We start from the raw sequence: 115,343 nt of genomic DNA, 5'->3' as shown, positions 1-115,343 counted from the left end.
GTGATTTCCAATTTCCGATTGACCAAAGTTTTTTAGCCGTTTTTAATCTAATATTTCACCCATCAACTCAACCATTAAAACTTAAGAAAACCCAATGTTCAGATACTTTCGTTTAACAGCTACCGTATCTAATGCTCTCATTTCATTGTTTCCTGGTATAGCTTTTAGCCTCCCTTTACAGGCAGATTCTCCCTATCCAGTCGTGCCAGATTCAAATATAGATATTCCGGTTTGCTATCTACAAACTGAAGATGGGAGAACTGTGGATCTCGGTAAATTATGCATTCAAGCCCCTGAAAATTCTCAGGCTCCTGTAAGTAGTAATTTTGGAGCTGGAAATTGCTACTTTGTTGACTCGGCTGGACAACCCTGTAGAGCTTCTTCAGCCAGTAACCCTCAGCAGTAACCGTCAAGAACTTGAATTGTTGAGTAGCAAGCAGTATCAGCTATGATCGACTTTACAGTTTGGGATGAGCTACTGCGCCGATACGTCGATCTAGAAGGTCGCGTCGATTATCATGCTTGGTCTTCAGAGCGATCGCAAGCGCTTTCACAATGGCTGAATTCCTTGCAGGAAGTAGATTTGGGGGATTATCCCAACCTAGATGAACGGTTAGCGCTGTGGCTGAATTTATATAATGCGATCGCGCTCAATCAAGTTCTAGAACGCTATCCCATCCCCTCCATCCGACCGAAGATTTTAGGAATTCCCAACTGGCTTGCCTTCCTGTTGTTCTTCATCCGTCCCGTCTATTCCTTTGCAGGTAAACGCTACAGCCTCAACCAAATCGAACATGGCATCCTCCGCCGCGAATTTGACGAACCCCTCATCCACTTCGCCCTTGTTTGTGCATCCATCGGTTGTCCGTTGTTGCGAAACGGTGCATACTTTCCGGAATCGGTGCGGACTCAGTTAGAGGATGACGCCAGCCGTTTTATCAATAATCCCGATAAAGTTCGCTACGATTTCCAAACGGGAACGCTTTACTGTAGCAAAATTTTCAAGTGGTACAAGAGCGATTTACTGAAAGTCGCACCTTCAATTCCTGAATACATCCGCTTGTATTTAAAAACCGACGCGCCTCTTGACGCTTCAACGCCGATTTCCTATCTCTATTACGACTGGAATCTGAATGAAAAAAAGAGTTATTAGTTGTTAGTTGAGCGACAGCAGATGCACTTTGATATCAAATTCAGTAATTACCCACTCCCCGGAACCCCACCCCGCCAACGCCTGCGGCTCTGGCTCCCCTCCCCGCAAGCGGGGAGGGGTTGGGGGGTGGGGTTCTTTTATTATGGGAAATTAAACAGATTCTATAACTAATAACGAATTAGCGAATTTCCTCATAAAACTTTTTCAAGTAAGTTGCTTCAACTCCAATACCCCAAAGAAAGCCGATGTAGAGATATATCGCGGTAGCCTTCAGCGAACCCCATTTTGCCACACGGCGATCGCTACTTTGCACAACTCGATTCACTTGACGAATCCGACCTCGTTGCACCAACTTCAGGCACAAATCCGCTTCCTCCATAATTGGCAATGCCGGATCAAATCCGCCACATTTCCAGAAATCGGCGCGACGACAAAACATCACCTGATCGCCAAATAACAATCGCAACCCCTGAAAAAACAAACGAGGTCGGAAAAGCAGCGGCGCGTAGTAAGTTTTGAGGTAATTATGCAGCGAAACTCCCCAGCGCGTCGTCTGGGAACCAGTCATCAAAGAAATAAACCCGCCGCCAGCAACAGATGGATCGGCTAAAGTTTGCTCAACCACTGCCACAAAATCATCTGGAACCGAAGTATCTGCGTGTAAGAAGCACAGGATATCTCCCGTCGCCGCCTCTGCGCCTCGGTTCATCTGCACTGAACGTCCGCGAACATCACAACAGAGGACACGCGCTTGAGATGACGGGGCGATCGCTTGTAAGATCCGCTGGGCGATCGCAACTGTCTCATCGTCACTTCCCCCATCTACCACCAGCACTTCCCAAGCTGGAGGATCTAGCAAATTCAACTGGCGCAGCGTGCGTTCCAAGCACGTCGCCTCATTCAGCGTGGGAATAATAATCGAAACGCGAGACATCTCCGGTTTAGCATCCTCATTCAATAAAAAACCGGCGTTACCACCGGCTAAAATCAAGCATCACCAGCACTGCTTGCACATTATGCGATCGCTGGAGTCATTTGCTTTTGTTGCTTTTGTTGCTGAGCCAATTCTACGAGACGACGAATCCGATCCTCAGTCGGGGGATGGGTACGGAAAAGAGATTGCAACCCTTTTGTCGAGATAGGATTGACAATCAGTAGCGGCGACATCGTGGGATTGCCGTTCATCGGAATCTGATGACCCATTGCCTCAAGCTTCTCCAACGCACTGGCAAGCGCCAAAGGATTCCCCGTGATTTCAGCCGAACCCAAGTCAGCAGAATACTCCCTGGTGCGGGAAATCGCAAACTGGATTAGCGCCGCAGTAATAGGAGCCAAAACGATTAGAAACAAGGCACCCAAAGCGTTTCCACCTCGGCGGTCATCGCGGGTGACAGGGCCGTAGAGCGCTCCCAAAGTGAGAATCCGTCCGACAAAAGTAATCGCTCCAGCGATGGTGCCTACAACTGCCTGAGTTAAAGTGTCGCGGTTTTTGACGTGGGTAAGTTCGTGAGCCAAAACACCTTCAAGTTCTTCGCGGGAGAGTAATTCTATAATCCCTTGAGTCACTGCCACAGAAGCATGATCCGGATCTCGTCCGGTTGCAAAAGCATTGGGGGATTTGGTTGGCACTAAAAACAGTTTCGGCATGGGAATCCCCGCCCTTTGGCTCAAAGAAGCTACCATATCGTAGAGTTCTGGAGCCTCCTGACGCTCTAGCGGTTGGGCGCGATACGCCATCAAGGCGGCTTGGTCAGAATAGTACCAGGAGCTAAAACTACTGAATGCAGCAAAAGCCAGACCTAGGTATAGCCCCTGCTCGTTGCCTACCAGATAATAGCCACCCAGAACCAGAAGACCGCTGAGGAGTCCCAGCAACGCTGCTGTCTTAATTTGGTTTCCAAACATGATGATTAGAAAGCAGTTGTTGAAGATTTTCTTTATTTGTTCTTAAGTTCTCAGATTCTGGAGTGTCTAGGCTCTATCTCATGTATGAGACTTGCCTCTTCCGGCTGGTAGGGAAATGTGTAAAGGGCTTTAGGAGACGCTTATAGTTATCTGCTAGTGCATTGATGGCGATCGCTTCCAACCCTGGTTTTCTTCATCTCTTTTCAGGTGAAAGCGATCGCTCTTACCAGAGCCTTTTTATACCCCGAATCATTGCTTGCAATGGAACTTCCCATAAGTGTTCCAAACCCCAGATATATTGTAGATATCTGGTAAAACCTAAAAAGCTTAATTTAAAATTATCTGTATTTACTGCTCTTGAATATTGTAGATATCTGCTTATCAAACGCTCGTGGACTGATTTTTCTTGTCTACTCGTGAGCTGATATTCGCTGCGCTCAAATTTAGAAATGGGTATATTTTGTACTTCTTGTAAAATCGACAGAGGGATTGGCATATTTAGGATTTCATGTAATTTCGTCAATATATTTTGTAGGGGCAAAATTAAGCGGTACTTTTGTGCTAGAGCTACCAGTCGGTTCCAATCAATTTCTGCTTGGTATGAGTTGAGAAGTATTGCGGCATCAGCTAGCCGACTAATTGGAAAAACAAAATTACTCATTCCTCCATATACAGAAACGTACAATAGCTGATCCGTAGGATTTAAAACATAAGTTGATAAGTCATCCAGCTTGGTTAATATCGCACTATCCCAAAAATATTTTTCAGCATCTTCTTGAAAACCATCTGCGAACAGATGCCAGCGAAGATTAAACTGTTGTTTTAATTCATTGTCAAATCCTAGAGTATGAGAGAAGGGCGTAATTGTAACTGGTATTTTTCCTTTGGCTCTCCAGCCAATTTTTTGTAACAGACTTACGGCTGCTAAAGCATCTGCTGGATGAACTAAAAAATCAAAATTATGTATCATTCGTGAGCCATAATCTTTGTAATAATGTATATTCAAAGCTGCATCCTTGAGCAGCATTGTTGTGATACCATCATTCTGAAAACAACTGATAATAGCTGCGACTTGTTGCAACAAAACTTGGGTTTCACACCATGTGCGTCGGTAAACTCCCTTTAGTCTTGCCATATGCAGATCCGTCACGCCATGTGCGGATAAGTTGCGATAAAGTAAAGGCAGCAATCGATAGGATTCTACATCGAGATTCTCAATATCGGCAGATGCTTTCCATTGATTCCAAGAATCAATTGCCTCTTCTCCCTGCAACAGTGCTGCCCGCAAAAGCAATTTTTGCTCGGAATTAAGCCAGTCACAGCTATCCTTATTATATAGATTCATTTTACGCATCTTTTGTAATTGAAAATTTTAAACGATGGTAATCAATTAAGGCACTTTGATGCCTGGAACATTTACTCGAATTTTGTAAACAGAAGTGCCAGCAGTAATATAAAGAGTTTGCAAATCATCATCTCCCCAAGCACAATTCGCTGGCACCTCCGGAGTCACAATTGTTCCCAAATGATTCCCTTCTGGATCAAAAACCCACACGCCTCCTGCACCTGTGCAGTACAGATGTCCTTGCACATCTACTTTCATCCCATCGGGTAAACCAGGTTTCTTACCATTCATCTTGTAAAAAATGCGGCTGTTAGCAAGTTTACCGTCAGCTTGAACGTCGAACACGCGAATATGACGGCGTTCAGAATCGTCGATATAAAGCTTTTTTTCATCCGGTGAAAATGCTAGTCCATTAGGTTTATCAAAATCATCGGCTACGACTATAATTTCTTTGCCATCAGGCGAGAGGCGGTAAACCCCCTGGATTGGTTGTTCCTGCTGTTCGGGTTTGATGCCATAAGGCGGATCTGTGAAGTAGATAGAACCGTCACTTTTCACGACAATATCATTAGGACTATTCAGTGTATTACCTTGAAATTTATCAGCTAAGACGGTAATCGAACCATCTTTTTCGGTGCGGGTGACGCGGCGCGTTCCGTGTTCACAAGTAATGAGTCGTCCTTGCTTATCTCTAGTCAAACCATTGGAGTTATGGCTAGTCTCTCTAAAGACTGTTACGTCACTACTGGGAGTCAGTTTAAAGATTTTGTTAGCTGGAATATCACTAAAGAGGAGATACTTTTCTTCAGCAAACCAAATAGGGCCTTCTGTAAATTCAAATCCCGTAGCCACACGCTCAACAGTTGCATTTTTAGGGAAAAGACTTTTAACTGCTTGACATTTCGCCTCCAAGTGCCCTGAAAATAATTGCTTTTCTACTTTTCTTTTTACCCATTTTATGATATGAAACATTTGGTTTTCTTTAAAATAACAAGCTTTTTTATTGATTCAGATATTCGGCATAACGATGATTATATAATGACAACCCAGCATCGATTTTGAGAACGGTTCCAGTCGTAAATTTTGAAAAATAGTCGGAGGCTAGGTAAACAGCAGCCCGACCAATATAACAAGGATTGATTGAACTGTTATGCAGCGGAGTATAGCTGTGACGGAGGGAGTTTCCTTGCTCATCTTCCGCTACCCAGCCGGGAGCGATTCCGTTAACTTTTACCCCAGAAGTTGCCAATTCTAGAGCCAATTCTTTGATAATCATTCCTAATGCAGCTTTTGAGGAGCTGTAACTAGGCCAACGTACAAGTTCCCATTGGTGAATAGACGTGATATATATAATCGAGCCATGAATGCGATGATTAACCATCATTTGAGAAATAAGCTTTGTGAGATACATTGGCCCGAAAACATTGGTATTAAAGGTTTTATGCCATTCTCCTAAATCAAGGTTTTTTATCTGGCTCGTCTCAAATTGGATTCCCACATTGTTGACAAGAACATCAATATTTATTTTGTTTTTTAATAAATAGTTACATAAATAATCGTTATCTTCAGTCTTAGAAATATCTGACACAAAGGCTCTTGACTTAACTGGATAGCAACTTAATTCTTTTTCTAAATTTTCACATCCTTCCCGAACTAGGTCAGTGAAGAAAATGTTTGCGCCTTGTTTTGCCATTTCAAGAGCAATACTTCTGCCAATATTTCTGGCTGCTCCAGTTATCAGAACATTTTTTCCAGCTAAAAGCTGATTATCGATAACTACCGAAGGCTCTGTTGCTGGTTTTGTAACTACCAACTTTGGAGCTGTGGGCGGATTCACGAAGGCTGTTAAGGCAGCTTTAAGGCGAGTTTTCAAACTCATATTTATTGAGAAAATGAAGAATTATTTTCTGGCAAAGTTGCGGCGCGGCGTCGGTCGAGTGAAGCTTTAATCAGCCGGACATAATCAGTCCGCGCTTCACGCTGGCGAATGCTCAGATTGGTTTCGTGCAACCGCCTTGACATCAAGAGGTCTGGTAACATCTTTTCACGCAATCCCAGCTCTGTTGCACGCGCATACCAACTGATAAATTCTCCCATTTGTAAGTTGGTTTCAAATTTTCCTACCCGAAGAAAAGCTTCCCGTTTAAGCAGCATGGTTCCAGGGTGATATCCCGCCATTAATTCAGGAGGACAGTATATTTTATTCTTGATGCTTTCATCTAATTCGGGACTGTGAAACTGTTGAACGTATCCGAAGACTATATCAATATCGGGTTCGCTCTCAAAAACCTGCATTTGACAAGTCAATTTATCTTTGACCCAAAAATCATCTGCATCGAGAAAAGCAAAGAAACTTCCTTGCGCTAATTCTGTGCCATAATTTCGGGCAGCACCAGCACCGCTTTGGGATTGGGAATAGTACCGCACTGATGACGCAAAGTGCTTTGCTACTTCTGCACTGTTATCTGTTGAACCATCATCTATTACAATGATTTCCAGTGGCTGATAAGTTTGAGCTAGTACGCTTTCAATCGCTTCAGCCAGATAGCGATCGCAATTATAGACAGGGATAATAACGCTAACTAAAAAAGAATTATTCATTCTTAATCAAAGTCTTTCTTTCTAATTTAAGTTGCAATATCTTTAAATAAATCTATTGAAGTAAATCCTTTTGATGTTTTTCATTTGCAAAAGTTTAAGCAGATTCTAGTAAATCTACACTTTTGAAAAAAGTATTTGGGTTTTATAAAACTCTGTTTGCTCTAAATAATGCGATCGCTTCATTGTTGAATTGCATCTTTTTTAATTTTGGCACGACGTTGACGATTAACAGATTGCTTAAGTATCTGCAATAATTCTTGATTGTTTATCTCAGCATTGGATGAGAGATTTTGGGTGTGAACTCGTTTATATAGAAAAACTTCGGGGATAACAGCCATAGGTATATTTTCATCTTTGGCTCTAGCAAACCAATCGACATCGCTAGCAATCACCAGGTCAGTATTAAATTTACCAATTGAATTTAGTAGGGATTTACGCACTATTAAAGTTCCAGGAATAGGCCCAACAATATCTTTGTTTAATAGGTCTTTCTTGAAACCTAAGGGAATAGGACATTCTGGTTCTAAAATGAACCTAAACTTAGCGATCGCATATTGAATTGTTGGATTGTTGATAAGGTAATCAACCTGAAGACTTAATTTATTGGGTGTCCATAGATCATCGTGGTCAAGAAAAGCAATAAATTCTCCTTTCGCAGCCTCAAGCCCAAGATTCCAAGCGTCAGCAAGGCCCTGACCAGCTTGCCAAATATAGCGAACTCGTTCATAAGACTTGGCAATTTTTTCAGTATTATCTGTTGATTTACCATCAACAACAATAATTTCATAGTCTTCATAAGTTTGCGATAGAACGCTTTCGATAGCATCTGCTAATCGATGTTCTCCATTCTTGACAGCAATAATTACACTGACTAGCGGTAAATATTCCATTGTATTATTTTTTTGAGGATTTTACATTATTTTAGGAATTTCAGGAGAAGTGCCAAGGTACTCATTAATTGGCATATCTAATAAAGAAGCCTTTTGATAATTCCCTCGTTTTCGGCACCGATCTAAATGTTTTTTGAAAATCCTTACAAATCCAAGCTCGACTAAGTTTTTTCCAACGGTCATGTTATCTTCGTGCTTGCGATAAAACAAACTAGCCCGTTCTAATACAACTTTTGAAATCCCATTTTCCCACGCTCGGATAAACCAATCGACATCTTCAGCATAGTTAAGTGTTTCATCAAATAAGCCAATTTTATCAAAAACTAACCTCCGATAAATTGCGCTTCCTAAATTTATATAGCTATAAGGATTGTAAGCAGGTTCAAAAAGGGGCTGATTGTTCGTTGTAATTTGGCATAGCTTCATTTGTTGAATTAATCCCTGGACAATCTCTACTGAGGGGTTATCTACTAAATAACCTACTTGCAGTTTCAGTTTATCTTCTGACCATAAATCGTCAACATCTAAAAAAGCGATCGCATCCCCTTTTGCCATCCTTAAACCACGGTTACGAGCTGCTGATGGCCCGCTATTAGGCTGATAAACATAGTGAATACTATCTTTATAGCGAGCAGCAACTTCCGCCGTTTTATCTGTTGAGCCATCGTCAACAACAATGATTTCTAGAGGCTGATAGTTTTGATTGAGGATATTTTGAATAGCTTCTGCTAGAAACTGTTCTCCGTTATAGACAGGGATGATCGCACTAACGAAGAATTCCTTATTATTCATGGGCTATTGCTTTGAAAGTAAGCTTAAAATGACTTCAGGAATTTGCTTCAGGTCAGTGCCGAGTTCTAGATAATAACAAGGTAGCTGGCTAACAGTTTTTGTCATCAGCTCACAAGCTTCCTTACCTGCACCGGGCAATTGCAGGATTGTACTAGGAACAAGTGCTGCCAATCCTGCCGCTGATGAGGTAGCTTTCAAGGTGGTATTGCTTCCCCCAGTAATGCGGGGGATTAAGATAGCTTGAAGCGGAAAACTGGGCAAGATTTTTTCGGGAAAATGGTCGTTGATGAAATAAAGCGCTTTTTCCGAATCTAAGCGATCGCTATTGCTAATTGCCTTAGCGAGAAACGGCAATCTTTGAACATCATCGGCATTTTTTTTGCCAGTGCTGTAAATGCTAAAAACAGTTGGAGTGGGGTCGGATGCAATCAAACTATAGTCGTCGCTGGCATAGAAAAGCTCAGAGTTAAGGCAGGTTAAAGCTGTAGTTGATTTACCAGATCCCCCTTTTCCGACTAGCAACACGCCGCCACTTGGCATTCCAACTGCACCCGCATGAACCAGTTGCAGTCCCCGCTTACTCATCCAGACGTTAAAAATTGTCCGTAGGGGAGAACCTGCTTCCCAGTAAGGAAGTTGTTCGGTTGTCTCAACCCAATAGATTCCCAGGTTGCGATCGCTATCTAAAATACTTAACGCAAACGCTCCCCATTGGAAACTGGTATGAATGCGCTCATTAGTAAACCCGATAATTTCCCCACGCTTTGGATGATGATGATTTATTTGCCAAGGTGGAGGTGGCATTACGGTGTTTGTCGAGGCGCTATCCCACAAACAAACTGTCAGCGCTGGATCTGAAACGGGTTCTGTAGCTAAATGTCCTAAAGCAGGTGTCATGTAGGAAATTAAAGCTGAACCAGCAAAACGCAACCGAATTTTAAACCCGCCTAAGCAATAAAAACGGTCAATAGAACCAGATGCAGCCTCAGCTTTTTCGTATAATTCATAAACCGTATTAAAAAAGGCTAAAGGGTCTTTCGCTTCTGTTTTAGTGGCAATCTCAGATGCCAACTCGTTAGTCATCATGTTGAAAAAACTTAAGGAATTAGCTGAAACCTAGGGGCAAATCCTGACGGCTGCCCCTTCCCAATACACCTTGAAGCTGCTGATAATGATGCCAAATGCTGATTTAATCAGGCTTCAACTTTAACATTAGGCCAGCCCACCACCTCATTCACTTCGTGAATGGGGTCTAAAGCTAGCAATTCTTCCATATCTGTATATTTTTCTAAAGTTGGGGGTGAAAAGCTGAGCTTTTCAGGATTGTCGTTTGTGGTGCTTGGTGCGCTGTCTATATTTAAATTTTTAGGATCTTCTGTGCTATCGAGAGTAATGAGTTCTTCTTGCTGCAATCTGGCAATAAAATCATTGACAGTATTTTCAATAATTTGGCGATCGCCATCGTAGCACTGGATTATTTTTTGGATAATATTGCTTTTGGAAGTACCTTTAATAAGTTCTTCCCAAATATCAGCTCCAACTTTTACTAAGCTATAATAATCTCCCTTATCTAAGTTGACGATTACAACTTCACCATCAATCGTTTCGTGGACAACTTTAGGAGCATTCGCCTTAAATATCTCTGAATGATTCATGATTTTTTTGCTATACTACCAAGCTTTGTTTCGCTTTTCTTAACCCTAAGCTAACCTTGAGATATTCTAATGTCAAGGTATAACTAATTAGGTTTATTACTAAACTTATAGACTTTATAATGATTCCGCTTATATTATAAATTAACGATTTTAAATAATATTAGTTATTACAAAATACATATTATGAGCTTTTGATTTAGTTTAAATTTAAAGCTCATAATATGTATCCGGTTTAAAATTGAAAAAGATTTATTCCTTACTTACTACCATTTTGATTAAGGAATAAATTTTATAGTTTAAGCATGAAAATTATAATTTTTTTTTACTCACCTTGAATCTTTTTAATATTTGCTCTCCTATTAGCCTGAGTGGTCGCAGCAAATAGTAAAGGAAAGCTGGAAATTCCGCCAAGGGTAGTAGCAACCAGTCGGTAGTAGTCGGCGTGATTGCTAATTTCAGAGAATACCGCACCCTGTCAATTAGGCGTTCTCTGGCTTTTAAATGGAAGCGGGTGGTTGTCCCGTCTTTAACAGATCCGTCCGACGAACGGAAAAGCTGTTCGCATACTTCAGCCGCCAGCAATTCTACCGCTGGGTCAGCCTGAATCTTTTGCCAAACATCATCTGGCAGGGCAGTTCCCAGAAGACGATGTGCCAGCATTAAACCTAGAAACAACATTCGCTGACCGCCCTTAGCGCTAGCTTGCTGCATCAGTTTGACCCAATCTAGCTGCGGATGGCTGCGGATAAGTTCGGCTACGTCGCAGATTCTTGCCAGTTGCGTCCAACAGTCTTTGGTTCCGTGTCCGCAAATCGTTAGCAACGAATTCTCTGGCGAGAGGTTGGGAACTGTCGTTCCAGCAATGGAGACTGGCTCCAGGTCATCCCACAATTCTTTAGAATCGATGGGAAAAGAAAAATACTTTGGCATTACTCCCCAGTGCAGTTCCACCAACACTCCTTTCTGGTGGTTTCTAAATGGATAGGCGGCTTCGCGTACAAATTGATGAATATGAGGCGATCGCACAAAAGCCGCTTCCTGTTCTTGAGTCACTTCGATGCGCTCGATTTTCATCTGGTATCCTTGAGACAAAAACAGCGCCTTTGCCCTTTCGATGTCTCTTTCTTGCACCAGAATGTCTAAATCCCAGAACTGTCTTCTCAACAAATTACCGTAGGCAGAAGCGGCTAATACTGGACCTTTGAAAGGTAGAACCGGAATTCCTTGTGCTTCAAATAGATTCACAAGTCTAACCAGTTCGCCGCTCAAAAATAGGCTGCGTCGTGTGAGGGTTTGAAAATCAGCCCGCAACTTAGCCAGAATATCCTTCGGAACCGCTTCCGGACAGGTGCTGTTTAGGTTCCAATACAAAAGCGGCATCACCCTATGCTCAGTCGCCATTTGCATCAGTTCTGCCCAGTCTATATTGTTTTCCTGGAGTAGAGTAACTAGCCGCTCAACTCTTTCCAATTCCATCCGAGTACTGGCACAGATTAGCAGCACTTCGATTTCAGGGCGAGTACCTACCGATGAAGCTTTAGCAAGTAATGTTTGCAATATTTGGCTCCACTAATTTAGCTAAGTCTGGTAGTAATATTCACAATTCATCAATTTTTATATACAACTACGGCATTATTTGTATAGTTCTGATAAAAATATAGGGAATTTTAGTAAAGATTTAGTAATTTCTAGTTTTTGTCAGTATTTGTACGATGCTAGCGTCACGAAATTTTCACGAGACGAGAAACTCCAAATTTTAGAACCCTGACGAATCAAGGGTTTAAGAAATTACCTTTAGGGTGAGGTGAAAAACGAACATCATTAACCACTTGTAAGAGAGAGGTTTTCTCCGGTTTAAAGGGAAAGTGAGTCTTATTCAAAAAATATTGCTAAAAAAACCCATTTTCTTGAAGAAAACGGGTTGTAACAGCAGCTATGATTTTGGACGCTCTCTTGCAGGCAGTCTTTCTACTCAGCAGACGCTGCTTACGCGCCTTTCGCTAACAGATGTTTCCACTACCTGCGGACTATCGGCTGTTCGACAGCATCTCGGAACTGTTGCACGTCTTCAGTGAAGCCAATTGGCAGTACACTCACGACATTTTCATGGGGACGGGGAATGATCACCCAGGATTCTACAACGCCACCATAAACTTTTTCTACTGCGGCAATTCCCGCCTCCATTGAGGTTTTCACTTCTGAAACATCGCCCCGAATATTGACATTAAAACGGGCGCTACCAACTCGGATATATCCGACTAGGGTAACTCTTCCAGCTTTAACCATCGCATCTGCCGCTGCTAGGACAGCAGGAAAGCCTTTCGTTTCTATCGATCCAACTGCCTGTGGCATTGGCTATCTCCTGAATTTGAATTTAATTGAGTTACGTAGAGCTAAGAACTAATTGTACGAATTTTCGATGCACCTTTGGATGGAAATGCCCCTTGCCTTTACTTTCCCACTTTTTGACTTGACAAAAGACCAAACAATCGAGTAAACAAAATCCCAATAATTGCTGGGATAGCTGGCAATGTCTACTCGCAATTAAGTTCCGATTGTTAACCAACTACGACATACGGAACTGTTCAACTTTTTGGGTGAAATGAATGGGCATAACAGTTTCAACATTTTCCGTAGGATTGGGGATGATGTAGTGGGAGATCACTTGACCTCCGTAGACTGTCTCTGCGGCTTTAATCCCTGCCTCAACAGCGATGTTGACTTCAGAAACTTTTCCCCGAACGGAGACCATAAAGTTCCCTTTTTCTACAAGTGCATAATGAACCAGCGTGACTGCACCAGCTTTAACCATTGCGTCTGCTGCTGCTAGTACAGCTGGGAACCCTAACGTTTCAATCGTTCCCACTGCCTGTGGCATAAAATCAGCTCCTTGAGTCCCAGCAATATTCCCAGCAATATTTCATTGTACGAGGCTTGTGATAATATTTTTGATTTTAGATTATAAGATTTATGCTTCTGGAGACAAAGCGAGAAGCGTGGCTGCGGGCAGTATACGCTAGCTATTATCGCTCAGATGCAGCGAAGATAGCGATCGCTACCTTTCATAAAGGACATCCTACTAGATGCCGATAGGCTAGAAGTGGAATGATTGAGTTCGCAATGTCAGCATAATTTTCCCACTGAAGCAGCGACTAAAATTACCTTAGATGCGTTTGTCCTATCAACCTTCCCACATACAGGATGCAAAGCAAACACTTGAAAAAAAACGACTTAAAATTTTATGATTTGAGTGCAGATAGGTGGTGGCAGGAAGATGAGAAAATCTATGCTCTCTATCATCTCAATCAACCCCGATTTGATTTTTTCGATCGCTATGTTTCAAATTGGCAGGGATTGCAAGCCTTAGATGTTGGATGTGGCGGCGGATTTACCTGCGAATTCATGGCGAAAAGAGGAGTAAAAGTCTCAGGAATCGACCAATCTGCTAAATGTATTCAACAAGCTCAAGATCACGCATCGCTAAGCGGACTTCAGATTGACTATCAACAGGGATATTCTGAAAACCTCCCTTATAGTGCCAATACTTTTGATATTGTCGTTTGTGTTGATGTTTTAGAGCATATTGCAGATTTACGTCAGACACTTTCTGAGATTTATAGAATTTTAAAGCCAAACGGCTTGTTTCTATTTGACACAATTAATAAAACTTTCGCCTCTAAATTAATAATGATTTGGCTATTAGAAAATATTTTGCAGGAAATTCCTCGTGGTATTCACGATTGGAATAAGTTTATTGAGCCGCAAAAATTAACAAGTTTAATGCATAGCCAAGGATTTAGCGGTATAGAAATTAAAGGGTTTAATATATTTGGTGAAAGCATTTACCAAAACGTGCTTACTTATATTCACTACAAAAAAACGGGCAAATTTCAAGTAGAAATTAGTAACAATACTTCAGTTATGTATATTGGTAAAGCAATAAAATTGCCTAAATAATTGCTGTTTATTATTAAATTTATGGGTAATTAAAAGAAGCTTAATTATTTGTAAAATAGTTACTGATTTTGTTTAATTTATTTTCCTACTTAGGTTCAGATTCTAGAGGATAATGATTTTCTGGCGAAGCTGACCATTCCCACATCGAACCTGCATAGTTTTTTACATGATTAAATCCTAAATCAACAAGTACAGCCGTGAAGAAAGCTGAGCGGATACCGCCCGTACAATAAGTAATAATGGGAGTATAATGCTGAATTCCTAATCTTTCCAACTTATCAATAATCTGGTCGCGATGCAGCAAATTCCCCTTGGCATCTTTCAAATCTTGGAAGTAGAAATGAACCGCACCAGGGAGATGTCCTCCCCGCTGTTCGCCGTAAGCGGGAGTTCCTGCATATTCCCTCGCTTCACGGGTATCAATAACAATCAAATCTTGGGATATCTCTTTAGCGGAAAGATTGGCTTTGAGTTCATCGCGCTGAATTTCCCATAAGGAAGTTCGCTGTACAAGAAAATCACCAGGTTTGGGTTGAGTCACTCCCCAAACAATCGGGACACCTGCTTTAACAAGTGCTGAATGTCCCCCATCGACAAAGACTGCTTGTGAATGTCCTAGCGTGCGTAACATCCAAACAATGCGCCCTTCTTCACCAAAATTGTGCGCTGGATTGCCAAGGACAACGACAGGTTGATTGTTACAAATGCCGACAGCGCGAAGTTTTTCTTGCAAAATTTCTGTATTCTCAATCAACTTTCCCTTATTCGGAGATTGTTGTTGCGAGAATTGCTGCCAAGTGACATGAACAGCACCAGAAATATGCCCAAGCAACCAGGAAATTGAATTGCGAACATCCAGAAGTGTCGCATCCAGCTTAATCAATTCCTTCGCTTCTTCTGCACTGACTACCCATCGATGGGCAAGAGAATCCTGATTCATAACTTTAAGGCTACCCTGAAAACTCCTTTGCGTACCTTTGCGCTAACCTTTGCGTACCTTTGCGTTAACAATAAATCCTACAATTACCTAAAAGCCAAAATATGCTTAGCGGTAATCTCTGGCTGTTCAAATTGAGGAACGTGCCCGCAATTGGCGATCCAAATGAGTTGAGAATGAGCGATCGCTCTCTTAAACCTCTCGGCATCGTCCGTACCCAACATATCATCCGCCTCTCCCCACAGAATCAGCGTCCGCTTATCGATTTGAGGAATTCTATCTGCCAAATTCCAGTAACCGCCACTTTTCATAAACGCGATGATTGCTTCGTGCCAACCGGGCATTTCCATGTGCAGCGCCGCACACCGAATCGCCTCAATAGCAGTCGGTTCCAAGTTGCCAAAAGTGCTGCCCCATAACAGCGCTTGGAGTTTGCGCTGACGCCAATATTCGACTGCCAGAAAATCTAAGGGAGGAAAGAGATAGGAGGCAAGCGGGAAGCTACCGCTGAAACCTACACTGTCAATTAACACCAGCTTTTTGACAGCGTGCGGGTAAGTGAGGGTGAAGTCAATTGCCGCTGCACCTCCCATCGAAGCGCCTACCAACATGACTGGCACTTGGATGTAAGTTTTCCAGAAGTAATACAGGTGCGTCTTGATAGCGTCGGGGTTATACAAAATTCCCTGCACTCGATCTGTAAAGCCAAATCCCAACAAATCTACCGTCCACGTTTCATTTTGGGCGGCGAGTAGTGGTAGCAAGCAGCGAAACTCCAGCACCGAACTATCAAAACCGGGTAGTAATAGAATTGGGGTGCCACCGTTCCCCTGATGGACGTAAGCTGTAGCTATCGGTTGTGGCGAGAGAGGAGTTTTAATCGCCTGACGTTCAATTTTTTGAGCAAGGGCGATGGATGCGGACTCGCGCAACTGCTGAACTTGGGAGGGTAAAAAATCGGCAAACATCAGCGTTAGTGTTTCTCCACACTTTGTAGTATGCGAACTCAGTAACTTATTCAGTACACTGCAAAGTAAATAAGTTATTTTCTTCTCTCTTAAAAAAGAAAAGCTTAACCCCTCTCCCTGCAAGGGAAGCGGGAGCAAAACAGGGGAGAAGCGAACCGAACAGTATTGCCTACAATTCCACTCAACCACTCCCCATGACAGACTCTCTGCCTTTGCGCGATCGCTATCTACAATTAATCGACCAAATTGTACAAACCACCCTCAAAGGGCAGATTCGCTCGAAAGAGCAGGTGTATAAAATGCTCGTCAAGGATGTGACTCCGGGTACGGGCGAAATTTTCGAGCGAGTTTTGGAAGAAACCTTAAGCGCCACCCAGCAACAGGTGGACACTCAAAAGGATGAAATGAAGCTTGCCAAGGCGACTCGTACCTTGAGGGCAATGCAGACGATTCGGGGAGAATGGGAACGGGCGCAGGAAAAAAATCGGGCGACGGATGCGATCGCTACCGCTGTTCAACAAATTATCGCTTCCCCATCAGACGACAAGCTAGCAGCTTTATTACGGGTGATCGACCCCAATTTAGCGCAAGTTTTGAACTTACCGCAGTTGGCATCTGCACTGAAGCAACAAGCGCCGGAAATTACCCATCCCGAACAAGATCGAGATGTGCAGCAACTGGCTGAAGGTCTTGCCCGTGGCTTGGAATCTTGGCAACGCTTGGAAGGGCACCTGGTAAGCTGGATCTACGACCAAAATCGCTCCTTAGGATTTGAAGGCACACCGGCGCAAAGTGGCCCTTGGGGAGTTTGGGAAAAACAAGTCAATAGCCCCTATCCTCAGGGATTATTCCACGCACTTGCCTTCAACGAATCATTAACCGAATTGGTCGCAAAACAACCGCCTGACTTGATTTCCTTCGTTGAGTTAGCGGTAATTTTGCAATACTTGCAGCGGGGGTTGGTGAACTGGTTTGACAAACTGGTTTACGACTCCAAGGTGGGCGCAAGGCTGTCGATTTCCACTTTTCTGACTTTTGCCGTGATTTGGTCGCAGTTAGCGAATGGCTTGAATCAGGCGACGATTCTCAATTCTACTTCGCGCGATCGCTTGGTAAATGGCTGTTTTCAAATTACCCTACAAATCCTCAGAACCTTTTCCCAGCGGCAATACTTCCCCCTCTACGGTGGCATTTTCGCCTCATTTTCCGGCGCATATCTCCGCACGACCCTTGACTACCTAGATGCACCGCTGCGACAAGTGGAAGGCACGCAAGAAAAAGCTCGGATTTTGACCTTAATGGGTTATTCCCAGCGGGCGCAAGGTCGATATGCAGACGCGATCGCATTTCACGAGCAAGCCTTAGAAATCGCTAGAAATGCAGGCGATCGCCCTTGTGAAATTGCCAATTTTAATCACCTCAGTCGCACCTGCGTCGCGCAAAAGAACTATGCCGAAGCCATCAGCTATAGCCAACGGGCATTAATTCTCTCTCGTCAGACGGGAGATAGATTAGGAGAAGCCAACGCCCTCGCCAATCTCGGCTACAGTGAAGTCTTCCAAGCTCAACAATTAGAACAAATAGAACCCGAAATTTACGAGACAGCCATCAACTATTTGCAGCAAGGATTGCAGTTATCAGAACGAGTAGGGGATGGTCAAAGTAAAGCCCTTTGTTGTAGTAGTTTGGGAATTGCCTTGTTGATAGTAGAACAACCCCAAGAAGCGATTAAATACCTGGAATCCGGCTTACAAGCCGCGCAATTTTCCGGCGATTTATATCTACAAGGACGAAACTTAGCTTACTTATCTGAAGCTCACTACAGTCTGCAAAACATCGATAAAACAATCCTTACGGGTAGCCTGGGAATGTATCTCCTAGAGCAAATTGCTGCGGAAGAGTGGCGGAAAACCGCAGGCTTACTCACCATTTTGCAAGGACAAATGGGAGCAGAAGCGTTCCAGAAAAAATTGCAACAATCGCGCCCACAAATCATCGCTCTCATCGGGGTTGATGGCTACGATTATATTCCCCAAATTTTAGAACAATACAAACAATCGATGTAACCATCGCACCTGTCTTCCTTTGCGTACCTTTGCGTTTTAAAAAACACCTATGAACTTCTTCGATAAGCTACTTAAAGCAATCGAGCGCAATCAAAGCTTACTGTACGCAAGACTCGACCCAGATATAGAGAATCTAGAAAAGCGCGATGAGGCTAGTGCCATTCTCCCTTCGGTCGCTCGCACTCTTGTAGGCGACCAGCTACAATTTGTCATTGCCGAAACCGCCAATTTAGTCTGCGCCTATAAACTCACGCTCGGCTTTTATCAAGCGCTGGGGGCAACAGGTTTAGAACTGCTTCAGCAAACCCTAGCAGCTATCCCCGCCGATATTCCAGTGATTTTAGACGCCAAACACGGCGACCTCAACACCAGCACCCTCTTTGCTCAAACCGTCTTTGAACACTGGAAGGTCGATGCTGTCACCTTGAGTCCTTACCCAGGACTTGACTTAGCGGCTCCCTTTTTGGTCTATCCGAGCAAAGCCGTCTTTGTGCTATGTACCACTGACAACCCATCAGCCGCCGTGTTGCAAGAATATCCAGACACCGGGCTACCCTTTTACATCCATTTGATAAAAGAAGCGCAAACTTGGGGCACCCAAGAACAACTAGGGCTAGAAGTGGGCGCTGCAATGCCAGAAATTCTGACTCGCATCCGCAATATTGCACCAGAACGCCTCATATTCGTGCAGGGATGGTCAGAAAACCAAAACTTAAGTGAAATTCTAGCGGCTGGCTTAAATAGCTATGGAGAAGGGCTACTCCTGCCAGTCTCCCTAGATTTATTAACTACCGAACACCCCGGTGAGGCTGTCCAAGCCTTACGCGACAGTGTTAATGAAGAACGGCTCAGAATTGTCCAGGAAAGCCCCACCTGTGACTTGTGGCTTCCGGATGTCTGCTTCTTGCAACATTCTCCCAACCGAGATTTGATTTTGCAACTTTACGACTTGGGTTGCATTATGTTTGGCGATCGCGTGCAAGCCTCTGGAGCGATTTTTCCCTACTACATCGACCTGCGCGTCATCATCTCCCAACCGCAAATCTTCCATCAAATCTTGAGTGCTTACGCCGAGATTCTCAAAAATTTGCACTTTGACCGAATAGCTGGAATCCCTTACGGTTCCTTACCCACCGCTACAGGGTTAGCGCTGCGCCTAGACCGTCCGATGATTTTTCCGCGCAAGGAGGTAAAATCTCACGGCACCCAACGAGTCATCGAGGGTCATTTCCAACCGGGAGAAACCATTGTCGTTGTCGATGATATTCTCATCAGCGGCAAGAGCGCTATGCAAGGGGCAATGAAACTCAAAGATGCTGGATTAAATGTCGAAGATATTGTGGTGTTGATCGACCATGAAAAAGGAGTCAAAGATCGGCTTCAGGAAAACGGCTATCGGGGTCATTCTGTGCTGAGGATGGGGGAAGTTGCCGAAACGCTGTACGAGGCGGGGCGGATCAATTCCGAGCAATTCCAAATTTTGAGCCATTAGCCCCGCCCATTGGAGGTCATCATACAAATGCGTCTACGCATCGTTTAACAGTCTCAAGTACTGATGAAGAAAGGCTCTCCAATTCATAGCCTCCTTCTAAACCAAATAATATTTTGGGTGTAATCTCTAAACAATAATCAGTGATGATGCTGTAATCTTGGGGCTGTAAATTGATTTTAGAAAGTAAGTCTGTTTGATTCGCATCATACCCAGCGCTGATGATTAAGATATCCGGACAAAAATCTTTAAAAAAGGGAATGACTCTATCCTCGAATAACTTACAGTAATCCTGTATATTACTGCCTGGAGCAATCGGAAGATTCAACACATTGTTATACTTACCCCGTTCCTCAGGCGTTCCAGTACGGGGATAGCCAGGTGATTGATGAATGGAACAAAAAGCCATGTTGGAAATATTTTCTACGGCTGTTTGGGTTCCATTCCCGTGATGTACATCCCAATCAAGAATTCCAACTCGCTGAATTCCGATGGATTGAGCGTAAATGGCAGCGATCGCTGCATTGCAGAAAATACAAAAACCCATTCCTTCATCTTTGAGGGCATGATGTCCAGGTGGTCTTGCCAGAACAAAAGCTGGACGTTTTAACTGCGAAACCACATCAATACCATCTAACCAAGCACTGACTGCAAGGCAAGCAACCTCAAAGCTTTGCGGCGAGATTTGAGTTGATTCAAAACACCCCCAACCCCGCTCAGAATAAGTACGAACTTCCTGAATATAATCAGAGGAATGAATTTGTTCGATCGCTGCGATCGCATTTCTTGAGTTAGAAGGACTCAGCCATCGGATTTTATCGGCTATAGTTGAGCTTCGCAATTTATCGACAATAGCAGTGAGTCGCTCCGGCTGATCAGGATGCATATATCCTGTTTCATGCTGAAGAAATTTATCTGAATAGAAGATGGTAATCATTCAGTTGTTTCCACAATTTTGAAATTACCGCTAGACCCTTCAGGTTGGGGTTGAACGACCGCCTGCATACGAAATCTATGAGAGAGTAGCTGATTAGCAATCCCACTACTTGTTATACACGACTGGTTATACCCGGTGTTGAGGCTCAGTCAAGCTCACCGTCTCCCAAACTTTCTCGTTTGACTGGTACTCCACCTTTCTTCCGGTATGCACATCGAACAACTTTCCAGAAGAATTAGTCCCTTCTCAAATTTTGAAAGCTTTTAAGTTAGGACTGACGCAGAGTTCCCACTAACTCCCCGATAAATTGGGGGTGAGTGGGGATCTAGGTTTCAAGCTTTCAGTGTGTAAGTCCTGTAAATAATTTCCTCACTCGTAATCCTACTGAAATCCAACCAGATGAGGTGCGCGTATTAACTGTAAGTTACTGAATTTATGAAAGAGGAGACACCAACATGGAGAGGGAAACCACCTTCGCCAAAAGATTCTTACGTCCCAGCAAAACATTCTCACGGCGTGGGATTATGGTGGCGGGGACTGTGACTGGCGTAGCGAGTGCTTTAGGGCTGACCGCGATCGCAGACGGTGCCAGTGCTGCCTCTAGAGAGGATAAAAGAAATGATGCTGCCATCCTCAATAAAGCTTTGTTTTTCGAGCATCAAGCGATTTGGGCGTATGGTTTTGCGGCAACAAAGCTGAGTGACACCGATGTAGGCAAAGCTGTTTTGGCGTTGGCACTCCGCAACCAAGCCGATCATAAGACGCATCGGGATACTCTGGCATCGGTGGTGAAAAGTTTGGGAGCTACCCCGGTGACGGCAAAATCTAGCTACGATCTCTCGTCCTACATCAAGGCAGGAGAAGGCAACATCGACTCAGATGTGAATATTGCCAAGCTAGCACTCGCTCTGGAGACTGACGCAGCGATCGCTTATACCAGAGAAATTGCGAAGCTCAAAACCCCCGCCTTAATTACCGCAGGCGCAAGCATTGGTTCCGATGAATCTGCCCACGCAACGGCAATTCGCGCCGCTTTCAAGTCACTGGGCGTTGATATCGAGATCGTTCCCGCATCCTTCGTCAGTGCCGATACTCGCAAAGACTGGGTGCTGAAAGTCTAATTCAACCGTAGCCTCCTGAAGCCTGTAGGCTTCATCTGTTAGCCTGAGTGCGATTCCACAATCCGCACTCAGGCTGTATAGGAAGCGATTCGATATTCAACTTAAGAAATTCCCAGAGTAATATAAACCCTTAAAAAAATCTCTTTAATTTTAATTTTCTAGTAAAAATCATCAAAAACGTCTTGTAATTGATAAAATTTCAAAGCAAGCAGATTCCGAAGCGTCAATTGCAAAAAAAAATTTACCAACGAGCAAATGACTTGGGTGGTGAAGAGAATTGGAACACTTTGAGGTTAGCGAAACCGTCTCCCTCCCCATCGAAACCGTCTGGGAAGCTCACGAGGATGTACATCTGCTAGAACGCATCTCTCTACCGTTTCCAGTTGTCAGGGTATTGGATTCAAACATTATTTGTGGTTTAGGGACGCGCTTTACAATCCGGGTAGAACTTTTCGAGCAGATAGGAATCGACTGGCAAGTGCAAATTACTCGCTGGGAACCTCCGAGAAGATTTATTGATAAACAATTGCGCGGCCCGTTCCAATTCTGGGAACATATCCATCAGTTCATTCCCATTTCTGACACAGAGACACGCCTAGTTGATGTCATTAATTTTGAGCTGAACCCGTTTCTGGACAGTACCGCGATCCGCTGGGGTTTAGAGACAATGTTTCAGATGCGGATGAACAACCTCAAACAAACGTTGTTAAACGAAAATTTTCGGACAAATTTGAAGAACTCTGATGAAAGATAAACTCCTCAATTGGCTCAATCTGATTTTAGTCGCAGATGTGTTCCTAGTTTTGCTCAGTTTTGGGTGGCTAGCGATCGCTGTTGTCGGTCACTCGGTCGGCATTCCCCTCGGTCTCGATTTGTGGTACAAACTCTGGCAACCCTTGTTTACCCCAGCGCTTGGAGTTCTCATGGGAGGGGCAATTTTGAGTGGGATAATTAGCCAAATCTCCAAGCGCCTGAACTCTAAAACCGAGTCTTTAGACTTATAAGGACTGGAAACACAAACTTATTGAGTTGGGTGGTTTAAAACACCCCGGATTAACCACAAAGGCACTAAGGAAACACAAAGTTACTTCCCTGTTATTTCCCTTAGTGTCTTTATGGTTCAAAAAAGTGCTTTCCACGGATACCTAGACGATGACAAGTTAGACGGTGACGACGACTCCCCCACTTTCATTTGCCATCTTATCTACCGCGCACACAGCATAAGTTCCCGGCTCAACGGTGGCAAACGTTGTCTCTCTTGAAAGGATTCTTTGCAGCGTCCAAGTTGTACCAGTTTGCTTATAAAGCGTCCAAGAACGAATATCGGGAGTACTAGCAAGATTCCATGTCAGCTTGCCATTTCTCAACCCCAGTGCTGTTGGGGGCGGGGGTGGTGTCGTATTTCGCCACGACATCGCGGGTGCTAGTGCGGGTTTGGTATAAGTCGAGGTTTTGAATTTCTCATAGATGCCCTGACGATTTTCAACGAAGGCTTCCATACTGAAAAAGATATTCCCTAAAGACAAATTCCCGCTCAAGTTGCGAGTAATGTCAACTTGCTTTTCTATCTCCGCAAGCGTCCAAGCCTTGCCATCCAACTGTCCTAAATTATTACCGGCGTAAATATGTCGATCTTTAGGGTTATTCTCCGTCCACCACTTCAGCAATACGGGGTAACTTTGTGCAGTTTGGTCGATGCGCCAGTAGAGTTGCGGGGCGAGATAATCAACCCAGCCTTGCTCTAGCCATTTTTTGGAATCGGCATAAAGTACGCTGTAGGCATCTAGTCCCCGAATTTGAGATGGTTGTCCGGGACGATAAATGCCAAAAGGACTAATGCCAAACTTGACGTGTGGCTTGGTTGCCTGAATTCCCCGCGATAGGCGCTGAACCATTTGATTTACATTGTCCCGCCGCCACTCACCTAAAGAAAGTTTCCCGCCAGCCGCCGTATAAGCGGCGTAGGTTTTATTGTCGGGAAAAGATTTGCCTTCGATGGGATAGGGATAGAAATAGTCATCTAAATGGATACCATCCACGTCATAGCGACGCACCACATCAAGAATGACGTTGTATGCCCTGTCCTGAACCACTTTCAATCCGGGGTCCATCCACATCTGATTACCCCATACATAAACTGCTTCGGGGTTAGTGACGGCGATGTGAGGACGGGCTGGTGAGGAGTTGTTAATAGAGACTCTGGCGCGGTAAGGGTTGAACCAAGCATGAAGTTCAATATTGCGCTTGTGGCATTGGGCGATCGCATACTCTAGCGGATCGTAAAATGGCTCTGGTGCTTTTCCCTGGCTTCCAGTCAGCCAATAACTCCAAGGTTCTAATTGCGAAGCATAAAAGGCATCCCCTTCCGGTCGTACCTGCAAGACCAGCGCATTCATTTTCATCGCTTGCATCCGGTCAAGGATACCGATAAGTTCGGCTTGCTGTTGTGCAGCCGTTAGTCCCGGTTTGGAAGGCCAATCACTGTTCCACACCGTTGTCACCCACGCACCCCGAAACTCCCGTTGATGGCTGACTTTGACGGTTGGAGTCTGACTAGGTGGAATGGTTTTTGGAGGCACTACGAGGTAGGGAGATTCAATCCGAGAAGCTTCGTCGAGATACACTAAAGCTTGATAAATAAAAGCCGCAACATCGCCACGAGTCGCTGCCAGATTGGGATTGAATAATTTTACATTCGGGTAGTTCGCTACCAGCCCTGCTTTCGTCGCGACTGCGATGTCGTCGGTGGCATAGCTAGGAATTCCAGCGGCATCTTGATATATCTGTGGAAGTGCCGTTTTTAAATCAGATTTTACGTTTGCAGCAATTTGCAAGCCGCTGACTAGAGAAACCAAAACTTGCGTTCGGGTAATCCTCTCTGCTGGACGGAAGCTGTTATCGGGAAAACCACTAATAAATAGTGTTTCGTAAGCTTTTTTAATCGCACTCGCCGCCCAGAAAGTAGAAGGAACATCAATAAAGGGGACATACTGTCGTTTTACAGGTCTGGAAAATGCTGTGGCAATTAGGGCTGCAAATTCAGTGCGGGTGATGGATTGATTTGGGCGAAAAGTCCCATCTGGAAATCCGTTAATAATGCGACGCTGGGCTAAAGCTTGAATGAATAAGCGTGCCCAATGAGTTTGAATATCAGAAAACTGAGTAGGGGAATTTACCATAGTTGTTGGTAATTGGTAATTGGTAATTGGTAATTGGTGATTGGTAATTGGTCACTAGCAACAAACCAAGGATTAAGGACTACTGACGATTAACCATTACGCTTGATAAGTTGTTCTAATGCTTCAGAGAGCACCTGTCGTTGTTCGGAATCGTAACCGCGGCGTTCTAAAAATGCTTTGTAGCTACCTTCGCCAGTAACGGCACTTTCCAATAACTTTTGAGACACTTCGTAGACAGAAGGAAGTTCCACCTGTTCGATAATTCGAGTGGTACGCGATCGCACTCTTTGGGATGATTGCGCCATCTCTTCGTTACCATTGCGATGATGGGCAACTGCCATCACCGCAGACATGGCTACATTTTTGACTAATAATTCTGAAACGGTGTCTGGATTTGACTGCAATGCCCGTATAACAGCAGCAGAGGGATTATCTGCGATTGTCCCCTCTGATGTCAGGTAGGTGACGAAAAAGCCTCTCGCACCATTTTCAGTTTTCACTAATTCTGCAATGGCTGTTTCTATTTCTGCTTCGGATAATTCCCCCGCTTGCATCTGGGAAAGCAAAGATTGAGTCAGCGCGATCGCACTCTCAAAGCTTACTTTTTCTGGAACTGTAAACGCAGATCCACTCATGATTGTGCCTGAAAATCGTTCTCATGCGATGATAGCCAATTTAGAGTTGTACCAGGTTAAGCGATCGCATTCACAATTTACAGATTTGCCGAATATCTACATTCCCCCCGGTAATCATCACCCCAATTCGGGCACCCGGTTCTTTCACGACTCCCGACAGCAAAGCGGCGGCGGCTAAGGCACCCGTCGGTTCCACTACGATTTTCAGACGTTCCCACAAGAAAAACATCGTGGTGCGGATGGCTTCTTCCGATACCGTCACCATATCATCGACGTAGTGCAATACGAGTGGGAAGGTGATGTTTCCCAGGCAAGGAGTGCGTGCCCCATCAGCAATCGTGTCAGGATTGTTCGTAGTATGCAGCGTTTTACTGTGAAAAGAGCGTGTCGCATCGTCGGCGCGTTCTGGTTCTACCCCAATCACTCGGCAATTCGGTGAAAGGGTTTTGGCAGCGAGGGCGCATCCTGATAGTAAACCACCGCCTCCGCAGCAAACGAGAAGTAAATTGAGGGAACCGACTTCTTGAAAGAGTTCTAAAGCAGATGTACCTTGTCCGGCGATGACATGAGGATGATCGTAAGGGGGAATTAAAGTTAAACCGCGCCGATCTACCAGACTTTGCGCCAAAGCTTCCCGCGTGGTTTCCTGACGATTGTACAAAATCACCTCAGCACCATAACCACGAGTTGCCGCTTGCTTCACGCCTGGGGCATCATCCGGCATGATAATCGTGGTGTGGATGCCCAGCAATTGTCCGGAGAGTGCGATCGCTTGAGCATGATTCCCTGATGAATACGTCAGAACCCCGCGTGATGCTTGTTCTTCAGATAGCTGTGCCAGTGCATTGTAAGCACCCCGAAACTTAAACGAACCCGTGCGTTGAAAGTTTTCGCACTTCAAGAATACTTGAGCATTGGTGCGCTCGTTGACCGTTCTGGAGGTCAAAACCGGCGTGCAACGGGCAATTCCAGCCAACCGCACCGCCGCAGCTTCCACATCGGCGCTCGTAACAGGTAGGGCACTGAAATGAATCGCAGACGGGTTGTGTTCTGCCATAACAAAATCCTATCGCCTGTAAAGATGCTTCAGGATAGTCTTCATTGGATTCGCTAAACACTTTGCATCATCCAACATCCTTGCATCCCACCGATACCAATCCTAAATGGATTGTAAAACTCTCTCCCTTGTGTCTCTGGAGCGTTCTCTTTGATTCGTGAAGGCAAGATATCCAATTTCTCTCTCGAAATTGGATATCTTGCCTTCAACTCAAATAGAACTGTTATAGTAGCCTAAGTAGAATTGCTTATAGATGTTTATCTATAGATGCCATATAAAGCCTTGATGGTAATTTCTAAAATACACTTAAAAATCAAAAAACTTATTTGTTAAAAAATATTTTTACCTATAGACATTTATCTATCAGTACCATATAAATTCTTGATGACAACTGCTCTAGGCATAAAAACCTATGATAGCAAAGAGTTATATAAGTTTTTTTTAGATGATTTATCGCTTAATTCTTTAAATCAATTATTCCCTTTTGGTTACTTGAACCATTAAGATAAGCAGAACGCTTAAGAAATTATTAATTCGGCATTCGCCTTACTGCATAGGTTGGTTAGGGAAATTACGGGTTGGCTGAAAGCAACCCTAGCTTTGCTGCAAGTTTGGAGGGAATTCAGTGGTTCAGGCTCTCATCGATACTATTTGGTTAGTCCCTTGCTATGCCTTAATTGGTGCTATTTCCGGGCTATTATGGTCGCCCGGTGTCATCCGCCGCACAGGGCCGCGCCCCGCTGGTTACATTAACTTGCTGATGACCTTTTTGGCATTCGTTCATAGCTTAGTGACTCTGCAAGCGATTTGGAACCAGCCGTCTCAAGAAATAACGTTTACATGGCTGTCGGCAGCGGGTTTGGATTTAAATTTCCCCCTAGAAATCTCAGTAATTAACGTTGCAGCGATCGCTTTAGTAACCGGGTTAAACCTGCTAGCCCAGATATACGCGATCGGCTACATGGAGATGGACTGGGGCTGGGCACGCTTTTATGCCTTGCTGGGGCTTTTTGAGGCAGGGATGTGTGCTTTAGCTTTGTGCAACTCCTTGTTCTTTAGCTATGTAATCCTGGAAATCCTCACCTTGGGGACTTATTTGCTGGTAGGACTTTGGTTTAGCCAGCCGCTAGTGGTGACGGGGGCGCGGGATGCTTTCTTAACCAAGCGGGTTGGGGATTTAATCATGCTGATGCCAGTCATTGCCTTGTATCCCCTGGCAGGAAGTTGGAATTTTAACGATCTAGCAGAATGGGCAAAAACCGCTGATTTAGACCCTACACTAGCCGCGCTATTAGGTTTAGGTTTAATTGCTGGCCCGATGGGTAAATGCGCTCAATTTCCGTTGCATTTGTGGTTGGATGAGGCAATGGAAGGGCCGCTTCCCAGCACGATTTTGCGGAACTCGGTCGTCGTGGCAACAGGTGCCTGGGTGTTGATTAAGTTGCAACCTGTGTTAGCGCTTTCTCCGATAGTATCGCTGGCGCTGATATCGATCGGTGGTGTGACGGCGGTTGGCGCTTCCTTGATTGCGATCGCGCAAATTGATATCAAACGCGCTTTGTCCTATTCCGTCAGCACCTACATGGGATTGGTATTTATCGCTGTAGGCACTCAACAAGATGATGCAGCTTTGTTGTTGATCTTGACTCATGCGATCGCAATGGCGCTGTTGGTAATGAGTGTTGGTGGAATTATTTGGAACAACATCACCCAAGACTTAACCCAACTCGGCGGTTTATGGTCGCGCCGTCCCATATCCGGGTTAGCCTTTCTGGTTGGGACGCTGGGGTTAATCGCTTTTCCGCCTTTAGGCAGCTTCTGGGCATTGCTGAAATTGGCAGATGGTTTGTGGGCAACTCAACCTTGGCTAGTCGGGTTATTGCTGGTGGTCAATGGTTTGACAGCCTTCAGTTTAACGAGAGTGTTTGGGCTGATTTTTGGCGGAGAACCCAAGCCAATGACTGTACGATCGCCAGAAGCATTTTGGCCTTTAACTTTCCCCATGATAGTTTTGGCCGCCTTCACCCTCCACCTCCCCTTAGTGTTACAAAGCTTGTCGCTACTGCCGAGTTGGGCAACTCTCAATAAAGATATGGCGCTGCTGTTGATTTGGTCTAGTATTTTTGGTTGCAGCCTTGGCGGGATAATTTATCTGAATAAAATGTGGAAAAAACCCGTCCAACTTCCTTGGAAACCCCTGCAAGATTTGTTGGCTTATGACTTTTACACCGCCAAAATTTACCGCGTGAGTATTGTTTTCAGCGTTGCTTTAGTTTCCCGCTTCATCTCTGCCTTTGACCGCTACTTAGTGGATGGCTTCGTTAATTTTGTCGGAGTTGCTTCCCTTTTCGGCGGACAAAGTTTGAAATACAGCACTTCCGGACAGTCCCAAGCTTATGCGATGACGATAATAATGGGAATAATTGTCTTAGGAATGCTATTATACTGGCGCTTCTTTCATGCCGCTTCACCACTCTTTGTAGCACTCGCTCAATAGGTCAAGAGTGGGCGATCGCTGCCCTACCAAATTAACTGAAAACCCGGTTGGTTTAGAACTTTTTGTCATTAGTCCTTTTTAAATTGCAAAGGATACATAACTAATGACAAAATACAAAGAGAGCAAGTCTTTAACCCTTAGGAAGGAAGCTACGAACCAATGAATTCAAAAAAGCAGAAAGGACAATTCTCCAGACGGAATTTGCTGAAATTTAGCGCAGGCGCAGTAGGAGCAGGGGTCGTAACTGCCGGACTCGGAACCAAGTTGGTTTTCCCCGACCAAGCCGTTGCAGAGAATGACATGACCCCCGATCAAGCGCTGCAAAGTTTAATGGAGGGGAATCAACGGTTTATTACCAGAAAAACTAAAAATATCAACCGAGATTTTCAACGTTTGACCGCCGTTGCGAAAACTCAGAAGCCATTTGCGGCGATTCTCAGTTGCGCGGATTCGCGGGTTCCTTCTGAGATTATCTTTGACCGGGGATTTGGAGATTTGTTTGTATGCCGCGTGGCAGGAAATATCGCAACTCCGGAGGAAACCGGGAGCCTAGAATTTGGGGGTTTAATATTAGGAACCAAGGTAATCATGGTCATGGGGCACAAAAGATGTGGGGCGGTAGATGCCACCATTAAAGGTGCCCAAGTGCCCGGTCAAATTGGTAGCTTAATTGAGGCAATAAAACCTGGTGTAGAAAATTCAAAAGGCAAACCCGGCGATCGGCTAGAGAATGCTAGCAAAGCGAATGTTTTGGTTCAAGTAGAAAAATTGAAAACCTCTCCTGTCATTTCTCAGTTAATTCAGGAAAATAAACTGAAAGTTGTAGGTGGTTATTACGATTTGGACACTGGCAAAGTCACCTTACTGAGTTAGGTAGAGCTATAGCAATCCTATTTAAGTGGTGAGATGTCTTCGATTAACGAAGCGCGATCGCGTGTTAACGGAGGGAAAAAAGAGAGAAGAATATCTCCTACATAAATTGGGATTGCTATATAGCCAAACCGCCGTTTCTATGATTCTCATTCAGCCGGTCAACAGAAATCAGCAATCAGGAATCAGCAAATAACAAACCATGCTCAGCACTTTTATTTGGCTACCCTTTTTAGGTGCCGCTCTCGTCGGATTCTTACCTAACTTATCTGCTAGTCAGCTCCGTTTACTTGCATTAGCGATTATCAGTGGAATTTTATTAGAGACAGGATTTCTTTTAACCCAATTCGACCTGAACAATGCCGGGATGCAATTCTCTGAATTTATGCCCTGGATTGAAAAATTGGGATTGAATTACAGCCTTGGTGTTGATGGTTTGTCTTTACCGCTGTTGGCTTTGAATAGCCTGCTGACATGGATTGTTATTTACAGCACCTCAAAGCAGATTACTCGTCCTCAGCTTTACTATTCTTTAGTGCTGCTGGTCAATGCTGGAATTGCGGGTGCCTTCCTGTCGCAGAATTTGATGCTGTTTGTGTTGTTCTACGAACTAGAACTGATTCCGCTGTACTTGTTAATTGCCATCTGGGGCGGAACTGAAAAGCGTGGCTACGCAGCGATGAAGTTTCTCATTTATACAGCGCTTTCTGGAATTTTAATTCTGGCGGCATTTTTGGGTATAACTTGGCTGGGTAACGCTCCTAATTTTGATTACAATGCCAACATTGCTCAAGGTTTACCGTTACAAGCGCAGCTAATCCTGCTAACAATGCTGGTAGTGGGTTTCGGAATCAAAATTCCCCTAGTTCCGTTGCATACTTGGTTGCCAGATGCTTATGTCGAGGCTTCACCACCCGTAGCCATTCTTTTAGGTGGCATCCTGGCAAAGTTAGGAACCTATGGTTTAGTACGGTTTGGTTTAGGAATGTTTCCCGAAACCTGGACAATTGTGGCACCAGGGTTAGCGATTATCGGAGCGTTTAGTGCCGCTTACGGGGCGCTGAGTGCGATCGCTCAAAAAGATATCAAACGCATGGTCGCTTACAGCTCTATCGGTCACATGGGCTATGTTCTGTTAGCCGCCGCCGCTGCTACACCGCTTAGTTTACTCGGTGCCGTCTTGCAAATGGTTAGCCACGGCATCATCTTAGCCATCCTCTTCCATTTGGTGGGCGTTATCGAAAGCAAAGTTGGCACCCGCGATTTAGATGTCTTGAATGGTTTGTTGAGTCCCCAACGCGGCTTACCGCTTACCACTGCTTTGCTAGTTCTAGGCGGAATGGCGAGTGCTGGTATCCCCGGTATGGTAGGCTTTATCGCTGAATTTTTAGTGCTGCAAGGTAGTTTCATCGTATTTCCAATTCCAACCCTGATTTGTGTAATTTGTAGCGGTTTAACGGCAGTTTATTTTGTGATTCTCATTAACCGCACCTGTTTTGGCAAACTGAACAATGCCGCAGCCTACTATCCCAAAGTTGAATGGGTTGAGCGCACCCCAGCTTTAGTTTTAGCAGCCTTAATCTTCTTCTTAGGAATCTTCCCCAATTGGCTGGTGCGTTGGAGCGAACCGACAACCGCTGCAATGGTTGCTACCATGCCCACAACTACTACTCAGCAAGTTGCTATCAACTACCAACCTTCAGTTCAGGAGTAGAAAATTACTTTCATTCCTCTCGTTCCTTTGCTCAGCCTGGAAACGAAAAACCTCAGATGAAATTCCGTAGGCTGGGTTGAGGAACGAAACCCAGCAACCTCTATAGAGCTAAATCTAAGCTCAGCCTGAAAATGAGAAACCTAAGCCCCCAGCACCCTTAAAAGCCAGGGAAGGGGTTGGGGGAAAGGTCAAAAACGTCAAAAACACTGCCCGCACAATTAAATAACGACTCATCAAAAAACATTCAGTAATTCATCTAAACGAACTAAAAAGGAACTAAAAATGGTACAAACTCCATCTAAGCCTTCAACAAAATTACCTCCTTCTAACCATGAATTTGCCGAAATTATTCATCGCTTAGAAGCTGGTGGTGCCATGCTGCCAGATACGCCGGAAAATCTCATGCAAATTATCGGTATTTATAAAGCGTATGCAGTACCGATGGATTTCTACTGGCGCGACCTGCTGTATATTGCTGAGCGTGTCTTTTTAAATCCCTTTCCCTTCTTTAAATACTTCTTGCCCAAAGAGTATTTAGAGTTACATAATCATTACGCTGGAGACGATGCAGATTTGCGGGTCTGGCGCGGAGAAGCTACCGCTCATCCCGAACTTCTAGAGTTTATCGAGAAGGGCGAAACTTCTAAAATGCCCAAGTTATTCCATCACTTAGGGCATGACCGAATTAATATGGAATTTGCCGAAGCTTGTATGCAAGCAATGCTTTGGCACGGCAGAGATATGGGCTGGGGTAAATTCGATGCCTATCTGGATACTGATGAATATAAAGCGAATGCAGATAGAGCAATTAAGGCTTACTTCAAAGGCAATCCGGCGATGCTGGGATTGTATAAACTGTTCCCTGATATGTTCTTAGAACAGGTGCGCCAACTGTCTTACTACAGTAATTTAGGCTTGTTCTGGGAAGTGATGGCTCCAGTTTTCTTTGAGATGTCCGACCTCTACGATGAGGGGAAAATTACCAGTGTGCCGGAAGCGATGAATTTTCTGGTAAATGGAATTTTTGCGATCGCGGGTCGTCCAATTTATCATCACGTTTACATTCGGGGTGAAAAGTATGAAATTATACCCAAATCTTGCGGTTTCACATGGCTGTACGAAGCAGCATTACCGTATGTGGAAGCTGTGTTCTACCGCACGGCTCCCTTCCGGGGTACAAAATCTTACAATGCTCAGGCAAAGCAAGTTCCGGAAAATCAGAAAGATTTCCACTATGGAATTCTCTATGCTGATGTATTTCCGGTGGGAACTGCTGGCATTCCGCCGACATTGTTAATGCAGGATATGCTGCATTTCCTCCCACCCTATCTCGTGGATTACTATCGCCAACACTGCCGCGGTGAAGATGATATGTTAATCCAATTAGGGATTACTTTCCAACGCTCGATGTACTGCGTTACTTCTGCTGTTATCCAAGCATTGCGGACGGCACTTCTCTATCCTTTAGATGACTCCAATCCGAAGCATTTACAAGCAAATCGGGAGTTTTTTGAAGCTCAGATGGATCGCTTTAAGCGTCCTGAAGCTCGTTTGCGGGATATTCAGCAGTCGGATTATCGATAGGAGATCCCCCAACCCCCGCGCTAACGTGCCGCTTCGCTAGAAAAAAGGCGGGCTTTTAAAAGGAGCGATCGCACTCCGATTCCTTGATTCCTCCAACACACCTCAACTAGGGTTTTTAAAAAGGGAGCGATCGCTCCCTTTTTTTTATTTAACCCATTAAAATTACCGTGTCGATAACGTGAATCACGCCATTATCCGCTTCGATATCTGGTGCGAGAACTGTAGCATTTTTCACCTCAAAACCATCAGAACAATCAATTCTGATGGGTGAACCTTCAACTGAGGTGACAGAACTTACTTTCTCTAAATCGGCTTTCATTAACTTGCCAGGAACGACATGATAGGTGAGAATTCGGGCAAGCTGGGGAATATTTTGCACCAAGGTTTGAATCGTTCCGGGTGGAAGTTTGGCAAAGGCATCATCATTCGGTGCAAAGACAGTAAAAGGACCAGGACTTTTCAGCGTGTCCACCAACCCTGCCGCTTGGACAGCAGTTACTAAAGTTTTGAAAGAACCCGCACCAACGGCAATATCAACAATGTCAGCCATCTGTTCTCACTTAATAGATTGTATGGAAAAGCTCTGATAACAGTGTAGGGTGAGCCTTGCCAATATTATTGGATTGGCTATTTGCGATCGCTTTAAATCTTTAATGTTCGTTAAAAGCAGTTGTAATCTCTTGATCGCAGAGATTTGTTCACGTAGACAGAACCACCTGATTGCGTCCGCGTCGTTTGGCTTCATAGAGAGCTTTATCTGCGGCTTCATTGAGTTGGGTCGCTTCATCTACGTTGGGAAAGACAGCGATGCCACAGCTAAAAGTAACCGAAAACTCAGCGCCGTCAGACTGCTGCCGAACTTGTGCAAAACCTTCGCGGATTCGGTTGAGAACTTGCACGGCTGTTGCACCATCTGTATTCGGGAGGATAGCCGCAAACTCTTCCCCGCCATAACGACCCGTGATATCAGTTTTTCGCAAACGCTGCTGCAACAGACGGGATAAACTTTTCAGTACGCGATCGCCTGTGAGATGACCATAAGTATCGTTGACTGACTTAAAATCATCAATATCAATCATGGCAAAGGCAAGGTTCGTCTTTTCCCGCCGACCTCGTTGCACCTCAATACTGAGTTGCTCTTTAATCGTCGTATGATTGAGCAGCCCAGTCAGACTATCGCGCACCATCACCGAACGTAAAAGACGCGATCGCTGCACTCGCGGCATCACCGACGCAATCAGATGATTTGGCTGAATCGGCTTGGTTAAAAAATCATCCCCGCCTAGCTGAATCGCCGCTAGCTGCTTATTCAGATCCGTCTCCATCGACAGAAACACAATCGGAATGCCCACATAAGCCGGTTGCTGACGGATCACCGCTGCCAGTTCCACTCCATCGCATCCCGGCATATACATATCCATCAAAATTAGATCCGGTCTGAACTCAATTAACGGCGGCATCACCTGCAACGGATCTGTCACCACCAGCGCCGTCATTCCCGCCTGTTCCAAAGTCCAACCATAGAAGGATGCCAAAGGCGCATCATCGTCAACAATTAAAATGCGATACGGCTCTGGTGCTTGCGGCACTGTCAGCAAATCCAGCGCATCAATCAATTCTCCAATATTAATTGGCTTGGGAAAATACGCCTTTCCACCCGCTCTCACCGCCTGTAAACGAGCCATGAGATCGTTTCTGGCAGAAATAAACAAAACTGGCAGCGGTTGCTCTCGGTGCTGCTGGATGGCAGTAATTGTTTTGGGGCCAGCGAGACTGTCTTGGGGGAAAACAACATCTACAATTGCAGCGGCAGGTGGTGTTTGCGCGATCGCCTCCTCCAGTTCAGCAATTTTGTCAAAAGTGCGAACCTGATAACCAAAACAACTGATTTGCAACGCCAAATCCTGCGATAGATGCGGATCGTCTTCCACCAAAAAAATCAGCCGATTCTCTGTCCAAGGCTCTTGAGACTGCAATGGGGGGAGGTTTAGATCCAGTACACAAGTGTCCTCCACTGCGATCGCCTGTTTCAATCCTCCTACCAGCACGCAGATTTGTGCTTGCTCTTCTGCGGTTGGCAACTTTCCACTATCCAAAATCGCTTTGAACACCAGTTCCAAAGTTCGCGCCGCATTCCCTAACCCCAGCAAGCCAAACGTGGCACTAGAACCCGCCAAACGGTGCATCAGGTGGTGTAGCGTTTCCAAAGGTGAGGCAGCGGCTTCTAGCAGGGACTGAGGCGGATTTTGAGAAGACGAAAGGGGCTGAACCTTTGAGGTGCTGAGGGGTTGATGTTCTTGATTCTCTCCTGCTCCAGGCAGGGTTTCCCCGCCCCTACATCCTGACTCCCCAGCTACGGTCCCTCTTTCCTCAAGGCTTCCCAGCAGCTGATTCCAAATTGTTTCAATCTGCTCAATTCGACTGGGCAGTTGTTGCCTATAGGCAAGGCGTAGGGCATTGAGTTGTTCTTGCGGATCTTGAAGCGCATCAATCATGGTACTGGAACCACATACGATTGAGAGTTGCAGAAAGGGTCATGGGATCGAACGGCTTCGCAATCACATCCAATACACCAAGTTGCTTATAATAAGCTACTTCATGGGTTTGCACTTTGGCTGTCAAGAAAATTACCGGAGTGCTTAAAGTTTGCGGGAGTTCCCGCAGTGCCTTTAGGGTGGTCATCCCATCCATCCCAGGCATCATCACATCCAGCAAAATCAAATCTGGGGCAAACATCGGTGCTTTCTGAATCGCTTCGCTCCCAGAACTACAGACTTCTACCGTGAAACCGCCGACTACTTTCAAACCCAAGCAGGCAACGGTCTGAATGTCCGGATCATCTTCCACCAACAAGATACGAGTTAAAGATGGAGTTGTCATATTGCTTTTGATTGATTACTCATTAATTTAAACTGAGTCGGAAGAAAAAGCATATCTATAAAAAAAGAGAAGATTCTACAATTTATTTAGGATGGCGATAGTTTAGGGTTTATTGTTCTTACCTCTACGAATAACGAACTCATTCCCTATCTCCAGAAAGTAGTCAGACTAAATTATTAGTAAGATCGGAAAAGCGCTTTTTACTCCCCGTCTTACCCTTGCCATGTTGAGTTCCTTACCTCAAACCCCACGCCTCTCGACGCGGAGAACCAAGCAGGATGGGAATGGCTCCCCAGCCTACAATATGACATGGTTTAATTCGGTCATCTTACTAAATATTTTGATTTTTAGTTTATAAATTAAAAATTTAATAACAACTATTTAAACTCCATTAAATTTAAGTTTCAATAAACGTTTAATTTATTGAAACTTAAAAAAACAGAATTAAGAAGCGGAATTACCGCGTCCAATTAGGGATTTAATCGTTTCCAGCAACTGCTGATTGGAGGTGCGGGACTTGACGAGTGCCGCAGCTACGTGATGTGCCGCCTCCATGCCAACGGTATTGGCGGAGAAAATGACTGCGGGGATGGAGGAAAAAATCTGATTGTTGAGATCCGCTAGCAATTCTAGACCAGAACCATCCGGTAAACTGAGGTCAAGAATCACTAAGTCAAAAGTTTTAGAAGACAGCTTGTGTCTTGCCTCATGAAGATTTTTAGCTGAATCAATTTCGGCGATATTCTGCAAAATTGTTGAGACCACCTGAGTTAAATCCGGATCGTCCTCAACATACAAAATATGAGGCTTACTGTCTGAGTTCTGCCGAACTGCTTGGCGGACAGATGCCATCAATCGCGCCTGATCGATTGGTTTATCCAGCCAGTCTATCACCGGCAATCCACCGCCACTGAGTTGTTCGCGCCCCTGTTGGGCTTTGGCAGAAACGACCACAATCGGGAGACTCTGAGTATTTTCATCTTCCCGCAGTTCGCGGATCAAAGAGATGCCATCTTGACCGGGTAGCGCCAAATCTACAGTCATCGCTGCATAGCAATTTTCTGACAAAAGCTGCTTGGCTTGGGCTGCATTGTAGGCGATATCTGCACTTAAACCTTCTTGTTTCAGCATCAGCGACAGCAGCGTGGCAATATCGGGATCGTCTTCACAGATAAGGATGGGGAGACTTTCCGGCGAGTGGGAAGTCATAATCTTTGAGATCCGTGCTTCTTGCCATTCTGGTAAATCGAAGTAGAAAGTCGTCCCGACATTCGTTTGAGTTTCAAAACTAATGTGTCCTCCGAGTTTTTCTACGATCGCTTTGCAGATACTTAAACCTAAGCCAGTTCCTCCCTTTTGACGGGTATCTGAGGAATCTGCTTGAGCAAATTTCTGAAAAATCCGAGGGCGAAAGTCTTCGGGAATCCCACAACCGCAGTCGGTAACGGCAACTCGGATGGTATTTGGCGATTGAGTTGGACGGGAAACGGAGAGGGTGACGGTACCATTGGGGGGAGAGAATTTGGCGGCGTTGGAGAGTAGATTCGTTAGTACCTGCATCAGGCGATCGCGATCGACATTTACCTGAACACCGGACAACTCAGACTCCAGTACCAACTGCACCCCAAACTGTTCGCCATAGCCCCGGTTCGCCTCCAACGCCTGCTCTACGAGTGGCATTAGTTCCAGCGGCTGGAGATGAAAATCCATTTTGCCGGATTCAATCTTTTCAATATCTAAAATGTCGTTAATCAGGAGAATCAGACGCTCGGTATTTTTATAAGCAATATTCACGAGCGCCTTTGCCTCATTGGGAATTTCACCCGTCACACCTCCAGCAATTAAACTCAAGGAGCCTCGCACCGAAGTGAGCGGCGTCCTCAATTCATGGCTGACGATGGAGACAAATTCGTTTTTCAGTCGCTCCATCTCCTTGCGCTCGGTAATATCGCGCACGATTGCCAGCACTTCATCCGCTCCGTTGACAACAACGCGAGCTTCATAATCGCGCACAGAGCCTATCTCTCCGGTTGGGTAAGCGGGATTCAAGGGGGCGAGCAGTTGATATTCAAAAACTTGGATCTCGTTAGCAGACAGCGCTTTGGCTACATAATGCAGCATTTGCTGCGCTACCTCGGTTGGCAAAAGCTCCTGCACAGTTTGACCGATGACTTGAGCGGGAGCGATCGCCCGAACGTCATTTTTAGCCGCTCTGAAGTCTAGAAAGGTGCCATCTTCACGGATGCGAAACATCGAATCTGGGATCGCGTCGAGGAGGGCGCGAGTTTTGGCTTCACTTTGGCGCAGCACTTCGCTTTGGCGGAGGGTTTCCTCTACTTGGATGCGTTCGGTGATGTCGGTGGCGACGCCAATTGCGCCCATGACTTCGTTGTTGGCGTTTCGCAGGGGCGAATAGCGAACCTCGAAGGTCAATTTGCCCATTTTTACCAGGGATGTTAAGGCTTTGCCGGATAGCGCTTGCCGAACCTCTTCGAGAATCTGTGGGAAGCGGCGGTACACCTCAAAGATGGATTGACCAACCACCTTCCCCGCTTCCAGTCCCAAAGTATCCAGACCGCTCCCTTCGGAAAAGGTAATGACACCCCGATCGTCTAAGGCAAATAGAACGATGGGCGCACTTTTCACGACAGTCCGCAGACGTTCCTCGCTATCGCGCAATGCAGTCTGAGCGGCTTGCGATCGCGCTAGTTCCGCTTCTACTTGCTCGAACAAAGCGGCTTGTTGAATGGCGATCGCTATCTGCACGCTCAGCGCCTCTAGCAGTTCGACTTCCTCATATTGCCACTGCCGCGACGAGCGACAGTGATGGGCAATTAGCAACCCCCACAAGTGGTCTCCTTGCAAAATCGGTACGACTAGATTCGCTCGCACCTGAAATTGCTCTAGCAATTCAATATGGCAGGGGTTGAGCTGAGCCGTGTAGATATCTTCAATGACACGGATACGACCTTGTTGATAAGCCGCAGCGTAGGTTTTGCCAAAGCACGGATCTTTGATATTGCTTCCCAGCACCGCCAACCACTGGGCACTCACGGACTCTACAACGACGGTGCCACTTCCATCCGGCTCAAAGCGGTACAAGATCGTTCGGTCTGTCTGAAGAAACTGCCGCACTTCCGCCACGGCAGTGTTGAGAACATCCTCCAGCTTCAAGGATTGGCGGATACGCTCTTGCATGGCTCCTAAGAGCTGCTCCCGTCGCAGAAGCTGCCGTAAAACGGCTTCAGCCTGCTTGCGGGCGGTAATGTCGGTGTGAATCCCAATCAACCCGACTACATTACCATTGTCATCGGTGATGGCATCAGCCCGAAGCAAAATCGATATAGTGCGATCGCTCTGGGTACGCATCTCGACTTCACCACTCCAGCAGGAGTTGCCTTGTTTGATCGTGCTGATGACTTCACGAGCGACATTCGGATCGCAGTAGCGGATAGCTGGCCCCCCAGCCGCATTTATTTCGTCTGTGGTGTATTCAAACAATTCCACAAACGCCGGATTGTGATAGAGGGACTGCCCTTTGGCGTTCGTAATGATGATGGCATCACTCGCATTTTCAACGGCTTTGCTAATCCGAATCAGATGTTCTTGGGCTTCCACTCGGTCGGTGATGTCAGTTTGGACACCCACAAAGTTTGTGAGTTTTCCTTGGGGATTCTTTACTGGCGCAACTCGCAGTTCGTTCCAGAAAAGCGTCCCATCTTTGCGGTAATTCCGCAAGGTGACATTGCACTCTTTTCCGTCCCGGATTGCCGTTCGCAATTGAGCGATCGCCGGTTGCTCTGTATCGATTCCTTGCAAGAAGCGGCAGTTGTGCCCTAAAACTTCGCTCTCGGAGTACCCGGTCATTTCCTGGAAACTGGGATTGATATAAATCAAGGGATTGTCTGGCAAGCTCGCGTCGCTAATCACGATGCCGTTATTGCTAGCAGCGATCGCCTTCTCCAACAGGTGTAGGTGTTCCTGTGATGGATGGCGCTCGGCGATCGCATCTCTCGACACGATCAATCCGCCGATTTCACCTGTGCCCGTGCGCCACGGCTGTACTTCCCACCTTACCCACTCCACAGTTCCATCAGTACGGGGTAAAGATTCTTCAACCTTCTCGATGCTTCCCTCTAAACAACGCTGATGGATTGCCCGCCAACGCTCAATTTCACAACGCTCAATTTCACAACGCTCAATTTCATAGTAAGAGCGCCCGATAATGTCCTCGCCAAGATTGCGCTCCGTCAGCCATCGACGACTGAACAGCAGGTAACGCATCTCGCGGTCGAACATAGCAACGGCTGCTGGCGCTTGCTGGATAAACAGTTGAAGCAACTCTTGGTTATCGGTGTAATTCATGAGTCAGGCTGGGGGTGAGCGGGAAGTTAAAGTGACGCAGCTAAACACTTCTATTCCAAGGGTGCCCAAATGCAATCTTTAGCTATCATCGGCATCACCAAATCGCTGCTTCCGGGCGCTGACAATCCGGCTCAGTGCAGGAACCGATCCCTCCTTAGCCCCTTTTTTAAGCGGGAATTAGATCGGAGGATTGGGGAGAGCGAAATTGAGAGCGCTGGAGCCAAAACTCATGTCACAAGTCCATGAAATTTTGAATTTTTGGTTTGGCAAACCCGATGAGGCGGGTTATGGGAAACCCCGTAAAGTCTGGTTTACCAAAAAACCGCAGTTTGATGAGGAGATCCGAACCCGCTTCTTAGGAGACTACGAACTAGCCGCAGCGGGTCAGTTAAATCCCTGGAAGGAATCGCCCCAAAGCTGTTTAGCACTGATACTGCTATTAGATCAATTTCCACGCAATTTGTTTCGCGGGAGTGCCCAAGCCTTCGCAACCGACAGCCTTGCTCTGTCTGTGGCACAGCACGCAGTTGCCAATGGCTTCGATCGAGAATTGCTGCCAGTCCAGCGATGCTTTTTTTATTTACCTTTTGAACATAGTGAAAATCTCGAACATCAGCGTCAGTCAGTGGAGTTATTTCAGCAATTGGGCGACGATCCTGACTGTATTGATTACATTTCCTACGCAGTTCGACACTTCGAGGTAATTGAACGCTTTGGGCGATTTCCCCATCGCAATCAGATTCTCGGTCGAGAGACAACGACCCAGGAGGCAGAGTTTCTTCAGCAGCCTGGGTCGTCATTTTAACGATTAAGATGCAACTGCATTGACTGTCTTGTCGCGCTGTCCCCTACTTACGAGTTGCTCGTTAAAGGACAGGGCGCTTGGCTTGCACCTTCACCTGCAAACCCGCTGTATGCGGTTGATACTCTTTCAAGTCGATCTTGACTGGCTGGACGTTCCAAATTTCTTGGCAATACTCCTTAATCGTGCGGTCTGAGGAAAATTTCCCCGTGCGAGCAACGTTGAGAATTGACATTCGAGTCCAGTGCTTTGCGTCTCGATAAGCTCGGCTGACTTCTTGCTGGCAGTCAATATACGCTTGGTAGTCGGCAAAGAGCATATACTCATCCCTGTCTAGCAACGATTCCACAATTGGTTTGAAAAGGTCGCGATTGTCGGGTGAGAAGTAGCCGGAAGCGATCGCGTCGATCGTTTGTCGCAGTTCGGCATTGCTATGGTAATAGTCTCGCGGGTTGTATCCCCTTGCCTTCAGTGCATATACTTCTTGAGTTGTCAAGCCAAATAAGAAAAAGTTTTCAGGCCCGACTTCTTGGCGGATCTCAATGTTGGCACCGTCCAGCGTTCCGATGGTAAGCGCCCCATTCATGGCGAACTTCATGTTGCCCGTCCCGGAAGCTTCTTTGCCCGCCGTGGAGATTTGCTCGGAAAGATCGGCGGCTGGATAAACTCGCTGACCGAGAGAGACCGAGAAATTTGCCAAGAAAACAACCTTAATGCGATCGCGCACATCCGGGTCATTATTGACGACTTTCGCCACCGAATTAATCAACTGAATGACCAGTTTGGCAATGTAGTAGCCAGGAGCGGACTTGCCTGCAAAAATAAAAGTCCGGGGCAAGATATCAACATTGGGATCTTTTTTGATCCGGTTGTACAGCGTAATAATGTACAGCACATTCAACAGCTGACGCTTGTACTCGTGAATCCGCTTCACCTGAATATCAAACAGAGAATCTGGATTTACTTCAATGTCGTTGTAGAGCAGAATGTACTCTGCCAAGGATTGCTTATTTTTGCGCTTAATCGACGAGAAGCGAGAACAAAACTCAGCATCATCAACAAACGCTTCTAGCTGCTTGAATTGATCGAGTTGTGTTACCCAATCATTGCCAATTTTCTCGGTAATCAGCTCAGACAGATGGGGATTGCTCAGCAACAACCACCGGCGCGGTGTCACCCCGTTCGTTTTGTTATTAAACTTTTCGGGCCACAATTCGTAGAAATCTCGCAAGACATCTGCTTTGAGCAAATCGGTATGCAGTGCTGCCACTCCATTGATGGAATGGCTGCCCACGCAAGCTAAATGCGCCATGCGGACGTACTTCTGGGCACCTTCCTCAATAATTGACAATCTCCCCACCCGCGCCTCATCCCCCGGATACTTGGCACGTACCTCATCGAGAAAGTGACGGTTAATTTCATAGATAATCTCTAAGTGCCGAGGCAACAGATGCTCAAACAAGCTCACAGGCCAGCGTTCTAGAGCCTCAGAGAGCAGTGTATGGTTCGTGTAGGCGAAGACGCGCCGAGTGATGTACCAAGCTCGGTTCCAGCCTAATTCGTACTCATCCACCAGCAACCGCATCAGTTCGGCAACCCCAATCGATGGGTGCGTGTCGTTGAGCTGGATAGCGACTTTGTCGTAGAACCGATCGAAAGTCCGGTGAATGCGCTGATGCGAATTGATAATGTCTCGGAGAGAACAGCTGACGAAGAAATACTGCTGTTCTAGGCGCAGTTGCCGACCCTGAGAGGTGTTGTCGTTGGGATAGAGAACTTTTGAGATATTTTCAGAAAATATCTTGTTGGTAACGGCACCGGCATAATCACCGCTGTCGAAAACCTGGAAGTCGAACTCTTCAGAAGCCCCCGCCCGCCAGAGACGCAGCGTATTCACCGTATTATTGTTGTACCCAGATACGGGTGTATCGTAGGGCGTCCCTAAGATTTTCCGATCGGGAATCCAACGCACTCGATAACGACCTTGTCCATCGCTGTAAGCTTCTGTATATCCGCCGAACTTCACTTCAACGGTTAATTCTGAGCGGCGAACTTCCCAAGGGTTGCCAAACCGGAGCCATTTGTCGGGGTGTTCGACTTGAGCGCCATCCTGAATCCATTGATCAAAGATCCCGAATTCGTAGCGAATGCCGTAGCCAACTGCCGGAATTTCTAAGGTAGCCAGGGAGTCGAGAAAACAGGCCGCCAGACGCCCTAAACCCCCATTGCCGAGTCCGGGTTCTGATTCTAATACTTTGAGGTCGTTGATGTCGAGTCCGGACTCGTGGAGAGCTTGGCGTGCCCGTTCGTACAAACCTAAATTGAGTAGGTTATTGTCCAACTGACGACCCATCAAGAACTCTGCCGATAGGTAGTATACGGTTTTGACATCTTTGTCAATGTAGGTTCTGCTGGTGTTAATCCATCGGTGCAGCAAGCGATCGCGCACAGTATAAGCGAGAGCCATGTAGTAATCATGGGGCGTCGCCCAATACTCATCTTTTGCCAGCAGGTAATACAGGTTATCTGCAAACGCCCGTTTCAGGGTCACGACCGTCATCCCAGTGCGATCGTCTTCCACCTGAACTTCAACGGGTTCAATGGGTTCAATGGGTGTCTCCAAGTGGTCGGCGTGCCCGTCATACGGCGGCTCAAAACGCCCCCCCTGCGAGGGCTGATGACTACTTTCTGTCATGTATCAATCTCCGTTTAACAGCAGTCTGTTGCTAGTCCCAATCCTGTCATAACCGGCTTTAGGCTGGCACGGCGGGAAGTATTGGCGGGAAGTATTGGCAATATGCCTCCGGCACGCTGCACGAACGCATCTTCACAAAACCCGTGCCTAAGCGAATTGTGTAAATCTTTAATTTAAACCCAAAATTATTATATTTTGGCTAATGATTTTTATAGTTTTTTATTAAGCAAACTCAGAGAAATAAACATAACTCTTTATAACGGCTGATGGTGAATTTTCACAGGGTTCCAGCAGTACCGTGCCCTAAAAAAAAACAGATACAATAACTTTTGTTACAATTCATCTGTAAATAAATGCAGACTAAGCCGTTTTTTTATTAAAAAGTAACAACTTTTTAAGGTTTAATGTCCAATTTAAAAATTTTTGGTTCAGCATCAACACAGAATCTTCACGATTTATTCCCTAAATTAGATGTAAAAGTAAAATGAAAGATTTACTAAATACTACAGGGAGAGAAAATAGCATGAGCTTGCTGTCTTGCTTTGCGTGGTTGAAAAACGGCTTTCTGGGAGTCCCGCAAAAAACAACTAGGGAACTTATTGCACGACATTAACATTCGATAGGGAAAGAACAAGATTGTTAAGTGTTACCTAGGAAGAAGTAGTGAATATGAATGGTGAGACACTCAAAAGCAAGTATGCAGCAGGACAAAGAGACTTTCGGCAAGCGAATCTATACCGAGAAAAACTCACCTTTGCTTGTCTAGATGGAGCGAAGTTCAGTCAAGCTAATCTAGGCATGATCAACCTCAGGGGTGCAAATCTGCGTGGAGTAGACCTCCAACAAGCACACTTGATGAGGGCGAACTTGAAGGATGCAGATTTAACGGGAGCCAACCTGGAGGGAGCGAATTTAGCGGGAGCAAATCTCAGCGGAGCCAATCTTACGGGAGCCAATTTGAAAAAGGTAAATCTAAACCGAGCCGTATTAGGTGGAGCGAACCTGAGTCAAACTAATTTAAGGTACGCAAATCTCTGCGAAACCATTCTGTTTGGCGCAATTTTAACAGGAGCGATTCTGCTCAAAGCAAATGTAGCTGGAGCAGTTTTGCTGAAGACAAATCTGACGAATGCGGCTGTAATTGAAACCGATTTGAGCGAAGCACGCTTAGAAGAGGTCACGATGCCTGATGGTACAATCCATCAGTAATCGGTACGTTACTGCTCAGTGCAAAACATTTTTTACATTCTGAAAAACCGTTTGTGAGGAGCGCTAATTAAATAACCGATATACTTTCACCTTGTCAGTTGGATTTAGCTAAAGCGAAATCTAACGCTAAATCCGGCAGTCTTGGTGGGTGCTGTGACCTCAAACGCTACTTGTTGGGATTACCGTTAGAAAATCAATCGGATTAGGCTGAGTTTTGTGCTTTCACCTAACCGATAGGCGATCGCATCTGACCTTGACACCATCTTGACACCATAGAGAAAGACACGATTAGTTCCTTGATTCGTAAGATATATTCTTGAAGGATGCCACTCCCTTGTAAGTAGGCTTAGCCTCCATCCTATTTACTCACCACCAGAAATTTTTATGGAAACCGTAGCGTCGATTTTGCATCAATCGGACGGAGAAATTAGTTTTCTTGTTGATGATGTCCAGGTATGTCGAGATATCATTCCTGTTAGCGAGGCTTGGAGTAAATTTGAGGAGCGATTAGGTTCTCCATTATTGGCATTCAGCCACAGTAACTCATTTGAAGTCATTCAGGAATCAGGGAATCATCCTCTAGTCACTGCTGTTCATATTGCCCACAGCGAACATCGACCGCTGTTGCTGACTCCAGATGTAATTTGGCTGACAATTGCCCAAGGGTTTGCACAACATATCAACAATCATGCCGAAGAGTTGCGATCGCGTTTTGTGGGTCATTCAGGCAAGCTGGAGTTAAAGGTTGAGACTCAAAAACTCGCTCAACCGAGTGACTGGGCTGAAGTGATTGAAAAATGGTCAGAACGCATTCGTCACAATGTTAAGCCTGATATTCACTCACTAATGGTGTGCAACTTCAGCACCACTACATCCATCATTCAAACCGCAAGTCAGGTGGTGATGATGGAGGCATTTCAGCAGTATTTTGATTATATGCTCTATGCCATTTGCGGCATTCCTTGGATTGCGGTGCGCGGAACAGAAGCAGACTGGCGCAGTATCCGAGAACGGGTTGAAGCGATCGCTGCTTACGATCTGGATTGGTGGACAGAACGGCTGTTGCCAATTTGTGATGCGTTGATTGACACCGTTGCTGGTAGACCTCCAGTGAAATTTTGGCAGCAGATTTATAAACCAAAGGAGATATACGGTGGAGAGGTGATTACAGGATGGTTAGCCGATCTATTTCCTTACGTTAATCACTCCGTCACCCATGCGCCTACACAAAAGAATCCGATTCTAGATATCCCTCGTGCAGAACTCACGGTCGAGGACGGAATCTCACCAACAGTATTACCCACGGGACTCTCTAAAGCACCAATCGCACTCGTTACCCCTAAAGGAAAAGCTGATTTAGAAGTGGTTGCAGGCTTTATTGGAGTTCGGCAACAAGATAGCTATCTCCAACCGGAAATCGGCTGGGCAGTACGGAAGCAAGATCGATTTCTCAAGATGCTAACCATCCTAGAGCAAAAACCTAGTATGCGATCGCCAATTGATTGGTCAGACAATCAAAGCCAACCGGAAATGCCAAAGGAACTGATTCAACTCCACAGCCATTTCGACGGTGGCACAATTTTTGCTCAAAGTGAATATCCTTGGCACATTCGGGCATTAGAGGACTATACTTATCACGAGTTGACAGGTACTGACAAACCATTCACTGGTTTCATCGATATTAAGGGCGATCAGTTCACTGGTTTCATGGATATTGAGGGCGATCGCTGCATTGCCTACGGTTATGTACGCCGCCTCAACAGTAGAAATCGCCTTTGGGAATGGTGGGTGATTGTAGGCAAACCCGTTTGGGAAGGAACCATTTTTGGGGAAGAAGTTTGGGCATTCACAACCGAAGACGTAAAGGTAATTGCCAAAGGAATTCCGCAACTGTTTGAACGTATCGCGAAAGCTAAGGGACAATACTACTTTGACGATCCTGACTTCCAACCAGATGATTCATTGTCGGCATCCAGATAGTTTTGGCATCCGATTCAATGGCATCACTTACTCTGATAGGTGCGATCGCGCATTCGCCTAAGCAGCCCCATTCTCCACGTACAAAGGCAATTTCACAAGTGCTACCATCACCAGTAAATGCGCTCAAGTCACATACCCTGTGTCCACATCCATACCATCTGAGACACTGAATACCCAAACCATTGCGGCAGTACCAACAGAACCCGTGTGGCGTTTGAGTGTTGAGCAGTATCACCAGATGATTCGTCTTGGCATCCTGAGCGACGACGATCCGGTAGAGCTGCTGGATGGATGGTTGGTCTACAAAATGCCGAAAAATCCGCCCCATCGTGCGACCACAAAACTCACTCGAAATGCTTTAGAAGCCGTCATTCCAGAAGGCTGGTACGTGGATACTCAAGAACCTATCACCTTAGCAGATAGTGAGCCAGAGCCAGATTTGGTGGTCGTTCGGGGAAATACCCGCGATTACCTCGATCGTCATCCCGGTGCTGCTGACATCGCCCTAATTATTGAAGTTGCCGACTCTACCCTAGAGCGCGACCGCACCTCAAAACAGCGTCTCTATGCCCGTGCTGGGATTCCGATTTACTGGATTATCAACCTCCCAGAAAAGCAGATTGAGGTCTATACCGAGCCTGTTGTGACATCCGAATCCATCTACCAGCATCGTCAAGATTATCAACTGTCTGATGAAGTGCCTGTTGCGATCGCAGGGCAAATAGTCAGCCGTTTATCTGTGCTGGAGTTGCTTCCTTAAGTGCTGATTGCTGATTGGGTTTAAGTAGAAAAATGGTAGCTGACAGAGGAAAATTCGTGCTTTAACCTAGCCGATAGGCGATAGGCGATCGCACTACCCCTGGATCTAATTACCAGGAATGTTGCTCAAAAATCTTTTTAGGCTTATCTGTATTGAAGAAAGCTGCATATGAAAATTTATCTTTGTGACCCAAATTTCTTTGTTCAATTTCTATAACTTTTTTAAGAATTTCAATAACCTGGGGATATAATTTCCAAATTTCATCAATCTTACTAAATTCAAGACTAATAGAATTTTTGTGGGCTAAGCTTGCGATTATGTATAGGATGTAGTACGAAGAATATAGAACAAAATTATCTTCAGACGAAGACAAGTCTTTTTTTAGATTAGTCTTTTCTTCTTCTATTCTTTCAAATAATTTGTACGGTAACAGCACTTTGTCAGCAGTGATTTCATCGCTGAAAATTTCATCATATCTCTCACCGAAAATGAACTTCTTCCGATTCTTCGCTTCTCTAGGCATTTCCTTGTAAAAAGCCATTATAACTTGACCAGATTTTTCCGCATCAAGTCTAAGATTTTTGTCCTTATCTGCATACTGATTTTTTTTGCGCTCGTAGTATAAACCTTTCGCAAGAAACTCTTGTTCCAACTTCTGTTGGATAAAATCTATTGAGCGAACATCTCGACTTTTAACCGGGTTTTGGCTATTAGTATATTCTGCAATACTCGTACTCAATACTGTACTTTTTGTCTCATATATACGGCATAGAATTTCAATGTCCTCAAACTTGCTTAAATCTTCTAAAAAAGCTTCATGAAGGGCATGAATTGTCTGACTTCCATTCACAATTTGAATGTTTTCTAGCTCGATTATTGGCGAACGTATAGTTGTAGGGTACTCAAATCTATCACAAGTAATAGTAATTCCGTTATTAAAGTAGAAAAATCTACGATTTTCATCTGACAAAGCTGTTCTCTTTATATTTCTATTTATCTTAGATCTCTGCTTCAAATACACTCTTACATTATCTTCAAAAGCGTCTTCAAGAAGGCTGTGCTTCTTTAAATCAGAATAATTAGTAAGATTCACATCATTCCTTACGGACTCATCATTAAGCACAATACGTATAATATCCCTTGCCTCAACATTAACTATCAAGGCTCTAACATCACCGTCAGATTTTTCAAAAATGTTTTTATTAATAGCTCTCAATTTAGCGTTAATTTTTATCCTACTCTTTCTTTGTATGAGATTTATCAAATCCTCAATTAGATAGTATTTTACTTCAAAGTTTGAATGTCTACCGATAGCCCTTTCAAATCTTTCTTTTTCTAACTTTTCAAGTCCAAGATAATAGTTTGCACACATATATACCGCAAAACTAGGATTAACCTCCTCAAGAATTTTCCATACTTCCCCTACCTTGCTATATAAGGCTTTATTAACTGTATCCTTAATGGATTCTTCCTGTAAAAATAGATCGTTGATGAAGCCAGTTATCTTGTCTATCTCAACTGATGGCAGGTTGTTGTTTGTTTTTTGGAACTGACTTGTGTATTTAAAGTTGAAAAGATATATTTTAGGCTTTTCACTCACATCTTCATAATCTATATGAACAGCATCAATCCCTCTATCATGACCACTGCCTTTACCAATTTCTCTTAAAAGATTATTATCTGTTATTGCATCTTCAATTTCGTCGTCCTGTAATCCTAGAAGCAAACTTAAAACAAAGTATGAGAAACCTGATGAATCAGACTCTAATTTAAAATCTTTTTTGTATTGCCGAACATTAGTCTGTATTAAGGAAAAGTCTTGGAAAGAAGGCATATTTTTGTTTATCGAGTCTAATAATTGTACAAACCTTAACTTCTATTTTATAGTGCATGAGGTTAAATAAGCTGTAGTAGTCATCCATAAAAGTAAACGTTTCTATAGGAGTTTACTGCTGCTTCAATTAACCCCCCTAGCCAGTTGTAGCGGCTAGCAGCGCGATCTCTGCCCACCACAACCACTGATTAGTCACGCTGCGATCGCTGCCAAAACTTCACGTAAAAACCATTGCAACCCTGAGCAGTCGGTAGCATCACCATATCCAGGTTGTCCAGATCGGTAGAGCAAGCAGGGTGGTAGACGAGGGATGGCAGGAGCGATTAAGCAACTCCATACCCTGTGTACGGACGCTTATACGGCGGATGTAACCCCAGGACAATATCCTCCTTCGGCACCCCCATGTTTACTAATTCGCGCGCAATGTCCACTTCAGTCATATTGCGCTGAATCCAAATTTTGTCATCCTTAATATCCAAATGGATGAAACAGTTGTAAACCCGCTTCAGTCCTTCCCAGCCAACATCCAGCAACTGATAGTGGTCATGTTCCGCATCAAAAGCAAGCTGGCACTCAATGTCTGGATTACGCTCTTCTAGCGTCGCCTGTTCAGTTAACAGTTTACGGACGCATTCGCGGTAGTGTTCTAATCTTTCCATTCGATAACTACCTCCTTGCTTGGATCGTAAACGACGAGCTTTAGTTGATAAATCTTGACCGCTTCTTGAACAAACCGCTCTTGAAAGAAGGAGTCAAATGTATCAAACGGTATCGCTAAATACAGCGTCCTGTCTGGGTCACGCATTTGTAGGGCAAGCCGATAGTTCAAAAATTGACCCAAGGCTACATGAAAGTCAGCGATCGCAGAGTTGCTCAAAAAGCTTTTGACTTCAACTGCGATTTTTCGCCCCGCCTTCTCAGCCGCAAAGACCTTTTCTGCTGCTAAGTCAATCTCAAACTTCACGCCCTCAATTTTAATTGTCAGAGGATCTGCCGTAATCGTCCACTGCTCCTTTAGGAGTGCCTGTTTCACCGCATTATGGAATAAGTCTTTGGCAGCCATTTCTCCTCACCCAGCGTCTCGCCCCATCTTACAGCGATGACTCAATCTGCGTAGCGCATTGCATAACGCTAATTAGTCACGCTGCACCATCGCCAAAACTTCATTTTGAAACCATTGCAAAGATTAGCAGCAGATAGTCTGACTCTATCCAAGCTTTGTCCAGATAGGTAGAGCAAGCAGGACGGATAGCAGGAGCGATCGCACCTCGGCTATTCACTCTTTCTTTCTATTGAGAGCTTTCTCTGTCCCTAGGTGGATTAGGCAATTCGTAACTCTTCACTACGATCCCAGTAAATTGAACTGTGTAAAGCATCAGAAATTAAATCAAGGTAGGAAAATAGAATGCGAATCTTCTTTTGGGTAACTTTGTCTTTTGTCAGTGTTGGGGCGATCGCCCTTCTTCTCCAACCCATTATTGACGTTCATTAATTTAGGTTTCTTTCCAACAAAAACACGAATCGATAGTTTACTTTAGCTCTTCCATCGAAAGGGCTATTTTTATATATTATTCTGTCCCAAATTCTTCCCTTAATTAGCTTCCTTTTGTTAACTACTATTGCTTGCGCTGGTGCTAAGCTGCACTTTTGGAGACGAGGGATGGCAGGAGCGATCGCGAAGCGGGTCCCTAGGATGTTCGCGCACAGGTGTAAGTACCTTGGGAAAAATTTGTTTTGGCTAAAATTTAGATAGGCGCTCTTTAAGAAAAAGTAGCGATCGCCCGAATAGCCAATGTTATTTCAGGTAAGGCTTGAAAGTTGCTCTTAACAGCTCAAACTCATCAAAAACCAAGATGATAGCTACCTTTCGGCATGAGCAGCTATAAAACTATTGGATTATCCACAAAAGCATTTTTAACCGAGTTGTTTATGCCCGCAGTACATTTACCACCTGGCCCTAAAGGTCATTTTCTTGTAGGTCATCTTCCAGAAATAAACCGCGATCCACTTAAGTTCTTGAGCAAATGTGCTAGAGAGTATGGCGATCTTGTTTGCTGGCAGTTTGGGCCATTTCCAGCTTTTTTAGCGAACCATCCCGACTTGATCGAGCAAGTATTGGTCACTCAATACCCCAACTTTGTTAAAAGTAGCGTGTACCGACGCGGATTGCGCGTTGTAGGAAACGGCTTACTGACCAGTGAAGGCGACTTTTGGCAGCGTCAACGCCGTCTGGTTCAACCAGCTTTTCATCAGGAACGAGTTGTCGCCTATGGAAAGGTAATGGTTGACTATACTGAGCAATTAATTGACCAATGGCGCGATGGCGAAATCCGCGATATTCATCAAGATATGATGTTGCTGACTGAAGAAATTGTGTCAAAAACACTGTTTGATGTTGATATTAAAGATGAAGCGGAAGGGGTGCAGGCGGCGCTAAATGCAGTGATGGATTTTAATTCCAATCTTGCCAATCAATATTTCCTTCCTGCTTGGGTGCCTACTCCTAGTAACTTACGCTACCAACGAGCAATTAAACAATTAGATGCGATTGTCTATCGCATTATTAACGAGCGACGAGCTAGCGGTAAGGACACAGGCGATTTACTTTCCCTATTGCTTCAAGTTCGTGATGAATCTGATGGAACTGGGATGAGCGATCGCCAAGTGCGAGATGAGGCAATGACTCTCTTTTTGGCGGGTCATGAAACGACTGCTAACGCCATGACATGGACATGGTTTCTACTTGCACAACACCCAGAAGTAGAAGCGAAATTGCAAGAAGAATTAAAGACAGTGTTGGGCGATCGCGCACCCACGGTTGCCGATTTACGTCAGTTGCCTTACACAGAACGAGTGGTGTTGGAATCAATGCGACTGTATCCGCCAGTGTGGGGAATGAGCCGACGGGCCGTAGAAGACTGCGTTCTGGGCGGGTATGAGGTCAAAGCGGGTACAACTGTGTTTATCAATCAGTGGGCGATGCACCGAGATCCTCGCTTCTTTGAAAACCCAGAAGTTTTCAACCCGGCTCGTTGGGCAGATAATTTCATCAAGAAGTTGCCCACCTTTGCCTATTTTCCCTTTGGTGGCGGGTCGCGAATCTGCATTGGCAAGGCATTTGCGATGATGGAGGCAAGTTTACTGCTAGCAGCGATCGCGCAAAAGTTTCGCCTGACGCTACAACCAGAGTATCCGGTGGTGCTGCAACCCTCGTTAACACTCCGCCCAAAACATGGGATGAAGATGTTGGTGACTCAGCGATAAGCAATCGCCTATTTCGATTTCAAAAACCTCACCCAAGAGCAAAGTTCCTTTGCAAGGAAGATAAACGTTTTAGACGCGATATATCGCGTCTCTACAGGGGAGGGGCAGGGGTAAGGTTAAACCGTACTGCATTCAAACGAGAATTGCAATAAATCAGCTCTAAACGCTGATAACTTCTTTAAGAAAATGCCAGCGTTTAGAACTTCTATTGAGTAGAACTAGAAGCCAGCAACTCCGCGATAAACACTTATAACCACAGTGATAATGGTGATCAGTCCTATTGAAGTGCTGAGGATAAATAGAACAGAGGGTTTCTTAGCAAGAGGTGTTTCGCTATCGTGCTGCACAGCGTCAGTCTGGTTGGGATTTTTTGGTTGTTCAGATGTCATAATGCTCCTAATTTAGATTTCAATGAGTTTAATTGATTAGAACAATTACCAAAGATTGCTGAGGATATCGCCCCAGAAATCAACGATGCCTTGCCCACTTAATGCCTCTATAGTGAGGATGGATACAAAACCGAGCATGGCAAAGCGACCATTCCAAATTTCAGAATTTGGGGTGAAGCCTTGTTCTATGTTAATAGCAGCTTCCGTGTATTGTTGTTCTGTTTTATCTTGCGAAGTTTGCATTATTTAAATTCAAAACGCGACTTTGTAAAAAGAAGAAAGTCAGATTTAAAGGCGGGTAACGGTAAGAGAAATTAGCAAGAGATCGCCTTGCTTATAGGATTCCCCAAAAGTGCAGGACTCCCTGATTGCTAACTAAATCAATAAGGACAGCAATCACAATACCCACCATTGCCAAACGACCATTCCAAATTTCAGCGCTAGGGGTAAAACCCCATTTCCATTCGCTGCTGTAATGTTTGTAGCTCAAACTTTCTTCTCTATCTACAATCTGCATAAGCTCGCTCTAAACTGTTTTCTTTTAACTATATTATTTGAAACAAATCTTATAATGTTCTTTCCAAAGTAGTAAAACTTATCCCATTTCAGCAACTTATTCGTAATCATTAATCCCCCCCGATCCCCAACTTCTTTGTCTACCGCACATCATCCTATTCAGAGTAGAAGGGGGTAGGGGGGATAGAATATTTAGCCTGAAAATGTTGAATGAGTATTGACTAAATCTCTGAAGTATTTTTTTCACGAAGCGTCTGCAAAAAAAAGCAATCCCCCCAACTTTTAGTTTTTAAGACTACAGCACCTCAGGTTGTTAAAGGTAGAAGGGGGTAGGGGGGATAGAATATTTAGCCTAAAAATAGTGAATGAGTATTGTCTAAATATCAGAGAAATTTGTTTGCGATTAATTTCTCTGTATAAAGAATGATGTATTTTGGGAAACTATCGATAAGGGTTCAGCAGATAGGTAATAGCGAGAGGGAGGAGGAAATTTGAAGCGATCGCTTCCACAACCCAAGCTGAAATTGAGAAAAACGCGATCGCCAAACTTGAACTTGAGTAGCTCAAGATGCGATCGCACTGATGAATTACTACCGTGCGTTAGCGAAGCATACCGTCACGCTTATCGCATTTCTACAGAGTATCGGGGTCAACTCCCATCTGCCGCAGTCGCTCTGCCAAACGCTCTGCCCGTTGACGCTCCTGCCTAATTATTTCCTCTGGTGGAATAAGTCGATTGCCATTCTCGTCGTACCAGTACAGCCACTCCCGCGTCCAAGCCCGATAACTACCCTGCGCCCTACCAATTCCTAAGCCAATCTCAGGTATCCACACTGGCTCGCCCGATTGCAGCACATACTGCCCATCCACCAAGCGATAAACCTCAAAGGGATTGTGCTTGTCACGCCTATGGTACTCCGGGTTGTAGATCGCATAGTACGACACGCCAATACTGGCATACTCATTTTTCTTGGTGTCGTACTCTTGACCGTAAGTTTTAGAGACATACTCAAGTGCCAGAAGAGGAACCTTGTCTTCTTGCCAGATAACATAACTCAACCGTCCCCCAGCACGGGTTAATCGTTCAACTTCCAAGCTTAAGAATCCATCAGGGACAATTGCAGATTTTCCAGGGTCATAATAAACCCCCATGTTGATGCCCCAAAACCAGTAGGTACGGTTCTGCCAGAGCCAAGCTAAGATATCTCCTAATAAGCTGGGGACGAGAATTTGCAGTTCGCTATCCACAGGTTTATGGTCAGTTTCAGGTAGCTCTTCAGCGGTGGGAAGATGCTGAAACGGGTTGTACTGTACCATAACGATTCACAGTAGTAACTTTCTGCTTGTATCTTAGCTAGGCAGGGCAGTCGAACCCAGGTTTTTGATAGACATCACGGCTTGAAAAGTGTACTGCGCTACTGCGGCACTTGCACAAGTCGAGCCATCACAATATATAGGACTCCTGGTATCAAACAGGGTTCTCACTGCTGGTAATAAATTCCCTGATTCGTTCTTCCCATACTTCTTCCAGTGCCGTCTCTAAATTACCTGTTGGCTCTGATCAACGACTAATGACGTGCCTGAATGATAAACTTTTGACTCTTGGGGCAAAGGCTCCAGAATCAGCTTACCGTCTTGAACGGCTAAAGTGAACTGCGTGGTGCTGGTCAATCCGAGTTGTTCTCGTATCTCGTTGGGAATGAGAAGACGACCAAATTGGTCAAGAGTGAGTATATCCATATTCAGTAAGGTGATTTGGGCGCATAGTATTATATTGGGGGAAATATATTGGGAAAAAATCCAAAAACATTGTAGGACTATGCTTGGATCAAATGACATCAGCAATAGAGAAAATTTATGGAATTTGGATGGAGAAGCAAAACAGCCTGAATCAGCAGTAATGCAAAATGGTATAAAAAATTATAATTTCATGAGAAAAGTAAAAAACAGGCTATCTACTTATTTAGGGGAGGTTAGAGAAATTGGCTTAATTAATGAAGGTTTAGATATCTTAGTATCTCCCTGTAATAAAATACTCATACCTAGAGTTAATTTAACAATTAAATCAGTAAATGATTTAAGTTTAGAAATTAATTTAAATAAATATGATTTCTTTAAAAATATTAAAGAATTAGGGTTTATTCCTATAAATACGTTTGCAATAGGAGGAGGTTATGCTGGACTTTATTTGGATCTTATAATAACTGGAAATCTAAATTTTAATAACCTGCTTAAACAAGCTATCGATCAGGGCTACAGTTTAGCAAAGGTTTTACAACTTGATTCAGATACAAATATAATAACTCTATATCTTCTTGGTGAAAATAAAGAGTTATCTAATCTTAATCATAGGGTTTTAAAACAAACAGAGCATTTACAGCAACCTGACAGATATAAAGGAGTTCCAGAATTAAAACATGAACTAGAACGCGAGGGCTACATAATTTTTACTCCTAGGAATTTTGTCAGCCTAAAAGATGAAGACAAAAATCAGTTAATCTTGGCATTTAGAAAATCTTCTATAAAAGTATTTGCAGATCGTTTCAAGAAAACAACTAATTTTAAAAGCTTAGTTCAAGATGATGTGAACAAAAATCTTGAGACGGAAAATTTCGATTACAACTTTAGGATTGTTGCTAACGGAAACAAAATTGTTGCTGCTGTATTTAGTAACAGAGATAGCTATTCTAATTCATTTTGTCCTGAATTTATGCTAGCAAACAAAAGTGTTAAAAAACCTAAGGGCATAGCAACTTATCTGCTACATGATTTAGTAAAGGATATTCGTAAAAAAAATCCGGAAGCAATAATTCATGCTGGGTTTGAATTGCATCCTGATTATAATTTAAAAACAGAAGTCATAAATCCAGGATGCGGAGTTTTCACTGCAATAAATGCTGGATTTTTGCCTTTGAATCAAGAACTTACAAGGGAGTTGAAAATACCTAATGGGGTTATGCCTTTCTTCTATAACAGAATGGTTCACAGGGATATAATCCCCACACATGCTGTTTGGATGGAGTATCCGAAACAGTAAAGGGTTGCTCCCCATTTACTTCTAGTTATTTTTTGACATCTACTCGCTGTTGATGGCGATCGCGATCGCGCGTTTCTCACTACGAGCTGACGTGGCTGGAGCCTTTGATTTGCTTGCCTGCTTGCCGCAACTGGCGTGTCAGTTGCAGGTTCAAAAATACCAGTATTCGTCCCAGACCTGGAATTAGCAGAAAAATTTTCTCCGAGCCTAGTAAGAGGGCCAAAGGAGAGACAATAGACAGCAACAGCACCGCTAAGGGATCGAAATGGTGAATTCTCAGTACCGCAAAAATAGTTGGTGGCAATACAATTAGTGTCCCTAGCGTTCCCGCTGCTCAGAGCGTCCGTTGCTGAGTTCGCATGAATAATCGCAGTTGGGCTATGCTTGCGTAAATTAGGATTAAGCTAGCCACTAAAGTAAGACCAAACAACGCCCCAGTTCTGCTCTCATTTACTTTTGCAGCAGCATTTATACCAGTAGCTGATTGTGCAGGGGAGAGTAAAATAAATAAAGCCAAGGGGATGATCGCAATCACTACATTCAGCGCGATCACTACTACCGCTGGACTTTTTTCACCCCAAATTAAATCCTTTACCAACGAGCTATCAGCGAATCTCTTGCTATTAGAACCCCTCTTGGGTCGAGCGCTTACCCAATCCTGTAGAGTTTGGCGATGAGGCGTCACAGCAGCAATTAAACAGAGGTATAGCAACAGATTCAACAACGATAGTGCCAAGAGGTTTTCTAACAGCGGCGCAGCGTAAACGCTACGATTTTCTATGGAGTTGTAATTGGCACATCCTAGAGTCAAAACTGTAAAGCAAGCAGTTAACAAATAACTCTGCTGCTTACTTAACATAGTGGCCTTGGGATTACGAAAACAACGCTGCCAAGCTTGCCAAATAAACCAAGTCAAAATGCTGTAGTTTAACAGCACAAAGCCTACGGCAGTTAAAACACTGTCACCCAATGGTAAGCTAAACCACTTAAACCCTTCCAACCCTGTGGCAAAAGCTTCATTAAAAGAACTAGCAGACAAATGTGGGATTAGGCAAAAGGGGTTAAGCAGCTTCAGCCAAGTCGTTGAATTATAGTAACTGGTCGTACTTATTCCCTTAGTTAGCATTAGTAAAGCCAGAACCGTACCACTGCCTAACCAACCTTGAAAACCGCCCAGCCAAGAACTGACAATGCCATATAACAACGCAGCACTGTAAAAGAAAATACAGCTACCAACGAGAACCCCATAGAAACTCAAAATTTGTCCAAAAGAAATTTTGGCGGCGAGTCCAGCCCACAAATGGAAAGGAACTGCAACGACGGCTACCAGATAAATCAAAATCGGAACCCCCAGCAGTTTTCCCGTCAAAATACTCGCAGTAGAGTGAGGGCTGAGCCGAGTGAAATTGAGGGTGCCGCGACGTTTTTCAGTAGCCAAATCACTAATTAGCAAATAGGTTCCTGCTAGTAACAGGATTAAGATGCCAATAATGCTCAGGGATATAAATCGGTCTAGTGACCATAATTGCGAGTTGATGATCAAATTGTCCAATCCATCCGGCAGACATAGTGGTTCCTTACTATTAGGAAGGGGCTTGCCCGTGCAATATTTATTGTAGATATCCGCGATTCGGTTAATAGGATTCGGGAGCTGGGTTTGAAAATACATGAATATTCCAATTTGACCCAGCACAGAGATAACACTTGCCAACAGAATGTTGCGAGGTTTAAGACGTCCTTTGAGTTCCCGCAACAGTTGGGGATTCCAGTTACCCAGTGGTTCTACAAAATTGTGCATTATGGGAAAAATCTCCTCTTGAAAGGATGTTTATAAATACCCACTGCGATTGGAAGGATAAGGGTATCCTGTAAGTTATGGATATACAGACGAAAGACGAAATCTGCCTTCGCAGGTTTCCAAACTTGGGTTTTTGGTGAGTCGGCGTTAGCGTAGCGTGCCGTAGGCTAGAGAGGCTTAGCTTGGGTAATATTTTCCCCGGTCAGAGTATTTAAATCGAATATCACTGACTTAAAGGAGAATTAGTCATTCTTTGAAAAACTACAGAGTAGAGGCAATTCATTCGCCCCTACAAACAACCTATGTTCCACTCAATTGAGAACCGCAATATTCGCTGCAATCTTAAAATATCCACATCGGCATTTACAATTTGCAAAGCCTTTTTGCAGATACGCACTAAATATCAAGAATCACCATTGCTGTCCAACCGTCATCGGTTTTTTCCAATTGGAACTGGTGTAAAGTAACCGCTTTGACATCTACTCGCTGTTGATGGCGATCGCTATCTAGCTTTTCTCCCTTCGTAACTGCACTTAGCTGATGCACTCCATCTTTCTCGGATATCTCAACCTGTTGCGCCCTCAGCAGTAGTAACTCACTGTCTTTGTAGTAGATAAATTCTTGCAGGAAATTAAACAGCAGCATATCTAATTCATCGTTTTCTAAGCTGAAGGTGCGCGTCTCGGTTAGCGCGATCGCATCCAGATTATCAATCATCACGTTAATGGTTGCATCACCTGCCGTGATGAAAAGCTCCTCTAAATCTTTTCCCCAAGCGTGAAAAGCAATATCAGCAGTGGCAACATCTTCAAGAAACTCGTAAGGCATAGGACTATTGCTCACACGTCTTTAACTGACTAATAATTTCTTCCTTGCGATCGCTTACCTGTTTGCCAATAAAAACTAGCTCCGTGCCCTCTTGTTCAAATGGCTCCAGATCCCAACGTCCAGCCACGAAATTAAATAGATAGTTTCCTTCAGGAAATCGTACAAAACCTTTCGCCCGGTAAACATCTGTCCCAAGTGAGTCGGCAAATTCTCCAAAACATTGCCGATCGAAAGTGGCAGGACTTGTCGTGCTAAATGATTCAAATTCAAGTTGGTGAACGTGATGAGGTTGCGGTTGAACTCGCTCTCGACCAATCCCAAATAGCAAATCTGGGTCTACTTGGCATCGCTTAGTGTGCAAAATTGAGGCGACTTCGTTGAAGGAGCGCAATTTATCTTCTATCGCCTTTAACTCGCTTTCAGAAACCAAATCAACTTTGTTCAAAAGGAGGGTGTCTGCTGCTTCAATTTGTATCCTAGTGGTATGTCCCACAGACGGATATTTCACCATTGCATCGGCATCGATAACCGTGACAACTCCATCCAGTCGCACTTTAGTTAAGCTTTCTTGAATGTCGAACACCAGCGCATCTGGTTCTGCAACTCCAGTTGTCTCCACCACAATATTATCCGGGTCAACGCTATCAATGATTTCATTGACAGCGGCTTCAAACTCGCCTAACAGCGAACAGCAGACGCAACCACCACCGAGATCCGCCATTTGGACATTTTTGCCTTGAATGATTTTGGTATCGATACCAATTTCGCCAAATTCATTCATCAAAATGGCAATCTTTTTAGGAAAAGAGTCGAGAATGTGACGAAGCAGAGTTGTTTTTCCGCTTCCGAGTGGTCCCGTAATGACTGTAAGTGGCGTGCGTACCTGCATAAACTATCCCTTTGATGGAACTGCACTGCGATGATTGAAGAAATTCCAGCGAGAATACATTTACTTCCAGCGAAAGGCTCGCCCTACGTCGCTGTAATCAGACGAAAGCCGTCAAAAGTTTTCCACATCATTCGTTGGAATACAGAAGACGATTGCCTAGAATATGGGTCTTGGTTTAACGGTAAGTTATATCCAAAAAGATGCGATATATCTTTCGATGGAAAATGGATGGTTTATTTGGCGATGGGGGGGCGTAATGGCAACACCTGGAGCGGGGTTTGTCTGTTGCCTCGGTTAAAAACCCACTTGGAGGCAGACAATATGGGAACGTGGTTTGGAGGAGGCTATTGGAAAGATGAGAAAGAACTGTTATTGAATGGTTTGGGACAGCCAAAAGGCAGCATCCCTTTTAAATTAGGACAGTTGAATTCCCAGTTTGGAGGAGAAGATTTAGGCGTACTATATCCCCGGTTAGAGCGGGATGGATGGACTAGAGCTGGAGACAATTACGGCAATAATGTGAAAGTTGAGAATTCCAAAACGTATACGGTCAAGTGCGAAAATGACGACGGCTGGTATTGGCAGCCGAGTCGAGAGCATCCGACATTAAGAATGTATTACACAGGTTTTTTGCAACGTGGCTATACTTTCAAGTTTAGGTTAGATGAATATCCCGATCTTCTTGATTCTATTGACTGGGCTACTTGGGATTTTCTGGGTAATTTAGTGTTTGCCAAACAAGGAACCCTCTACAAATACAAGCTTAGTGACTTCAAAAAAGGTAAGCCTAGTTTCTGTAAAGATTTGGAATTTTTAGAGCAACCTAAAAAGCCAGAATTTTAGTAGGAGATGGCGATCGCGCAAATGTTAAATTTGCTTCATCCTTTAATATTTCCAATCGGTGTTAACCGCACCACCTTTTTACTAATCCCCGCTAACTCAGCCGCTTCAATCACATCATCAATGTCTTTGTAAGCTGCACCCGCTTCTTCTGCTAGTCCAGACATTGAGGTACTGCGGACATATATGCCCTTCTTCTGCATATCTTTGAGCAGTGTTTCTCCCTTCCAAGCTTTTCGAGCCTTGGTACGGCTCATTGTGCGTCCGCTTCCGTGTGCAGTGCTGAAGAAAGTTTGATCGCCAGTGGGTACGCCGACTAATAAATAAGATCCGGTTTCCATACTGCCGCCAATGATAACCGGCTGACCAATATTCTTGTAGCGTTCCGGAACATCTGCCATTCCCGGTGCGAAAGCGCGAGTTGCACCTTTGCGATGGACGAGGAGAGATCGCTTTTTCCCATCCACAATATGACTCTCTAGCTTGGCGGTATTGTGTGCCACATCATAAACCATGTGCATCCCCAAGTCTTCCGCAGAACGCTCAAAGATTTCCGAAAATACTTCGCGGATGCGATGCAGAATCACTTGACGATTTGCATAAGACATATTGATGCCGCATTTCATCGCAGAAAAATAGGCTTGTCCTTCCGGAGAATCAAAGGGCGCACAAGCTAATTCTCGGTCTAGTATTTTAATTCCATACTTGCTATCCATTACCTTCAAAAATCTTTGCAGATAGTCTGTTGCTACCTGATGACCAAATCCGCGACTTCCACAGTGGAACATCACCACCACCTGATCCGGCATGGTAATTCCCATCGTCTTGGCTAACTCTGGATCGAAAATATCTTGCTTTCGAGCAACTTGAATTTCTAAATAATGATTGCCAGATCCTAGAGTTCCAATTTGATTAAAACCCCGGTCAATTGCCTTATCACTAATCTTTGCAGAATCAGCACCTTTAATGCAGCCGTTTTCTTCAACGAGTTCTAAATCTTCTTCCCAACCATAGCCATTATTGACGCACCACTGAGCGCCTTGTTCGACCACTTTGCGAAATTCATTCCGCGATAATTTTACAAAGCCACTGCTTCCCACTCCCGCAGGAACCCTTTCGTAGAGCCTATCTACCAGCTTTTTGATATAGGGTTTGACTTCATGGTAGGTGAGGTTTGTAACCATCAAGCGCATTCCGCAATTGATATCAAAACCGATACCGCCGGGGGAAATCACGCCCCCCTTTTCCACATCCATCGCCGCTACGCCACCAATGGGAAAACCATAGCCAAAGTGTCCGTCAGGCATACACAAAGCATATTTGGTTATCCCTGGCAGCGTCGCGACATTCGTTACTTGGTCGTAAACCGCTTCGTCTAATTCGGAAATTATCTTTTCTGTTCCATAAATCCGGGCGGGAACGCGCATCCCTTCCTTGTAGGAAACCGGAATTTCCCATACCGTGTCAGAAATTTGTTCTAAAAATTCCTTAATAGGCATCTCGGTTTTACTCCCAAAAGGTGATGTGGAAAATAGAGGCAACCATCTCAAACCGTATCGTTTCCAGGCTCTACCTGAGCAAGAGCTTTTGGAAGTTCTGGTCGCCCATTATTGAGAATGGGGAAAGAGATTAGTGGTAGAAGCGATCGCATCTTCCCCACCAATAGAAACAGTAAAAGTCCTTGCACCACTAGCAGGTTCGTGATTAAAAAGAACGTCGCTTCCTCAATCGGCAACCCAAACGGCTTAAATCCAGTGCTATAGGTCTCAGAAATGCTCCAAATGCCCTGTCCGATGGCATTGCGGTCGGCTATCCACAGGTAAACTGTAGGGATCAGAGTGCCAATCAGCCAAGCATCTTTTCTCGCCCAGAGTTGCTTTGCTCCAACTCCCCACTGTAGCGCCAGTACGGGGCCTGCCCAAGCTAAAATTAGCCCCATGTAGACAGTCTTATCCGACTGCAACATAAAAGCTCCCGCAATGCTGAGAACGAGCCAGAAAACGATGCCAGATGCTCGCACCCAAGGAGAAACCTCCTGCTGTGCTGGCTCAGTCGTGCGAGGAAACAACCAGTACAGCCACAGACCTGTTAGAAGTGGCTGAAGGATGAAGAATAAATATTCCTCAACGGGCACGTAGCCAATCGTACCCACCACCCGATCCGTGCCGTAGTGCCACACGCCGCGCCAAACCAGGTAATTGTCCCACGGTGTCGTATAAATCAGGGCAATCAGCGCAATCAGCGGTAGCCCTAACCACGCTCTGATTCCTCCGATACCAGCCAGAGGTTGGCGCTGAAGCCATGCTAGGAAGAGGAGTGGTGGCAGGATAAAGACAAGGTGAAATGCGAAGTAGCTCATCTTGCTAGCAATACTTTAAACATTAATGATGCCGAAGTAAAAGCCAAAAAACAGCAACACAATCCCCAGAGCCGCTAGCGTCACGCTGATGCGAAATGCCTTCGGAGGCAAGTCTTCAGAGGTAATTACACTATCTCGTTGTACCTGAGTAATTGGCTTGGAGTTCTTGTCTGCCGGTTTTTGGGATGGATTGGTTTCTGTTGGTTCCATAGACTTTTTTTCCGTTTTGCATGACTTGCCTGCTGTCCATGTTGAAGAAACCGCTCTCAGCTTACCTCGTTCTTAAGAACTACCTTCGTGCGGGGTAGCGTTCTGCCAGAGGAGTTAGCCCTCATAAAGTTGGCTTGTAATTAGGAATACACGCAACCCTAGCCATTTTTCTAGGGTGGGTTCTCCCCATTTCTCCGATGCCGCCCGTCTTTTGAAAACGGCACGATATCAGCAGGAAGTGGCAATTCGGTTTAAATCGGGCAGACCTCACCCCCGAACCCGCTTCTCTACCCCCGCGAGGAGGGTTAGGGAGAGATGGAGAGGGGTTGAGGGAGTTTACCGAACCGGATTGGCAGTTATCCCGTAAAAGCGATCGCATGGGAGAAATGGAATGTCTTTATCTTCATCGGAGATATCCAGCACCTTGCTGGCTCTGTCCAACAATTTAGCCGATACTGTTGAGCGAGTCGGTGCCTCAGTTGTTGCAGTCAATGGGCGAACCTCCCACGGGAGAAGAGGATGGCTAAGGCGGAATTCCTCCTCAAGCGGTATCCACTGGCGACCCGGTATCATCGTCACCTCTGACGAAACCATCAAGCGCGAAGAGGAAATCACCGTCACCTTACCCGATGGTCGGACAGTCCCCGTTACCATCCTGGGGCGTGACGCTAGCACCGATGTCGCTGTCCTGAAGCTAGAAAACATCGAATTCCCGGTGGCGGAAATTGGCGATGCGGCAACCCTAAAGGTCGGTCATCTAGCACTTGCACTCGGACGCGGGACTGAGAACGGCGTGAGTGCCTCTATGGGTGTGGTGAGCGCGATTGGGGATGCTTGGCGTAGTATGAGCGGTGGTTCGATCGATCGATTTGTGCGTCTCGATTTAACCCTCTACTCCGGATTCTCCGGCGGGCCGATGGTCGATGCAGCCGGTAAAGTTGCAGGCATGAACACCTCCGGCCCTCGCAATATGGCTTTAACCATTCCCGCGTCTACGGTGAACCGGGTAGTTAATCAGTTGCTCTCTAAAGGGCGGATTGCACGAGGCTACCTGGGTTTGGGAATGCAGCCGGTTCGCTTGCCGGATACGCTGAAGAGGGCGCTTTCTCTGGCTTCTAATGGTGGGGTAATTGTTGTCAACGTTGAGCCGAATGGCCCTGCGGATAAAGCTGGGGTGCTGATTGGCGATGTGTTAGTCGCAATCGATGGCAATCCGGTCAGCGACACGGAGAACGTGCAGGCGATGTTGGGGACGGAAAGCGTTGGAAAAACTCTGAAAGTGCATCTGATTCGGGGGGGTGCGCCTCTTGAAGTCGCACTCACCGTTGGCGAACGACCGGCGAGGGAGGATTAAGATGGCGATCGCAACCTCAACAGTCGAAAATACAGGTGCAAGTGCAGAGATTGCCCTAGAGTTGTCGCAAATCGCCGAACAACTACGCCGTTGTACCGTACAAGTCCGCAGCAGTGGCGGGGGTGGCGGATCGGGTACAATCTGGAATTCTCAAGGTTTGATTATCACTAACGCTCATGTCGCCCCTTTCGACCGGGCGATTGTCGAACTTTGGGATGGACGAGTCATTGAGGCTATCCGCACAGATATCGACTCCAGACAGGATTTAGCCGCACTCCAGGTTGAGGCAACTGACCTTCCAGCCGTCACGGTGGGCGACTCTGAGGCTCTCCGAGTCGGCGAACTGGTGCTGGCAGTGGGAAATCCTCTGGGTCTAGTCGGCGCACTCACTAAGGGAATTATCCACGCGACTGATGGCACCGATGACTTCACCATTCAAAGATGGGTGAAGGCTGATATTCGGCTAGCACCCGGAAATTCGGGGGGTTTGCTTGCCGATGCACGGGGGCGAGCGATCGCAATTAACACGATGATTGCCAATGGTTTAGCGTTGGCAATCCCCAGTAAGAGAGTAGAACGATTTCTCAAACGCGATCGCCCACTCTCTCTGGGTGTCACTCTCCGTCCCGTGCTGTTTCGTTTAGAAAATCAGCGCGTTTTAGGCTTATTGGTGTTGGAAGTTGCTCCGGGGAGTTTAGCTGCCTCGGTGAGTCTTCAAATGGGCGACGTGCTAATAGCCGTGGGCGGTGAATCTTTTCATACTCCTGAGGATCTGCTCAGCATTCTCAAGTATGCCGAACCGGGGAAGCCCCTGATGTTGGAATTTCTGCGTTCTGGGAGACGCTGCTACGCGATCGCATCTGCTCCTCAAGACACTGCCGAACCAACCTTTCCAGAGGTGAAGTCAGCGTGATTTCGGTCGTGGTGACAGCCGAAAATCCCATCGTGCGTGCGGGGTTGGAGAGCATCATCCGCACCTCTGAGTTGCTGGAAATCGTCGGTAGTTCCTCTAGCACAGACACTCTGGTGCAGCTGCTTGAGGAACGACAACCCGATGTGGTGTTGCTGGATTATTCCTTCTCAGATGACGATCCGGCTGAAGAGAAATTACTCGCGCTTGGTGCAGAATCTCCGGCACTTGTCATCTTAGCGAACAACCCCCACAGCACTTGGCTAGAGTCGGTTTTGCAAGTCGGCGTGCGGGCAATCTTACCGCGAACGGCAACGGCTGAGGAAATTGTCGCAACTGTGGTGACAGCAGCGCTGGGGCTGATGGTGCTGCATCCAGACTTTATGGATTCTCTGCTGCCTCTCAGAGAGTCCTCCGCACGCCGACTCCCTGCTTCCCCGATTCAGGCGCTGACACCACGGGAGATCGAAGTTTTAGGGATGCTGGCGCTGGGAATGGGGAACAAGAACATTGCCAAGCAGTTGAGCATCTCCGAACATACCGTCAAGTTCCACGTATCATCGATCTTTCAAAAGCTCAACGCTTCCAGCCGAACTGAGGCGGTGACTCTGGGTGCGAGGTTGGGTTTGATTATGTTGTAAGCAAATGAGGTCGTGGCTATCAACTTAAAACGCCATGCTTGGCAAATCGAATTTCCTAGCCCCTTCCCTAGCAGGGAAAGGGGCTAGGGAGAGGTTAGATCGGGATGCCAACCGTATCCTACAAGTGGGGCGGGTCATATGAAGACGGAACTCGTCTAGCTCGGTTTACTTCCCTCCTGGTGGTCCGTCATGTCTATTCGGATCTTTCTTCTGCTTCTTAGTGCCGTCAGATTCCTTTTTAGGCTTTTTGGCTTCTTTGCCACCCTTTTCCTTTTCCTTGCCCATAACAATTCCTTAATAGAGGTTCCCTTAATTGTGGAACAATTTACAGATTTCGGAACACGGAAAACTGTAATTTTATATTTCGATTTAGGGGAGCAATGGTGGTTTGGAGACCGATAGTTAGCGCTGGGACAACAAGGGCGGAAAAAGTCAGTTCGCCAGATTAAAGTTGCGATCTTCTCTCTTCAGCTACATTATTCGCTGGAAAGTCCTCTTCTCGGATCGGTAGCACGCCAGGATATTGGCTCATTTCACATGGGTTCGATTAAACCTGCACCGCCTTGTGTCAGGAGTTCTTTAAAGGTATCGAAGGCACTGTGTCCGTCAGCAAGCCGCACCTAAGAGGGATGCGGAATTTGGTTTGCCTTTGGTTTCCGAACGCTGAGATCAACTGCTATCCAGGGGCAGCGCTTTTTTTGTAATGCTGACGGCAGGCCTAGAATGCAAATAGCGATCGCGCAATCATAAGCTTAGGCATCGCTAACCAGACTGACTTTTTTATATCAGTCTAAAAACTCATATAAACCAATAAGATTTCCATCAGGATCTCGAAGATAGGCTGTTTTCATTCCATAGTATGGGTTGGTCATCGGATCTGTAGTAAATTCGATGCCTTTATGTCTTAATTCGTGATAGGCTTCGTCCAAGTTAGGGACTGAGAAAATTAATACAACTTTGTCTTGACATTCTGCACTGGAAGGCTTCTGATCGTTTCCGATCATCTCTGCCATTTCCTTGCGCCTGAATAAAGCCAGCTTCATATCTCCCGCTTCAAATTCAGCATATCCGCTCGTGAAATCTTCTACATTTACCTTGAATTGCATTACATCTCGGTAGAACAGAAAGCAAGCTTCAATATCAGTAACCAGAAGCCTTGTATATGCAGATTTAACTTTCATGGCAACTTCACCTTATTTAAGCGATACATTTTTGTGGGAGATTTAAAAATCGTTTCGTTCTGGATTTTGCAACCTTAACATTACAGATTCCCGCTCCAATTCCCCCAAGCATTCCTGATTCTCTGGCTTTAGCGTAAATTCTGCAAGGTGAATTAGATCGCCATTGGAAATTATCAGGAAATAGCATGGGTTTATTGATTTATTCCTTACCCTGGTTTCAGCTGCGATGATTGTCGATTAAGTTGAATGTGCCGCCATAAAGGCGATCGCGGATCGTGTCATTACTCAGGAAGTCATGGGGGAAGCCCAGATCGATCTGACTCACCTCATTGAGGCGTTGCAAATGCTCTGGCGTCAGATGGACATCTAGGCAAGCCAGATTATCTTCGATCTGGCTGACCTTCCGAGAACCGATAATCGGGATGATGACGCTGCTTTGAGCGCTTAGCCAAGCCAGCGCCACCTGTGAAGGCGTGTGCCCAATTTCTTCGGCAACTTGACACACAACGTCAGCGATCGCTAAATTCCGCTCGGAAATATTTCCCCCTATCGTTCCGATTCGCCCCTGTTCGCCCCCCTGTTCGCTATTGTTGCTCTGGGTGCGCTGATTGTACTTGCCCGTTAGCACACCGCCACCCAAGGGCGACCACGGCGTAATTGCCAAGTCGAAAGCCTTTGCCATCGGTAACAAGTCCCGTTCCGGCGTCCGCTGAATCAAACTGTACTCGACTTGCAGCGCTACAAACGGCGTCCAGCCGTAACACTGCGCCAGCGTGTTTGCTTGGGAAATAATCCAGGCGGGTGCGTCAGAAATGCCAATGTAGAGAACCTTGCCAGAACGTACCATGTCATCGAAGGCACGCATCACTTCCTCTACAGGCGTCATAAAGTCCCAAGCGTGCAGCCAGTATATGTCAATGTAGTCAGTTTTCAGGCGTTTCAGACTGCCTTCCAACGACTGCATCATGTTCTTGCGATGATTGCCACTGCCATTGGGGTTGCCCGCGCGAGCGCTCATGTGCAAGGGAAATGAGTATTTGGTAGCAACGACAAAGCGTTCCCGTTCTGAGGCAATGAACTCACCAACCATTTTCTCGCTGGTGCCCTCTGTGTAGCCGTTGGCAGTGTCAATAAAGTTACCGCCTGCTTCCACAAAGGCATCAAAGATTTGGCGGCTTTCATCTTTGGATGCGCCCCAGCCCCAGTCTTCACCAAAAGTCATTGTGCCAAGGCAGAGTTCGGAAACTCTTAATCCACTCTTTCCTAATAGCTTGTATCTCATGGTTTTCCTCGTAGAACGAAGGGAGTTTTAGCATGGACAAAAAATCTGATGGCTCGGAATTAACCGCTTTCAGGATTGCACGCAGTAACTTTGACCTGTCACAAGCATCTTTGTAGCAGAAACCGTTGATAAAAAATGTCAGCGGTTTACCATGCTCATCATCGATTCCGGATAACGTCCGCCGCTAGCGACGCCTTTGGGGGCCACTTCGTCAATGCGCTGCAAATCTTCTGGCGTCAGATTCACTTCCAGCGCCGCGATATTTTCTTCCAAATATTGTCGTCGCTTAGTTCCGGGAATCGGAACGATGTCTTCACCCTGCGCCAGCACCCAAGCAAGAGCCAGCTGCGCTGGTCGGCACCCTTTTTCTTGGGCAATTTCGCCAATCCGTTGTACCAGTTCCAGATTTTTCTGAAAGTTCTCGCCCTGAAAACGCGGTGAGTTGCGGCGGTAATCATCAGCAGCCAAGTCATCAAAGCTTTTGATCTGCCCGGTCAAAAAGCCCCGTCCGAGCGGGCTATAGGCAACAAAGCCAATGTTAAGCTCTCGACAGGTGGCAAGAATGTCGTCTTCTGGATCGCGGCTCCACAGGGAATACTCGCTCTGCAATGCGGTAATTTGATGTACGGAGCAAGCACGACGCAAGGTTTCCGATCCGGCTTCCGAGAGTCCTAAATATCTGACTTTGCCTTCTTGAACCAGTTGCGCCATCGCACCGACGGTTTCTTCGATGGGAGTATTTGGGTCAACTCGGTGCTGGTAGTAGAGGTCAATCGTCTCTACACCCAGACGACGCAAACTCGCTTCGCAGGCTGAGCGAACATACTCCGGTTTGCCATTGATACCGCGAACGTTAGGGTCTTCGCTGCGAACGATGCCGAATTTAGTAGCGAGAACCACAGAGTCGCGGCGATTCCTTATCGCTTGTCCGACCAATTCTTCGTTCTTGAATGGCCCATACATATCAGCCGTGTCGAGAAAATTTAGCCCCAACTCCAGCGCCCGATGAATGGTGGCAATTGATTCAGTATCATCGCGGTTGCTGTAAAAATCTGACATTCCCATGCAACCCAAACCGATTGCCGAGACGGTGAGATCGCTTTGTCCTAACTGTCGTGTCTTCATCGCTAATTTCTTTGTTAAAGTTTGCCTGATTGACTTGCGCTCAGTCAACGCAGGGAACAATGTTTTGTCACTTGCTTGGGGATACGTCTTAAGATAGACATTTTTTCTAACTGGCAATCGGTTTTCCGCCTTCACACTTGGTGGGGCTTTACTCAGCGCTTGCACATCGACTTTAAGGATCTCAAACTTATAATCTGTGCCGTTTATACGCAATAGCAGACAAAAAGATGATAGAAATCAAACCGATAAAATCACACCAAGTTGAAGAAGTCAAGCGCGTAATCATCGCGGTTTGCAACGAAATATGGCAGCTTCCTGAAGAAGTGATTAGGCATTACGATGCCATGTCTGATATAGATGACGTGCAATCGCACTACTTCGACAATAAGGGCACATTCTTGGTGCTGATTGATGAGGAGCGGGTTGTTGGCAGTGGCGCAATTCGGCGTTTGAGCGACGACATCTGCGAACTAAAGAGAATGTGGTTTCTTAAAGATTATCGAGGACGAGGGTTGGGGACGAAAATGGCTCAGATGCTCTTAGATTTTGCCAGAATTATAGGTTATAAGAAAGTCAGGCTGGATACGATTGATGAACAAAAACAAGCACAAGCTCTGAAGCTTTATCAGCGGCTCGGCTTCTATTTTATTGAGCGATACAATACGAGTCCTTGTACTGTGTTCATGGAGAAAATGCTTTAAAAAGTAAAAAATGCATCATCTTTCATCTTGATATATCAGTCCTATGTGATTTGGGGGAAAAACGAACCGCCAAGACGCAGAGAACACAGAGAAAGAGAAGAGAAGAGAGAGAAGTTTACAACTCATTTAGGATTGCTATATTTGTTAAATACCAGTCCTGCTTTGTAGATACTCATCAGCGATCGCTTGAAATTTTTGATAATCTTTTGGTGTGTCAATGTCGATAGCACCCTCCGGGAAGGGGAGGTGAAAGACTTCGGTAGAATATTTTTTAATGATTTGTTTTGCGCCTGCGGTCGTTTTTAGGCTCATGAGTTCTGGAAACAAGGCGCGGCTGAACAAAGCGGGTACGCCCAAGCTTCCGGCATACTCTGAAGCGATAATCGGTTGGCGCGTCACCTGATAGGCTTCCACAATTTGATTGAGTAGTTGGGAAGAGATGAAAGGCTGATCGCAAAGTGCGATCGCAACCGCTTCTATGTTCTGATTTAAATTACTCAGCGCTTCAATACTTACCCGAATCGAAGCACTCATCCCCTCCTCCCACTGTGGGTTTTCGACAATTTGGACGGGTAATAAGTTGACTTCCGGCTTCATTTGTTCGGCATTTGCACCCAGAACGACAACGATGGGTTGACAGCGGGAAGCGATCGCAACTTCTGCGGTGTGGCGGAGGAAGCTGCGCCCTTGATACATCAGCAGTTGTTTTGGAGTCCCCATGCGAGTGGATGCTCCGGCGGCGAGAATAATTAAACCGACGACGGGTGCATTCATCCGGTACTCCGGTTGTGAATCGGTTGTTTGCGGTTTCTTAATAAACCACCCGAACGATCCGCGAGAACCGCGTGAATTTCCGCCACAATTGAGAGTGCGATCGCTTCCGGTGTATCAGCGCCAATATCCAGTCCAACAGGACCATGCAAGCGGTGAAGTTGGGCTTCTGTAAGCTGAATTCCCTGTTCTTTTAGCTCAAGAAGTAACTGTTCGGTTCTTCTCTTGGGGCCAAGAATGCCTAAATATTGCACGGGAGAAGGTAAAAGAGTTTTCAGGATTTCTAGGTCGTGCAGATAGTTATGAGTCATCACGACAGCTACTGTGCGCTTATCGATTTCTAGGGTTTCATTGACGATTTCTGGGCGAGACAAAATCACTTCATCGGCGCTGGGAAATCGGTCTGATTTTGCATTGGCAGGTCGGCTATCAACGACTGTTACGCACCATCCCAATTCTTTCGCCAAGCGTACAACCGGGATAGCATCGTCACCTGCTCCAAAAATGACCAGCGAGACAGGTGGCTGAATCGCTTCGATAAAAACTTCGGCTTTCCCTCCCAGTAAGGGATACGCTTTAAAAAGCGAGCAATTTTTATCAAGCACTTCACGGGCATCTTCGAGTATGTCTGCACTCAAATGTGCATCTTCGAGGTTACTGAAAATCGTGCCATCTTGATGCAGCATTAAATGGGTTCCGACTTGTGCCTTTATTTGACCTTCAATGTGAAATATTGTTGCGAGAACTCCGACTTGCCGCCGATGCAGACACTCTGCCAGAAAGGTCATCGGACTTAACTCGTTTTCTGGAATTAGGCGTTCAATCAACACCTGTACCATTCCCTTGCAACCGAGTCCCAGCCCCCAGACGATGTCATTGTCGGAGGTCGTATCGTAGTTCACCAACATGGGTTGACCGGACACGATGACCTGTTGAGCGCGTTCAAAAACGTCATTCTCCAGACAGCCGCCGCTAATCGAGCCGATTCTCTGACCCTCTAGTGTTATCAGCATTCGAGCGCCCGGTCGCCGGTAGGTAGACCCACTGACTTTGACAATGGTGGCGATCGCTACTGTCTTGCCGCAATTTTTGGCTTTTGCAAATGCGGCAACAATCTCCTGTAATTCTTTCATATAGAGCTTTGCAGTTTGAGCCAATACGGGCTGACCTCTCCCCAAACCCCTCTCCGTGTCGGAGAGGGGCTTTGACTATGGCTCCCCTTCCGTACCAGAGAAGGGGGCTGGGGGGTTAGGTTCTAAGACAGATTACAGCAACTTATCCGGTGTAATCGGGAGGTCGCGGATGCGCTTGCCGGTGGCGTGATAGACAGCGTTTGCCACCGCCGCCGCCACGCCAGTGATGCCAATTTCGCCTGCGCCTTTGGCTCCAATCGGGTTAATGTACGGGTCGATTTCTTCGACGAAGTACGACTCAATTGCGGGGATGTCTGCGTTGACGGGTACGTGGTACTCACCAAGGTTGGCGTTGACGATGCGTCCGGTACGGGAGTCTGTCACCGTTTCTTCTAGTAGTGCCATACCTAGCCCCATGACGATACCGCCAATCATTTGCGATCGCGCTGTTTTGAGGTTGATTACCTGTCCCACCCCAAAGGCTCCCACAAAGCGGGTTACGCGCACTTCGCCAAAGTCAGGATCGACGCGCACTTCGGCAAATTGAGCGCCGAAGGAGTGCATGGAATACTTCTTCTCGGCGCGGTTAAACTTGGCATCAAAGCTTTCTTCGACTTGCGGCAAATTTTGGCGCGTCAGCACCGCTTGGTAAGTTTCGCCCTGGTTGCGATCGCTCTTGTGAAACAGGCGTCCGCCCTCAATCGCTATGTCCGTTTCCGGGACGTTGTAAAGCGGCGAACTAGCATCCGTGCGTGCCAACTCCAGTACCTTCCTACGGGCTGCTTGTGCCGCTTCATGCACGGCAGTCCCCACGCTTCCCATCGTCGCCGATCCGCCCGATATCGGCGCACGGGGCAACTGGGTATCTCCCAGCTCAAATCGCACTCGCTCAACCGGCAAACCAAGGGCGTCAGCGGCGACTTGCGCCATCACCGTCGCCGTACCCGTCCCCATCTCTTGGGAACCACTCTGCACTAAGGCGGTGCCGTCTTGCAAAATACGGACTCTAGCGCTAGCGGGGAAGTGGTTCACGGGGTACGTGGCGCTTGCCATGCCCATCCCGACCAGGTAACGACCGTCCCGCATCGAACCCGGTACGGGAGTGCGCCGCGACCAGCCAAATTTTTCTGCGCCGAGTTGGTAACATTCTTTGAGCGACTTGCTCGACCAAGGCAGGTTATTGCTGGGATCTATGTCTGCATGATTGCGGAGGCGCAACTCAATTGGGTCAAGTTTCACGGCATAAGCGAGTTCGTCCATTGCCGATTCCAGGGCGAACATTCCCGGACTTTCGCCGGGGGCACGCATAAAGGTCGGCGTTCCCTTGTTGAGACGGACGAGACTTTGCTTTGCTTGCAAGTTGGGAGTGGCGTACATCATGTGGGTTCCCACAGTGTACGGTTCGAGGAATTCCTCGAACGTTGAAGTATGGGAGATGCCCCGATGGGCGATCGCGGTGAGGCGACCGTCGCGGGTTGCTCCCAGTGCGACTTGTTGCTCGGTTTCCGCCCGGTGCCCGACCGTGGTGAACATCTGTTCGCGGGTTAAAACTAATTTCACGGGACGACGTACCTGACGGGCAGCGATCGCTGCCAGCGTTACGTGAGGCCAAACCAAACCTTTGCCGCCAAACGCGCCGCCGATGAATTGACACACGACGCGCACGTTCTCTTCGGGAATGCCAAATGTCGTCGCCATTGCCTGACGCACGCCGAAGTTGTACTGCGTTGCGTCGTAAATGGTGAGGCGATCGCCCTCCCACACGGCAGTTGTCGCGTGCGTCTCCATCGGGTTGTGGTGTTCGGTGGGCGTCCGGTAAGTTTCTTCAATCCGCACCTCAGCATCGGCTAACGCTTGCGTCGGATTGCCGCGTATCGTCTCTGGCGGTTTGCCAAACACGGACTTCGGCGCGTATGTCTGCGCCTTTTCCATCTCCACTACTGGCGTTTCGGCTTCGTAATCGACGCGGACGAGGGATGCGGCGTGGGTGGCGTTTTCCAGGGTGTCAGCAATCGCAACGCCGATGTGCTGACCGATGTGATGTACAACCGCTTCTTGCAGCACCAGGCGGTTTTCGGCGGCAGCCCCACCCCCGAACAAGGTTGCGACTGGAAGGAGTTTGGGCGGGTTGAGGTGCGTCAGGATGCCCAATACACCAGGCGACTGTTCCGCTGCACGGGTGTCGATGCTCTTAATCCGCCCGCGGGCGATCGCGCTGCCGATAGTGACGGCATAGGCGAGATTTTCTACAGGGATTTCCGCCGAGTAGCGGGCACCGCCCGTCACCTTCAGGCGTCCATCCACCCGATTTATCGGCTTGCCCACAGCTTGGTTGGTTGCATTATCAGATTGACTCATACGGTGCCTCCTGCTGCTTTTGTGAGTGCCCGCGCGATCGCTCGTTTTGCCATTTCAACTTTGAATCGGTTGTATTTTTGGGGTTGGGCTTCCCGAACTGTTGCCTCTGCTGCTGCTGCAAAGGTTTGCTCGTTCGCTTTTGCACCAACTAGAATTTTCTCCGCCTCAACCGCCCGCCACGGCTTATGTGCGACGCCCCCCATCGCGACTCGCGCCGCTTTAATGGTGCTGTTGTCGATATCGAGGGCAGCGGCGACGGAAACCAGGGCAAAGGCATAACTAGCGCGATCTCGTACTTTTAAATAGTGCGATCGCGCGGCAAAGGGTGAATTGGGCAAATCAACCGCAACGATTAGTTCGTCATGTTGAAGTACCGTGTCGATTTGAGGCGTATCTTCCGGTAAGCGGTGAAAGTCACTGATGGGGATTTGTCGCTCTCCGTTCGGCCCCTCAACGCGCACTACGGCATCAAGGGCTGCCAGCGCCACGCACATATCCGAGGGATGCGTTGCAATGCACTGTTCGCTGGCACCGAAAATCGCGTGAATGCGGTTGTACCCTTCAATCGCCGAACAACCGGAACCGGGTTCGCGCTTGTTGCACGGCATCGTCGAATCGTTGAAGTAGTAGCAGCGCGTTCTTTGCATCAAGTTACCGCCGATGGTTGCCATATTCCGCAGTTGCGGTGACGCGCCAGCGAGTAACGCTTGAGAAAGTAACGGATAGCGATCGCGCACCAACCGATTATTTGCCACGTCGCTGTTGCGTGCCATCGCCCCGATGCGTAAGCCATTCGAGATTGCCGTCACGTCTGCCAAGGGTAGCCGGGTGATGTCCACCAGTTGGTCAGGCTGCGCCACGCCTCCTTTCATCAAGTCGATTAAATTAGTGCCGCCTGCGATAAATTTTGCTGCCCGATCCCCGGCAACTGTCTGAATGGCTGCGCCTTTTTCAGTAGCACGCACATAACTAAAAGGTTTCATTAAAACTCCTGTGCATGGGTTTGAATTGAATGGCACTAAGCTTAAGAGCTATAAAATCAAGTTCCGGTTTCACTGCTTAAAATCATTTCAACCCGTTGAAATCCATATCCAGTTAGCTTTAGCTAACTTTAGCGATTAGCCCGATTATTTCAGGGCAAAGCGGGTATGCAAATGATTGGTGAAGGAATTGCTCATGCTTCCCGACTACCCATTGCTAGTCTGCGTCTGATGAACTTCGCGCACAGCGGCTACAATCCCAGGATAGGCACCGCAGCGACAGAGATTGCCGCTCATACACTCCCGAATTCCCTCATCGGATGTCGGGCACCCTTCTGCCAATAGACCCACCGCCGACACGATCTGACCGGGCGTACAATATCCACACTGAAAGCCGTCATGCTTAATAAAAGCCGCCTGCATAGGATGAAGTTCATCGCCGCGAGCTAAACCTTCAATTGTTGTAATTTCCGCGTCCTCATGCATGACCGCCAAGGTCAGACACGAGTTGATGCGCCGTCCATCGACTAACACAGTACACGCACCGCATTGTCCGCGATCGCAACCCTTCTTGGTGCCTGTCAGACCGATGCGTTCGCGCAGTGCGTCCAGTAGCGTCACGCGCGGTTCTATTTGCAAAGTGTGCGATTTACCATTGATCCGCAGGGTCACGTCAATACTACCAGGCTCCAGGGTTTTCGCGACTGCGCTGGAAGTTTTAGGGCTTGCTTGCATAAAAATATTTTTTGTAAGGTTTGCATTCGCGATGCGGGATGCGATCGCATCCTTAGCAACGACCAAGGTACTTGCGATCGTTAGCATACCGAACCGTCGCCGTGTTATCCTCAGCCTCATTTTTGCGGTGTCAAAATAGGTCTAATAACAAAGATAGTGCGTTTTACATTTCTCGGCATGAAAATTGAAGTTTAATGAGACGCAAGGAAAGTAAATTTTTTGCTGATAGCTTTAATTTCGTTAAAACAGACTAAGAATTAGAAATATTAAGGTTTTCAGGCTATTTCAATAGACCTGATTTATTCACCCAAAATTTGAATTGTAGGCGGGTTATCGGGTTGGTGCAGGATCGCAAGATATTAGTGCAAGATATCAGTTGCACTCCATTTTGTGAAACAGGCACCCAAAAATCAGATGATTGTAACTGAAACACCGCGCTTACTTCTCCGACATCTCACCTGGGATGATGTAGATGACTTGGCAACTATTTTTGCAGATCCGGTCGTGATGAAGTTCTTCCCCAATACGCGGACATCCGAAGAAACAAAGAGTCACATTGAGTGGGTATTTAGCTGCTACGAGAAATACGGCTTCGGTTTGTGGGCGACCATTCACAAAGCTGACAACCAGTTTATTGGTCGGTGTGGATTAATACCGCAGCGAGTGGATGGGCAAGAAGAAGTCGAGATTGGTTATATGTTGGCTAAGGAATACTGGGGAAAGGGTTTGGCAACCGAAGCGGCGAGTGCAATTCGGGATTATGGTTTTGCTCTGGGTTATAACCGCCTCATTTCCTTAATCGCTCCCGGAAACATCGCGTCTCAGAAGGTCGCAATGAAAGTCAGCTTAACTTACGAAAAAGACACAATTATTCAGGAAAAGAATGTTCGCGTTTATGCAATAAAAAGACCCAATCTTCCGTAGAATTAACTACAGCAGTTTTATTGGCTGAGCAACAGCGAGAGAAAAAAGGGAGGGTCACAAATGCGGATTTTATTTGTGTGTACGGGCAATACCTGTCGTAGTCCGATGGCAGAAGCGCTATTCCGACAAAAAGCGCAAGGAATGGAAGTCGAGGTGCGGTCGGCAGGCGTCGTAGCATTTGAGGGAGATTCTGCATCCCCGCAGACCCAGCGCGTCCTGAAGGAGTATGGTATCCATCATTACCATGAAGCGAAGCGCCTGGATCGCCAGCTCTTCGATTGGGCAGATTTAGTGCTGACAATGACGGGCGGACAAAAGAAAGCGATCGCTGATGCCTTCTCTGCTGCTGCTGACAAAGTATATACCTTAAAAAAATACGTTGGCTATTCCGAGCAATCTGAAATCGCCGATCCCTATGGTGGCGACTTGACAACCTATCGACAGTGTGCCGGAGAAATCGAGCAAAAACTGGATCTGTTGTTAGAAAAGCTAGCCGCTACGTGCCGACGAGAACCCGCTGATGTTTAATCGTGACGAAGGTTTTTTAACCCAATATCTACGAATTAGTTAGGGTTGAGTGGCAGGATTCATTTGTCCTAGAAAAAGGATTGATCGCGTCTGGAATAAACTCTCAAAATTGTTTTGAAAGTCTACTAGACGCGAGACGATCGGGATTACTCAGTTTTGACGCAGTTGAGCATCCGCAGAGTGGCGGCGGCAGCATAGTTGCGGCGAGTCGGAGAGTTTGGCTCAAACTTGCTACCGACTTCATTAACTGGGGAGGCGACGTTGCAATAAGAAGACATTTGGCTAATCAGCGAGGAAGCCCAGTGTTTTTCGGTGTCTGAGAAGGTTTTCGCTGAGTTTTTAGTCGCTAATTCTGGCGTAAGCCCACGCATATTTTTGCCAAATTCAGCAGCACGTCGCAGCACTGCCATCAATTCAGCTCTGGTGACGGGTTGAGTGGGTTTGAAGGTGCCGTCTTGGTAGCCACTGACAATATTGTTATCCCGCGCCCATTTAATTTTAGCGGCGCTCCAGCGCGAAGCATCGACATCGGGATAGGGTTGAGATGCAGCTTGAGTCGGGATCGTGACATTAGCTTCGGGTAGCTTTGTTAAAGATTCCAACACCATAGACACCAGTTGCTCTCTGGTTAAGGCAACTTGAGGGCGGAAGGTGTTGTCTTCTTTGAAGCCAGCGACGAAGCCAAGAGCAACGGCTTGTTCAATTTCTTTCGCGTAGACATCTGAGGCGATATCTCCGAAGCTGGAGCTTCCGGGTGGGGTTGCAATGTCGCCAGGGTCGATTCCCGGCGCGGCTTGGTCGCTGGCAAGATAGACGTGACCGAGGGTTTTCCCGTTGTAGGTTCTTTTGGCAAACCGCCACGCCGGATCGAGATTGATTTTCATAAAACCATCGCTGAGTCCGTTGGTTCTGCCAATTTCAATCGTTGGGACAGTGCGATCGCTAAAGTTGGTGCCGACAAGGACGAGTTCGCCGTCGCGCTTTACTAAGTTGAAGCTGTACTTCAGCCCCAAATCCGTCCCCGCCATACGCATAGAATAGCCGTTGCTATCGGTACTGCGTCCGCAAATGCCGGTGAAGTCAAAGTTGAGTAGCAGCGGATCGACTGCTGTTGGGCGATCGCCACTTTCACTCCAACACGCCCGTTTATCTGATACCTGTTCCAGAATCAGCAGTTGATGACTATTCGTGCCGTAAGGAGCAGCTACGGCAATGAATTTACCTTGTTCAACTTCTTTTTGAGCAAAAACGGCGGCTTGGCTGGGGTTGACCGCATTGAGGGTGGAGAGGACGACGGTGGCTAGGGCTGCAATTGACCGTCCAAATAGACGCTTGGAGGAGCTTGAAGGCAAAGACATGGTGAGGAGGTTATGGAGCTGGGTAGATTTCTTTTCTTTAATTATGTGATATCATTCTTTACCCAAAAGTTCCCCCGTCATAGCGCCTAAATTCATGGGAGCAAAGCCCTAGATGCCTTGTACTTCCGGTGCGGCTGAAACTTGGTAGACCAAGGATGCCTGGAGTTGAGAGTAAGGTTCGAGGGTAAAATTCCAGGTGCAAAAGCCGTTTTCATCTGCCTGGATGCCGTCAGTGGTTTTATCGGAGATTACCTCTACTTTCACTTGCTCTAGCTCCGAAACCGGCACCCGCTCAGTGGTTGCGATCGCTCTTTGTTCTTCGCCAATATTGGAAAGGAACAATGTTGTTGTAGTTGTGACACTGTTCCATTTAGTCAAGTGATCCTGTTTTCTTTTTTGGGTTTGGGTGCGCTGCACGCGCATTGCATTATCCGCTCCCCATCCCAAAGCAAATTTCTCTCCAGGCGCGATAAATAGAACTGAGGTACGACCGACAAAGCCAGAAGTCCGCACTAAATCCACTGGCCCAGCTAGAATCGGGAATTTAGAAGTGTTTGTCTGTTCGCTCTTGAGGATGACTTGACAGGATAATTCTGGCATCAAGACATACTCTACAGAGGCGGGAGAGTCGAAGGAGTAGATGGAAACGCGGTAAGGGCGACCATCTGAGGGAATCGTTGCTTTTGTCTGGCTGCGTAGGTTGCGAACTTCGCCGCCGTCATCAACACCGGGTAAATCAACTGTGGCGGGGGTGGTGTCGGTTCCGAGTCCGGCTGTCTGAACTTGTTGATCTCTCGCTTGAATGATTATCTGCTGAGATTTTTCTTGAACATTTAAAGGGTCATCTGTCAGCAGGGGTGGTTCAGTTCCTAAGGATGCGCGGGCGGTAGAAAAGACTAAATCTACGTCTTTCCAATCTTCTCCCGTGCGTTGCCAGACACAGCCATCGAAGCGGAAAGAGAGCGTCGGTTTTTCGTCGAGGAGAAGGCGTGCTTGGTGCCAAGGTCGCCACATGGCACCGGGAACCACATAGTCGAAAGCGATCGCATACTCTCCCGCTTGGGGAATCATTAAGTCGGCTTCGATGTTGGCAACATAGACCATATCGGGACGCGATAAGGCTTCTGCTTTGGCAATTAAGTCGTGAATTTGCTGGTGTAGTTGTTCTTGAGTGTGATAGCTGCTTAAGATTTCCGATCGGAAATCTCGCAATTGTTTAAATAAAGTAGAAATTTGCTCTCTCCAGGATTTAGGGTCAATTTGTCCCCAAATTGCATCCACGGGGAGTTCCTGCAAACCTTTAGCAAGGATGGTGTTTACTCGCTCGAAGCACGATTCGAGGTGCTGGCGGTCTTCGCTGATATTGTTGAAGGAGTTAAGTAGCGATCGCAGTTCTGCTTGTAGAGACGCGAAATTTTGCATCTCTACATTGGCTAGTCGATCTGTTTCCTTAACCAACATCTGGCGGCGAACGCGAACATCGTCAATCCGTGCCTCTGGATATTCCTCACAAAACTCTGCCCGAAGAGATTTATCTGAAAGAACTGGGGCAACTTTCTGGACTTGAATTCTCCACAGTCCTTGGGTTAAATTAATTTTGCCAATTCGTCGCACCTGTGCCCTATCTTCTAAGAGTGTTACTACACAAACGGGTGCATCGAGCGTTAATTCTTGAATGACTTCTGGCGACTTTTGAATTGCTTGCATAATTTATCACTTCCTCATATCAAATTTATTTAAATCGTCATTGTTTGGAACCTCACCCCTATCCCCTCTCCGTTAACGGAGAGGGAAGAGCCGCAGGCGATCGCGGGAAGAGTTTCTGAGGGAATGCTAAAGCAAATGCTGAATAATCAACCGGATTTGATGACATCATTTGAAACCTCATCCCTAACCCCTCTCCGTTGACGGAGAGGGAAACCGGAGCCATCGGCGATGGCGGGGAGAGGTTGTTTGCAAATGCTGAATAATCAACCGGATTTAATATCATTTAGCTTTTGCATTTAAGTATAAAGATTAGAATATTTACGCGGTAAATTTTCAACTATCAAGCTAATTGCTGTTGGTGCATCATTAACGATTGCAATAATCTGTTGATAATTACTAGGAGCCAATACTTCATACTGCCCCTTTCCGGTGGGTACAGCAGCAGGGCAATCGTACCAAAAAGGAGGTTCCGTATATCTGCTGAAACCTAAACAATAATGACTGGTATACGGATAAAGTTGACTCAGCACTGAGTGTTTTCTAGCAGTTTGAATAAGATGAACTAAATCGTACACAGAACGGTGAGACTCAACCATGCGGATTCGGATGATAGGGGGCATTTGATTGTTTTCCCAAGTTTGCTCTGTGTATTGCCACCGCTGCTCGTGTTTTTGCAAAATTTCTTGCCACCGCTGTTCGAGTTCTTGCCATTTATTTTCAACATACTCATTCGTTGATATTTTTGTGGAAATAGGATTGGTTGATGCTTGAGAAGGCTTGCTGCTAGCACTAACGCTCAGTAGCAAGAGGCTGCAAACGGTGGCTGAGCCATACACAATAAACTCCCGCCGATTGTATTTTTCCACGGTACAACTTACTCTCTTTAGGCTATATATTTAGTAAGCCCAAATCTTCAATTAAAATTACGACTCCCGCCGATTTCCCCCAATCAATTCGCTGTCTACAAAAGTTTTAATGATGTAATCAACTGATAGGGTAGTTTTCTCTTTTGCGGGGACTTCGACTTGCCAGCGATAGCCGCCTTTGATGGGTGAGTTACGTTCTTGTTGTTCGTATTTTTCCCAAGGTGGCGAGACGCGATCGCAATGGATATCTACTTTTGCTCCTTCTTGGGGAATGGGGAGTCTTTCTCGTACTTCAATCTTGGCAACTCTTGGTAGATAGTTGTTAATATCGATTTTAATTTTGTGGCGCAGTTCGTTGAAGGAGACGATGGTTTCGCCAGAACGAACTTCTTCATAAACGGTGTTTCGAGCAACTTTGATGGCTTGTTCCACTCCTAGCCCTAATTCCATCTGTGCTTTTGGTGGAACTGTGGCAATATTTGTAGATAAGATGTACTCGCCATCGACGTAGACATCCGCAGGGCCAGCGAGTAGCGGTGCTTGTAGGGGGTTGCGGAGTTGGGCAATTCTGAAGACGTTAGTATCTTCGCGGGGAACGACGATGTAGCGTAAATCTACGTCTGTACTGTTGCTAGTTAGGGCGACAGAGTGAAATTGCCCGTCTGAGGGGACATCAATTCGTCCATCAGCGCTATAGGCATAGTCGAAGGAACCTGCAACGTCTCTCACATGGATACCACCGGGAGGAAGCATCATCCACAGGCATTTTTGGGCGTTATCAAAAGCCTGTTGCACGACCTGCATGACATTAAACGTAACCGTAACTTTTTGACGTTGAAGGATTTCTAAATATATTTCCTGCTGTTGTTCTATCGACAATTTACCCCGCTTTGCTCGGTCATCTGCTGCGCCCATTCGCATGAGACCGTATGCAAGTAAATCGGTTACAGAATTCTCATCTGTAGTATCCTCCAGGTTCTGCCTCCTTCGACGCTGGAGAAATTCTGGTGCTGCTGGTGGGGCAGCTGCCGCCCGTTTCAGTGCTTTGTGAGCCGCTAGTCGGTCTCCTAGGGAAGGGGATTCTACTTGCGGTGCCAGTGATTCCTCTATATAGTCTGCACAAGGCGCTGCTGCTGGCATAGCCATCCCATAACTAGCGTACATTTCAGAGCGATCCTGCGCCGTCAGATCGGGTAAGGGTGGAACTGAAGGAGCGTTGTCTAAGAAATTCGCGATCGCGCTTTGTGACGACACAGCGGCTAAAGCTGTCGGTCTCTGGCTATCGTAGTCCTCAAAAAGAATCTCTGCACCAATTGGGGGACGACGCCAGCCTGATTTTCTCATCGCTGGTTGCACTCGTCCTAGCCGCAGCGATGGCAATTCCGGTAACGCACACCAACCCATCGGTTCGGCTGTAGAAAGTTCCAATCTTACCCCTGACCAATCTTCACCTGTGCGCTGACAAATCAACGCCCTGATGGCAATGCTGGCACTAGATTCCGCACTATTTAGACGGCAAACATAGGTGGGTGTCCAACGCGCACCGGGGACGAAATATTCGATAACTAAGCGTGAAAAACCTAATTCCCCCTTTTCTACAAGTGGAGGGGAATTCTGCCCTTCTCCTGGTAGAAGAGAGGTAGGGGGAGTAAACTCTTCGTAACTCAAACGGACAATAACCGTCTTGCGAAGCTCATTAGGTCTAGCATTTCTGGCGGTGGAAGCGATCGCCTGCTTTTGTTGCAAATCGGCAAGATATTCCTGAGCTAGACGCAATTTTTCCAAATTTTCCCGCTTTTCCTGGATTCGGGCGCGGATTTGTTCTTCGCTGAAGTTTGCCAAAGCAAGTCTAGCGTTCATTGGCGAAGGCGGCGGTGCTGTCCCAGGTTGAGCGTTGGGGCGATCGGGTACTTTTAGATTACTGAGGACGCCAATTTCTTTTTCGATGAGGGCGATCGCGTCCTGAATGCGTTGTACCTCAGCCATCGCTGCACGCAATTCCTCCTCCGGGGGTGGATTCTGTGTCTCTTGCGGCGGGGGAACGGCTAAACCAATGCGAACATCTGAGGCAATCGGGGACGGGTTTTGCGTCTCTACAGATTCAACCCTCACTCGGACACTGCTATCATCTAGCGCCAGAGGCAATTCCGGTATCTCAACGTGTTCGGGCAGTTCCCCAACGTTCAGATGTAACTCAGCAATCCGAGTCACGGTGGCACCGGCAGCGTAGACTTTAACTGTGTCAATCCGAGAAGCCAGTTCTTGCATTGCCATGATGTTTGCGCTGAGTTACTGCCTATAGATCCAGTAAGGCACAGGGGAAGAAGCGATCGCAAGTAACTCTATGAAAAATTTAAAAATAAAAGATAGACTTTAAACTTTTTAATTTTGCAGTTTTAACTTTCCGCTGTTGCCAAAGGGAAGGTAAACCAGAAAGTAGAGCCGCGATTCGGGCGACTTGTCACTCCAATTTCTCCGCCGTGAGCGGTAATAATTTGCCGACAGAGATACAATTTTAACCCGATGTTAGTCGAGCAGCGAGCTTGAGGATCGCGGACGAAGAGATTGAATAAGCGATCGCACTCAAGCTGACTCATTCCTCTACCATTATCCTCTATGGTAAAGCGAATCATCTGCTTATCAACTTTAGCTTTTAGAGTCAATTTCAATCCAGGCGGATTTTGTTTTAAAGCATAGGTGAATAGGTTTTCAAAAACCCGCTGACTCTGATACGGATCGACCATGACTAACGGTAAATTGGCCGCCATCATATTTTTGATAGTTGCTTGATTTTCCGCCAGCATGGGTTGCAAGTCTCGGAGAATCGCCGGAACCAATGTATTTAATTGAACTAACTCTCGCTGAAGAACAATCCCTCTATTTTCGTTAGTATTGGTTTCGATTAATGACTTAATCATGCTCAGTTGGCGTTCGTTGCCTTGGATCATTCGCTCTACAAGAGAGCGAGGAATGGTCACTTTTTCTTCTGGCGATCCGAGCAAATTATTTAACACCATGATAGTGCCCTGAACCGAGGTGCGAAGATCGTGAGAAACTGTATGTAAAACAACGTCTTTAATCCGGTTCAGCTCTTGCAGTTCCTGCATTTTCTGCTGTAGCTGAGCGGTACGTTCTTCTACTTGGCGTTCTAGATTAGCATTTAGCGTTTGTACTTGTTGGAAGAGAGAAGATTGCTGAATTGCGATCGCTACCTGTACTCCCAGTTGATCGAGCAAGTCAATTTCATACTGCTGCCACTCCCGTGGTGCAGAGCATTGATTGGCAATTAAGATGCCATAAAGTTTGTCTCCTAGCATAATTGGGACACCGATGCCAGCTTTGACTTGATATCGATTGTGGTATTCAGCGATAAATGCAGATTTTTCTACTTTTGTTGTATCGTTGACAACTCGGATGCGATCGAGTTCAAATATTTGTTGAACTTCTTTGTAAGCAATGTTCTCCGTAACCCAACCCAAAATTGACGGAAAATTAGGATCTACCGACTCTGCTACGGTTGTACCTTGCCCCTTTTCATCAAAGTAACTGATAAACACGCGATCCGCGTGCAAAAACTGCCTAACTTCTTCAACTGTGGTGTTGAGAATTTCATTCAAATCGAGCGATCGCCTAATCCGCAAGGCAATCTCGTAGAGCAAGCGATCGCGTTCTGCGGTGGCGCGAACCAAAGCTTCAGCAGCTTTGCTCTCAGTAATATCACTCCTTACAGAAACTAAGCATGATTCGCCATTAATGTTGACAATTTCTGCTGAAAATAAATAGATTCCTACCTCGCCAGACTTCTTGCGAAACTCAAATTCCTGGTTGTGAATCGCTCCCTGTTCCCGCAACATCTGTTGCATCCTAATGCGATCTTCTGGATTCACCCAGGCATTGATTTCAAGTGAGGTACAACCAATAACTTCTTCTTTTTTATAATTACTAAGGCGGAGATAGCTATCATTGACATCAATATAACGCCCCTCATTGAAGGTTGTAATACTCATAGCATCAGGGCTATAACGAAACGCTATAGAAAACTTTTCTTCCGAAAGCAAGAGTGCCTCTTCGCGAGTCTTGCGCTCGGTAATATCTATCAGTAAACCATTCCAATAAATGTCATTATTTCCTTGCAAAATAGGTCGAGCCGCAGTTTGCATCCACTTGAGGTTGCCCGATTTGGTAATCACACGACCTTCCCATATCCAAGGTTGAAGATTCGCTGCCGAAATAACTAATGATTGTTCATAAGCTTCCCGATCGTCTGGATGGATCAGGTTCCATAGCAGAGGTGGGTCTGTATAAGCTGAATAAGATGCTAATTCTAAGAATTCTTGGCAACCGGAATGGGCAAATAGTAACCAGCGAGAATCATCACAATTGAGAAGCTGAAAAATAATTCCCAGCTTATTTGCTGCCACTTTTTCAAGTGTTGAGTCACTTTGTGCCAGGGAAATTTCTGCGGGTAAAAGATTTTCCCAGGAATGGGTGACAGTTGGGAACTGAAAATCTGAATCGACTTGTGTTTGAGTTTGGCTGACTATTTCTTCAACACTTTCTTCCTCCAAATTCAGGAGCAGCTTTAACTGTTCAAAAGCTGCTTCATCTCGACAGCAAGCCCGTAAAGCTTGTAAATAATTTAAATCAGAAACCATGTCCTTCCTAGATATGGGATGACACTGAAAAACTGATTGATGAGCAGCACGTGATTGAGTTCTCTGAGCCAAGAATTTCTTTTTCAACATTGCACTCACCCTTCATTTTCAGTATTATTCAGTCTTATTCCAAGTTACAATAAGCACTGGCGATCGCCTTCGTGCAGGTGACTCACCCGATTGGGTGATTTTTAGCGATCGGTCATTAGTCAGTGGTAACGCAATAATGACGATGAACTAACCAGCTTTTTCTGCCTCTGGTGAGGTTGCTAAAGGTAATGTGAACCAGAAAGTTGCTCCAGTTCTGGGGGCGCTAATGGCACCAATTTGTCCCCCATGAGCGGTGATGATTTGCCGACAAAGATATAACCCTAGACCGATGCCAGCAGAACGGGCGCGATTTCCTCGAACATAACGATCGAAAAGGCGATCGCACGCTTCTGGAGTCATCCCGATGCCGTTATCAGCAACGGTGCAATGGATCATCTCTTCTTCCACGGTGGCTTCTAAGGTGATGCGAAGTCCGGGTGGGTTATGGTTCAGGGCATTGGTGAGCAAATTTTCAAAAACTCGCCTCAGCTGCAATGGATCGGCTGTCACGCCCGGTAAATCGTCGGGAACTCGATTGATCAGCGACGCTTGATGTTTTGTTAGCAGTGGTTCTAAATCTTCTGCGATCGCTTGAATCAACGTACTCAATTCTACAAACTCATATTGGAGGACAACACCGCGAACTTCGCTGGAATGCGCTTCGAGGAGAGAGTTGATTAAACCCAGTTGGCGATCGCTACTCTGAATCATCCGCTCTAAAATTGAGCGAGGAATCGGAATCGTGTCTCCTGGCTTATTCAACAAGTTATTCACTACCAAGGACATTCCCATAATCGGCGTGCGAAGATCGTGAGAAACTGCATGAAGAAACTCATCTTTGAGTTCGTTCAGCTCTTTGAGTTCCTCCATTTTTTGAATAAGTTGGGCAGTGCGCGTCTCAACTTGACGTTCCAAACTAGCATTGAGATCCTGTACTTGTTGATAGAGTTTTGCTTGCTGAATGGCGATCGTCACTTGAGTTGACAGCGATGAAAGCAAATCAATTTCCAATTGTTTCCAGTCACGCGGGGTTGTACATTGATCGACCATCAGGATTCCCCACGGCTCGTCGTTCAGAAGAATCGGTACAGCCAGATAAGCTTTGATGTGATAATTGGAAAAATCTTGAGAAATGGCTGAAGAAAGCTCTATTTGAGAAGTATCTTTGACAACGTGGATAGTTTTATTCTCAAACATCGCTCTGATTTGTTGCATATGTTCTTCATCTGTGGGACTCCATCCCAAAACAGGTCGCCAAGGGGGAGCGACCGATTCCGCAACCACCTCAAAATTGCTATAAATACGACTGATAAAAACCCGATCTGCTAAGAGAAAATTTCGGACTTCTATCACAGTAGTATCTAGAATTTGCTGAATATCGAGTGATTGTCGAATCCGGAGTGCCATCGCGCCCGACAAGCGATCGCGCTCCGCCGAGAGTAACAGCGCCTCTTCTGCACGCTGGCGCTCGGTAATATCAATTCCTAACCCAAAGAAAAAGTCAAGTTCCCCATTTTCTTTCGCAACCGACTTTCCGTGCCATTCTACTAGCAGTTTTTCGCCTTGTTTGGTAAGCACGTAGTTGTGCCTTTGAGGCAGTTGCTGTAGTTGGATGACATGCTCAAAGACTTCAGAAACGATTGCGCGATCGCTTTGGGGAATAAAAGTCGAAAGATAATCAGTTCCTAAAACCTCCTCAAAGGTATAACCAAGAGCGTGAAGCATTGCGTCATTCATCATCCTGACGGTGCCATCCGGATTGATAGCCACAAAAAAAGCTGGAGAAGTTTGAACAATCGTGGTGTTAAAGTCTCTTTCTTGGCGTAGTTTCTCCTCTGCTTGCTTCCAATCGGTAATGTCTTGCGTCATCACCATTGCCGCAAAAATTTCTCCGCCCTCATTTTTGACGGGAAGTGCGTGCAAAAGATAGATCCGGGAAGCAGCGCGATCGCTATCAGACGAATTATTGTAAGGAACTTCAATAACAGTGGCTTTTCCTGCCAGCGCTGCCCGATAAGTCGGCTCTAACAATTCACAAGTTTCACGAGGTAATGTCTCCCAAAGCATCTTTCCTTCTAACAACTCTTTAGAAAGACCAATCGCAGCTAATCCTGTACCTTCAGCAATCGTGTAACGGAGGTCTTGATCGAATAAGAAAACTGCGCCGTTCGGAAAGTTTCTTGCAAGCGTGCGATATAATTCCTCACTTCGCGTCAGAGCCTCTTCCGCTCGTTTTCGTTCGGTGATATCTATCCCAATACTGATAATGTAATTAACTGAGCTATCGGCATCGACGAGAACCGTATTCGACCAAGCAATCGGTCTTCGGCTTCCATCTTTCGTTACCCAGTAGTTTTCATAAGTCTTAGGAAATTTCCCTGATTGAAGAGCTTTAAAGATAGTTTTGACGGGTTCCAATTCCTCCGGAATTATAAATAAATCCCAGAAATACTTGTTCTTGACTTCTTCAAATGAATATTGAGTTGTTCTCTCGCAAGCTCGATTAAAACGGATGATTCGTCCTTGGCAATCGAGAACTACCACTAAAGCACCAGCCGTATCAAGGATGGCAGAAACAAAATTTCGCTCCTTCCTCAAATCTTTAATGAGTCCCCGCAATTGAGACGTCATTTTATTAAAAGTGGTCGCTAATACCCCCAATTCATTGCCTTGTCTAACTGTGACTTCCGTATCTAGATTTCCCCCACTAATTTGGGCTGCTGCTTTTGTTAAACGCTGCAAAGGTAATACAATTTGCCGGGAGAAGAACCAACCCAGCTCAATCGCCACTAGCATCGCCACGCTCAATGCTATCCCCATCACCAAAAGCATTTTTCGCACCGGAGCGTAGGCTTCAACGGTGGGTAGTTCTACCACCACCTTCCAGCGCCCAGTCCGGATGGTAGAAATGGCTCCCACTACCTCAACACCTCGCAAACCTTGATAAGTAGTCAGCCGTTTTGCACCATTTAATTTAGTTAATTTTTGGATGAATGGGTAGTCTGAGAGGTCTTTCAGATTAAAATTTTCAGGAGATTTTCCTTTCTCAGCAATTAAATAATTGCGATTATCGATCGCATAAGCATAACCCGTCTTCCCTACTTTGGTGTGAGAGAGAACATTCCAGAGAAACTTTAAATTGATCCAAGCCATTAAAACGCCATTAATTTCATCCTGTTGATTGCGAATGGGCACAGCTAAGATGACCGTCTGCAAGTGAGTCTTAGGGTCAATTCTAACAGGGCTGACAAAATCTTCCTGTTGTCTAAAAGCTTGTAAAAATGATGTAAAAGCTTCTTCTTGATAGAAAATTGCTTTACCATAAGGCGAAGAGGAAGAAACAATATTACCCTTATTATTAAAAATTGCCACTGTTTCATAAGCACTATTGTGGCGGGTTAACGCTTCCAGAAATCTATCTTGAATCTCAGGCGAAAGATCGGTCAATCCTTGCACTCTCGCTAAATAGCTTAGTTTCCGCTGCAAGTCATCCAAGTAAGCATTGATTTCCCCAGCAGCCGCATGACTGCGCTCTTGTTGGGCAATTTCTACTTGTTGCAATTGAGCTTGAAAGCTTAGATAGATTAAAATTCCCGAAGTGAGCAATAGTGTTGAAATGACTAGCAAGACCAGACCGTATCTCAGCTGATTTGCAATTGAAGAAAGCCAAGATAAAGGTAAATTTATACCTGTATTAGCTTGATGCGAAGCACTGTTGCGATTTCTTTTGTTCATCGTGCCTCCTAGCTCAGAAAGTTGCACCCGCTGATTCGCAATTGTTTAAAAACCCTACAGAAGCGATGTAAATTGCCTCTAGGGTGAAACATCTATTTTGCCAGTGACGATCTCTTGCTTAACAGAAGCGACGAAAGCTTCTTGCTCTGGAGTTAACGAGCCATAAAAAGGAGCTAAATCTTGGACTTCCTCTAGCAGCCCAAACTTGTATTGCTTGCCTTCCCATCGCCCCTGTTGTACCAAAGTTGCTCCCTCCAGCATTAACATAGGCACCTGCTGGATAACGCTGGTAACAATCGTCTTTGGAGCCAGTTTGTGCTGATTTTCAATCTCATTGGTGGCATGTCTCCAGCTGATAACGTAAACGCCCTTACTTTGGGCAGCTACTTTAATAACACCTATATTGGCTCTATCGGCATCAACGACTAAAACATCAGTTCCTGCTGCTACTTGCTCTTGGGCAATTTTTCTAGCTTTGTCCGCATCTGACCAACTGTTAAGCCACTTGATAGAAACTGTACTGTCCAGTTTCGTTGCCCGGACACCCCGTTTAAATAAGATAGCCTCTTCTTCCATCACTGGATATGCTTGACCGCCAATAAAGGCAACTTTTTTAGTTTTGGTTTTGAGTCCGGCAACGACCCCAGTTAGATAACCCACTTCCCCACTCCGAAACGCCAAAGCACCCACGTTTTTATTGTTACCGGCATAACTGCTCATGAGGGCAAATTTAGTGCGGGGAAAATCTTTGGCAACTGTTTCGGCGGCGTCGCGATATTCATCACCATGACTGATGAGGAAATCAAAACTTTTTTGGGCATATTGACGAAAAAGTTTCTCACCATCAGCTTCAGGAACGCTAGCAGTATAAGCCACCTCAGCCCCAAGTTCTTTTTCAATCAATTTCAGCCCTTCGTAACCTGATTGATTCCAACCTTTGTCATTTATAGGGCCAGGAAAAAGCATTGCTACTTTAAAAGTTCCGGCTTTTCCAGCCTCAGGTGTAGGTGTAATCTTGCTTCCGGTTGCACCGCAGGCCACCAGAAACAAAGTTAAAACTAGGCAAATAGTTTTCTTGCTCATGGATAGTGGGTAGTGGGTCATGGGTGGTGGGTAGTTGGTAAGGATGACCACTTATTACCTACTACCTCTTGACTAAGGACTCAGGACTACTAAGACAATAAAAAAAAATGCTTCTAGATTCTATCTACTTTTATTTAATTGGTCTAGCTGGGGTCAGCAGGGAATATCCTCTCTAGAAAGCGTTCATTATATTTGCGATTTTTTTCAATTAATAAATATAAAACAAATTATTTTATGGGGAACAAGATGAGTATTATTGCAGTTATTGATAATATTTCCCCACAGGTTGTTGCCCCAATTTTATTTTCAGCTAACTTATACTAATACTATTTAACTTTTGTGATGCTAAACTTCAGATACTTCCAAGCTAAGCTCCAAGAAGCGCAACTCGCTATCAGCCTCTGCTGAACCTAAGAGAATCGATGGAAGTAATGTGGGTGTTGGTGTTTCAGCGGGCATAACGAATGGGTGAGTTTAAGTTTTCAACTTGCACCTAGTGTTACATTTATTCTTTTTTGTAATATTAATATCGATAAAATACCGGCTATATTCCAAGCATCATCTCCTCCTCTATGGTGAGTTCCTTCAAGGGGAAGATTCAGTAATTCTAATGCCTTATCCATGCCAATTTCATTTGGCATGGCATGAATAATCCCAAAAAGAGTTTTGATATTTATATGTCGGGTTCCGAAAGGATAACTGATATGGCGAGATTGGCATTGTTTTTCAAATTGTCGTCGGTCGTAGTCGCCGTAGCTTGCCCAAACTCTATCTTTTGATAAATATTTTTTCTTTAAAATTGAACAGGCTGATTCAAAAGAAATTCCTAGATTAACTTGTGCTTGAGTTAATGTGGTTAGATTGGTGCAAAATTGACTAACTTGGGAACGTTCGGGTTTCACGAGAATACTTTCTTTTTCCAAGCGCTCTCCCGTAGCGATATCAATTGGACAAATCCCAATTTCGATGATTTCGTTTTCTTGTCCAGCGGGTGGATTTCCTTGCCAGCAAGTTGATTCAATATCAACCACAAGGATTTGGTCTAATTTCTTAGCCATTTTGGGGTGACTTCTTGTTTGGTGTGGACACCCCGTAGAGGTGCCTCTACGGGGTATTGGGAATTTGAAATAATTAGTCAGTTAATTCGGTGCGAAGTTGATTGACAACTCGGCTTAAGGCTACTGAATGGGAGGCTTTGAAAAGGATGCGATCGCCTTCTTGCACCATTTCTTTCAAACGCTCTACCACAGCCTGATGCGTCGAAAAGCACTCAGCAGGTAAAGGGGCAGCACCCAGAGCGATCGCTTCGGCTTCTTTGTCATCTACCAGCACCAGCAAAGCGTCTAGATTCAACCGCCGCGCCGCTTCTCCAACTGCGAAGTGGAATTGGGGCGATCGCTCTCCCAATTCCTTCATCGTCCCCAGAACCGCAATATGCCTTTTTCCTGGCGTTTGTGCCAACAATTGCAGCGCCGCCAGCATTGACTCTAGCCCAGCATTGTAGGTTTCATCCAAAATGGCAACATCGTTGGGCAAATCGTAGCGCTGCGCCCTCCCAGATGGGAGATTTACCGACAAACCGGCGGTTAACAATTTCCAGTCAACCTGGAGAACTTTAGCTACTGCCAAGGCTGCCAGAAAATTAGATGCATTATGACGCCCCGGTAGCGGTAACGGCAGATGCACCCCTTCGACGCACAATGTCTCGTTATCAATCAATTCCCCGCGTAAATCTCCCCCTTCCAAGCCGTAGGTAATGGTTTGCCCTTGCCAAACTGTTGCCGCAGTTTCCATTAACAAGCGGTTGTCGTGATTCAGAACAGCGATGCTATTGGAAGGCATTTCCGCGAGTAATTCGCATTTCGCTTGGGCGATCGCTTCCTCCGAACCCAACCGCCCGATATGCGCGGTTCCCACATTCGTAATTACCGCTACAGAAGGTTGTGCAATTTGTGTTAATAGGGCAATTTCACCCCTAGCACGCATTGCCATTTCAATAACAGCATAGTTATGCATTGGTGAAAGTTCTAATAGTGTTTTGGGAACACCAATTTCGTTGTTGTAGTTAGCCTGAGTTTTAAGAATGTCGCCCTTTGTTGACAAAACTGCTGCAATTAATTCTTTGGTAGTGGTTTTACCTACCGAGCCGGTTATACCGATTACAGGGATATCGAACTGCAAGCGCCACCAATGAGCGATCGTCTGATATGCTTTCAAGGTGTCTTCTAGGCACAAATGTGGAAGAGATCCCGACAATGGGTGGTCAGTAATGGCTGCGATCGCTCCTTTTTCTAGAGCAGTTTCCACAAACTCATGCCCATCAAACTTGTCTCCCCGTAGTGCCACAAAAATTTCCCCCGGCTTCAGGCTACGGGTGTCAGTTGTAATTCCTGCAACATATCCTGCTAATTCGGCGTCAGATAGATTGATTGATTTCGCCCCTATGATTTGGGCTATTTGAGAGAGGAGGACGTGACAAGGCATGAGGCTTATGTTCATTCAAGAAGATTCATCCTTATCATGCACTACGCAAAGCGTTAGAACAAAAGATGCATTTTGAGCAGTGATTTCCATCACATAATCCGCTATCTTGTCCCACTACTTTAGAGGTAGATGCGCGAAGTGAATAATTGATGCTCTGCGGCATTCGTATTTCTACTTCATCGAAACTTCACAATTTTGCCGCATATTTGCGGAACCATTTGAAGAATCAACCAAGATATGCTCTATTTGGGGTAATCTTTCTCCGATTATAGGAGTATAGAAAATAGCCCCCTTATCAGGGTGATATTTAGGGTGCATCGATTCAAGCGTCTACTACACGACAGTTGCAATAGAAATAAACCGAATCAACCGAACTGATATAAACTCAGCCCTAGCGTGCGTACGTAGGGGGGCATTGAAGTGACAACCTGGACAGACTGTTATCACCGACACACTAGCACTGAAGAGCAGCAGCTTTACGATCATTTGCTTTACTGGGTTCAACATGAATCACCCAGTCGGATGATTGAGCGATTTCGCCAGCTGTTCATGGATGGCGTGGGGTATTCAGAGCCAAAAATCTGGATGGCGCTGGAGAGAATTACGACTTCTAAGCAGGCTGAGCAGGAATTCCGGTTTATTCTTAATCGGTGCTGCCATATTCTGATCAATCGCTGGCAGATGCACCCCAATCTCCAAGCGTCCATCCCGGATTTGGTAGAAATATTCCAGACGCCTCCGGTCATGGGAACGGTTCGCTCTCGCGGAGCCAGACGTTTGCGGGAACTGGTAAGGATGTTCAACCAGACGGAGCAATATCTGACCCTGCGACGGCTAGCCCAGGTGATGAGTCAAGCCGCAGAGGCAGCTGGCAATGACTCTAAGCCTTTAGGAAGCTTAATTCGCCGGTATCCCTACCTATATGAACATTGCCTGTTGAGTGAAGACAGTTCTTACGAGCATCAGCAAACAGTTCGGCAAATTCAATCCCGAATTCAGCGGGGATTTGAAGTCGATTTGTCTCAGTACGTGACTTACCAAGTACGGCGTGCCCAAGTGTCGCGTCAGACTTGCCCCAGTCAACGCGAACGAATTATCCAGCCGGTGACGAATCCAACGTTATTGAGCGATCGCGAACTGGGTGTTGCTCTCAAACAATTTTACGGCAAAGTAGAAGGCTCCCACACCTACCGAGATTTATCACAGCGCTTCCTCACCCACACTAGCCAAACACCTTCCTACAGAGCTTTTAAATGGGATTTATACGAATATCTGACCGCTTCCATTGACCCAGAATTTGGTAAACGTCAGTTTAACGAGCGCTTGTATGCCCAGCTAAAAAACACTCTCCCGAATAGCGATTCCCAAAGACCTAGCGAATTCTTGATTGTCCGAACTTGTAGTCAATTGTTGAACTTTTTAGTGGTAGAAAGTCCGCAGCGACCGAATCACTATGTCTTCGTCGATCTGATTACGAATTTGGGGGCGACATTCACAACCGGCTTGCTTTTGAAAATAGTGCTGCTGTGCCGCAAGGTCAAGCCCTACTTGGAAAAGCGATTTTCAATTCTTTTTAACCACTACGAGTCTTATGCCAGAGATGGTGTGCCGTGGTTAATCAAATCTCTGGAAAATCTGAATGTAGCTTTAAGCCTACACTTTGGGGATGCTGATGTTTCCTGCTTGAGCCAAATATTATGAGCTAAATATTATCAGGAATTGCCGCTGATTGCCCCAACGAAGGCAAGAGGCATTATTTTTTACTTTTCTAGTTTTTCCAATTACCACTACATTTCATCTGTCTATTGCCCCGAATTCAGCAGGGGTTCAGGAAAGCTGATGTGTAGCCTCACAAAAGTGAAATGGTAACAGTTAGCTCAAATACAATCCCTAACCCCCTAAGCCTCCTTCCCTTAGTGGAGGAATTGAGGGGGTTCGCGGGGGCGCAAGGAGGGTAGACAGACGAAGAAATCCGACTTCTGCTGCTGGTGAAAAACAGTTTTCCCCTGATTTTGTACGCCTGCTTAATGAAAAGTTAGGAACGGTTCGATGCAGAAAATAAATTTTATGCTAAAATCTTGCTCGTGAATCAGAATCGGATGTAAGCTTTGTTACTCGCGCAGCAAGTTTATCTCTACTGTGTGGGCAAATAGCTCTCCGAAACTGGAGCTTGAAAATATTGAATGGTGGAGATATTTCCGTGTCGATATATGTAGGAAACCTATCCTACGAAGTTACGCAAGACGATCTCACATCTGTTTTTACAGAGTACGGAACCGTTAAACGAGTTCAGCTGCCTACAGATCGAGAAACGGGGCGGATGCGTGGCTTTGGATTTGTGGAAATGGGAACGGATGCTGAAGAGGAAGCTGCAATTGAAGCCCTCGATGGAGCAGAGTGGATGGGTCGCACCCTGAAAGTAAATAAAGCCAAACCCCGTGAAGATAGGGGTGGGAGTCGCAGTCCAGGAAGCAGGAGCGGTCAAGGAGGAGGAGGAAATTTCTCTTCCCGGCGCTATTGAGCTAGTGGCTTAATCATGTCAACTTGAGATTGGAATAACAGCAAAGATCGATTGCCTGTAATTCTCTGCTTGATTTCGGTTAGGGACTAGCAGTGTTAGTTGGTCAAAATTGAGTAAAAATGCGCCCAGCATCTTACGACTACACCAGACCAGGTTAGTCGTAAGATGCTGGGTGGCGCATGGTACAATCAATGCTTAGGGTAGCTTAAGTGTGCTGCTCGCCCGTCGTTTGGCTGGAGTCATCTCAGGTACTCAGAGCGACTGAATAAGGTAGGGCTGCTCCTGGAAGTTCGAGACTGAGTACGTTGGTAGGCTAATCGCACTCGTCGGGAAAAACAATAAGCAAAAAGCTTTGTACAGAAGCGATATTGGGTCTGTACAACTCCAGTACGCAAAGGGTCTGGAGGTGAGTAGGGCACTAGAGACTCGGCAGCCAAGTCTTTACCCGAAACACACCGAAAACGGCAGTAGGGACATGGTCATAACCCTTGCCCCTGCTCCAATCGCAGGAGGAATGAACGAAAGCTGCGATCGCTCAAGCGAAGCCATCGATCGTGGATTAAGTTCACACCCGAAAAGCAACTTAATCACCTATACAGAGGAATCATCAAGAATGACCCAAGTGGTTTTAGGCGAAAATGAGGGAATAGAATCAGCTTTGCGCCGCTTCAAACGGCAAGTATCCAAGGCTGGAATCTTAGCAGATTTTAGATATCGGCGGCATTTTGAAACTCCCATAGAAAAGCGCAAGCGCAAGGCAACTGCTGCCCGCCGCAAAAAAAGACGTTTTGGGTAACAAAAGTGAGTTGCCCTGGCGTGCTACCACTACAGCATCAGCTAGGGCGCTTCTTTAGATTCTTTATTTGCCATAACACTACGGCTATTGTAAAGACTCATGGATTTCTCAACTCCTTGTTTGAGGCTCAACTCCACCGCCTCAACCACGAGTTGCATGACATCAGACAAAGCTTTACTTTCATCAGGGGAAAACCGACCCAAGACGTGGGAAACCGTGTCCTGTTCTACTTTGGTTTTACCGATGCCAATCCGCAATCGAGGGAAATTTTGAGTACCGAGATGAGCGATCGCAGACTTCATCCCATTATGTCCCCCAGCCGAACCAGAAAGACGCAAGCGAATCTTTCCCAGCGGCAAATCCATATCGTCATAAATTACTAGGACAGACTCTGGCGGCAATTTATACCAATCCGTCACCGCGCGAATTGCCTGTCCGGAGAGATTCATATAGGTAAGGGGTTTGAGTAACCGCACCTTGTCTCCGTGTAATCCGCGTCCCTCCCCAAACTCCCCCTGGAACTTGCGATTTTCACTCTTGGAAATTTGCCAGGAACGCGCTAAGGCATCAATCACTTCAAACCCGATATTGTGTCGCGTCTTCTCGTACTTGGGTTCTGGATTCCCCAGACCAACGATTAGCTGGGGAATCACTAGAGTAGAGGTTGCCTTTCCGTTGTCAGTGGTCATTTTTTGATTGTCCATTATCAATTGTCGATGATTAGTAACCACTAACCTGGGTCAAGCGAATTAAGAAGCGATCGCTAACTTCGTCAGATTACTTGTTGAGCCTCTTCTTGGGGAACAGAAGCCATGAGTTTTTCTTGATCTCGCTTGCGCTTTTTCGCATAAAGCTGAATGGTCGCTGCCATCGTCACAATCAGCCCAACAACGAGCCAAGTGGTAATGTCTGTAGGCAGGCTATTTTTAAACACAGCCAGCAAAACAATCACCACTAAAAGTAACGTCGGCGCTTCATTCAAAGCGCGTAACTGCTGACTATTCCAGGTGCATCGGTCTTCGGCTAACTGTTTGATGAGACGACCACAGTAATGGTGGTAGCCAATCAAAACAGCCACCAGACTGAGTTTGATATGCAACCAACTCTCTCGTAGCACTTCAGTCTCAGTACTTACTAAACCAATTGCCATCGCTACCGTCACAATCATGCCCGGTGTCGTGATGATGCTGTAAAGGCGTTTTTCCATAATCTGATACTGATTCTTCAGAATCGTTTGGGCAGGTTCTGGCTGCTCCGAAGCCTCTACGTGATAGATAAATAAACGTACCAGGTAGAACAAGCCTGCAAACCAAACCACAAAGCCGACAATGTGAAAAGCCTTAAACCAGAAATAAGCCATCAATCGTGTCCTCTACGGTCAAACTCTGTAAGATCAACAAGTTTTTGTAAGGGTAACAGAGCAATTTCTCAAACTGAGTGCTGGAAGAGAGTTTCCAGATAGACCCGTGCTGCTTTGCGATAACTGTGCGAAGCTTCTGGGGTGCTGCCATTACCATTTTGCAGCAAGAACAGCGACAGCGCTGCGGCAAATACCCGGTCTTGATCCCAATCGGGATGAGTTTCCAGGTAATCTTTGAGAGATTCGTGTAGGTCTTCGGGAATTTCTGCCAAGATACTGATATTTGTGTTCATAGAATTCCTTTGCGTTGTCTATGGGTAAGGGCGCAACAGCCCCATGCCCTTACAAGGGTCAGTTTTGCAGTTGCCAATCACACTGACCGTCGCATCATTGTCTGCTGAGAGGGGGTAGGGTTGTCAATGCTGCGAAATATTACAGGCCGGGGTATGTCTAAAAAATATGCACGAGTTAATCAGCTCTGTAGGCGGATTTTTGTTACTTATCTTTACAAAAACTCGGTTGCTCTCGGCTGAGTTACTGTCTTTTAGAAAAATCCCCAATAGAACAGCAAAACCCGATCCGAGTGTTCAACCCTGTGGAAAAGGTCAGAGAACCTGTGGAAAAAGTTGAACGCCTTTGTGGAAAGGCTGGGGAATGGATGGGGAAAAGTTGGGTGAAAGATAAGAATTGCAAAGTGCTAATCGAAGGACGGCTGATACTCAGTCGAGGGTTGAAATGTTGATACTTTAAAACGTTGGTCGGTTAAAATTTAACGTTTTAATCCGATCCACCATTTCAACCTTAAATGGCTATCCTACGGAATCAGGCGGCTGAAGGAGCTGGAACTGAGAGGGAATGTCCCAAAGCAGCGAAAACTTGGCGTTGCTCAAACAGGGTAACGAGGTCGCTGTTGATTTTGTTTTGGGCGGCTTCTGCTTTGAGGATTTTCAGGGCAGTTTCTACGGGCAAGCGGCGCTTATAGGGGCGATCGCTTGCTGTAAGAGCATCATAAATATCCGCAATTGTCAATATCTGAGACTGAATTGGAATCGCTTCCTGTTTCAAGCCTTGAGGGTAGCCACTCCCATCGAGTTTTTCGTGATGCCCTGCGGCGATCGCGGGAACATCTTTGAGGTGTTTCGTCCAGGGTATCCGGTTGAGAAACTCAAAAGTGTGCGTGACGTGCGCTTGGATGATTAAACGCTCTTCGGTTGTCAGGTTGCCTTGTGGCACCATTAGCTGAGCAATCTCTGTCGGTGAGAGGAGAGGCTTGATCTGTCCATCCACATCTTGATAAGTGTAACCAGACAGCTCTTGGAGCCGTTCTGGAAGCTCTTGGGCGAGAATGTGGGGTTCGTTCGCCTCTAGTAGGAGATGCCAATATTCATTGAGTTGCGCGATCGCATCCTCTAACTGACTATCTAATTGTTGTAGCTGTTGGCAGTGGGAACAGACAATTTCCGAATCTTTATGTTGATGGCTGGGATGCTCCAGTAAATACTTAAATTTAGTCTGGGCGCATTCCATTTCCAGCGTTCGCTGCGCCACAGCAAAGCGGTTACGAATCACCTCTATCTGGGATGGGTAGAGTTTTTTCTGCTTCCCCAGAATGGCTTCGGGTGTACTGACTTTGCCAAAGTCATGTAACAGTGCAGCGTAGCGAATTTCTTGGATTTGGCGTTCGTTAAAATAAATTGACCGCAGCGATCCCGTGGTAATTGTACTGGCTTCTTGCGAGAGACGCACCACTAAGTCGGCAACTCGTTCGGAATGCCCGGATGTTGTGGGATCTCGTGTTTCAATAATTTGGACAGAAGCTCTAACAAAGCCCTCAAATAGATTTTCAATACTTTCTTGCAGCTGATTGCGTTCGATCGAGATCGCCGCCTGAGAAGCAAGCGAGCGCACAACGCGCTCTTCCCAAGCAGAATAAGGTTGGGTAACATTCAGCACATTTTCAGGCGTGACAATCGCATCACGATTAACCTTGCGATTAATTAGCTGAAGCACCCCAATAATTTCCCCTTCACCGTCTTGCATGGGTAGCACTAAGACGGAGCGAGTATGGTAAGGAATCGAGCTGTCAAAACTGCGATCCAACTGATAGGGAACTTCCAGGGGTAAATTATAAGCATCCGGCAAATTTAAGCTTTCACCTGTCAGCGCCACATACCCTGCCAGACTTTTGGGAGTCAATGGCATCAAAAACTCTTGAAAGGAATCGCTGCATTGAGAATCATTTTGCGCGACCTTAAACACTAACTTGGGAGTGGCACTACTTCGCTCTACTAAATAAACACTCCCCGCATCACTACAAGTAATTTCCCGACTCTTCGATAAAATCAGATTCAGTAATTCTTTTAAATTATGACTGCTCGAAAGCGCTGTCCCGATTGCCAAAAGTTGCTCAATGAGTTCTGCTGGCTCTTTGATTTCCGGAAGCCACACTTGGTTCTTCGCTGTGATTATCTGGCAAGGGGAGACAGTCATAAGTATGCACCGTTTGATTACACGTAAGCTTGATGGTAGCTGCTTGAATATAGGTTTCTAAAAAAGCAACTCAGGCACCGCAGAGCAGGAATACCGGGTTTATCTTTGCAGCCGGTAATGCTCCTCGCTCAACCAGGAGTATTTTAATCCTAGTTTTTGGAGCGAACCTCTCTATGACTATCATCTGCTATTTCTACGCAGCTCTAAACAGAGATTTTAAAGAAAAGATAAAGTTAGCAAGATTTGCGACGAAATCAGAAGCATAGTTTGTCTTGAAAGTTACTGTCGAGTCTGTTGAAAAGGCTAAAAACCGTCTTTTTAGAGTGATTACTTATTTGCATACTTCATCTATTCTTCATAATTCTTCTTGAAAAATTTACACTGGTTGCTGAGTCCTAAATTCTAATTTCCAGGTAATTTGGCGTACCAGTCATCGGCATTTTTACTGATTCTTTTTAATGACTTTCGGGAGATGCGAGCTAAGTTAGCTAGAATCAAGCTCATCTTGCCTTAAAATAGGAGTTTGTGGCGGTGATGGGCAAGAAAGCCGCATCAGAAAAAATTGCCAAGACAAGTCTTTTTGACAGTGCGAAATTGTAATGAGTATTACAATTTCCCTAGTAGTTGCTCATCTGATTAGGCATAGCAGTTCTAAATAACTCGGAAAGGTCAGATCCCAGACTTCGGGAGAGAAGTCTGGGATCTGATAGGCTGGCTCACCGCTCAAATCGGATTGCTCTAGTTCGCTAACGGCGCGGAAAATTGGGAAGCTAGCACCCACCATCGGCAAGCTTCCCCGATTCATTCCATTTGTCTCAAGATAAAAATGCCCACCCGACTTTTGGGATGCTAAAGCTCTCGACGGGTATCTCGCTTTGCCCTGAAAGTAATTAGATAAGAATTCTAATTTTGACTGGGTGGAGGCGTCCGATTCGTCAAGCGTTGAAAGGCGATTTGGATCGCTAAGGCAACTAGACCAACAGCCACTAAGGCAAAGATAGAGGTTGCCAGCGTGCTGACGCCCACCACGAGGGTGCGAACAGCGATCGCAATATTGATGGTCGTTACATTATCCGAGTGGATGGGCTTGGCAGCAAAGCTTTGAGCAATTGAATTGGTGAGGAAATAACAACCTGTTGCCATTGCTCCTGCGATCGACGCACCACTCAAACAGCGTAGAGGACTCGTGGGCGTTTGGACTGGGGCTGGTGGGTTATCTGTAGTGTTCGGATTATTCATAGATTAATTGAGCGATTCGCAATTAGGGGGTAGTGAATATTTAGCGCAATCAATGGGCAACAACCCGAATCCCAGCGGTGGTAAACGGTGCTACCCACAAATCTAAATTGGGTTCGGGGATTGACTTTCTTACGTGCTGCTGTACTTGTTGTGCTTTGGCTTCTGATTCTGAGAGAGCAAACACGGTTGGCCCCGATCCCGACATCATTGCCCCCAAGACCCCCGCTTCATAGAACGCTTCCCGCAGTCGCAGCACTTGGGGATACTCCGGCAATACGACTTTTTCTAAGTCATTGTGCAGTAATTGACCGATTTTCACCTGATCTTTCTTGAAGATGGCGTTAACCATCGATCCAGAATGTACCCGTTGTCTGCGAGCCTCTAAACTATCAGCGTCAGAAACGTAGGTACTGATATACTTCTGCCGGTAAGTTTGATAAGCCCAGGGTGTAGATACCGCAAGGTTGCGGTATTTGCCCAATACCACCCAGGGATGCTCCAAATTAGGGAGGGGAGAGAGTTGTTCGCCTCGCCCAGTTGCCAGCGCTGTCCCCCCCGCGATGCAAAAGGGGACATCTGAGCCAATTTTTGCTGCCAGTTCTTGCAATTCCGACTGAGTGAGTCCTAGATGCCACAGCAAATCGATTCCCATTAAAACAGCAGCAGCATTGCTAGATCCCCCTGCTAACCCTGCCCCCACGGGGATTCGTTTGTTGATGTTAATCTCGACACCGCCGTACTGGGCAAAAGCTTGGGGAAATTCTGCCGCCATCAACTCTGCTGCGCGGTAGGCAAGGTTGGTTTTGTCTGACGGTACTAGGGGATGATCGCAGTGAACTTGGATGGATTCAGTGCTAAGCGATCGCAAATCAATTTGGTCGGTCAGACCAACACTTTGCAGCACCATCGCCAGTTCGTGATAACCATCTGGGCGATCGCTGATAATTTCCAGATACAGATTAATTTTGGCTGGGGAAATCAGGGTATAGGAACGCATTAGGGTTTTGTAGATATATGCCCACAGGCTCTCATACTGGGGCTACATAAACCAAGTTTGACGAGAGCAGGCTTAGTCAAACAAGCGATCTTTTCAGTCCGCGCACCATCCTGACAAGAGTTTGTGTAGCCGCAACTTTAGTCGTTAGGCTTGAGCAAATTACTCAAAGCAACCCACTGGGTAAGGCCCAAGTCTTCGGCGCGGGCTTGAGGGTTTACTTCTAATTGTTCCAGTATTTGGGTGAGGCGATCGCGCTCAACCACACTTTTCAAATTATTTCGCAACATTTTGCGCTTTTCGGCAAAGCCGAGTTTAACTAAATTCTCTAGGTGCTTGGGATTCTGGGCGGGCGGTTCTATCAATCGCGGACGCAGCCGCACTACCGCTGAATCTACTTTGGGCGGCGGATAAAAGGCTCCCGCTGGCACAATACAGATTAATTCGCACTCTGCCAAATACTGCACCCGCACGGTTAATGCCCCAAAATGTTTCGTACCTGGTTTGGCATAAAGCCTTTGTGCGACTTCTTTTTGCACCAGCAGCACGATGGAATCAAACGGTTTAGCGGCTGGCTGGGCAATTGTACCTAACAACTTTTCCAGAATCGGGCCGGTGATGTTGTAAGGAATATTGGCAACAACTTTATTGGGATATTGGAAGGCTGCAAAAGGAGCAAGTTGAGCGTCTAAGTCGAATGAAAGGAAATCGCCTTGCAAAAGTAAAAAATTATCAACTTTACCTAATTGTTTAGCCAGCAGTTGACATAAATCGCGGTCAATTTCAACCGCAACAACAGATTGAGCTAAAGGTAATAAGCGACGAGTCAGGATGCCGGTGCCGGGGCCAATTTCTAAGACCCGTGAAGCGGAGCGATCGCCCCCAGGCGACTCGTCGCTGGTGGATAACTCCGCTGCGGCGACAATTTGATTGAGCGCCTTGTCACTCCGCAGCCAGTGTTGAGCAAATTGTTTTCGAGGTTGAGGCGATCGCATGGGGAAAGGATGCTTTTACAGTCTTCCTTCCAACCTACCACGCGGTCAAGTTGCTGCTTCCCCCAAGCTAGATAATGCCCTCAATCCAGCGTCCAGGCATTTTATCTGCTCAGGAGCGACTTATTGCTTTTTCTTAAAAAAATCTGGATACCGGAAAAACTTCTGCCAGACTTGTATAGGTTTGCATCCTCCACAAGCAGGAGATTTGTCAGTGAAGTACGAAATTCGCTATAAACCAGCCTTTGCCTCTATTTTTGTCATCCTGAATCCCGGTGATAGCCTCACTGCTGAGGCAGGAGCCATGACCAGTATGGATGCCAAGTTGTCTGTAAAGACGGAATTTTCGGGGGGTTTAATCTCCGGATTGCTGAAGAAATTCTTTGGTGGGGAATCCCTATTTGTGAATGTCTTCACCAACAATACACAGCAACCTCTGAATTTAGTATTAACTCAATCTACGATTGGCGATATTGCTTGTATTGACTTGCGGGGCGGACGAGAAATTTGCTTTCAACCAGGTGCTTATATTGCCCATAGTCCAGGCGTGAATATGGGAGTTCAGTGGGCAGGTTTTAAGAGCTGGATCTCAGGAGAAGGGCTGTTTAAGCTGAAGTTAAGCGGTCAAGGTCAGGTGTTTTTCGGTGCTTATGGTGGCATCATTCAAAAACGAATAACGGGTGAATTTGTGGTTGATAGCGGTCACTTAGTTGCCTACGAACCTGGCATCAAAATGAGTGTTGGACTTGCAGGTGGCTTGCTCGGTTCTGTCACGTCGGGGGAAGGTTTAGTCAACCGGCTGACGGGGCAAGGTGAAATTTATTTACAATCTCGCAGTGTTGGTGGTTTGGTTGGGTATTTACGTCCTAAATTCCGTTAATAAAGCTACTCAATAATCGTTTTTTCGCCTAATTACTGATTACATAAATCAAGAGGATTTGAAGCGATGGATGTGGAAGTTTTACATCAACCGGATAGCGCGATCGCTCGCGTTACTCTCGGTGCCGGTGAAGAATTAGTCGCCGAAGCTGGCAGGATGATTGCCATGAGCGGTTATATCAATGCCAGTACGACTTTACGGCAAGGAAAAGGCGGCGGAATTTTAGGCGGACTGAAACGTATGGTTGCAGGGGAGTCGTTGTTCTTGAGCGTTTTTCGCTCTCCTACGGCTGGAGGTGAAGTATTTTTAGCTCCCAAATTGATGGGTGATATTTTGCTTTATGAAATGACTGGATCTGGGTTAGTCGTGCAATCGGCTTCTTACCTTGCTAGCGAGTCAGATGTTGATATTGAATTAGGATTTCAAGGCTTGAAATCTTTGTTCTCTGGGGAATCAATTTTTTGGTTAAATGTCAGCGGTCATGGCTCTGTTCTGCTTTCTTCCTTTGGGGCGATTTATGAAATTCCTGTGAATGGCGAATATATCGTTGACACGGGACATATTGTGGCGTTTGAGAAAAGCCTGAAGTTTGAAATTAGAAAAGCAACTTCCAGTTTAATTGGTTCGTTTTTGGGCGGAGAAGGATTTGTTTGTCGGTTTCAAGGACAAGGTCGAGTATTTTGCCAAACTCACAATCCGGGTGCCTTCGGGGTGCTAGTCGGTTCTCAGCTGCCGCCGCGATAAAGAGTGGTAATTTGTCATTAATAAATGGATTTTGAACGATTACCAATCCTTCAATTAGTAATTAGCAAAGGATAATTATGAATGAGATTGCCTACGAGATTGAGCATTCCCCAGCCTATGCTTCCCTGCGCCTCGACTTACAAGCAAATCAAACTGTTTTAGTAGAATCGGGTGCAATGGCAGCAATGGATACCTGCATTAAAATGAAGTCCAAAGTCAAAGGTGGCTTAATGCAAGGGATCGGTCGGATGCTAGGCGGTGAATCTTTATTTTTGAGTGAATTTACCGCTGAAGGAAGGGCAGGACAACTCTATGTTTCGCCTGGAGTCCCTGGAGATATTCAACATTACTACTTGAGTGGCAATGGATTAATGGTGCAATCTTCGGGTTTTGTTGCAGCAAATCCTAGTGTCGAAATTGATACTAAGTTTCAAGGTTTTAAAGGCTTCTTTAGTGGGGAGTCGTTATTTTTACTGAGAGCAACAGGTCAAGGAGATATCTGGTTTAGTTCTTATGGAGCAATTGTAGAAATTCCAGTTGCCGGTGATTATGTAGTAGATACGGGCTATATTGTGGCGTTTGAAGACTCGTTACAATACAATGTCGAAATGTTGGGAGGCTTGTCATTTAAAGGGCTGAGAACTGGAATTTTGGGCGGGGAAGGATTAGTTTGTCGCTTCCGGGGTCAAGGGCGTTTATGGATTCAGTCGCGTGAGCTTTATGCACTGATAAATTTCTTGAATCCGTTCCGTCCAGTGAAGAGTAGTAACTAAGCTGAATCTTGCTGTAACTGCACGAAATAGAACTTTTAGACGGTCGCGTTATGTCGGTTCTTACTTAAGGACAATTATCGAAAGGAACCTCACCCCCAACCCCTCTCCGTGAACGGAGAGGGGAGAATATTGAACCTCTGTGGGTAAATGGGGTGGGGGTGAACTGTACGGCATCTAAATAGAGAATTGCGATCGCGTGCAGGTAACTCACGATGCAAGTTTAGAAAGAAGGTCAATGCATTGCTATAACGGATGCAACTAGGCAATGCAGTAACAATAGCGTTTTTGGAGCAAGCCTGAAGTGTCTGGAACTGCAACATCAAGCGATCGCAACCCACCTCCCAATAACCGTCAGTTACTGATTCTCTTAGGGCTGTTTATTGGATTTATCGTCGGCGTTATTTGGCTGCTGGGGTTGTTTATTAATAGCTTGGTGTGGGTAATTCCTCCCAGCGTAGAGCGACAGTTGGGTGCCGTCATTGTCCCGGCTTATGAGCGCTTGGCGAAGCCCTCACCGGCTCAAGATACGCTAAATCAACTGCTCGATAGGCTGGAGACAAAGTTACCTTCCGAGCAGCGCCAAGCGCGAGATTATCGGGTGCTATATGTACCTGATAATACGGTGAATGCGCTGGCGCTACCGGGCGATCGCATTATCATCTACGCCGGTTTGCTGAAACAGACGGAATCGGAAAATGAGCTGATGATGGTGTTGGGGCATGAATTGGGGCATTTCGCCCACCGCGATCATTTACGGGCGTTGGTGCGACAACTACTGTTACCCATTGCGATCGCTACTGTCTTTGGGGATGCTGCTGGGTTATCATCGGCAGCGGCGACGGGTGTTCAAGCTGTTAGCAGTTCCCGATTCTCTCAATCTCAGGAATCTGAGGCGGATGAGTTTGGCTTAACATTGTTGCAACAAACTTACGGTCATGTTGCGGGTGCAACCGACTTTTTTGCTCGAATGAGTCGCAAAAGGGGTGCAGACTTTGATTTCTTGACCTCCCATCCTGCCCCTGGTAGGCGCGTTAAAGAATTGCAGCGCTTAATTGAGCAGCGGAATTATCCTGTACAAAAGCGATTGGCTTTACCGGAAACACTGGCGAACCTGGAAAAATAGCCAGCGCTCCCAGACCTAACCGTCCACCCCTTCCTACCTTTCTAAGGGGCGCAAGCTATCTTCAAAGCCCCTCTCCGAATCGGAGAGGGGTTAAGAGAGATGTTTTTCCCGTTCACACGACTTGATTCGTAATCATCCACACAGTGCTATCCGAGCGGACGTAGGGAACCGAAATTTTGCTGAATCCAGTAATGAAAGGTCTGTTGTATAACTGCCAATAACTGGGACTAATCTCATCAGCGATCGCCTTGAGCGCTTGCACTTCCTGCTTCAGTTCCTCCGCCAGTTCGTTAATTCGTTCAGCGCGATCCTGAGCGCGTTGTTTTCCTTCCTCTACCTGCTCTGCGAGAGGATGTTGTGTCCGCCCCTGCAATAACTCTTGCAATCCTTGCGATCGCCCGATCTCCTTCAATTTAGCTTCCAAGGCAGCGATCGCATCATCGATTCCCTTGACTTCAGCAGAGATTTGTGCTGTTTCTCTAGCATGACGACGATAAGCCTCAACGATTGCTTCTGGCGTGTTATAGCTTGGCAATACTGGATCGACTTTCAGGATGGCGCGTTCTTCTTTGAGCGCCTCAATCTGAGTGCGAATCGCTTCAATTTCTACTTGAATTGGCTCCATAATTACTTTCCTAACTTAGGTGAATAGTTCCGTAAAACTTCTGGCATTTTGTGAATCAATTTACAGGGTTACGATTACTCGACATTAATTCACCCGTTTGTTGACCTAACTTATGTTGAACCGAATTAGTCTTAAAAAGACAGCAAATTCGTTTTTAGTCATTGCCACAATTTTAAGTATGGAAACGGGATTGCTAAATGAGTCAATGCCTGCTTTAGCGGATATGACTACAAGTAACTGGAGCGAATGGATTGAAATCAATGAAACCAACAGTGTCAGCCGAGTGACGAATCGGAGAGACGATACCAGCCAGAACAACTGTCTGGATAATGCGCTTGAATTCCTGAAAAGTAGTAATGCCCAAGAGACAGGAGTTATCACAGAAGCAGCTTACGGACGATTTGGGAATCTGTCAGCTTATTTAATTTGTGCGCCTGAAGGGGATAAAGTTCTCGTTTTTGTTTCAGGACCTAGAAATCAATCTCGACAAATTCAGCAGTTACGCAAAAATCTGAGTGACCAATTTAGGAAATATTAGAGGTTTTCGCCCCGTGGGTGTCAATCGAGAGCGATCGCACTTGTGCCATAATTCCCTCATCCTTCCAAGCCGCCGCCATTGCCTCCACAACTGTCGGTGCCAACGCCGCCTCTGCTAAAGCTAATAAAGTTGGTCCCGCACCACTAATTACCATCCCAAAAGCACCAGAAGCCATTGCTGCCGAGCGTACAGCATCATATCCTCGAATCAACGCTGTCCGATAAGGCTGATGGATTCGGTCTTGCATCGCAACTCGCAACCAGTCACCCCTGCCGGTTTCCAACCCTCGCAACAATAAACCCAGATGAGCTGTATTAAAAATTGCATCAGCACGACTGTACTGAGTTGGTAAAACTCGCCGCGCTTCTTCAGTTGAAAGTTCAAAATCCGGAATCGCGACTACTGGCACAATCTCAGAATGCCAAGGAATCTCACAAATTGCCCATTCTTCTTTGCTTTCTCCGTGTCTGTGCGGTTCGTCACTCAAACCCGTCGCTGCTAGACGACACCCCCCCAACAGTGCTGGAACCACATTATCAGGATGTCCTTCCAGAGCGATCGCGATTCTTCCCACCTCATTTTCATCTAGAGGTGCCCCAGCCAGACAGTTCGCACCCACCAAACCTCCCACAATTGCCGTCGCCGAACTCCCCAGTCCTCTTGCCAGGGGCACACCCAGCTCGATCTCAATCTGCACAGGCGGTGGCGTTTTCCCGATATGCTCGTACAATTTCACAAATGACTGGTAAACCAGATTATCAGCACCCGTGTTGACTCGTGCAGCTTCTGTTCCCTCGACCGTAATGCTGAGTCGTGTTACAGCATCCGCTTCCAGGCGTGTGAACTTGAACTGGTTGTACAGCGTTAAAGCTGCGCCTATGCAATCAAAACCCGGCCCCAAGTTAGCAGTTGTGGCTGGAACGCTGACGGTAACGGTAGAAACAGGATGCATCTCAACGAATTGCGAAATAGACTATTATAGACTCTACCGTTTAACAGCCTGCTATCTATGAAGGAACATTTTTTTCCGGCATTACGCAGATGTTCAATGGCAGCATGACTGTAAAAGTAGTCCCCACTCCAACTTCACTATTTACAGCAATCTCTCCACTCTGTAAGTCTAAACATTTTTTGACAATCGTTAGCCCTAGCCCATGACCGGGAATATTACTCACATTTGCCGCTCGATGAAATGATTCAAACAATAGTTCTCGATCGGCTGGAGGAATGCCAATTCCGTTGTCTTTTACCTGAAAAACTGCCTCTCCATTCTCACACAAAAGTTCAAAGTAGATATTGCTGCCTTGGGGTGAATATTTGATAGCATTTACCAACAAATTGCTAAATATATGCCGTAGTAGTTTTTCATCCAAACAAGCATCATCACAGTCACCTTCATTGGTGAAAATAATTCTATGCTTTGAACCAGAGCTGAATTGCACATGTTCTACCAAATCTCGGCAAAAACATACTAAATCCAGGGGTTTTGGCTTGCATTCTAGTTTTCCTTCGTCTGCTTTTCCAAACTCTAAAACTTCATTTAACAAATTGTTCAGCGAATGAACTGATGTTTGAATAAGATAGAAATACTCACGCCTTCTAAGTTCTGTTAATTCGTGACTATAAGATTCCAGTAATTCAGCAGAAGATAAAATTGCGGTTAGCGGGTTACGGAATTCGTGGGCAACCATGAACCAAAAGCGAGATTTGAGTTCGCTTAATTGTTTTTCTTTTTCAAGAGCCACGCGAGTTGCTGCTTCGGCTAAATGTCTGCGAAGTGCGATTTCAATCGTAGTATGTAAATCTCTTTCATCAAAGGGTTTAATTATATAGCCAAATGGATCTGTGACTTTGGCTCTTTCCAGTGTTTGTTTGTCAGCGTAAGCAGTTAAATAAATTACTGGAATATCAAAGTTTTTATGAATTTCTTCAGTGGTCTCTATTCCATCCATTTGCCCTTTCAACATAATATCCATTAATACTAAATCGGGCTGAATTTCTGATACTTTTTGAATTGCCTCCTCTCCCGAAGCCACAGAAGCAACAACGTTATATCCTAAGCGTTGCAAGCTTTTTACGATATCCTTGGCAACAATTCTTTCATCTTCAACTACTAAGATTTTTGCCTTTGCCATTTTTTTTATTTATGTCTTCCTAATGTTGCCGATTTCTGAAAATGTGATAAAAAAGCTTGTCCCTCTACGACTATCAAGTTCGATAGTCCCGTCTAATTGTTCAGTGAGGGTGCAGACTAACTCCAACCCCAAGGATTCAGTATTCCGGAAGTCCAAGTCTTTCGGGAAACCGATTCCGTTGTCACTGACGTTCAAAATAAATTGATGATTGCCGTTTGAGTAAATATTAATACAAATTTCCTTATCGATACTGGGCGTTGGAAAAGCGTGTTTTAAGGAATTGGACATTAATTCATTGATAATTAGACCACAAGGAATCGCTGTATCAATGTTTAGGTTAATGTCATTAACGTTTGTTGTCAGCGTAATTGCCTGAGAGCTTGCTTTGTAGGAACGAAGTAAATTTCCTGCCAGGTCGCGAATATACTCAGCAAAGTCTATCCTAGATAGGTCTTTGGACTGATACAATTTTTCGTGAATCAGAGCCATCGAGCGAATGCGATTCTGACTGTCCTTGAACATTCCCAGAACCTGTTCCTCTTTGGTATAGGCAGATTGCAGCTTTAACAGACTAGAAATAATCTGTAAATTGTTTTTGACGCGGTGGTGAATTTCCTTCAGTAGCACCTCTTTTTCTTTAAGCGAAGCCTTGAGTTGCTCTTCTGCTCGTTTGCGTTCGGCGAGTTCAGCTTGTACTTGCTGATAAAGTTCAGACTGCTGAATTGCGATCGCTACTTGCGTTGACAATTGTTTGAGCAAATCAATCTCAAACTCCCGCCACCGCCTGGGCCCCGAACAGTGATAGGCGCACAGCAGACCCCACAAATGTTCTCCTTGCAGAATCGGAACCACGAGACTCGCTCGGATATCATACAAAGCCAGGATATCAATATGACATTGGGTTAACCCGGTGGTATAAATATCTGCTGTGACTTGAATACGCCCTTTTTTGTAGGCTTGGGCATAATTCTTCCCAAAGCAATTGTCGTGAATTGTGCTACTTAGAGCAGGTTGCCAGCCCTCAGCGACCGATTCGACAACGACAGTGCCACTCATATCTGGATTAAAACGGTAGATAATCACGCGGTCAGTTTGGAGAAATTGCCGCACTTCAGCGACGGCGGTGTTCAGAATTTCGTCCAAATCGAGTGATTGATGAATGCGGAGGGCAATTGTGGTTAACAGGCGATTGCGCTCAAGCTGTTCCAACAGTTCCGCTGGGCTTTCCTGTCCTTGAGGTTCTAGGGTTTCATTGTGCGGGGGGAGAGAGGATTCGGCTTCAAACTGCTCGATCGATTGCTGCAATTGCTCTACTGCTGTAGATATTTGTGTGAGATCGAGCGTTTGCAAAAAACTGGTTTGGGTAACAATACCTAACAGCTCCCTGGGATTCTCCGACACCACAACTCGCTGCACCTGGTGCTGCTGCATTTCCCAAAGGGCAACTAACACTGAATCTGAGGGGCTTAAAGACAACACGGATGCCCTCATTACCCTAAACGCCTGTATCTGCGATAAATCCAGGCTGAGAGCCTGAAGATCGATGATGTCCCGTTCGGTGACAATCCCTACTGGCTTCAGGAGGGTTGTTAGCGTAGCGGTAGGTCGCACGTTTTGAGTTTTGTTAGTGTAGCGATGCGTAGGAAGTTTTGAGTGTTGAACCTTTGCTTCGCTCAAGGGATCGGGTTGAAGTTTTGAGTTTTCAATAGAACTCGACTCGGAACTTTCTTCTGTAAGCACAACACAATTGACCTGGTGTTCTGCCATTAATTGAGCTAAGCTCAGCGCCGAAGCCGTCGCCGGTGCTTGAATAACTGGGGCAGTCATCACTTCTGTCAAAGGCTGCGATTTGATTAGCTCATCGAGGGGCAGTGCTTGGCGAATACTTTCGAGGGTGATAGTGCCCACCACTTGCCTTTGCGCGTCTATAACAGGTAGGTGGCGAATTTGATGCTGGCGCAGGATTGACAATGCTGTGAAAATATTCTCTGTGTCAGATTCAGTCAGAGCGATGCTCGGCTGCGTCATCACCGAGGCAATCTTGACTTCTGCTAAATTGATTCCTGAGGCGATTACCTGGATAGCATCTGTGTGGGTAAACACTCCGATTAACTGCAACCCTTCTACTACAAAGACAGCGCTAGCTCGTGCCTCGCTCATTAGCACTGCTTCTGGGGGTATCTTCAAACTAGGAAGTACGCAACTGCTTTTCGCTTTGCCCATCATGGCGATCGCGTCCATCAGTGGGGTGTCAGCCGATACAGTCAGAGGACGACGATCGATGACAGATTCTAAGCTAAGCAATCCCTTTGTTGGCATGGGTCAACCTGTGTATTATTGCGGTGTATTGCAGTGGGCGATCGCATACTTGCATTTGCAATTCCTCTATTACCAAATAGATTTTGCGAAAAGCAGTTGCTCCTTCACTTAGGATTCCCGCCAGAACTGTATTCGGTATCACATCGCCGCCTCGCAACGGGATTTATTTGACACAAATTGCCTTCACACAAGTTGCCGCGCCTTTTGCGGTACAGTCAAAATTCACCAATCGCTACTACCGGCACCCTATTTGCGTGCAGGAAGGTAAATCTTTGATTCGTCTCTAGGCTTCGCGTGCTTTTGCCCTCATTCATCAAATTCATGACAGCAAGAAAACATCCCCGCAACCGTGAAATCCCATATGATTCGGATGTTTTACCAGGGCGATCGCTTTTTTACCACCTCCACCTTAGCTAGATCCTACCTAGCCAGAGAGTTAAGACAAAACCCTTTTTAGCATACCTTTTGTCAACCTCTTAAATCCTCTTGCTAAAGGAATATTTAAATGGATATTGATTTAACTAATATCTGCGCTGGCAGCATCTGACAAAAGGGTGAAATCCTAATAATTGGGAAGATATATAGTGTTTAGCTGGATTGGGGCTTAAAATCAGTTCTGCTACATCAAATCAATAAAACAAAGTAAAAAATGAACTTAATTAAGCGCATTCCAAATATCCTGTTGCACCCCAAAAGTGAGTGGCGAGCGATCGCAAAAGAAACAACCTCTAGCGCTAGATTGTATAACACCTATATTGCTCCTCTGGCAGCGATCGCTCCAATCGCCGCAGCCGTTGGTTGGGCAGTTATCGGCATCAATACCTCTAGTATCGTTACGTCTCGGTTGCCCTTAGTGCCAGCTATTTTATATGCAGGTGTTAGCTTTTTACTAACACTATTAAGCGTATTTTTCTTGTCGTTGATTATTAATGCTTTCGCTCCTCAATTTTCAGCCGAGAAAAATCAGCTACAAGCTCTTAAAGTTGCTGCTTATGCCAACACACCTGCCTGGTTAGCCGGTATCCTCCGTATCATCCCAAGTTTCACGATTTTCGCATTTCTTGCTGGGTTGTATAGCGTATATCTGCTATATCTGGGATTGCCGATTGTGATGAAATGCCCGAAAAATAAAGCAACCGCCTACACTGCGGTAACGCTTGCGGGTGCGGTTGTACTCTATGTATTTGTTATCGGGATTAGCAATCT

General features: G+C 45.9%; 103 protein-coding genes (1 of these 103 only partly in view). 34 read left to right on the top strand and 69 right to left on the bottom strand.

What is annotated here, in order from left to right:
• The first annotated feature begins 94 nt into the window (after nucleotides 1-94).
• Nucleotides 95-406, top strand: a complete 312-nt coding sequence (locus tag NDI33_RS12730) for a hypothetical protein (RefSeq protein ID WP_190675045.1) — start codon at nucleotides 95-97, stop codon at nucleotides 404-406.
• Between the two features lie 42 nt (nucleotides 407-448).
• Complete coding sequence (locus tag NDI33_RS12725; protein WP_190675043.1) at nucleotides 449-1,153, top strand: DUF547 domain-containing protein; 705 nt, start codon at nucleotides 449-451, stop codon at nucleotides 1,151-1,153.
• A gap of 178 nt (nucleotides 1,154-1,331) precedes the next feature.
• Here NDI33_RS12725 and NDI33_RS12720 read toward each other — a convergent pair whose 3' ends face one another.
• The 13 genes from NDI33_RS12720 to NDI33_RS12660 form a co-directional block, all read right to left on the bottom strand.
• Nucleotides 1,332-2,087, bottom strand: coding sequence for a TIGR04283 family arsenosugar biosynthesis glycosyltransferase (locus NDI33_RS12720; protein WP_190411518.1), 756 nt, complete (start codon nucleotides 2,085-2,087; stop codon nucleotides 1,332-1,334).
• Nucleotides 2,088-2,167: 80 nt separating this feature from the next.
• Nucleotides 2,168-3,058 (bottom strand): M48 family metalloprotease, encoded by an 891-nt coding sequence (locus NDI33_RS12715; protein ID WP_190675025.1) that lies wholly within the window; start codon nucleotides 3,056-3,058, stop codon nucleotides 2,168-2,170.
• Between the two features lie 223 nt (nucleotides 3,059-3,281).
• The gene (locus NDI33_RS12710) at nucleotides 3,282-4,403 is read right to left on the bottom strand and encodes a nucleotidyltransferase family protein (RefSeq protein WP_348245642.1); all 1,122 of its coding nucleotides are present in this window, start codon (nucleotides 4,401-4,403) and stop codon (nucleotides 3,282-3,284) included.
• A gap of 45 nt (nucleotides 4,404-4,448) precedes the next feature.
• Nucleotides 4,449-5,375, bottom strand: coding sequence for an SMP-30/gluconolactonase/LRE family protein (locus NDI33_RS12705; RefSeq protein WP_190675020.1), 927 nt, complete (start codon nucleotides 5,373-5,375; stop codon nucleotides 4,449-4,451).
• Nucleotides 5,376-5,403: 28 nt separating this feature from the next.
• Complete coding sequence (locus NDI33_RS12700; protein ID WP_190675018.1) at nucleotides 5,404-6,282, bottom strand: SDR family oxidoreductase; 879 nt, start codon at nucleotides 6,280-6,282, stop codon at nucleotides 5,404-5,406.
• Nucleotides 6,283-6,284: 2 nt separating this feature from the next.
• Nucleotides 6,285-7,004, bottom strand: a complete 720-nt coding sequence (locus tag NDI33_RS12695; protein ID WP_190411523.1) for a glycosyltransferase family A protein — start codon at nucleotides 7,002-7,004, stop codon at nucleotides 6,285-6,287.
• A 179-nt stretch (nucleotides 7,005-7,183) separates the two neighbouring features.
• The gene (locus NDI33_RS12690; protein WP_190675016.1) at nucleotides 7,184-7,894 is read right to left on the bottom strand and encodes a glycosyltransferase; all 711 of its coding nucleotides are present in this window, start codon (nucleotides 7,892-7,894) and stop codon (nucleotides 7,184-7,186) included.
• A gap of 21 nt (nucleotides 7,895-7,915) precedes the next feature.
• Nucleotides 7,916-8,686: a glycosyltransferase gene (locus tag NDI33_RS12685; RefSeq protein WP_190675014.1), complete on the bottom strand. Its 771-nt coding sequence runs from the start codon at nucleotides 8,684-8,686 to the stop codon at nucleotides 7,916-7,918.
• Between the two features lie 3 nt (nucleotides 8,687-8,689).
• Nucleotides 8,690-9,772: a serine kinase gene (locus NDI33_RS12680; RefSeq protein ID WP_190675011.1), complete on the bottom strand. Its 1,083-nt coding sequence runs from the start codon at nucleotides 9,770-9,772 to the stop codon at nucleotides 8,690-8,692.
• Between the two features lie 107 nt (nucleotides 9,773-9,879).
• Nucleotides 9,880-10,341 carry a PqqD family protein gene (locus tag NDI33_RS12675; protein ID WP_190532007.1) on the bottom strand — a complete coding sequence of 154 codons (462 nt, stop codon included), beginning with the start codon at nucleotides 10,339-10,341 and terminating at the stop codon, nucleotides 9,880-9,882.
• 309 nt (nucleotides 10,342-10,650) lie between these two features.
• Complete coding sequence (locus NDI33_RS12670; RefSeq protein ID WP_190675007.1) at nucleotides 10,651-11,898, bottom strand: nucleotidyltransferase family protein; 1,248 nt, start codon at nucleotides 11,896-11,898, stop codon at nucleotides 10,651-10,653.
• A gap of 459 nt (nucleotides 11,899-12,357) precedes the next feature.
• Complete coding sequence (locus tag NDI33_RS12665) at nucleotides 12,358-12,693, bottom strand: carbon dioxide-concentrating mechanism protein CcmK (RefSeq protein ID WP_190411529.1); 336 nt, start codon at nucleotides 12,691-12,693, stop codon at nucleotides 12,358-12,360.
• Between the two features lie 214 nt (nucleotides 12,694-12,907).
• Complete coding sequence (locus tag NDI33_RS12660; protein WP_190411530.1) at nucleotides 12,908-13,219, bottom strand: carbon dioxide-concentrating mechanism protein CcmK; 312 nt, start codon at nucleotides 13,217-13,219, stop codon at nucleotides 12,908-12,910.
• Nucleotides 13,220-13,557: 338 nt separating this feature from the next.
• Between NDI33_RS12660 and ubiG the strand changes: the two genes are divergently transcribed.
• Entirely contained in the window at nucleotides 13,558-14,298 is a 741-nt protein-coding gene (gene ubiG, locus NDI33_RS12655; protein WP_190675110.1) for a bifunctional 2-polyprenyl-6-hydroxyphenol methylase/3-demethylubiquinol 3-O-methyltransferase UbiG, read from the top strand.
• Nucleotides 14,299-14,383: 85 nt separating this feature from the next.
• On the opposite strand, the gene NDI33_RS12650 is transcribed toward ubiG, so the two are convergent.
• Both NDI33_RS12650 and NDI33_RS12645 read right to left on the bottom strand, forming a co-directional pair.
• Nucleotides 14,384-15,238 carry a rhodanese-like domain-containing protein gene (locus NDI33_RS12650; RefSeq protein WP_190675004.1) on the bottom strand — a complete coding sequence of 285 codons (855 nt, stop codon included), beginning with the start codon at nucleotides 15,236-15,238 and terminating at the stop codon, nucleotides 14,384-14,386.
• Between the two features lie 83 nt (nucleotides 15,239-15,321).
• A complete protein-coding gene (locus NDI33_RS12645; RefSeq protein ID WP_190675001.1) occupies nucleotides 15,322-16,203 on the bottom strand; it encodes an alpha/beta hydrolase in 882 nt (293 codons plus the stop codon).
• 194 nt (nucleotides 16,204-16,397) lie between these two features.
• Here NDI33_RS12645 and NDI33_RS12640 point away from each other — a divergent pair, with 194 nt between their 5' ends.
• Nucleotides 16,398-18,269, top strand: coding sequence for a tetratricopeptide repeat protein (locus NDI33_RS12640; RefSeq protein ID WP_190674998.1), 1,872 nt, complete (start codon nucleotides 16,398-16,400; stop codon nucleotides 18,267-18,269).
• 49 nt (nucleotides 18,270-18,318) lie between these two features.
• On the top strand, nucleotides 18,319-19,761 hold the full coding sequence (locus tag NDI33_RS12635) for a bifunctional orotidine-5'-phosphate decarboxylase/orotate phosphoribosyltransferase (protein ID WP_190674995.1): 1,443 nt from the start codon (nucleotides 18,319-18,321) through the stop codon (nucleotides 19,759-19,761).
• Between the two features lie 19 nt (nucleotides 19,762-19,780).
• On the opposite strand, the gene NDI33_RS12630 is transcribed toward NDI33_RS12635, so the two are convergent.
• On the bottom strand, nucleotides 19,781-20,644 hold the full coding sequence (locus tag NDI33_RS12630) for a histone deacetylase (RefSeq protein WP_347275875.1): 864 nt from the start codon (nucleotides 20,642-20,644) through the stop codon (nucleotides 19,781-19,783).
• A gap of 506 nt (nucleotides 20,645-21,150) precedes the next feature.
• Here NDI33_RS12630 and NDI33_RS12625 point away from each other — a divergent pair.
• The 3 genes from NDI33_RS12625 to NDI33_RS12615 all read left to right on the top strand — a co-directional run bounded on the left by NDI33_RS12625 (nucleotide 21,151) and on the right by NDI33_RS12615 (nucleotide 22,820).
• Complete coding sequence (locus NDI33_RS12625; protein WP_190532022.1) at nucleotides 21,151-21,816, top strand: ferritin-like domain-containing protein; 666 nt, start codon at nucleotides 21,151-21,153, stop codon at nucleotides 21,814-21,816.
• A 277-nt stretch (nucleotides 21,817-22,093) separates the two neighbouring features.
• Complete coding sequence (locus NDI33_RS12620) at nucleotides 22,094-22,570, top strand: SRPBCC family protein (RefSeq protein ID WP_190674989.1); 477 nt, start codon at nucleotides 22,094-22,096, stop codon at nucleotides 22,568-22,570.
• Nucleotides 22,560-22,820 carry a hypothetical protein gene (locus NDI33_RS12615; protein ID WP_190411538.1) on the top strand — a complete coding sequence of 87 codons (261 nt, stop codon included), beginning with the start codon at nucleotides 22,560-22,562 and terminating at the stop codon, nucleotides 22,818-22,820. The genes NDI33_RS12620 and NDI33_RS12615 overlap by 11 nt, the downstream gene beginning before the upstream one ends.
• 156 nt (nucleotides 22,821-22,976) lie before the next feature.
• Here NDI33_RS12615 and NDI33_RS12610 read toward each other — a convergent pair whose 3' ends face one another.
• The 3 genes from NDI33_RS12610 to NDI33_RS12600 all read right to left on the bottom strand — a co-directional run bounded on the left by NDI33_RS12610 (nucleotide 22,977) and on the right by NDI33_RS12600 (nucleotide 26,687).
• Nucleotides 22,977-24,995, bottom strand: a complete 2,019-nt coding sequence (locus tag NDI33_RS12610; RefSeq protein WP_190674987.1) for a family 10 glycosylhydrolase — start codon at nucleotides 24,993-24,995, stop codon at nucleotides 22,977-22,979.
• 89 nt (nucleotides 24,996-25,084) lie between these two features.
• The gene (locus NDI33_RS12605; RefSeq protein ID WP_190674984.1) at nucleotides 25,085-25,630 is read right to left on the bottom strand and encodes a hypothetical protein; all 546 of its coding nucleotides are present in this window, start codon (nucleotides 25,628-25,630) and stop codon (nucleotides 25,085-25,087) included.
• Nucleotides 25,631-25,700: 70 nt separating this feature from the next.
• A complete protein-coding gene (locus NDI33_RS12600; protein WP_190674981.1) occupies nucleotides 25,701-26,687 on the bottom strand; it encodes a threo-3-hydroxy-L-aspartate ammonia-lyase in 987 nt (328 codons plus the stop codon).
• A gap of 625 nt (nucleotides 26,688-27,312) precedes the next feature.
• On the opposite strand from NDI33_RS12600, the gene NDI33_RS12595 reads away from it, so the two are divergent.
• From NDI33_RS12595 to NDI33_RS12580, 4 genes are all read left to right on the top strand, one after another.
• Nucleotides 27,313-29,184, top strand: coding sequence for an NAD(P)H-quinone oxidoreductase subunit F (locus tag NDI33_RS12595; protein ID WP_190674978.1), 1,872 nt, complete (start codon nucleotides 27,313-27,315; stop codon nucleotides 29,182-29,184).
• A 159-nt stretch (nucleotides 29,185-29,343) separates the two neighbouring features.
• Nucleotides 29,344-30,057 (top strand): carbonic anhydrase, encoded by a 714-nt coding sequence (locus NDI33_RS12590; protein ID WP_190426520.1) that lies wholly within the window; start codon nucleotides 29,344-29,346, stop codon nucleotides 30,055-30,057.
• Nucleotides 30,058-30,256: 199 nt separating this feature from the next.
• Entirely contained in the window at nucleotides 30,257-31,768 is a 1,512-nt protein-coding gene (locus NDI33_RS12585; protein WP_190411544.1) for an NADH-quinone oxidoreductase subunit M, read from the top strand.
• Nucleotides 31,769-32,050: 282 nt separating this feature from the next.
• Nucleotides 32,051-33,352 (top strand): CO2 hydration protein, encoded by a 1,302-nt coding sequence (locus tag NDI33_RS12580; protein ID WP_190674975.1) that lies wholly within the window; start codon nucleotides 32,051-32,053, stop codon nucleotides 33,350-33,352.
• Nucleotides 33,353-33,500: 148 nt separating this feature from the next.
• Here NDI33_RS12580 and NDI33_RS12575 read toward each other — a convergent pair whose 3' ends face one another.
• The 4 genes from NDI33_RS12575 to NDI33_RS12560 form a co-directional block, all read right to left on the bottom strand.
• Nucleotides 33,501-33,902 (bottom strand): fasciclin domain-containing protein, encoded by a 402-nt coding sequence (locus NDI33_RS12575; RefSeq protein ID WP_190411546.1) that lies wholly within the window; start codon nucleotides 33,900-33,902, stop codon nucleotides 33,501-33,503.
• Between the two features lie 148 nt (nucleotides 33,903-34,050).
• On the bottom strand, nucleotides 34,051-35,847 hold the full coding sequence (locus NDI33_RS12570) for a diguanylate cyclase (RefSeq protein WP_190411547.1): 1,797 nt from the start codon (nucleotides 35,845-35,847) through the stop codon (nucleotides 34,051-34,053).
• Entirely contained in the window at nucleotides 35,840-36,232 is a 393-nt protein-coding gene (locus NDI33_RS12565; RefSeq protein ID WP_190674973.1) for a response regulator, read from the bottom strand. The genes NDI33_RS12570 and NDI33_RS12565 overlap by 8 nt, the downstream gene beginning before the upstream one ends.
• A 444-nt stretch (nucleotides 36,233-36,676) precedes the next feature.
• Nucleotides 36,677-40,597: a PAS domain S-box protein gene (locus NDI33_RS12560; protein WP_190674970.1), complete on the bottom strand. Its 3,921-nt coding sequence runs from the start codon at nucleotides 40,595-40,597 to the stop codon at nucleotides 36,677-36,679.
• Between the two features lie 229 nt (nucleotides 40,598-40,826).
• Here NDI33_RS12560 and NDI33_RS12555 point away from each other — a divergent pair, with 229 nt between their 5' ends.
• On the top strand, nucleotides 40,827-41,402 hold the full coding sequence (locus tag NDI33_RS12555) for a DUF924 family protein (RefSeq protein ID WP_190411550.1): 576 nt from the start codon (nucleotides 40,827-40,829) through the stop codon (nucleotides 41,400-41,402).
• A gap of 61 nt (nucleotides 41,403-41,463) precedes the next feature.
• Here the strand turns inward: NDI33_RS12555 and NDI33_RS12550 are convergent, their stop codons facing one another.
• A complete protein-coding gene (locus tag NDI33_RS12550; RefSeq protein ID WP_242033094.1) occupies nucleotides 41,464-43,959 on the bottom strand; it encodes a glycogen/starch/alpha-glucan phosphorylase in 2,496 nt (831 codons plus the stop codon).
• Between the two features lie 804 nt (nucleotides 43,960-44,763).
• Between NDI33_RS12550 and NDI33_RS12545 the strand changes: the two genes are divergently transcribed.
• The 3 genes from NDI33_RS12545 to NDI33_RS12535 all read left to right on the top strand — a co-directional run bounded on the left by NDI33_RS12545 (nucleotide 44,764) and on the right by NDI33_RS12535 (nucleotide 48,043).
• Nucleotides 44,764-45,303, top strand: a complete 540-nt coding sequence (locus tag NDI33_RS12545; protein ID WP_190441366.1) for a pentapeptide repeat-containing protein — start codon at nucleotides 44,764-44,766, stop codon at nucleotides 45,301-45,303.
• Between the two features lie 384 nt (nucleotides 45,304-45,687).
• Nucleotides 45,688-47,283 carry a DUF4419 domain-containing protein gene (locus NDI33_RS12540; protein ID WP_190674967.1) on the top strand — a complete coding sequence of 532 codons (1,596 nt, stop codon included), beginning with the start codon at nucleotides 45,688-45,690 and terminating at the stop codon, nucleotides 47,281-47,283.
• Between the two features lie 139 nt (nucleotides 47,284-47,422).
• A complete protein-coding gene (locus NDI33_RS12535; RefSeq protein ID WP_347275874.1) occupies nucleotides 47,423-48,043 on the top strand; it encodes a Uma2 family endonuclease in 621 nt (206 codons plus the stop codon).
• A gap of 109 nt (nucleotides 48,044-48,152) precedes the next feature.
• Here the strand turns inward: NDI33_RS12535 and NDI33_RS12530 are convergent, their stop codons facing one another.
• The 3 genes from NDI33_RS12530 to NDI33_RS12520 form a co-directional block, all read right to left on the bottom strand.
• Nucleotides 48,153-49,877 carry an AIPR family protein gene (locus NDI33_RS12530; RefSeq protein WP_190674964.1) on the bottom strand — a complete coding sequence of 575 codons (1,725 nt, stop codon included), beginning with the start codon at nucleotides 49,875-49,877 and terminating at the stop codon, nucleotides 48,153-48,155.
• Nucleotides 49,878-50,200: 323 nt separating this feature from the next.
• The gene (locus NDI33_RS12525) at nucleotides 50,201-50,536 is read right to left on the bottom strand and encodes a XisI protein (RefSeq protein ID WP_190674961.1); all 336 of its coding nucleotides are present in this window, start codon (nucleotides 50,534-50,536) and stop codon (nucleotides 50,201-50,203) included.
• Nucleotides 50,524-50,940 carry a XisH family protein gene (locus tag NDI33_RS12520; RefSeq protein ID WP_190674958.1) on the bottom strand — a complete coding sequence of 139 codons (417 nt, stop codon included), beginning with the start codon at nucleotides 50,938-50,940 and terminating at the stop codon, nucleotides 50,524-50,526. The genes NDI33_RS12525 and NDI33_RS12520 overlap by 13 nt, the downstream gene beginning before the upstream one ends.
• An 866-nt stretch (nucleotides 50,941-51,806) precedes the next feature.
• On the opposite strand from NDI33_RS12520, the gene NDI33_RS12515 reads away from it, so the two are divergent.
• Nucleotides 51,807-53,141, top strand: a complete 1,335-nt coding sequence (locus NDI33_RS12515; RefSeq protein ID WP_199302383.1) for a cytochrome P450 — start codon at nucleotides 51,807-51,809, stop codon at nucleotides 53,139-53,141.
• Between the two features lie 218 nt (nucleotides 53,142-53,359).
• On the opposite strand, the gene NDI33_RS12510 is transcribed toward NDI33_RS12515, so the two are convergent.
• From NDI33_RS12510 to NDI33_RS12490, 5 genes are all read right to left on the bottom strand, one after another.
• Nucleotides 53,360-53,530: a hypothetical protein gene (locus NDI33_RS12510; RefSeq protein ID WP_190674952.1), complete on the bottom strand. Its 171-nt coding sequence runs from the start codon at nucleotides 53,528-53,530 to the stop codon at nucleotides 53,360-53,362.
• A 45-nt stretch (nucleotides 53,531-53,575) separates the two neighbouring features.
• Nucleotides 53,576-53,773, bottom strand: coding sequence for a chlorophyll a/b-binding protein (locus tag NDI33_RS12505; RefSeq protein WP_190674949.1), 198 nt, complete (start codon nucleotides 53,771-53,773; stop codon nucleotides 53,576-53,578).
• 91 nt (nucleotides 53,774-53,864) lie between these two features.
• On the bottom strand, nucleotides 53,865-54,047 hold the full coding sequence (locus NDI33_RS12500) for a chlorophyll a/b-binding protein (protein ID WP_190441347.1): 183 nt from the start codon (nucleotides 54,045-54,047) through the stop codon (nucleotides 53,865-53,867).
• Between the two features lie 632 nt (nucleotides 54,048-54,679).
• Complete coding sequence (locus NDI33_RS12495) at nucleotides 54,680-55,363, bottom strand: Uma2 family endonuclease (RefSeq protein ID WP_190432594.1); 684 nt, start codon at nucleotides 55,361-55,363, stop codon at nucleotides 54,680-54,682.
• 222 nt (nucleotides 55,364-55,585) lie between these two features.
• Nucleotides 55,586-55,786, bottom strand: a complete 201-nt coding sequence (locus NDI33_RS12490; protein ID WP_190432592.1) for an AbrB/MazE/SpoVT family DNA-binding domain-containing protein — start codon at nucleotides 55,784-55,786, stop codon at nucleotides 55,586-55,588.
• A gap of 79 nt (nucleotides 55,787-55,865) precedes the next feature.
• On the opposite strand from NDI33_RS12490, the gene NDI33_RS12485 reads away from it, so the two are divergent.
• Nucleotides 55,866-57,083 (top strand): hypothetical protein, encoded by a 1,218-nt coding sequence (locus NDI33_RS12485; protein WP_190674946.1) that lies wholly within the window; start codon nucleotides 55,866-55,868, stop codon nucleotides 57,081-57,083.
• A 79-nt stretch (nucleotides 57,084-57,162) separates the two neighbouring features.
• Here NDI33_RS12485 and NDI33_RS12480 read toward each other — a convergent pair whose 3' ends face one another.
• The 4 genes from NDI33_RS12480 to NDI33_RS12465 form a co-directional block, all read right to left on the bottom strand.
• Complete coding sequence (locus NDI33_RS12480) at nucleotides 57,163-57,387, bottom strand: hypothetical protein (protein ID WP_199302382.1); 225 nt, start codon at nucleotides 57,385-57,387, stop codon at nucleotides 57,163-57,165.
• 30 nt (nucleotides 57,388-57,417) lie between these two features.
• On the bottom strand, nucleotides 57,418-58,881 hold the full coding sequence (locus NDI33_RS12475; RefSeq protein ID WP_199302381.1) for an ABC transporter permease: 1,464 nt from the start codon (nucleotides 58,879-58,881) through the stop codon (nucleotides 57,418-57,420).
• A gap of 396 nt (nucleotides 58,882-59,277) precedes the next feature.
• Complete coding sequence (locus NDI33_RS12470) at nucleotides 59,278-59,709, bottom strand: archease (RefSeq protein ID WP_190674941.1); 432 nt, start codon at nucleotides 59,707-59,709, stop codon at nucleotides 59,278-59,280.
• 4 nt (nucleotides 59,710-59,713) lie between these two features.
• Nucleotides 59,714-60,598: a GTP-binding protein gene (locus NDI33_RS12465; RefSeq protein WP_190432584.1), complete on the bottom strand. Its 885-nt coding sequence runs from the start codon at nucleotides 60,596-60,598 to the stop codon at nucleotides 59,714-59,716.
• A 30-nt stretch (nucleotides 60,599-60,628) separates the two neighbouring features.
• Between NDI33_RS12465 and NDI33_RS12460 the strand changes: the two genes are divergently transcribed.
• Nucleotides 60,629-61,441, top strand: coding sequence for a hypothetical protein (locus NDI33_RS12460; protein WP_190432582.1), 813 nt, complete (start codon nucleotides 60,629-60,631; stop codon nucleotides 61,439-61,441).
• Between the two features lie 35 nt (nucleotides 61,442-61,476).
• On the opposite strand, the gene NDI33_RS12455 is transcribed toward NDI33_RS12460, so the two are convergent.
• From NDI33_RS12455 to NDI33_RS12445, 3 genes are read right to left on the bottom strand one after another with little or no spacing between them, the layout of a single operon-like run.
• On the bottom strand, nucleotides 61,477-62,937 hold the full coding sequence (locus NDI33_RS12455) for an RtcB family protein (protein WP_190674938.1): 1,461 nt from the start codon (nucleotides 62,935-62,937) through the stop codon (nucleotides 61,477-61,479).
• 47 nt (nucleotides 62,938-62,984) lie between these two features.
• Complete coding sequence (locus NDI33_RS12450) at nucleotides 62,985-63,797, bottom strand: lycopene cyclase domain-containing protein (protein ID WP_190674934.1); 813 nt, start codon at nucleotides 63,795-63,797, stop codon at nucleotides 62,985-62,987.
• A gap of 15 nt (nucleotides 63,798-63,812) precedes the next feature.
• Nucleotides 63,813-64,007 (bottom strand): hypothetical protein, encoded by a 195-nt coding sequence (locus NDI33_RS12445; RefSeq protein WP_190674931.1) that lies wholly within the window; start codon nucleotides 64,005-64,007, stop codon nucleotides 63,813-63,815.
• Nucleotides 64,008-64,398: 391 nt separating this feature from the next.
• Between NDI33_RS12445 and NDI33_RS12440 the strand changes: the two genes are divergently transcribed.
• The 3 genes from NDI33_RS12440 to NDI33_RS12430 are packed head-to-tail and all read left to right on the top strand — an operon-like array spanning nucleotide 64,399 to nucleotide 66,912.
• Nucleotides 64,399-65,361, top strand: coding sequence for a trypsin-like peptidase domain-containing protein (locus tag NDI33_RS12440; RefSeq protein ID WP_190674929.1), 963 nt, complete (start codon nucleotides 64,399-64,401; stop codon nucleotides 65,359-65,361).
• Entirely contained in the window at nucleotides 65,315-66,274 is a 960-nt protein-coding gene (locus tag NDI33_RS12435) for a trypsin-like peptidase domain-containing protein (RefSeq protein WP_348245641.1), read from the top strand. The genes NDI33_RS12440 and NDI33_RS12435 overlap by 47 nt, the downstream gene beginning before the upstream one ends.
• Complete coding sequence (locus NDI33_RS12430) at nucleotides 66,271-66,912, top strand: response regulator transcription factor (RefSeq protein WP_190411570.1); 642 nt, start codon at nucleotides 66,271-66,273, stop codon at nucleotides 66,910-66,912. Before NDI33_RS12435 ends, NDI33_RS12430 begins: the two co-directional genes overlap by 4 nt.
• A gap of 785 nt (nucleotides 66,913-67,697) precedes the next feature.
• Here NDI33_RS12430 and NDI33_RS12425 read toward each other — a convergent pair.
• From NDI33_RS12425 to NDI33_RS12415, 3 genes are all read right to left on the bottom strand, one after another.
• Nucleotides 67,698-68,093, bottom strand: a complete 396-nt coding sequence (locus tag NDI33_RS12425) for a VOC family protein (protein WP_190674925.1) — start codon at nucleotides 68,091-68,093, stop codon at nucleotides 67,698-67,700.
• A 217-nt stretch (nucleotides 68,094-68,310) separates the two neighbouring features.
• Complete coding sequence (locus NDI33_RS12420; protein WP_190674923.1) at nucleotides 68,311-69,375, bottom strand: aldo/keto reductase; 1,065 nt, start codon at nucleotides 69,373-69,375, stop codon at nucleotides 68,311-68,313.
• A 138-nt stretch (nucleotides 69,376-69,513) separates the two neighbouring features.
• Nucleotides 69,514-70,500 (bottom strand): aldo/keto reductase, encoded by a 987-nt coding sequence (locus tag NDI33_RS12415; RefSeq protein WP_190674921.1) that lies wholly within the window; start codon nucleotides 70,498-70,500, stop codon nucleotides 69,514-69,516.
• A gap of 227 nt (nucleotides 70,501-70,727) precedes the next feature.
• Between NDI33_RS12415 and NDI33_RS12410 the strand changes: the two genes are divergently transcribed.
• Complete coding sequence (locus NDI33_RS12410) at nucleotides 70,728-71,201, top strand: GNAT family N-acetyltransferase (RefSeq protein WP_190411574.1); 474 nt, start codon at nucleotides 70,728-70,730, stop codon at nucleotides 71,199-71,201.
• Between the two features lie 144 nt (nucleotides 71,202-71,345).
• Here the strand turns inward: NDI33_RS12410 and NDI33_RS12405 are convergent, their stop codons facing one another.
• From NDI33_RS12405 to NDI33_RS12385, 5 genes are all read right to left on the bottom strand, one after another.
• On the bottom strand, nucleotides 71,346-71,975 hold the full coding sequence (locus NDI33_RS12405; protein WP_190674917.1) for a nucleotidyltransferase family protein: 630 nt from the start codon (nucleotides 71,973-71,975) through the stop codon (nucleotides 71,346-71,348).
• Nucleotides 71,972-73,105: an XdhC/CoxI family protein gene (locus NDI33_RS12400; protein ID WP_190674913.1), complete on the bottom strand. Its 1,134-nt coding sequence runs from the start codon at nucleotides 73,103-73,105 to the stop codon at nucleotides 71,972-71,974. The genes NDI33_RS12405 and NDI33_RS12400 overlap by 4 nt, the downstream gene beginning before the upstream one ends.
• Before the next feature lie 132 nt (nucleotides 73,106-73,237).
• Entirely contained in the window at nucleotides 73,238-75,463 is a 2,226-nt protein-coding gene (locus tag NDI33_RS12395; RefSeq protein ID WP_190674912.1) for a xanthine dehydrogenase family protein molybdopterin-binding subunit, read from the bottom strand.
• The gene (locus NDI33_RS12390; protein WP_190674909.1) at nucleotides 75,460-76,446 is read right to left on the bottom strand and encodes a xanthine dehydrogenase family protein subunit M; all 987 of its coding nucleotides are present in this window, start codon (nucleotides 76,444-76,446) and stop codon (nucleotides 75,460-75,462) included. Before NDI33_RS12390 ends, NDI33_RS12395 begins: the two co-directional genes overlap by 4 nt.
• A gap of 204 nt (nucleotides 76,447-76,650) precedes the next feature.
• The gene (locus NDI33_RS12385) at nucleotides 76,651-77,298 is read right to left on the bottom strand and encodes a 2Fe-2S iron-sulfur cluster-binding protein (RefSeq protein ID WP_190674907.1); all 648 of its coding nucleotides are present in this window, start codon (nucleotides 77,296-77,298) and stop codon (nucleotides 76,651-76,653) included.
• A 294-nt stretch (nucleotides 77,299-77,592) separates the two neighbouring features.
• Between NDI33_RS12385 and NDI33_RS12380 the strand changes: the two genes are divergently transcribed.
• Both NDI33_RS12380 and NDI33_RS12375 read left to right on the top strand, forming a co-directional pair.
• Complete coding sequence (locus NDI33_RS12380; RefSeq protein ID WP_190675104.1) at nucleotides 77,593-78,102, top strand: GNAT family N-acetyltransferase; 510 nt, start codon at nucleotides 77,593-77,595, stop codon at nucleotides 78,100-78,102.
• 60 nt (nucleotides 78,103-78,162) lie between these two features.
• The gene (locus NDI33_RS12375; protein ID WP_190674904.1) at nucleotides 78,163-78,630 is read left to right on the top strand and encodes a low molecular weight protein arginine phosphatase; all 468 of its coding nucleotides are present in this window, start codon (nucleotides 78,163-78,165) and stop codon (nucleotides 78,628-78,630) included.
• A gap of 146 nt (nucleotides 78,631-78,776) precedes the next feature.
• On the opposite strand, the gene NDI33_RS12370 is transcribed toward NDI33_RS12375, so the two are convergent.
• From NDI33_RS12370 to murF, 10 genes are all read right to left on the bottom strand, one after another.
• Nucleotides 78,777-79,988 carry a DUF3747 domain-containing protein gene (locus NDI33_RS12370; protein ID WP_190674901.1) on the bottom strand — a complete coding sequence of 404 codons (1,212 nt, stop codon included), beginning with the start codon at nucleotides 79,986-79,988 and terminating at the stop codon, nucleotides 78,777-78,779.
• 108 nt (nucleotides 79,989-80,096) lie between these two features.
• Complete coding sequence (locus NDI33_RS12365; RefSeq protein ID WP_190674898.1) at nucleotides 80,097-81,695, bottom strand: mucoidy inhibitor MuiA family protein; 1,599 nt, start codon at nucleotides 81,693-81,695, stop codon at nucleotides 80,097-80,099.
• 58 nt (nucleotides 81,696-81,753) lie between these two features.
• On the bottom strand, nucleotides 81,754-81,978 hold the full coding sequence (locus NDI33_RS12360) for a hypothetical protein (RefSeq protein WP_190674896.1): 225 nt from the start codon (nucleotides 81,976-81,978) through the stop codon (nucleotides 81,754-81,756).
• A gap of 13 nt (nucleotides 81,979-81,991) precedes the next feature.
• The gene (locus NDI33_RS12355) at nucleotides 81,992-82,561 is read right to left on the bottom strand and encodes a DUF6193 family natural product biosynthesis protein (RefSeq protein WP_190524081.1); all 570 of its coding nucleotides are present in this window, start codon (nucleotides 82,559-82,561) and stop codon (nucleotides 81,992-81,994) included.
• Between the two features lie 57 nt (nucleotides 82,562-82,618).
• On the bottom strand, nucleotides 82,619-84,835 hold the full coding sequence (locus NDI33_RS12350; protein ID WP_190674893.1) for a DUF4139 domain-containing protein: 2,217 nt from the start codon (nucleotides 84,833-84,835) through the stop codon (nucleotides 82,619-82,621).
• Between the two features lie 122 nt (nucleotides 84,836-84,957).
• Complete coding sequence (locus NDI33_RS12345) at nucleotides 84,958-87,216, bottom strand: PAS domain S-box protein (protein ID WP_190674891.1); 2,259 nt, start codon at nucleotides 87,214-87,216, stop codon at nucleotides 84,958-84,960.
• 237 nt (nucleotides 87,217-87,453) lie between these two features.
• The gene (locus tag NDI33_RS12340; protein WP_190674888.1) at nucleotides 87,454-91,041 is read right to left on the bottom strand and encodes a PAS domain S-box protein; all 3,588 of its coding nucleotides are present in this window, start codon (nucleotides 91,039-91,041) and stop codon (nucleotides 87,454-87,456) included.
• A 78-nt stretch (nucleotides 91,042-91,119) separates the two neighbouring features.
• Complete coding sequence (locus tag NDI33_RS12335) at nucleotides 91,120-92,145, bottom strand: BMP family protein (RefSeq protein WP_190674884.1); 1,026 nt, start codon at nucleotides 92,143-92,145, stop codon at nucleotides 91,120-91,122.
• Nucleotides 92,146-92,606: 461 nt separating this feature from the next.
• Nucleotides 92,607-93,182 carry a 3'-5' exonuclease gene (locus NDI33_RS12330; protein ID WP_190674881.1) on the bottom strand — a complete coding sequence of 192 codons (576 nt, stop codon included), beginning with the start codon at nucleotides 93,180-93,182 and terminating at the stop codon, nucleotides 92,607-92,609.
• Between the two features lie 73 nt (nucleotides 93,183-93,255).
• Complete coding sequence (murF, locus tag NDI33_RS12325; protein ID WP_190675101.1) at nucleotides 93,256-94,608, bottom strand: UDP-N-acetylmuramoyl-tripeptide--D-alanyl-D-alanine ligase; 1,353 nt, start codon at nucleotides 94,606-94,608, stop codon at nucleotides 93,256-93,258.
• 420 nt (nucleotides 94,609-95,028) lie between these two features.
• Here murF and NDI33_RS12320 point away from each other — a divergent pair, with 420 nt between their 5' ends.
• From NDI33_RS12320 to rpsU, 3 genes are all read left to right on the top strand, one after another.
• Nucleotides 95,029-96,309, top strand: a complete 1,281-nt coding sequence (locus NDI33_RS12320) for a hypothetical protein (RefSeq protein WP_190411591.1) — start codon at nucleotides 95,029-95,031, stop codon at nucleotides 96,307-96,309.
• Nucleotides 96,310-96,808: 499 nt separating this feature from the next.
• Nucleotides 96,809-97,129, top strand: coding sequence for an RNA-binding protein (locus NDI33_RS12315; protein ID WP_190411592.1), 321 nt, complete (start codon nucleotides 96,809-96,811; stop codon nucleotides 97,127-97,129).
• 613 nt (nucleotides 97,130-97,742) lie between these two features.
• Entirely contained in the window at nucleotides 97,743-97,925 is a 183-nt protein-coding gene (rpsU, locus tag NDI33_RS12310; RefSeq protein ID WP_190411722.1) for a 30S ribosomal protein S21, read from the top strand.
• 41 nt (nucleotides 97,926-97,966) lie between these two features.
• Here the strand turns inward: rpsU and pth are convergent, their stop codons facing one another.
• The 8 genes from pth to rsmA all read right to left on the bottom strand — a co-directional run bounded on the left by pth (nucleotide 97,967) and on the right by rsmA (nucleotide 105,003).
• A complete protein-coding gene (gene pth, locus NDI33_RS12305) occupies nucleotides 97,967-98,629 on the bottom strand; it encodes an aminoacyl-tRNA hydrolase (protein ID WP_242037719.1) in 663 nt (220 codons plus the stop codon).
• 68 nt (nucleotides 98,630-98,697) lie between these two features.
• Nucleotides 98,698-99,285: a protoporphyrinogen oxidase HemJ gene (gene hemJ / locus NDI33_RS12300; RefSeq protein WP_190674878.1), complete on the bottom strand. Its 588-nt coding sequence runs from the start codon at nucleotides 99,283-99,285 to the stop codon at nucleotides 98,698-98,700.
• A 68-nt stretch (nucleotides 99,286-99,353) separates the two neighbouring features.
• Nucleotides 99,354-99,578 carry a DUF2811 domain-containing protein gene (locus NDI33_RS12295; protein ID WP_190411595.1) on the bottom strand — a complete coding sequence of 75 codons (225 nt, stop codon included), beginning with the start codon at nucleotides 99,576-99,578 and terminating at the stop codon, nucleotides 99,354-99,356.
• 529 nt (nucleotides 99,579-100,107) lie between these two features.
• Complete coding sequence (locus NDI33_RS12290; protein WP_190674875.1) at nucleotides 100,108-101,775, bottom strand: HD family phosphohydrolase; 1,668 nt, start codon at nucleotides 101,773-101,775, stop codon at nucleotides 100,108-100,110.
• Between the two features lie 628 nt (nucleotides 101,776-102,403).
• The gene (locus NDI33_RS12285; RefSeq protein ID WP_190524055.1) at nucleotides 102,404-102,580 is read right to left on the bottom strand and encodes a hypothetical protein; all 177 of its coding nucleotides are present in this window, start codon (nucleotides 102,578-102,580) and stop codon (nucleotides 102,404-102,406) included.
• A 98-nt stretch (nucleotides 102,581-102,678) separates the two neighbouring features.
• Nucleotides 102,679-103,014 (bottom strand): DUF3082 domain-containing protein, encoded by a 336-nt coding sequence (locus NDI33_RS12280; RefSeq protein WP_190411597.1) that lies wholly within the window; start codon nucleotides 103,012-103,014, stop codon nucleotides 102,679-102,681.
• 49 nt (nucleotides 103,015-103,063) lie between these two features.
• Nucleotides 103,064-104,011, bottom strand: coding sequence for a 4-(cytidine 5'-diphospho)-2-C-methyl-D-erythritol kinase (gene ispE / locus NDI33_RS12275; RefSeq protein ID WP_190432523.1), 948 nt, complete (start codon nucleotides 104,009-104,011; stop codon nucleotides 103,064-103,066).
• A 137-nt stretch (nucleotides 104,012-104,148) separates the two neighbouring features.
• Nucleotides 104,149-105,003, bottom strand: a complete 855-nt coding sequence (rsmA, locus tag NDI33_RS12270; RefSeq protein ID WP_190674874.1) for a 16S rRNA (adenine(1518)-N(6)/adenine(1519)-N(6))-dimethyltransferase RsmA — start codon at nucleotides 105,001-105,003, stop codon at nucleotides 104,149-104,151.
• 211 nt (nucleotides 105,004-105,214) lie between these two features.
• Between rsmA and NDI33_RS12265 the strand changes: the two genes are divergently transcribed.
• The 4 genes from NDI33_RS12265 (at nucleotide 105,215) to NDI33_RS12250 (ending at nucleotide 108,520) form a co-directional block, all read left to right on the top strand.
• Nucleotides 105,215-105,880 (top strand): TIGR00266 family protein, encoded by a 666-nt coding sequence (locus NDI33_RS12265; protein ID WP_190674871.1) that lies wholly within the window; start codon nucleotides 105,215-105,217, stop codon nucleotides 105,878-105,880.
• 66 nt (nucleotides 105,881-105,946) lie between these two features.
• Entirely contained in the window at nucleotides 105,947-106,624 is a 678-nt protein-coding gene (locus NDI33_RS12260; RefSeq protein WP_190674867.1) for a TIGR00266 family protein, read from the top strand.
• A 74-nt stretch (nucleotides 106,625-106,698) separates the two neighbouring features.
• Complete coding sequence (locus tag NDI33_RS12255; RefSeq protein ID WP_347275876.1) at nucleotides 106,699-107,397, top strand: TIGR00266 family protein; 699 nt, start codon at nucleotides 106,699-106,701, stop codon at nucleotides 107,395-107,397.
• A gap of 301 nt (nucleotides 107,398-107,698) precedes the next feature.
• A complete protein-coding gene (locus NDI33_RS12250) occupies nucleotides 107,699-108,520 on the top strand; it encodes a M48 family metalloprotease (protein ID WP_190674862.1) in 822 nt (273 codons plus the stop codon).
• A 112-nt stretch (nucleotides 108,521-108,632) separates the two neighbouring features.
• Here the strand turns inward: NDI33_RS12250 and NDI33_RS12245 are convergent, their stop codons facing one another.
• Complete coding sequence (locus NDI33_RS12245) at nucleotides 108,633-109,145, bottom strand: hypothetical protein (RefSeq protein WP_190411603.1); 513 nt, start codon at nucleotides 109,143-109,145, stop codon at nucleotides 108,633-108,635.
• 112 nt (nucleotides 109,146-109,257) lie between these two features.
• Between NDI33_RS12245 and NDI33_RS12240 the strand changes: the two genes are divergently transcribed.
• Nucleotides 109,258-109,683 carry a hypothetical protein gene (locus NDI33_RS12240; RefSeq protein ID WP_190429155.1) on the top strand — a complete coding sequence of 142 codons (426 nt, stop codon included), beginning with the start codon at nucleotides 109,258-109,260 and terminating at the stop codon, nucleotides 109,681-109,683.
• Here the strand turns inward: NDI33_RS12240 and thrB are convergent.
• The 3 genes from thrB to NDI33_RS12225 are packed head-to-tail and all read right to left on the bottom strand — an operon-like array spanning nucleotide 109,670 to nucleotide 114,137.
• Nucleotides 109,670-110,635, bottom strand: a complete 966-nt coding sequence (gene thrB, locus NDI33_RS12235) for a homoserine kinase (RefSeq protein WP_190432511.1) — start codon at nucleotides 110,633-110,635, stop codon at nucleotides 109,670-109,672. The two genes, NDI33_RS12240 and thrB, sit on opposite strands and share 14 nt — an antisense overlap.
• Nucleotides 110,636-110,690: 55 nt before the next feature.
• Entirely contained in the window at nucleotides 110,691-111,818 is a 1,128-nt protein-coding gene (locus tag NDI33_RS12230) for an ATP-binding protein (RefSeq protein WP_190432509.1), read from the bottom strand.
• A gap of 9 nt (nucleotides 111,819-111,827) precedes the next feature.
• Nucleotides 111,828-114,137: a CBS domain-containing protein gene (locus tag NDI33_RS12225; protein ID WP_190674858.1), complete on the bottom strand. Its 2,310-nt coding sequence runs from the start codon at nucleotides 114,135-114,137 to the stop codon at nucleotides 111,828-111,830.
• Nucleotides 114,138-114,786: 649 nt separating this feature from the next.
• On the opposite strand from NDI33_RS12225, the gene NDI33_RS12220 reads away from it, so the two are divergent.
• Nucleotides 114,787-115,343: the 5' portion of a Yip1 family protein gene (locus NDI33_RS12220; RefSeq protein ID WP_190674855.1), read on the top strand. 31 nt of this gene lie beyond the right edge of the window; only the first 557 of its 588 coding nucleotides appear in the window; its start codon is at nucleotides 114,787-114,789; its stop codon lies beyond the right edge, outside the window.

The sequence above is a fragment of the Trichocoleus sp. DQ-A1 genome (assembly GCF_039961955.1).
Classification (GTDB): Bacteria; Cyanobacteriota; Cyanobacteriia; order Cyanobacteriales; family FACHB-T130; genus FACHB-T130.
Note: the sequence above shows the minus strand (reverse complement) of the source record. Positions and strands in the feature narration are given on the sequence as shown.

Coding starts and splice junctions, on each gene's coding strand:
- NDI33_RS12705 (WP_190675020.1), bottom strand. CDS start 5,375: ATGTTTCATATCATAAAATGGGTAAAAAGAAAAGTAGAAAAGCAATTA.
- hemJ (WP_190674878.1), bottom strand. CDS start 99,285: ATGGCTTATTTCTGGTTTAAGGCTTTTCACATTGTCGGCTTTGTGGTT.
- NDI33_RS12470 (WP_190674941.1), bottom strand. CDS start 59,709: ATGCCTTACGAGTTTCTTGAAGATGTTGCCACTGCTGATATTGCTTTT.
- NDI33_RS12450 (WP_190674934.1), bottom strand. CDS start 63,797: ATGAGCTACTTCGCATTTCACCTTGTCTTTATCCTGCCACCACTCCTC.
- NDI33_RS12390 (WP_190674909.1), bottom strand. CDS start 76,446: ATGAAACCTTTTAGTTATGTGCGTGCTACTGAAAAAGGCGCAGCCATT.
- NDI33_RS12345 (WP_190674891.1), bottom strand. CDS start 87,216: ATGGTTTCTGATTTAAATTATTTACAAGCTTTACGGGCTTGCTGTCGA.
- NDI33_RS12675 (WP_190532007.1), bottom strand. CDS start 10,341: ATGAATCATTCAGAGATATTTAAGGCGAATGCTCCTAAAGTTGTCCAC.
- NDI33_RS12645 (WP_190675001.1), bottom strand. CDS start 16,203: ATGTTTGCCGATTTTTTACCCTCCCAAGTTCAGCAGTTGCGCGAGTCC.
- NDI33_RS12335 (WP_190674884.1), bottom strand. CDS start 92,145: ATGACCCACTACCCACTATCCATGAGCAAGAAAACTATTTGCCTAGTT.
- NDI33_RS12370 (WP_190674901.1), bottom strand. CDS start 79,988: ATGTCTTTGCCTTCAAGCTCCTCCAAGCGTCTATTTGGACGGTCAATT.
- NDI33_RS12285 (WP_190524055.1), bottom strand. CDS start 102,580: ATGAATCGGGGAAGCTTGCCGATGGTGGGTGCTAGCTTCCCAATTTTC.
- NDI33_RS12660 (WP_190411530.1), bottom strand. CDS start 13,219: ATGCCACAGGCAGTGGGAACGATTGAAACGTTAGGGTTCCCAGCTGTA.
- NDI33_RS12260 (WP_190674867.1), top strand. CDS start 105,947: ATGGATGTGGAAGTTTTACATCAACCGGATAGCGCGATCGCTCGCGTT.
- NDI33_RS12570 (WP_190411547.1), bottom strand. CDS start 35,847: ATGATTGATGCGCTTCAAGATCCGCAAGAACAACTCAATGCCCTACGC.
- NDI33_RS12615 (WP_190411538.1), top strand. CDS start 22,560: ATGAAAGATAAACTCCTCAATTGGCTCAATCTGATTTTAGTCGCAGAT.
- NDI33_RS12555 (WP_190411550.1), top strand. CDS start 40,827: ATGTCACAAGTCCATGAAATTTTGAATTTTTGGTTTGGCAAACCCGAT.
- NDI33_RS12720 (WP_190411518.1), bottom strand. CDS start 2,087: ATGTCTCGCGTTTCGATTATTATTCCCACGCTGAATGAGGCGACGTGC.
- NDI33_RS12550 (WP_242033094.1), bottom strand. CDS start 43,959: ATGACGGTCGTGACCCTGAAACGGGCGTTTGCAGATAACCTGTATTAC.
- NDI33_RS12340 (WP_190674888.1), bottom strand. CDS start 91,041: ATGAACAAAAGAAATCGCAACAGTGCTTCGCATCAAGCTAATACAGGT.
- NDI33_RS12500 (WP_190441347.1), bottom strand. CDS start 54,047: ATGCAGATTGTAGATAGAGAAGAAAGTTTGAGCTACAAACATTACAGC.
- NDI33_RS12690 (WP_190675016.1), bottom strand. CDS start 7,894: ATGGAATATTTACCGCTAGTCAGTGTAATTATTGCTGTCAAGAATGGA.
- NDI33_RS12695 (WP_190411523.1), bottom strand. CDS start 7,004: ATGAATAATTCTTTTTTAGTTAGCGTTATTATCCCTGTCTATAATTGC.
- NDI33_RS12380 (WP_190675104.1), top strand. CDS start 77,593: ATGATTGTAACTGAAACACCGCGCTTACTTCTCCGACATCTCACCTGG.
- pth (WP_242037719.1), bottom strand. CDS start 98,629: ATGGACAATCAAAAAATGACCACTGACAACGGAAAGGCAACCTCTACT.
- NDI33_RS12510 (WP_190674952.1), bottom strand. CDS start 53,530: ATGACATCTGAACAACCAAAAAATCCCAACCAGACTGACGCTGTGCAG.
- NDI33_RS12560 (WP_190674970.1), bottom strand. CDS start 40,597: ATGAATTACACCGATAACCAAGAGTTGCTTCAACTGTTTATCCAGCAA.
- NDI33_RS12495 (WP_190432594.1), bottom strand. CDS start 55,363: ATGGTACAGTACAACCCGTTTCAGCATCTTCCCACCGCTGAAGAGCTA.
- NDI33_RS12365 (WP_190674898.1), bottom strand. CDS start 81,695: ATGCAAGCAATTCAAAAGTCGCCAGAAGTCATTCAAGAATTAACGCTC.
- NDI33_RS12330 (WP_190674881.1), bottom strand. CDS start 93,182: ATGGCTAAGAAATTAGACCAAATCCTTGTGGTTGATATTGAATCAACT.
- NDI33_RS12525 (WP_190674961.1), bottom strand. CDS start 50,536: ATGGAAAGATTAGAACACTACCGCGAATGCGTCCGTAAACTGTTAACT.
- NDI33_RS12515 (WP_199302383.1), top strand. CDS start 51,807: ATGCCCGCAGTACATTTACCACCTGGCCCTAAAGGTCATTTTCTTGTA.
- NDI33_RS12575 (WP_190411546.1), bottom strand. CDS start 33,902: ATGGCTGACATTGTTGATATTGCCGTTGGTGCGGGTTCTTTCAAAACT.
- NDI33_RS12360 (WP_190674896.1), bottom strand. CDS start 81,978: ATGATATTAAATCCGGTTGATTATTCAGCATTTGCAAACAACCTCTCC.
- NDI33_RS12545 (WP_190441366.1), top strand. CDS start 44,764: ATGAATGGTGAGACACTCAAAAGCAAGTATGCAGCAGGACAAAGAGAC.
- NDI33_RS12650 (WP_190675004.1), bottom strand. CDS start 15,238: ATGAATCAGGATTCTCTTGCCCATCGATGGGTAGTCAGTGCAGAAGAA.
- NDI33_RS12415 (WP_190674921.1), bottom strand. CDS start 70,500: ATGAAGACACGACAGTTAGGACAAAGCGATCTCACCGTCTCGGCAATC.
- NDI33_RS12245 (WP_190411603.1), bottom strand. CDS start 109,145: ATGGAGCCAATTCAAGTAGAAATTGAAGCGATTCGCACTCAGATTGAG.
- NDI33_RS12605 (WP_190674984.1), bottom strand. CDS start 25,630: ATGAGTGGATCTGCGTTTACAGTTCCAGAAAAAGTAAGCTTTGAGAGT.
- NDI33_RS12580 (WP_190674975.1), top strand. CDS start 32,051: ATGGTACAAACTCCATCTAAGCCTTCAACAAAATTACCTCCTTCTAAC.
- NDI33_RS12505 (WP_190674949.1), bottom strand. CDS start 53,773: ATGCAAACTTCGCAAGATAAAACAGAACAACAATACACGGAAGCTGCT.
- NDI33_RS12385 (WP_190674907.1), bottom strand. CDS start 77,298: ATGAGGCTGAGGATAACACGGCGACGGTTCGGTATGCTAACGATCGCA.
- NDI33_RS12685 (WP_190675014.1), bottom strand. CDS start 8,686: ATGAATAATAAGGAATTCTTCGTTAGTGCGATCATCCCTGTCTATAAC.
- NDI33_RS12625 (WP_190532022.1), top strand. CDS start 21,151: ATGGAGAGGGAAACCACCTTCGCCAAAAGATTCTTACGTCCCAGCAAA.
- NDI33_RS12590 (WP_190426520.1), top strand. CDS start 29,344: ATGAATTCAAAAAAGCAGAAAGGACAATTCTCCAGACGGAATTTGCTG.
- murF (WP_190675101.1), bottom strand. CDS start 94,608: ATGCCTTGTCACGTCCTCCTCTCTCAAATAGCCCAAATCATAGGGGCG.
- NDI33_RS12665 (WP_190411529.1), bottom strand. CDS start 12,693: ATGCCACAGGCAGTTGGATCGATAGAAACGAAAGGCTTTCCTGCTGTC.
- NDI33_RS12420 (WP_190674923.1), bottom strand. CDS start 69,375: ATGAGATACAAGCTATTAGGAAAGAGTGGATTAAGAGTTTCCGAACTC.
- NDI33_RS12440 (WP_190674929.1), top strand. CDS start 64,399: ATGTCTTTATCTTCATCGGAGATATCCAGCACCTTGCTGGCTCTGTCC.
- NDI33_RS12730 (WP_190675045.1), top strand. CDS start 95: ATGTTCAGATACTTTCGTTTAACAGCTACCGTATCTAATGCTCTCATT.
- thrB (WP_190432511.1), bottom strand. CDS start 110,635: ATGCATCCTGTTTCTACCGTTACCGTCAGCGTTCCAGCCACAACTGCT.
- NDI33_RS12375 (WP_190674904.1), top strand. CDS start 78,163: ATGCGGATTTTATTTGTGTGTACGGGCAATACCTGTCGTAGTCCGATG.
- NDI33_RS12460 (WP_190432582.1), top strand. CDS start 60,629: ATGATTGAAGAAATTCCAGCGAGAATACATTTACTTCCAGCGAAAGGC.
- NDI33_RS12445 (WP_190674931.1), bottom strand. CDS start 64,007: ATGGAACCAACAGAAACCAATCCATCCCAAAAACCGGCAGACAAGAAC.
- NDI33_RS12630 (WP_347275875.1), bottom strand. CDS start 20,644: ATGCATCCTGATCAGCCGGAGCGACTCACTGCTATTGTCGATAAATTG.
- ispE (WP_190432523.1), bottom strand. CDS start 104,011: ATGCGTTCCTATACCCTGATTTCCCCAGCCAAAATTAATCTGTATCTG.
- NDI33_RS12530 (WP_190674964.1), bottom strand. CDS start 49,877: ATGCCTTCTTTCCAAGACTTTTCCTTAATACAGACTAATGTTCGGCAA.
- NDI33_RS12455 (WP_190674938.1), bottom strand. CDS start 62,937: ATGCCTATTAAGGAATTTTTAGAACAAATTTCTGACACGGTATGGGAA.
- NDI33_RS12485 (WP_190674946.1), top strand. CDS start 55,866: ATGCTTGGATCAAATGACATCAGCAATAGAGAAAATTTATGGAATTTG.
- NDI33_RS12520 (WP_190674958.1), bottom strand. CDS start 50,940: ATGGCTGCCAAAGACTTATTCCATAATGCGGTGAAACAGGCACTCCTA.
- NDI33_RS12610 (WP_190674987.1), bottom strand. CDS start 24,995: ATGGTAAATTCCCCTACTCAGTTTTCTGATATTCAAACTCATTGGGCA.
- NDI33_RS12585 (WP_190411544.1), top strand. CDS start 30,257: ATGCTCAGCACTTTTATTTGGCTACCCTTTTTAGGTGCCGCTCTCGTC.
- NDI33_RS12565 (WP_190674973.1), bottom strand. CDS start 36,232: ATGACAACTCCATCTTTAACTCGTATCTTGTTGGTGGAAGATGATCCG.
- NDI33_RS12540 (WP_190674967.1), top strand. CDS start 45,688: ATGGAAACCGTAGCGTCGATTTTGCATCAATCGGACGGAGAAATTAGT.
- NDI33_RS12465 (WP_190432584.1), bottom strand. CDS start 60,598: ATGCAGGTACGCACGCCACTTACAGTCATTACGGGACCACTCGGAAGC.
- NDI33_RS12640 (WP_190674998.1), top strand. CDS start 16,398: ATGACAGACTCTCTGCCTTTGCGCGATCGCTATCTACAATTAATCGAC.
- NDI33_RS12715 (WP_190675025.1), bottom strand. CDS start 3,058: ATGTTTGGAAACCAAATTAAGACAGCAGCGTTGCTGGGACTCCTCAGC.
- NDI33_RS12240 (WP_190429155.1), top strand. CDS start 109,258: ATGTTGAACCGAATTAGTCTTAAAAAGACAGCAAATTCGTTTTTAGTC.
- NDI33_RS12400 (WP_190674913.1), bottom strand. CDS start 73,105: ATGAAAGAATTACAGGAGATTGTTGCCGCATTTGCAAAAGCCAAAAAT.
- NDI33_RS12680 (WP_190675011.1), bottom strand. CDS start 9,772: ATGATGACTAACGAGTTGGCATCTGAGATTGCCACTAAAACAGAAGCG.
- rsmA (WP_190674874.1), bottom strand. CDS start 105,003: ATGCGATCGCCTCAACCTCGAAAACAATTTGCTCAACACTGGCTGCGG.
- NDI33_RS12225 (WP_190674858.1), bottom strand. CDS start 114,137: ATGCCAACAAAGGGATTGCTTAGCTTAGAATCTGTCATCGATCGTCGT.
- NDI33_RS12295 (WP_190411595.1), bottom strand. CDS start 99,578: ATGAACACAAATATCAGTATCTTGGCAGAAATTCCCGAAGACCTACAC.
- NDI33_RS12350 (WP_190674893.1), bottom strand. CDS start 84,835: ATGGCAATGCAAGAACTGGCTTCTCGGATTGACACAGTTAAAGTCTAC.
- NDI33_RS12710 (WP_348245642.1), bottom strand. CDS start 4,403: ATGAATCTATATAATAAGGATAGCTGTGACTGGCTTAATTCCGAGCAA.
- NDI33_RS12635 (WP_190674995.1), top strand. CDS start 18,319: ATGAACTTCTTCGATAAGCTACTTAAAGCAATCGAGCGCAATCAAAGC.
- NDI33_RS12280 (WP_190411597.1), bottom strand. CDS start 103,014: ATGAATAATCCGAACACTACAGATAACCCACCAGCCCCAGTCCAAACG.
- rpsU (WP_190411722.1), top strand. CDS start 97,743: ATGACCCAAGTGGTTTTAGGCGAAAATGAGGGAATAGAATCAGCTTTG.
- NDI33_RS12700 (WP_190675018.1), bottom strand. CDS start 6,282: ATGAGTTTGAAAACTCGCCTTAAAGCTGCCTTAACAGCCTTCGTGAAT.
- NDI33_RS12475 (WP_199302381.1), bottom strand. CDS start 58,881: ATGCACAATTTTGTAGAACCACTGGGTAACTGGAATCCCCAACTGTTG.
- NDI33_RS12405 (WP_190674917.1), bottom strand. CDS start 71,975: ATGAATGCACCCGTCGTCGGTTTAATTATTCTCGCCGCCGGAGCATCC.
- NDI33_RS12490 (WP_190432592.1), bottom strand. CDS start 55,786: ATGGATATACTCACTCTTGACCAATTTGGTCGTCTTCTCATTCCCAAC.
- NDI33_RS12410 (WP_190411574.1), top strand. CDS start 70,728: ATGATAGAAATCAAACCGATAAAATCACACCAAGTTGAAGAAGTCAAG.
- NDI33_RS12425 (WP_190674925.1), bottom strand. CDS start 68,093: ATGAAAGTTAAATCTGCATATACAAGGCTTCTGGTTACTGATATTGAA.
- NDI33_RS12600 (WP_190674981.1), bottom strand. CDS start 26,687: ATGGCAGAACACAACCCGTCTGCGATTCATTTCAGTGCCCTACCTGTT.
- NDI33_RS12230 (WP_190432509.1), bottom strand. CDS start 111,818: ATGGCAAAGGCAAAAATCTTAGTAGTTGAAGATGAAAGAATTGTTGCC.
- NDI33_RS12290 (WP_190674875.1), bottom strand. CDS start 101,775: ATGACTGTCTCCCCTTGCCAGATAATCACAGCGAAGAACCAAGTGTGG.
- NDI33_RS12725 (WP_190675043.1), top strand. CDS start 449: ATGATCGACTTTACAGTTTGGGATGAGCTACTGCGCCGATACGTCGAT.
- NDI33_RS12395 (WP_190674912.1), bottom strand. CDS start 75,463: ATGAGTCAATCTGATAATGCAACCAACCAAGCTGTGGGCAAGCCGATA.